This is a genomic window from Pedobacter sp. BG31 (assembly GCF_042464845.1).
Lineage (GTDB): Bacteria > Bacteroidota > Bacteroidia > Sphingobacteriales > Sphingobacteriaceae > Pedobacter > Pedobacter suwonensis.
This window is the reverse complement of record NZ_JBHNZK010000012.1, coordinates 57,672-169,859: the sequence shown is the minus strand read 5'-3', so window position 1 is coordinate 169,859 and position 112,188 is coordinate 57,672. Positions and strand designations below refer to the sequence as shown.

The following is a 112,188-nucleotide window of genomic DNA, read 5'->3' as shown; positions in this document are numbered from 1 at the left end:
ACCAGAGCCGATGGTACTGCGGTAACACGTGGGAGAGTAGGTCGGTGCCAGATCTTAAAGAGAAGCCCTTCAGCAGTAATGTTGAAGGGCTTTCTTGTTTTAAGAGCAGAGGGCATAGGGCACAGCGCATAGCGGTTTCCCGCAGATTACGGTGATCTCCGCAGAAAGCATTCCATCATCCGTTTTAGATTCTTCCATTATAAGGGTGTTTTATCCGCAAAGGGCAGAGCGCACAGCGGTTTCCCGGCATTAAGGGCTTAGGGCGCTAAGCTTTGTTCCCCGCAGATTACACTGATCTCCGCAGAGACCATTCCATCATCCGTTTTACATCTTCCGTCTTTTATGTTATGTCCTGGCTAAAATAGCCCTGATGGGAGCGGCATCCCTTTTGGCTAAGAAAAATTGTTTAAAAAATTAGGTTTCCAAAAGGATATAGCGTACAGCAGGACGGGACCTATCCCAAATGCTCGGGACACTGCGCTCCAAGACCCAGAGGTATTTAAACCATTAAGAAGTTGAGAAAAGTTAAGGTTGTGCTCCCGCAGAAAACGCTGATCTACGCAGAGACCATTCCATCATTCGTTTTACATCTTCAATCTTTCCCATCAAAAAGCGGCGGGACGGTACCTGACCCAAAAGCACAGAAACTGCGCTCCAAAATAGATCAAATACGCTTGTTAAAAGATGTGAAAACTTTCATCCTGAAAGTAATAAAACCGTATTATTGTAGTAATACGTACATATGATGATGATGAATGTAAACCTTAAGAAATTAACTTTTCTCGCTATTATTTTGAGCTTAAATTTTAATGTTTTTGCACAAAGTAAGAATGTACAACTCCCCGCAAATTGGTTTAACCTCGATTTATTGGAAAATGGATATTTCGGTATCAGTACAGAGAAGGCTTATCGCGAACTTTTAAAAGATAAAAAACCTAAGCAAAATATTGTGGTAGCCGTAATCGATGGTGGTGTAGATACTGCTCATCCTGATCTAAAAGGTGTTTTATGGACAAATAAAAAAGAGATTCCTGGAAATGGAATAGATGATGATGGCAATGGTTATATTGATGATATTCATGGCTGGAATTTTATTGGCTCTAAAAAGGGCAACCTGGAGTTCGATAATTTGGAACTCGTTCGTTTGTTAAGAATTTATACGCCGAAATATCAGTCGACAACCAATTTAACACCATTAGACAGCTCACAAAAGGAAGAATTTAAACTGTATAAAAAAATGGTGGGCGATTTTGGCAAAAAATATGAAGATGCCAGTAATACCTTTTCAGTATTGATTGCCATTAACAAAGTTTTGGATACGGTAGCTAAAATCAGTAAAAAGGAAATCCCAACAATGGATGATGTGGATCGCTACAAAGCTGATGATGAAACTGAAGAGCAGGTAAAAACAATTATCAGGAAAGGTGCAAGGGAAGATGGAAGTTTCGAGAAATTTTATAAGAGTATTAAAGAGGGGTATAAGCAATACGACGCGATGTTGAAGTATAACTTAAATCCTAAATATGACATGCGCGCAGAACTGGTTGGCGATGACTACAGCAATGCTTACCAAAAGAATTATGGAAATAGCGATGTTAAAGGTCCGGATGCTTTTCATGGTACGCATGTTTCAGGAATTATTGGCGCCGATCGTACTAATTCGATAGGTATCATGGGGGTAGCCAATCATGTCAGTATCATGGCCATCAGGGTAGTACCTACAGGCGACGAACGTGATAAAGATGTAGCCAACGGCATCAGATATGCCGTAGATAATGGTGCGAAGGTAATTAACATGAGTTTTGGGAAAAGTTATAAGTGGGATAAAAAAGCGGTAGATTCTGCGGTAAAATATGCTGAACTTAAAGGGGTATTGCTAGTGCATGCAGCCGGAAATGATAATCAGAATAATGATCTGGAAGAAAATTTTCCCAATAAATTTTTTGACAGTAAAGAGGCAGACGCCTATAAAGAAGCCAATAAAAAGCCGGGCAAGCCAGATTTTACGCCACCGAAACCTATGGCACAAAATAATGGAATGGGTATGAGGCCACCTTATAACCGATCTACATTCGTAAAACCTATACCAATAGACTCTGCAAAGTTTAATCTTCCTCATGCCAATAATTGGATTGAAGTAGGTGCCAGTGCCTATAAAGATGATGATAATCTGAAAGCCAGTTTCTCCAATTATGGTAAATATACTGTAGATGTGTTTGCTCCCGGATTTTTAATTAAGTCAACGATTCCTGATAATAAATATGAAGAGGCTGACGGAACGAGCATGGCTTCGCCTGTGGTGGCGGGTTTGGCGGCACTGATCTTAAGTTATTATCCCGATTTAAAGCCGGCACAGGTAAGGGAAATTATTATGAAATCGGTTTCTAAAGTGGCCCATAAGGTGAAGTATAAAAATGAAAGAGGCGAAAACACCCGTGTACCTTTTAGTGAAATTTGTGTGAGTGGTGGGATTGTTAATGCCTATAACGCGCTGAAATTGGCAGAGACGTATAAATAAGACAGGTTTTTAGTTTGTGAAGCGCAGGGGCATTGCAGCTATTTAGGCTTGTTCCCGTGCTCCGCTGTATCCCTTCGCTGCGCGTTCGGGGATGTCGCTTCGCCCGGGGCTAAACACGCTGGTTGCTGCCCAAAAATGAAATGACAATACCCTTAAAATCTAAGAATTCAGGGTTTTAATAAATTCCTGGAAAGTGCCAAATGGGTATTTTTTTGCTTTCATCCATGAAATAAGCGCTTCCATGCGCTTAATCATTTTCACACCCGTATTCTTCCTCACGTAACCAGGGAAACCAAAGCGTTCAAAATCACGTAAGTCGGTAAATTCCCATGGATGAAAGTAAATATTCAGGTATTTATCTTTTTTATAGGTCCAGGTGGCTAAGGTTTTGTAAATACTTAAGGGCAGGTTATGGAAAGAAAGCCAGAATAGCGGGAAACGAATCACCGGACTAACGGAAGCAGGAATCTGCAGAACGTTATCTTTGATAAAATGTGTTCGCGAAATATTGAAGTTATTGTAGCGTCCGGGCAAATAAGTTGGATTAATAGAAGTATTGTAGGTATATCCGGCCTTTTCAATCTCCTTTTCATCAACTGGCATCATTCTCGCCATGCGATAACCTGTAATTTCTTTGCCCGAAAGTTCTTCTAGTTTTAATTTTGATTGAAGCAGATGTTCTGGCTTAAAGTTAGAATGATAATACCCGTGCGAAGCGAGTTCGTGTCCGGTTTCGGTAATCCTTTTAATCAGATCGGGAATATTTTCTGCAAAGGTAACGGTGCAGAAAAAGGTAGCCTTCACCCTGTATTTATCCAAAATATCTAAAATGGCAATGGTACCTGCCCTCGAAATGGCAATCTGATCTTCAAAAGAAATATCTTTTCCATACTCGAAAGGCATATCAAATTCTTCGATATCAAAACTTAACAGTACCATTTATTTTTGTTGAATATTGGTTGAACGGATAATGTAATTAGGGCGGTTTTTAGTTTGCATAAACATTTTGCCTACGTAAATGCCTATAATACCTAAGATGATGAGCTGTAGACCTCCAAAAAAAACAATCGTCATAATTACGGATGCCCAGCCAGAAACTTCTACATGGTTTACAAAGGCGTAGATAATGTAAGGCACATAAAGCACAGAGGCAAAAGACAGGATAAAACCCAGGTAAACTGCGGTGTAGAGCGGCTTGATGCTAAAAGAAGTAACGCCGTGCAAGGCTAACCTAAGCATTTTTTTGAGGGTGTATTTACTTTTACCTGAAAAACGTGCCGCCGGATTATATTTAATAGCATATTGGTTAAAACCCAGCCATTTTACAAGACCTCGAAGAAATGGCTCATTTTCATGAAAATTACGGAAAACATTAACCACCCGCTGATCGAGCAGACGGAAATCTGCTGCTCCAGGCTCTAAATCGATATCAGAAAGCCAGTTTAATACTTTATAAAACAGGCTTGATGAGCTTCTCTTACCTTTAGATAGATTTTTATCTTCTTCACGAATGGTGTAAACCACTTCATAACCCGCTTCCCATTTTGCAATCATATCGGGAATCAGTTCTGGGGGGTGTTGCATATCGCAATCCATCGAAATTACACAATCGCCAAAAGCATGATCCATGCCTGCCTTAACAGCCAGTTGATGACCAAAATTTTTAGAAAATTCAAGGAAAAAGATATTACTTGCTGTTGATGCATAATCTTTAATCTTTTCGAGCGTATGATCGGCACTACCATCATCTACCAATATTATTTCGTAATCATAATTGATGGTTGAAAAAACTTGTTTAATACTTTCTGCAATGACAAAAATATTATCGGCTTCGTTGTAAGCAGGAATTACTATAGAAACTAACTTGTTCATTTATCGGTAATCAGATAAGACTCAAAATCTTCTTTCATCATTTGGTAGATTATAGTTAGCCAAATGATGACGCAAGGTAGGGCTTTAAGCGAATATAGACGAATAAATTCTTTAACCGGCCTTGGGAAAATATCCGTTGGAGACAGGCTGGTTAATATAAACGCAAAGATAAATAAGCCAATGGTCCATCCATTTTTTGGGTTCTGCTGCAGCATGAACCAAATGGCAACCCCTGCAAAAGCGATAATATAAGTTGGCGATTCGGAACCGCTGCTAAATATCACCGTAAAAATCAATGTCGAAGCCAATAACATTAACCTAAAACCTAGATGTTTATACTGATTGATACGGACATAAGGCAAACCAAATAATATTAATCCGCCTAGCAAAAAAGGTGTATTAGGAATGTTGATATTACCGGTTATACGCCTCACAATTCCCATTAAAGAAATATCCTGAAAAGAAGTTAACGAGGCATTTAAATCATTTTTATGGGCTAAAGAATGATACCAGTCGCTATAGGATTGCATGACAAAAGCCGGCGAGGAAATAACCATTGGCAAGGCAAACAACCCCGCAAATGCAATAAAGCAGCCTAAAATAAATTTTAACTTATTTTTGGTGAAAAAGAAAAATGCCAGTCCAACAATTCCGTAAAGTTTAATCAGTGTGCCTAAGGCAATAAAAAAAGCAGATTGTACTTCTTTCTTTTTGATCAGATAAGAGAAACTAAGCAATATTAATCCAGTCAGGGCGATGTTAAACTGGAAACTGAAGAGCGCGGTTAAGGTTTCATGTGCACAGATCCATGCTATTATTGTTCGCTTGTCAAGGGATATGGGGAGGCTGTAAATGCCCCAAAGTAATATGGTTACATTAGCGATGTTCCACAATATACAACCCAGGCCGTCAGGCAATAAGGCAAAAGGCGCTATGAAAACAGAAAATACAGGCCCGTAATGGTTACTGTCTTGGTATTCGGGATAATTATTATATAGATTCTGCAAGTCTACAGTATGCCAGTAAACATATTTGAAGATCAGATAATTATTGTAAGAATGGTGGTGGTATTGTTTAAAACCAGCTACCAAAGCCAGTATGAGATAAACAGCAAATACACATTGCTTTTTTAAAAGTAACGAAGACAGTTTGCTGAGGTTATTTTTTGTGAAAATGTTCATTATGATTTAATGCCGCAATATAACTATTTCGTTACGTCAATACGAAATAGATCATCCGGAACAGCGAGCCAATATTAATTAATTATGAAATTATTGATGGAATATCGATTTAGTAAATCATTTTACTAGTTTTATTAAGCTGAACCAAATAAATCATCAATCTTAAAAAAAACTATGAGAAAATTACAACTACCACTTTTTGTGGCCTTGGTGCTAACCTTTAGTGCCTGTAAAAAAGAACAACAAGAAACTGAAAAATTTTCCGGACCAAAACTTAAAGAAAATGTAAATCCAAACGCGGCTTTATCAAGTTTTTCGCTTAATAACTGGATGAGCGTACTTGCCGATCAAAACAGCATAGCACTCATTTCTATCCCAGGTACGCACGATTCCGGCGCTACGATCGAACCTGTTTCAGGCACTGCAAAATGCCAGAACCTGAGCATTGCCGATCAGTTAAATGCTGGCGTTCGTTATCTGGATATCCGCTGCAGGCACATAGACAACGCTTTTGCCATTCATCATGGAGCCATTTATCAAAATCTTAATTTTAATGACGTGCTGAATGCCTGTATCAATTTCCTCAACAGCCATCCAACCGAATTCATCATCATGAGTGTAAAAGAAGAACATACGCCAGCAAATAACACCAGGTCATTCGAGCAAACCTTTGACAGTTATGTTCAGCAAAATCCATCAAAATGGGATTTAGGAAACAACATTCCTACTTTGGGAAGTATCCGTGGGAAAATAAGACTTTTGCGAAGGTTCTCCGCATCATCGCCAAAAGGAATTGACGCTACGGCCTGGGCCGATAATACTACATTTGAGATCAATAACGCGGCAAATTTAAAAGTTCAGGATTTTTACAATGTGAATGATGTGAATACCAAATGGACAAAAGTAGAAACGCTATTAAATGAAGCAAAAAATGATGCCGCTAACAGGCTTTATCTCAACTATGCGAGTGGTTATAAGGCAGGTATATTCAGTATCCCAAGTATTACAACGGTATCGAATTTCATCAATCCAAAAATTACCACATTTTTTGCCAACAATACCCATGGGAAATTTGGAATTGTTGCACTTGACTTTATTGATTCGGGCAGAAGCCAATCAATTGTTAATACCAATTTTTAATATTAACGAAGCGATTTAATGGTTCAGTTTCACTAAAAAAGGATGCACAGTCTAATCAGATAAAGTGCATCCTTAATGAAATAGTATTTTACATCGCAAAAATTGTAAAGGAGGGGATATTTCCTATTATCCTACTTTGCTTTAAATCTTAAAACGGTAAATGAATAAGCCGGCAGCTCCAGTTGTCTGATTGCTTCAGAATCAATTTTTGTCACAACCGGAACAGCTCTCTTGTCATTCGGGTTGCCGGAAAGTACGGTTTTAAAAGCATTTTTCCCAAGCTGTTGCTGATTGAAATCAAATGAGGTGTTTACATTTACCGGAAGCAGGTTGACCATTTTAACGATTAAATCTCCGGTTTTAGCATCTTTAACCATTGAACAGGCTATCCGTTTCCTCACGTTTTCTTGATTCGAAGAGAGTACCACAGTTGATGGAATATACTCATCTCCGGCATTCTGTCCATATAGTTGTTGTACAAAGTAGCCTATAGTAGGTTTTACTTCTGTATTGTTAAAATAAATCAGATCAGGATCCCATTGGGTATGGCCCTCTTTGGCTAAAAGCGGGGCGTAAGAGGCCATGCTCACCACATCACCATTGCGTTCAAGTGAAAGGAGATACAAGGCCTCGGCAAGCGAGGTTTCCAGGTTTGTCCTGTTACCACCTGGTAAACTTGCCGCATATTCGCCCAGGTAAACTTTAGATTTAGCGCGATCATAACTATCGTAAAAATCCTGATTATTGATAAACCAGCCTGGCGACTGGTAATAATGTTCGTCGATTATCGGTACATCAAGGTTTGATGCAATTTGCCAGCCGGCTTCATAGTCAGTTCCTTCAAAAAATGGACCTGCAGTGCCAATAACTGTAATTTCGGGGTGCGATTTTTTTAAGGCATTGTAAATCATCGTAAACCGTTCAGCAAATACCTCTGTAATCTGGTCTTCATTACCAATGCCAATATATTTCAGGTTAAATGGTTTGGGGTGCCCTGCTTCGGCACGTTTTTTCCCCCATTCAGTTTTTACATCTCCATTGGCGTATTCAATTAAATCTACAATATCCTGTATATATTGCCCCATTTCACTCATTGGTATACCGCCCTGCTGGCCACCACCACCTGTGGCTGAATTTTGGCAAGGTACACCAGCAGCTATAACGGGAACGGGTGCAGCACCAATATCTTCGCAAAACTGGAAATATTCATAATAACCAAGCCCCATGGTTTGATGATAGCCCCAAAGATTTCGGTCTGGTTTGCGTGCCGCTAAAGGTCCGATGGAGTTTTTCCATTTATAAATATTGGCAATACCATCTCCGTGGGCAAGACAACCTCCCGGAAAACGTACAAAACGCGGATGTATAGCTCCAATGGCTTGTGCCAAATCCGGCCTCAAGCCATTTTTGCGACCCTTAAATGTTTTTTTTGGAAATAATGAAACCATATCAATCGCAATACGCCCTTGGTTAACCATCACAATTTCGAGTTTTGCATCGCTTGCATCTGCAGCAGACACTAAACTTGAAGCTGCTGTTTTCCAGTTGTTTGAAGTAATATTTAAATTTGATTTGGCCAAAATTCCTAGTTTGTCACTTACCAGCCTTACCTCAAGATTCATCCTTTTTGTATCCAGTAATTTCGCCGATAGTGAAAGATCGTAAGTTTCGCCTTTTTTTACTGTTATTCCATCAAAACCGCTATTTAGGATAGATGCCCCGGCAACAGGAATATCCAAAACTGCATAGTGCGGATTATTGGGATGGATTGGCGAAACCGAATCTATTTTCATTGTTGCACGGTCGCCTTTCAATGTCCAGGCGTAACTGCTGTTCCAGTTTTTATCATTATACTCTTTATCACGAAGGTGATATTCGAAATCCCGGTTTTGAATCAGTTCCGCATACAATCCTCCATCAGCCGCATAATTTAAATCTTCGAAAAATACACCTGTTAGCATGTTGCTGATCGGCTTTGTCTGATCAGGTTGGAAAGTTATCCTGGCCTCCACATTTTTAAGACCTGCAAAACGCACGGCATCATCTTTAGTTGTCTCTCCATTCTGTTTATTTTTGTAATCCTTTAACTCATATGTTTTTTTCAAACCCAAAATAACTTTCCATGGCAAACGGTACACCTGACCCTTACCAGCATGGGGTAGATTAACAGCGGTAAGCAGGTCATGATAAGTTGACGCGGGCACTTCTTTTATAGGGCTGTAATGGCTTAAGTCTTTGGTTTTGGTTTGAAAATACTTTTCGTCAGCATCCGCATAGGTTACGGTATATTCATCAAGGTTACGGTTATAGGCAATAACTGGACGTAAAACATTCTTACCCTGATTTACATAGGGGTAGCTTTGCGGGCTCCAGCTGATCAGATCTTCAGAAGTTGAAGTTGCAAATTGTAAGGTATGGTTATTCAGGCTCCAGATACATACCCACAGTCCGTTTTTACCCTGAATAAGGAAAGGTGTTATCATTTTTTTCTCGCTTCCCCATCGGCCATAATCACTCTTTAAGAAGGTATAATCATTTCCTATCGGCGTCCAGTTCTGTTTATCCAAACTCCAGGCAAACCGAAGTCCGTTGGCATTGTAAGCGAATAAATAAGCCGAATCAGGCTCGTTAGCTATTTTTTTGTTGATGGCCAATACATTTGCAGCCACGAAGATGAATGCGGCAAAAAGCCAAAACTTTCTTTTCATTTTCTGTTAAAATTTAGTCGTTAAATTCAACAATGCATCAGCAGCAAAACGATCCGGGCTTGCTCAGAAGTGATGATTTTGGTTAGAATTTTTTCTAAATTAAATAATAATCGTCATTATAACGATTATTATTTTGATTCTATTACAGAGAAATACCTTAGTAAGCGCGTATAACCGATACCAATATGAAAAAAACCTTTCCAAAATGGAAGGGTTTTTTAATGCCTGTTTAAGGTTAAAGCAGATGATTGTTATTTAAGGTATTAATTATCAGTTATTTAAGTGTGTGTTCTCTTTTCTGGTATAAGAGTTGGCTACTGGCCTGTAAAATCATTACAATCATGACAATATTATTTTTCTTAATCCTGGTGCTGCTCTGCTGGGCTACTTACAAATCAATAAACTGGTTCGAAAAAATCTAACACTATGATCGCATTATTTATGATCGCCGTCGCCGTATTTATCTATATGATTTACGTGCTGATCAAACCCGAAAAATTTTAATCCTTCCTCCGTCAATGGAGATTTAACAAATTAAAAAATGAATACTGAATTAACAGGCATTATAGCCACATTTCTGCTCACCCTGGTTATTGCTATACCTCTAGGTAAATACCTGGCCAAGGTTTTTGCAGGAGAAAAAGTCTGGACAGATTTTTTGAAACCAGTTGAAGCTGGTATTTACAAGCTTTCCGGAATCAATATCAAAGAACAGATGAACTGGAAACAGCAGTTGAAAGCACTGCTTACCATTAATGTCTTATGGTTGTTCTATGGATTTTTTGTACTTATCTTTCAGGATAAACTTCCGTTCAACCCGGATGGGAATCCTGGAATGGCGCCTGATCTGGCTTTTAACACCATTATCAGCTTTGTTGCCAACTGTAATCTACAACATTATTCTGGCGAGAGTGGCGTAAGTTACCTTACCCAGCAATACGTGTTGATGTTTCTTCAGTTTGTAAGTGCGGCAACAGGTATTGCTGCTGCAGTGGTGCTTTTTAAAGCATTTAGAGATAAAACAACAACCGAGCTTGGTAATTTCTGGGAATTTTTTGTGAAATCCATTACACGTTTATTGCTGCCATTATCTTTTATAATGGCTTTGATCTTAACCTTTAATGGTACACCAGCCAGTTATGATGGGAAAGATAAATTCATTTCATTGCAAGGCGATACCGTTAATGTTTCGAGGGGACCAGCTGCTCAAATGATCGCTATTAAACATTTAGGTACAAATGGCGGAGGTTATTTTGGAGCCAATTCGGCACATCCTTTCGAAAACCCGAGTTATTTTACCAATATGGTCGAGCTTATTGCACAGGTTATTATTCCGATTGCCATGGTAATTGCCTTCGGTTATTTTATCCGCAGGAAAAAACTGGCCTGGACCATTTTTGGGGTGATGACCATTGGTTTATTTATGCTGCTGCTTCCTATGCTTAGTTCAGAACTAGGCGGGAATCCAGCCTTAGCCAAAATAGGTATTTCACAAACAACCGGGGCTATGGAAGGTAAAGAAGTGCGCTTCGGTCCGGCTGCCTCTGCCTATTGGGCAACCGTAACTACCATTATTTCTACAGGTTCCGTAAACAGCATGCACGATAGTACCATGCCAATGTCGGGTACCTGGCAGTTATTGGGGATGATGATCAACTCATTCTACGGAGGTTGTGGTGTTGGTTTATTAAATTACTTCATTTACCTGATTGTTGCCGTGTTTATTTCAGGCCTGATGGTGGGCAGAACGCCGGAGTTTCTGGGCCATAAGGTAGAAGCCAGAGAAATCAAAATTGCAGCCATTATTACTTTGTTGAGTCCGTTTTTAATCCTTGCCGGAACTGCAATCGCAAGTTATATATTCACCAATTATGGCAATGCTGCATGGGCTGTTCAGCCTAAAAACTGGCTCAATAATCCTGGTTTCCATGGCTTCTCTGAAATGCTGTATGAAATGACTTCATCTAATGCCAACAACGGTTCCGGATTTGAGGGGCTGGGAGATAATAATATATTCTGGAATCTATCTACCGGTATAGTGATCTTCCTGGGGCGTTTCCTGCCAATTATCGGTCCGGTTGCCATCGCTGGATTACTGGGGGCCAAAAAATTTATTCCTGAATCGGCCGGTACACTTAAAACAGATACCAAAACCTTTGCACTGATGACTTTTGCGGTAATCATTGTTTTAAACGCACTTTCTTATTTCCCTGCCCTGGCTTTAGGTCCACTGGCAGAATACTTTACCATGCTTAAATAATTGAAAGTTGTCACATTGAGTCTGTCGAAATGATTTATCAAAGATCCTTCGACAAGCTCAGGATGACAAACCAAACTATAATCTGTGAAATCAATAAAATCTGTGATATCACATAACAAATAAAAAAAATGAAACCCAATAATAAATTGTTCGAACCTGCCTTGGTGCAGACCGCGCTAAAACAATCTTTTATCAAGCTTGATCCACGGGTGATGGTAAGGAACCCCGTCATGTTTACCGTTGAAATCGGAACGCTGATCATGGCTTATGTTACGGTATACTCTTTCAGCCATACCGGACAAGGATCGCCCTTATACAACTTCTTCATCTTTTTAGTTTTATTGCTTACCGTTTTGTTTGCAAACTTCGCTGAAGCCATTGCAGAGGCAAGAGGTAAGGCACAGGCCGACAGCCTTCGTAAAACAAGAGAAGAAACACCAGCAAAAGTGCTTCTGGACAATGGAACGATCGAAATCCGTTCTTCTAACCAGTTAAAAAAAGGTGATGTATTTATATGTGAAGCAGGCGATACGATTCCAACGGATGGAGAGATTATTGAAGGTATTGCTACTATTGATGAATCGGCCATTACGGGTGAGTCTGCTCCGGTCATCCGCGAATCAGGAGGTGATAAGTCTTCGGTAACCGGTGGAACAAAAGTTTTATCTGATGAGATTAAAGTTCAGGTAAGTACAGCTCCGGGAGAAAGTTTTTTAGATAAGATGATTGCTTTGGTTGAAGGTGCATCACGTCAGAAAACACCAAATGAGATTGCTTTAACTATTCTGCTGGCCAGTTTTACACTGGTATTCATCATTGTATGCGTAACCCTGAAACCTTTTGCTGATTATGCCAATACACCGATCACCATTGCCGCGTTGATTTCGCTTTTTGTATGCCTGATCCCAACTACTATCGGCGGACTTTTATCTGCCATTGGTATTGCCGGAATGGACAGGGCCTTAAGGGCAAACGTAATTACCAAATCGGGTAAAGCGGTTGAAACAGCAGGCGATATTGATGTATTGCTATTAGACAAAACCGGAACCATTACCATCGGTAACCGTAAAGCCACCAATTTTTATCCAACTGCAGGCGTAAACATTAAAGCTTTTACAGATGCCTGTGTATTAAGTTCTTTGGCAGATGAAACTCCTGAGGGAAAATCAATCATTGAACTGGCCGCCGAACAGGGTGTTCAATCTACCGGAACGCCAGAAGGATCTGTTTTTATCAAATTTACTGCTGAAACCCGTTCGAGCGGACTAGATACTGCCGATGGTAAAAGGATCAGAAAAGGTGCTTTTGATTCGATCAGGAACATGGTGCAAAAAGCCGGAAATCATTTTCCTTCTGATATTGAAAACCATGTAAAAACCATAGCCACCAATGGAGGTACACCTTTAGTGGTAGCTGAAAATGAAAAAGCCCTTGGCGTAATTGAATTACAGGATATTATTAAACCCGGCATCAGCGAACGTTTTGAACGCTTAAGGAAAATGGGGGTAAAAACAGTGATGGTAACCGGAGATAACCCGTTGACCGCTAAATACATTGCAGATAAAGCGGGTGTGGATGATTTTATTGCTGAGGCCAAACCTGAGGATAAAATGAATTACATTAAAGATGAACAAACCCTTGGTAAGCTGGTAGCGATGATGGGAGATGGTACCAATGATGCGCCTGCTTTGGCACAGGCCGATGTGGGTGTTGCCATGAACAGCGGAACACAAGCCGCGAAAGAAGCTGGTAACATGGTTGATTTGGATAACGATCCGACCAAACTGATTGAGATTGTAGAAATCGGTAAACAATTGTTGATTACCCGCGGTACATTAACCACTTTTTCCATTGCAAATGATGTGGCCAAGTATTTTGCCATTGTTCCGGCCCTGTTTATCGCTTCAATTCCGGCGCTGCAAAGTCTGAATATTATGGGCTTGCATTCGCCAGAATCGGCAATCATGTCGGCGGTGATTTTTAACGCCATCATTATCCCGATCCTGATCCCATTGGCTTTAAAAGGTGTGGCTTATAAACCCATCGGCGCAACTGCTTTATTACGCAGAAACCTGTTTATATACGGTATTGGTGGGGTAGTAGCCCCGTTTATCGGGATTAAAATAATTGATTTATTGGTTGGCCTGTTTGTATAAATGTCATTCTGAGCGCAGCGAAGAATCTTAACGGAGAGGCGCTTTAATATTCCCATCCGATAGCTATCGGATCAGGTTGGGAATGACAAACGGAGTAAAAAATTTAAAAAATAAAAAGATGAAAAAGTACATCATTCAATCTATCCGCTTAACATTAGTACTATTGGTATTGTTGTGCGTTATATATCCCATTAGTGTAGCCTTTATTGGCAAAATGTCTAAAGGAAATGGTGGTGGAGAAAAAATCACCAAAAATGGTAAAACAGTAGGTTATGCCTTATTGGGCCAGTCGTTTACTAAACCGCAATATTTCTGGGGAAGGCCATCGGCTGTGGCCTATAATGCAGCGGGTTCTGCAGGTTCTAACAAAGGACCATCAAATCCTGATTATTTAAAAGAAGTGCAATCCCGTATTGATACTTTATTGAAATATAACCCTGGTATCAAAAAATCTGATATCCCCGCCGATATGGTTACTGCATCAGGAAGCGGACTTGACCCAAATATTTCGGAACAAGGCGCTGCGATTCAGGTTAACAGGGTTGCTGCGGCACGTAAAATCGATGTGAAAAAGGTAAAAGAACTGGTGGCCATGAATACACTGAAACCATTTATGGGGGTATTTGGCCCGTCGTCAGTAAATGTGTTAAAATTAAATCTTGCCCTTGATGCGCTTTAGTTTTTATATCGTCTCGACTGTAGCGGAGAGATCTAAAATCACTCGTTTAAAGATCTCTCCATTCCACTGCGTTCCAGTCGAGATGACGGCGGTTTATTAACAAACAATTTCAAAAAACAATAACAACGGTAATGCATTAAGGCCTGGTGTCAAAGAAATCTGGGCCTTAGGCTTTGCCCAATATAAAACAATCAGATAAATGAAAAAATTACTATTACTTGCTGCTACACTCACTACAGGATTTATTGCAAAAGCACAGGAAGAACCTAAAATTAAAGTAAGCGGTTATCTTGAAGCTTATTACGGATATGATTTTAACAAACCTGCAGACCATAACCGTCCTGGTTTTATATATTCGCATAACCGCGCAAACGAAGTAAACCTGAACCTGGGTTTCATCAAAGCTGCTTATGACAACGGAATGATCAGGGCTAATTTAGCTGTTATGGCCGGAACTTATACAAATGCCAACCTGGCTGCCGAGCCTGGGGTTTTAAAAAATATATTGGAGGCCAATGCCGGGATAAAATTATCCAAAACAGAAAATCTTTGGGTCGATGCCGGAGTCTTTTCGTCGCACATTGGTTTCGAAAGCGCAGTTTCAAAAGATTGTTGGGTGCTGACCAGAAATATTTCTTCAGAAAATACACCTTACTATGAATCGGGTGCAAAAATTACCTATGGTACCAAAGATGGTAAATTTACGGCTAGCGCACTATACCTGAACGGATGGCAGCGCATTAGCCGCCAGAATGGAAACAATAAACCTGCCGGTGGACTTCAGCTTACCTGGAAACCTACAGATAAAATTACAGTAAACTATAGTAATTATCTTGGAACGGAAGGTGTTGATTCAGTTCGGGTTAATCGGTTTTACCACAACCTTTATGGCATCTTCCAGCTAACCGATAAATTTGGCATCACCCTTGGATTTGATTATGGTACGCAACAAAAGCAAAAAGGCAGCAGTGATAAAAATGAAGTCATTTCTCCGGTAGCTATTGCACAATACAAGTTTGCACCAAAATGGGCCATTGCCGGAAGGTTTGAATATTATGAGGATAAAAACGGCATTTTTATTCCAACTGGCACGCCACAGGGTTTTAAAACCAAAGGTTATTCTTTAAATCTTGATTATTCGCCAATAGCCAATGCTGTTGTAAGGCTGGAGGGAAAAGCCTATGATAGCAAAGACAAAATATTTGCAAGAGAAGGTGCTGCGGTTAACGGCAATGCAAGTTTAACGGCAAGTATTGCGGTATCGTTTTAGCATACCAAAGCTTTCGTCATTTCGAGCGGAGCAAAGCGGAGTCGAGAAATCTTTCGATACAGATCTCTCCATTCCGTTGCACTTCAGTCGAGATGACGTTCATTTTCGAAAAAAATAAAAGCATGCATCCCTACATAGAAATCATATTCAGCCTGTTTTTAGCGTTCTTAGGAATATTCATGATGTGGAAATTAAATTCTTTAAAAAGACAGGGCAGGTGCAAAAAAAGAAGTTATGCCACAGAAAAGTATTTCAAACTGCTTTATAATAAGATTTCTTTTAGGTTTATAATCTTATTATTTACGTTGGCTATGATCATAGTCATTACGACATTAATAGAAAAAGGAATCATGAATGTTAGCTGGTAAAGATTGTGGAAGAAGAACAAAAAGAAGAATCGGTCAGGCATTTTTTAGACCTGGTTAAAAAATCCAGGCGCGGAAAGCTTAAAATCTATATTGGCATGAGTGCTGGTGTGGGTAAAACTTACCGAATGCTCCAGGAATCGCATGCCTTGCTTCGAAATGGTGTAGATGTCTGTATCGGTTATGTGGAAACCCATAAAAGGGCGGAAACCGAAGCACTTGTTGCAGGCTTGCCGATTATTCCAAGACGGAAAATCTTTTATCGGGGCAAGGAAATAGAGGAAATGGATCTCAGGGGGATCCTGAACCGCCATCCCGAAATTGTGATTGTGGACGAACTCGCCCATACCAATGTTGAGGGCAGTAAAAACACTAAACGCTGGCAGGATGTTTTCGATCTGCTCGAAGCGGGGATCAGCGTTATTTCTGCAGTAAACATTCAGCACCTGGAAAGTATTAATGAAGAAATTGAGCAGATTACTGGTATTGCCATTACCGAACGGATCCCGGATAAGATATTAGAAATTGCCGATGAAATCGTAAATATCGACCTTACTGCTGACGAATTGGTTACCCGCCTTAAAGAAGGCAAAATTTATGAGCAGTCAAAAATTGAAAGAGCGTTAGCTAACTTTTTTCAGTCTGATAAAATCCTTCAATTGCGCGAACTGGCTTTAAAAGAAGTAGTGCATCAGGTAGAACGGAAAATCCAGACTGAAATTCCCAAATCGATTAAGCTCAGGCCCGAACGTTTTTTGGCCTGTATTTCATCTAATGCCGAAACTGCGGGAATAGTGATCCGCAAAACAGCAAGACTGGCTTCCTATTACCGATCGCCATGGATGGTATTGTATGTGCAGCGCGAGAACGAAAGTATGGAGCGCATTAAATTGGACAAGCAGCGCCATTTGATCAACCATTTTAAACTGGCTACCGAACTGGGTGCCGAAGTCATTAAAATTAAAAGTAACGCCATTACCGAAACCATCATTGATGTTGCTACTGAAAAGGAAATTACAACGATATGTATCGGTAAGCCCCATCTTAATATTTTTCAGGTAATTTTACGTACACCGGTATTTAACGGACTGTTAAAAAATCTGGCCATGAAGGATATTGATCTGGTGATTTTATCATGAAAAATTTACTCCATGTCTTAAGATTAGCTTCCAGTTTATAAAATCGTAAGGCGCAGAAACTTTATAGCTGCCTAATTACCGTTTGCCTGGTATCTTGTTTGATATTAGACCGGTTGATTCTAGAAAATACCTTTATTTAAATAAAATTTTATTTTATGAGTGCATTCTGCCGTGTGGCACGGTAGTTTTTTCGCAGCTGTGGTTGTTTTCAGGATTCCATCAGTATACATTAAATTGCTGGATTTGGTCTTGAAGATTTCAGGCCGCTAATCGGCTTATCATCAGCTTTATCTTACTCTTGTCGTATATCCACAGTTCTACTTTTCTCAAATTTATCAAAACTATATCTTTTGTGTGGGGTTAAAATAATAGGACCTATGAAAAGCGATATGGAAAGAAATGATACGAAAACACGTCTGATTAATGAGATTACCACTACAGGTTTACAAAGTGCAGCAAAGAAATTAGGGGCTCCGGCAAGTAAAAGACAGATCAGGAAAGGTGTTTCTAAAAACATCAGTTTAATAGATGAGCTGTTGCGTCTTGCTTTAATTAAAAACAAAGATGCATCAAAACAAGTGCAGCGCAATATTGAGTTTGTTGGCCTTGGAATAATAGCTGCGCACACTTTTTACAAGGGTTTTAAAAAGAAAAAACCCTTGTGGATTTATGAAGGTATTTTCTTAACGGCGGCACTTGGCGGCGTGTTATTGGCTACGCAACTTAAAACAGCAAAAATGATGATTAATGAGTAACATCGTTTTATTCAATAGTTTTAAAACAGGAAAAAGGACATAAGCAAATGTGGTGAAAATGTATAAATTGCAATTGTCTTTGATCTACCTATATTCTATAAGGCTTGAATCACCTCCCTTAATCTATAAAACATAAGTTGCTACTGCCATAAGGCTGTCATCATATTTCCTAAATTTGCAATGCGGTTAAATTAATCTGAATTCCTGCTAAAGGGCAAACAGATTAAATTAGCTGTGAAATTTAAACTGCATTTTTAAGGAATGGATATTACCAAAAGATTTGACCGGATATTACAGCTGTTTTTTCTTTTACAATCTAAATCTGTAGTTACTGCGGAAGAATTACAAAAACGGTTCGAAATCAGTTTGAGGACGATTTATAGGGATTTAAAGGCCCTGGAGATGGCCGGAATACCGATCGTAAACGAACCGGGAAGTGGTTATTCGATTATGGAAGGTTTTAGGTTACAGCCATCCAGGTTTAGCCAGGAAGAAATTCTCAGTTTAATGGTTGCTGAAAAAGTGATGCAGAAACATGAAACAGAATTTGTTAAAAAACATTTTGATGCCGCACTCATCAAAATAAAAAGCTCTTTCCAGGTGCATCAAAAAAAAGATTTTCTGCATTTAGAAGATACCGTACATCTTAAAAATGATTTTAAATCCAATGATTACCTGCCCAACATTATCGATGTATTGCTCAATAGCACGTTAAAAAAGAAGATAACCCGCATCGATTACCTCAAAAGTAGTGATGTTTATCCCGTTGGCAGATCTGTAGAACCTATAGGTATATTTTATGAACATGGTTTCTGGTATCTTTTGGCCTATTGCCATTTAAGGAAAGATTACCGAAATTTTAGGTTGGACAGGATTAAAAAAGTTTCGGTACTTGAAGAAAATCTTACCATTTCACACCCGCCAATTCATGAGTTCCGCGATAAAGGATTGTCTGAAAACAAAACGAAAATCGAACTCAGGGTAGATCGGAAGTACGCCCACTACCTATACTGGGACCGCCAGATTTTCGGATTCAGGGAAGAGGAAATTTCGGATGATTTTGTGTTGATGTATTTCGATTGTTCCCTCTCTGTTGTTTCTTTTGTACGATGGTTTATTAAATTCGTTGATGTAGCTGAAATTATAGAGCCAGCCCATTTAAATCATGAACTGGTAGAAATCATGGAATCTGGTTTAAAAAGGATAAAAAACAAAGGGGCTATCTTATAAATTATAATTCGCTTGGAATTTGTCACGTTGAGCCTGTCGAAACACTTTATCAGAAATCTAAAAGAAGTCCTTCGACAAGCTCAGGATGACAATTTTATATCATAATACAGTTTTTTATTTAATAACCTGAACTTGATAATTCTTTAATTAAAATACTGCCTTATAAACGACTCGTCTCCGACCGATTCGTCATGCTGAACTTGTTTTACAAGTAGAAATAATATTTTCAATGGTCTTGTAGCTACTCCGTGGTCAGCATCTTTTTAGCGGGAAAGACCCTGAAATGAATTCAGGGTGACGGCATCTTAATTAAAGAGTCGATATAAGCTACAGAGAGGCAATATTATTAATCGAACTCAGGTTAATACCTATCCCAGAAAAATGGAGGCTCAATACCTAATGCCCTCAAATAAACAAAGCCCTGCCCACGGTGGTGTATTTCGTTATCGATGAAATATAAGAGGTGACTAATGATGGTAAACTCATACATTCCAAACAATTTTATGGTGTCGTGAAGCTGTTCTTCATCTATTTGATTAAAGTATGCTACAATTTTGGTAGTATCCTCATCCCATTTCGTTAGTAACTCTTCTTTGGTATGCAACGGAAGATCATGACTAAAAGGTGAAGTTTCTCCCGTTACCATTTCCTTTAAACCCGGAACATCAATCGATAGCAATTCTTTAATCAATGCTGAAAATGGTCTCATTCCACCGATTGAGAATTCGAATAATTCTTTTTCCGGAAATTTTTCAATGGTTTTTCGGGTTAGCTTTCGGTGACCTAACCAGTGTTGTAGTAATTCGCTTTTGGTAATCATAACTGCTGACATTTTGTTATATTATTTAATAGAACAAAATTAAAACCAGCCTATGACAACTGCCTGTCACTCAAAAAAGATTAAATATTTCATTTTTAATTTCTTTTTTGTTGCCCCGGAGCAAATGGTCTGGCCGATTTGGAAGCGGTACCTTTTTTAGCCTGCCCCGGCGGCACTTTTCCGCTGTTGCCGGCTGTTCTTGTGCTATAACAGGCACTGGAAAGCAGCATTACCGATAAGGTTACCATAAGATATATCTTTTTCATAATCATACTAGAGCGATAACTGTGCCAAATGGAGGTTTTCCCTCCGATTAGTAGTGTTAAGCTTGTTGAAACTATACAGAGCGGTAGCTACCACTAAACCCTCATTATGAGTTTAAAGCTTTCAGGACATGATCAGGATATGCGGTTTAATTCTCCATCTATTTCAGTCCTCTTTCTTTTAAAAGGTTTTCTAATTCGCTGTTATTATATTTAGAATTATTAACCAGTTTATAGATGAAAAACAAAGGGATGAGTGTTAAAAAGCCTAATGTATTTTTTGCCACGCTAAAAAATATAATGCCAGCCAGAAACCCTATTAACAATGCATTCATCACGGCTGCCGACTTCTTTTTCTTTGCTTCCTGCAGTAATTCCTGGTCCGTTAATTCTGATAGTTTTTTCGTTTCCATTTTGGTGAGTTAGTACGTTTTTTAGTTAATGATTCCGGTCAATATGCCAAATATAAATAATTGGTGCCACAAGCATCCTGATTTGCGTTTTAAAAAATTGGGAAATCACCTATCCGAAAACGTAATTTTAAAACTGTACCTAACGTTACGGCTTTTGGTAACGAGATTCAAAGAATGATACTCAGGTTATGCAAACTTTTTTCGTAACCAGTTACGGACTGGTTCATCATACCACTTTAAAGTGGCATAGGCTAAAGCAACACTTCCTATTAAAATGATTAAAGCATATGGCCAGGCCTTTATAATGGTAATGCCATTATGGTTACTGATCCAGGCCACATAAAAATAAACCAAAGGATAATGCACCAAATAAAGCGGGTAGGATAGATCACCCAGAAATTTGCATATCTTGTACTCCGATTTTGTTTGCAATACGCCGCTGGCACCAATGTACACAATAAGTGGAAAAACGATGATGATACATATCGACTCATATAACCCATTCATCCAAAGATGCTGAGCGCCACCAATGCGGGGCATATAAAGTATCAGTGCAATTAATAAGCTGCACCATAAAAAAGCATTTTTAATTTTGGCAGGCTTCGCAACGCGGGAAAGCAATAAACCTGCAAAGAAAGGGTACATGGTCCGGGTAAAACCAATACGTACCTGTTCTACGTTTAATGTCCAGCCACCACTTACATCTCCATTGGTAATGGCCAGATGGGCCAATGCAATGGCTGCGATCACTACTAAGATGCTTAATGCTGTTTTTGAAAATTTGCTGATCCATACCGCATAAAGAATATTGGCTACGTATTCAAAAAATAACGACCAGCCTACACTGTTCATCGGATGCATTTCTTGCCAGCCACGTATGTCAAGTGATAGTGGTATGGGCAGAATGGTATAACCGATCAGCAATACCAGTAACATCTTCCACAGCGGTACGGTATGAATGAGCGGCCATATGGCAGAGTCTGTAAAATAGAATCCGATAGCGCCAAGGGTCATACCCAAAATGACCATGGGTTGCAGACGTACGATACGGCGCTTGAAAAAACTGCCGACACTCATTTTATTCCATCTGTCGTCATAAGCATAACCCATCACAAAACCCGATAACAAAAAGAAAAAATCTACCGCAAGATAGCCGTGGTTCACCAGGATGTCAAGGTGGCCAGTTCCAAGCGGTTCGGTTAAATGAAAGGTAACAACGATTATAGCAGCAATACCCCGCAGACCATCCAGTATAGGGTAGTGCGGCTTGGTAATTAACTCATTACCCGGTTTAATATTCATGTAAAGGCTTTAAAAAAAGGTAAGCCATAAAAATAGCCAACATTCCTTGCCACATCACTTTGCATCTATAATGATACGTAACGTATGTAGTCAATGAAGAGATTATCATTTTTAACGATCAAAACAGGATGTAGATAATAAAACCAGCTTTGTAAATTAAAAACTTAAATCATTACATTTGCCCTTGGTGAAAAACTTTGTATTCCTTTTTTCTCTTTATTTGATCCTTCTGGGCCTAATGCCCTGCCAGGACAAGGAAGACATGGTTTCAAAGTTTCAAACCGAAAGCATGGTACAAAGTGGTCATACTAAAGCTGAACATGCACATGGAGAAGCCTGTCCGCCAATCTGTAGCTGTGCCTGCTGCTCGGTCGGTCAGCACTTTCCTTCAGATAAGCCTACCAACCTTATCATTCCTGCATTCCGGAAACCATACCCAATTTTCAAATGCTCAGCATTGAAGAAGCAACCCATCGATATCTGGCAACCGCCTAAACTCGTTTAATCAATTTATCTTATTGCTGTCCGTGAAAAGACAGTTCTTTACCTGCATATTTTGTGCTACACAGCGCAATAATGCCCTGCTATTTATTGATTTTTGATTTAAACAACCATGTTGAACAGAATAATACAGTTCTCCATCAGGCAAAAACTGCTGGTGGGAATTTTGATGCTGGCGCTCATTGCCTGGGGAATCTACTCCCTGAGGCAACTTCCTATAGATGCGCTTCCGGATATTACCAATAACCAGGTCCAGATTATTACTTCGTCTCCAAGCAATGGCGCAGAAGATATCGAGCGTTTTGTAACCTATCCGGTAGAGCAGACCATGGCCACTATTCCTGGAATAGAAGAAGTCCGTTCCTTTAGCCGGTTCGGTCTTTCAGTTGTAACGGTCGTGTTCAAAGAAAATATAGAAATTTACTGGGCCCGTCAGCAAGTGAGCGAAAGGCTTACTGAAGTAGAAAGAGCTATTCCAAAGGGGATCGGCACACCAGAAATTGCACCTTTAACTACCGGGCTTGGAGAGATTTACCAATATGTTATCCACCCTAAAAAAGGATATGAAAAGAAATACGATGCCACCGAGCTTCGCACCATTCAAGACTGGATTGTTCGCCGCCAGCTTTTGGGTGTGGAGGGTATAGCAGATGTGAGCAGCTTTGGCGGCTACCTTAAGCAGTACGAGATTGCCATTAATCCGGATAAACTCAGAAGTATGAATATCTCCATTAGCGACATTTTTAAGGCGCTTGAGAAAAACAACCAGAATACCGGCGGATCATACATTGATAAAAAGCCTAATGCCTATTTTATCCGTAGCGAGGGACTGATCAACAGTATAGACGATATTGAGAATATTGTGGTAAGGACAAATGAAAACAGTACCCCTGTGCTGATCAGAAATGTAGCTGAAGTGAGGATCGGAGCGGCCACCAGATATGGTGCCATGACCAGGAACGATCAGGGTGAGGTAGTAGGCGCGGTAGTGATGATGTTAAAGGGCGCCAACTCATCAAAGGTTATCAAAAACGTAAAAACCCGGATGGATCAGATAGCCAAAAATCTTCCGGAGGGGGTTGTCATTGAGCCATTCCTTGATCGTACCAAATTGGTAAACAGTGCCATTGGCACAGTAACCAAAAACCTGGCAGAAGGTGCATTAATTGTAATTTTTGTATTGGTACTGCTTTTAGGGAATTTCCGCGCCGGATTGATTGTGGCTTCGGTGATTCCGCTTGCCATGCTTTTTGCCATCTGTTTGATGAACCTTTTTGGCGTCAGTGGAAACCTGATGAGCCTGGGTGCGATAGACTTTGGACTCATTGTAGATGGCGCGGTTATTATTGTAGAAGCCTCACTTCATCATCTTGGGCTTCGCCAAAACAAAAACAAGTTAAGCCAGCAGGAAATGGACACAGAAATTTTTGAATCTGCTTCCAAAATCCGTAACAGTGCCGCTTTTGGCGAAATCATTATCCTGATTGTTTATCTCCCGATTTTGGCTCTGGTAGGCATAGAAGGTAAAATGTTCAGGCCAATGGCACAAACAGTAGCCTTTGCTATTTTAGGTGCTTTTATCTTATCGTTAACTTATGTACCGATGATGAGTGCACTTTTTCTAAGTAAAACCATCAATACCAAACGAAATATTTCAGACCGCATCATGTCTTTTTTTCAACGCGTATATACGCCGATGCTCAACTTTGCATTGCGGGCAAAAGTGGCAGTTGTGGGCATTGCAGTTGGACTATTTGTGCTTGGTCTGGTCATTTTCAATTACCTGGGGGCCGAATTTATTCCTACATTGGAAGAGGGCGATTTTGCCGTAGAAACCAGGGTGCTTACCGGAAGCAGCCTTTCGCAAACCATTGAAGCCTCTACGCGTGCAGCGAAAGTATTAAAGGCAAATTTTCCGGAGGTAAAGGAGGTTATCGGAAAGATTGGCTCCAGCGAAATTCCTACCGACCCGATGCCGGTAGAAGCCTGTGACCTGATTATTATCCTCAAAGATAAGCGCGATTGGACAACTGCTTCAACGAGAGATGAACTGGCAGAAAAAATGCAAAGCAAGCTCGAACAGTATATCCCGGGAGTTACTTTCGGTTTCCAACAGCCTATACAAATGCGTTTTAATGAACTTATGACTGGCGCAAGGCAAGATGTGGTAATCAAAATTTACGGAGAAGATTTTTCCAAGCTCAGTACCTACGCAGCGCAGGTTGGTGCTATAGCCGGGAAAATAAAAGGGGCACAGGATATTTATGTGGAACAGGCTTCGGGACTTCCACAGGTGATCATCAAATTTCATAGAGAAAAGATTGCACAGTTCGGATTGAATATTGAAGATGTGAATACGGCTATCCGTTCGGGATTTGCGGGAGAAGTGGCTGGTTTGGTATTTGAAGGCGAAAAACGGTTCGATATGGTTGTCCGCCTCGAAAAAGAAAACAGGCAGTCGCTTGATGACGTGAAAAATCTGTTTGTTACAGCACCTAATGGCAACCAGATTCCGCTGGAACAACTGGCCGATATCCAGTATAAGGAAGGACCTAACCAGATTCAGCGCGATGATGCAAAGCGACGGATTACCGTAGGTTTTAATGTGCGGGGAAGGGATGTAGAAAGTATCGTAAAGGAAATTCAGCAAAAGGTTGATGCAGAAGTTAAGTTTTCACCAGGATATTACCCCACCTTTGGCGGTACGTTCGAGAACCTGCAGGCAGCCAATAAAAGATTAAGTGTTGCCGTGCCGCTGGCCTTATTGCTCATCTTACTGTTGCTTTATCTTACTTTTTCATCCATTAAACATGCACTTTTAATTTTTACTGCCATCCCTTTATCGGCTATTGGTGGTGTATTTGCCCTTTGGGCACGTGGTATGCCCTTTAGTATCTCTGCAGGCATAGGCTTTATAGCGCTATTTGGTGTTGCGGTACTTAATGGCATTGTACTTATCAGTGAATTTAACAGATTAAAAAAAGAAGGAATGAAAGATATACAGGAAATTATCAGAAAAGGAACCTCGGTTAGGCTGCGCCCGGTTATTATGACGGCCCTTGTAGCCTCTCTGGGTTTTCTTCCAATGGCCATCTCTGGCGGAAGCGGTGCTGAAGTGCAGCGACCGCTAGCTACGGTTGTTATCGGCGGACTAATCTCTGCAACACTGCTAACCCTTTTGGTACTTCCGGTGCTTTATATCTGGATTGAAAAAATGGGCAGTAACAAAGTAAAAATATCACCGATAGCAGGCATTATTGTCGTATTTATTGTGTTTTTTGGATTGCCGCCTGCTAAGGCGCAAACGGTGTTAACCCTTAAACAGGTCGTATCTGCAGCGCTGGAAAACAACCGGATAATAAACGGGGCTAACCTTGATGTAGCCTTGCAACAGACACTTAGAAAAGGCACTTTCGAACTGCCTAAAACGGAAATATCCATGCTTTACGGCCAATACAATAGCCTGGTTAAAAACGATAACAACATTACCGTTTCTCAGACCATTCCTTTTCCAACGCTTTTCGCGGCAAGTGCAGCGTTGGGTAATGAACGGATCAAAGCAGGCCAGCTTCGGGTGGCTTCCAGTAAAAACGAACTTGTATTTCAGGTGAAAACGGTTTATACCAATCTTCAGTATCTGTATTCAAAGGAGAAACTACTGTATGAGCAGGATAGCATTTATAAGGGTTTTTTAAAATCGGCGTCGCTCAAGTATAAAACAGGTGAGGGTAATCTGCTTGAAAAGGTTGCTGCGGAAACACAGCTTAAGGACGTACAGAGCCTGCTCGACCAAAATGGATCTGATATTGAAATTTATAAAGCGCAGCTTGCTACGCTTCTTGGTGGGGGTAGTCTACCCTCAATTGCCGACAGGTTTTTAACAGAAACACCCGAAATTTTTATCGGAGACACCGCGCTTCTACATGAAAATCCTGCCATAGCCTATTTCAGACAGCAGGTTGTAATCGCCGAAAAGCAACGCAAAGTAGAATTGGCAAAAGCGTTACCCGACTTTACACTTGGTTATTTCAACCAATCGCTAACCGGTTTTCATAAAGTTGATGGAAATGATGTTTTCTTTGGTCGCGACAAACGTTTTCAGGGCTTTCAGATAGGCCTTTCCGTTCCTTTATTTTATAGAGCTTATGCCGTAAAGGCAAAGGCCGCATCAATTAATAAAAATATTGCCTCGAACGATCTGGAACTTCAGCAACGAAAATTGACGGGCCAATATCAACAGGCTTTAAGCGAATACCTGAAAAACAGGAAACGTTACGACTATTTTGTCACTTCAGCCTTAGCCAATGCTGCCTTAATATTAAAAAACAGCCGCATTGCTTATCAAAACGGAGAAATAGGCTATTCGGAATACCTGATAAACCTTAAACAGGCAAATGGTATTTACGAAGGCCGGCTGATGGCCTTGCTCCAGTTAAGCCAGAGCATCAATCAAATTGAATTTTTAACCGGTAACCACCAATCATTTTAAACATAAATATCATGAGATCCATATATAAATTTCTTATCCTGGCGTCCTTTCCGTTTTATTTGGCTGGCTGTAGTCGTCAAAGCGCAGAAAAAGAACCTGAAAAAGAAACAGTTCATGAAAAGAGCGATATTGTAACGCTTACCCCGGAACAGCAAAAGCTATCCGAAATTACCCTTGGCGAAATTGAGCTGAAAGAATTAAGTGGAACAACAAAAGTAAACGGCATGCTCGACCTCCCTCCACAAAGCCTGGTATCAATATCTACACCGCTGGAAGGAATTTTGAAAAGCACCAATATGTTGCAGGGAAAACGCGTAGCCAAAGGGGCGCTCGTAGCGGTTATGCAAAATCCGGAATTTATTCAGATGCAACAGGATTACCTGGATTATAAAAGCCAGCTACAGTTCCTGAAAGAGGAGTTAGACCGCCAGGAAGAATTGGCAAAGGAAAATGTAAATTCTAAAAAAGCATTGCAGAAAGCAAGAAGCGAATACCAAAGTGTGAGTGCAAGGTTGCTGGGGCAACGGTCAAAACTCTCCCTGATGGATATTAGTTTTTCGGCATTGGAGAAAGGACAGATTCAAAAAACCTTTAATTTATATACCCCAATTGCGGGCTATGTTACGCAGGTTAATACCAATATAGGTGCCTTTGTGAGTACAACCGATGTGATGTTTAAAATTGCCGATACCGAACACCTGCATGCTGAACTTACCGTGTTTGAAAAAGATGTACCCAAGCTTAAACTGGGACAGAAGGTTCGCTTTGTACTCGCTAACGAAGAAAAAGAACGTATGGCCACGGTTTACCTCATTGGTAGGGAAATTAGCAAAGAGCGTACCGTACAAATCCACTGTCACCTGGATCAGGAAGATACGCAATTGCTTCCGGGCATGTATCTTAAAGCCTATGTAGAAAGCGGCGTGAGCAAGGTTGAAGCATTACCCGATGCGGCAATTGTTGAATTTGAAGGTAAAAAGTTCGTCTTTATCGAACAGCCACCTAGCAGAAGTAATAAAACTTATCGCTACAGGATGATGGAAGTAAAAACAGGTGTCGCCGAAAATGGTTATACCCAAATTTCTTTTGCAGAACAGATTGATAATGCGAAAGTAGTGGTCAAGGGCGCTTATGATTTGTTAAGTAAGGTAAAAAATACCGAAGAGGAAGAGGAACATTAAATTGAAACCAAAAAAATGCTTTTTTTATTAAGATGTTTTATGTTGAATAAATTTTGGCTTAGTTGAGTCTGGAGACTCAACACTATTCCTGCTCCGTAGAGTCGCTTTGCTTAACTCTACGGAGAGATGGGATGTGTTGTCAACTATAACAAGTATGGACACTAAAATTCTATTGAAATCAAATATAGTCTTGGAAAAAGCATCCATTTAATGAACGATTTTTCTACGTCAAACAAGAAAATCAAATTGTTTTATTAAGAATAAACAACTTTCCCGACGAGCCACTTTTTCTTTAATAAATGGATTAGATATTCTGGATATTGAAGATAGACCAGATGGTTGGGATATAGAATGGTAAGAACTAATAGGTTTACCAGAAATCAATAAGTTGCAAAAAGCTAAAAAATGAGGAGTTAAATTAATCGAAAGCTAAAAAACAGCCTTAATTATTAAGTCTATTATTTTTAGTGGTTTGTTTGTAGTTGAGAATGGAGACTCAATACTATTAATATTCCGTAGACGCTTTACTTAACTCTACGGAGAGGTGGGGTTATGATAAAATAGATGCAGATTGATAGTGCTCATAGTTAGTAAAGTTTTTTTAAATCATCAAAAAACCTTTTTTTATTTCCTTTAGTTTCTGGACGTGTAAAAAGATCAGGATTTTGAATAACTTTTAAAATTACTTTTCTGGTTAGAATATCTAGGGCTTTACTTATGGAGACAAAATGATTCGCCTCCTTTTTCATAAGGTCATCATGTATATATCTTGACCTAATATTATAGGCGATTTTTAATAATTCTTTGTTGGTAGTTTTAATTTCTTTATCACCAATCTGGTCTTAGCGTCTCGCTAAGACCTAAAATGTGACTACATAGCAAAGTCCAGCAATTTAAAAATTCAATGTACACCGATTGAGTTTCATTCGAGGTAGTGGTATTTTACATTTGCGCAGCTGAATTTCTTCTTTTAAATGCGAATTTACAGGCATTACAATAGTACGCCTGCTCATTATATCAAAACCAAACGACTCGAAAAGGCTGCGGAATTGCTTATTTCAAACTAAAGAATTAAAGACATTGCTTATAATAACGGCTTTAACGACCTGGCTAATTTTACCAAAAGCTTTTGCGATAAGTATCAATGTCCACCAAGCGAGTTTCGTTCGAGGTAGAGGAATTGTATATCTGCCGATAGCCAAGGGTAGTATGAGTTAAGGGCAAAGCATCCTTAAACCATATCCTTAAAACTAAAAGTAACCTTTTAGTGTTACCTATCATAAAGTAAATCAATCCTTTAAGCTTGGATATTTCAGATGGATATATGGGTTGATACTTTGCCAGATAAGTTACATAGCCACAGGATAAATATGAATACCAGAAGAAACTTTCTACAAAAAATGGGTGCATCAGCATTGATGTTGCAATTAAGTTCCATATCAGCATTTGCTGATGCTCCCGAAGAAATCAAGCAACCTTATGATGGTAGGGTACTCCGGGTAGCCATTATGGGTTTGGGTGGATATGGTACCCGGGTAGCAGAGGCGATGAAAGCCTGTACCAAGGCTAAACTGGTAGGTGTAATTAGTGGTACGCCTTCAAAAATTAAAGATTGGCAAGCCAAGTACAACATTCCGGAAAAGAATTGTTATCACTACCAGAACTTAGATGAGGTGAAAAATAATCCGGATATAGATGCCATTTATGTAACTACGCCAAATGCCCTGCACCATGGTCAGGTTATTCGTATAGCAAAAGCCGGAAAACACGCGATATGCGAAAAGCCGATGGCATTAAATGCCAAAGAAGGTCAAGAGATGGTTAATGCCTGTAAAAAGGCAAACGTGAAGTTACTGGTTGGTTATCGAATGCATTTTGAGTCCCGTACGCTGGAAGTGATCCAAATGAGAAACGCGGGCGACTTTGGAAAGATCATGTTTTTCCAGGGGCAATGTGGCTTTAAAATAGGCGACCCCACGCAGTGGCGATTAAATAAAGCGCTGGCAGGCGGCGGATCCATGATGGATATTGGGATTTATGCGATTAATGGGGCAAGGTATATGGTTGGCGAAGAGCCGATTTGGGTAACAGCCCAGGAAACCAAAACCGATCCGGTAAAGTTTAAAGAAGGTGTAGATGAAACGATTCAATTTCAGCTGGGTTTTCCCGGCGGAGCAGTGGCGTCCTGCTTATCCAGTTATAACATCAACCACCTGGACAGATTTTTTATGAGTGGCGATAAGGGATTTGCAGAAATGCAACCTTCTACCGGTTATGGTCCAATCAAAGGCAGAACCCATCGGGGCGAACTTACGCAGCCGATAACCACGCATCAAACGGTACAGATGGATGAGATGGCAAGCATTATTTTTGAGGATAAGAGACCGGTAGTTCCTGCAGATGGAGAGGAAGGCTTAAAAGACCTTCAAATTATTGATGCCATTTATGAAGCCGTAAAAACAGGGAAAAAGATCAGGTTAACGGTTTAAGCAACGGCTTTAAATGGGTAATGGAGTTCATTGATGATTTTGCCAGTAATAGACATGATAAGCGCTAAGACTGGTTTTTAAATTAACTATACATCATAAAAAAAGCGGTCCGAGCCGCTTTTTTTATTTCTGAACAATGATATGGTATTTAGCTTTGGTACTTGTTGAGCTATCAAACCAGATGGTATATATTTTTCCGGCTTGTAACTCTGAACCTGCTATGGTTGTGGTTTCCAGTGAACCAGACATGTTAACGTTTAAGCTGGTATTGGCATCAATCGTTTGATAAGCTGAAGCTGCTTTAAAAGCTAAAGCCGAAAGAATACTGGTACCGGTAGATGTTGTCACATTAATGGTACTGCTTAACATCGGCGCCACATTGATAAAACGAACTTTCGCTTTGCCACTCACGGTATTATCATCATTGGTATAGGTATTAATGGCCATTGTACCATCAGCTTGTTTTACTAAAAAAGCAGTTTGCGAAGAATTTTCACTTGCATTTACATTTGCAGATGCGGTTACTGTTGCTGACCCCGAGTTTTTAAAGGCAATGGTTTTACTGCCTGTCGTGGTAGAGATGTCCGTTGCAGTATTGGAATAGGCTATAGCCGATGCACTTACCTTAACATCATTAATATAAGCATCCTGCGCAGCAGATCCTTCTACAGAATTCACGAAAGATATTCTGGCGTTAGCACTCAGATCGTTGTTGTTATCTTTCTTGCAGGATGAAATCGAAAGCACCACCGTTGCGGCTACCGCAAAACGTGTGATCAAAGATTTAGTTTTAAGTTTCATGACATTCAATTTTTTATTGCACCATCCCAAAAAAATGCCAACGCCCGGATTTTAATGGTTAAAAAACTGTTTTTCAACGTTTTATATTTATTTTTCTATTATTTTAAGAAAATACTTTTGTCAAAAAAATGTATATAAAACAGTTCATTTGTAACACATTTGGTACATCATGCAGCGAAAAAAATCTTTACAAAAATACTTTGCCGATTGGGTATTTTCAAATGACGCATATCAGGATTTGTACCTGAACAAATAGCATAAACGCCTCCGGATTATTTTCAAATCCAGAGGCGTTGAATTCATCTGCTAATGAGTATCCGTTTTGGTTTTGTAGGCTTACCAGCCATAGTTTTGTACCAGGTTAGGATCTTTGTCAATTTCTGCCTGTGGTATGGGCATAAGGTAGTGCTTATCTGCAAAAACGCGGTTTTGTAAAACAACAGTCTTATAAAATACAGCTACTCCCGCTGCTTCGCTTGATACATCCAGCCCTGTACTGCTGAGTTCAGCTGCCGAAGGACGTGCATTTAGTCCCAGCGCTGGTACATTATCAACCGTTTTGGCGATCAGCCATCGTCTTACATCCCAGAACCGGTGGCTTTCAAATGCCAGTTCCACCCTTCGCTCATTTTGGATACGGTTTCGCATACCCGCTTTAGTATTGTCAGCTGCCAGGATCGGTAAGTTTGGCATGGCCACCCGGTTCCGAACCAGATTGAGGTATTGATAAACGGATGGGTCTGGCGCATCCAGGTATTCATTCATGGCTTCTGCATAATTCAGGTAAATTTCAGCCAGGCGGAAAAGCGGGAAATTTCGCGTTCCGGTACCTGAATTCGCATTTCTGTCGTAACTAGGCGATAAAAACTTCCGTACATTATAACCCCATGGGTTAGTACCCGGTTTACCAGTAGCCCAACCATCGGTTATTCCGTTGCCCGCACCATACCAGGCCAGTCGTACCGGGCGTTTGGTTGCATCGAACCTCCATACGTCGTACTGGAAAAATATACTGGCATAGAACCGCGGGTCGCGATCTTTATACATGTTCGATATATTATTTACCGTTTGAAATTTCAAGCCATCCCATAACTGTCCGTTCCAGACGCCGCTTGTAGTATAGCCAGAACCGGTTTGGTTTATCGGGTAACCATTTTTCATCTCATAAGCGTCAACAAATTGCTGTAAGGGCGTTAGTTTCCCGTTTCCTTTAAAGGGAGCGCCGTTTGGCAGATAGTTACCATCAATATCTGTTGAGTTGCCAAGGATCCGCTGCAGAATAGTCTCGGTGTAATCACGGGTATAAAATTGTGCAGCATAATTCTGAACAGGGTTATCAGGGAAAGGACTGTACAATTTGTAAATACCCAGGTCAATAACTGCTTTCGCGGCGTCAGCAGCTCTTTTCCACTTCTCTTTATCATAGCTGCGGTTAAAAAGAACTTTACCATCTTTATTTTGCACATTGGCGTAAAGAGGGTTACCATTAAATAGTGGACTTGCGGCATATAACAGGGTGCGGGCTCTTAATGCCAGCGCTGCGCCCCTGGTAATGCGGCCGGTTTGTGCGGCTTCCTGCACAAGGGGTAGCACATTCGCAATTTCGTCACATTCTGAGGTAATGAAATTAACTACCTCATCCACCGAATTGCGTGATACCTGCGTATCTTCCAGGTTTTGAGGATCCACATCATTAGCACTCGTAATCAGCGGAACGGCTCCGTAGCGTTTAAAAAGTTCAAAGTAAAACTGGGCGCGAAGAAAACGTGCCTCGGCTTTATAACGGGGTTTCCAGATCGCATAATAACTTTCCCGGTCGAGCGGTACCGGAACAGCATCTATGCGCTTGATAAATATGTTTGCCCTGCGGATATCCTGATATTTCCCCGACCAGTTTCCGTATGGATTATCATTGGTACTCCAGGCGCCAAGATTATATTTGTAAGCATCTACCGCCTCTCCATTGTCGAACCAATGATGGTAAGTTTCGTCAGTTGCAGCCGTTAGAGGAGAGGTTAACTCATTGGGGAGGGCATTGTACAGGCGCGCCAGGGCCTGCTCTGTCAGGTTGATGTTGTTATAAACATCATTCTCACTTGAATATTCTGCAGGAACAACATCCAGATATTTTTTACAGGATGTGCTACTGATCAATAGTGCTGCCAACAGCAGCTTGGTTATATTTTTCATGGGGTTACATTGAAGCATTTATTCCTAAGTTGATTACACGCATTTGAGGGTAGTCTCCAAAGCCATTGGTGCGCTCCGGATCGAAAATCTTCATCTCAGACCAGGTAAAAATATTTGATCCGGTGGCAAAAGCCCTGATATTGGTCAGACCGATTTTTTTAACCCAGTTTTTAGGAAGCGTGTAACCCACCTCCACATTTTTAAGCCGCACATAGTTAGATGATCTTAGCCAAAATGTTGAATTCTGATTGTTGTTTACATTATTAGATGATGATAATCTTGGCCATTTGGCATTTGGATCAGGATTCTGCGTTGTCCAGCGGTTATCCATATAGTCTGCCAATACTGAGCTGTTATTTGAGAAAGCCCATGCAGAAGTGCCAGTTAGCCAAACTTTTCCCCCGCCGGAACCCTGAAAAAGAACATTAAGGTCAAAGTTTTTGTAAGTATAGGATAGGGTTAAACCCAGAATCGATTTAGGGGTGGTTACCTGACCAAGGTAACCTTCGTCCTGACTGTTAATCACACCATCCCCGTTACGGTCAAGATATTTGATATCACCAGGACGCACGGCACCGAATTGCTGAGTCGGGCTTGCAGCAATATCTGCCGCATCCTTAAACAGGCCAATTGCAGTTAAGCCATAAGCTTCATTAATCTGTGTGCCTTTCAATCCGCGGTAAGGCAATGCATATACTGGTTCAGCAGCATACTGTATGCGGTTTGTGGCATACGAATAAGAACCCCGGAGCATCAGGTTATGATTACCAAAACGTTTGCGGAAGGTAAGTTCTCCTTCAAAACCCTTGTTATCAACAATACCTGCATTTATGGCCGGTAGATTTTGAACACCTGTTACATTTGGAATGATGGCTGCTGTGGTCAGGATCTGTGAGCGCCTTTCGGTAAAAACGTCACCCGTAAAAGCGATCTGCCCTTTAAATAGTTCGAAATCCAAGCCAATATTGGTTTTCTTTGACTGTTCCCAGGTTAAGAATGAATTTCCAGTGGCACTTTCCTGGGCACCTGAATAACCATCTCCATCGGCTGCCAGGCCAAATCGGTAGCCGCTTCCGTTTCCGGTTTGCCAGGTGCTTAAATAGGCAAAACGGCCAACACTGTTATCTACGCCAACAATACCATAAGAACCTCTTAATTTTAACAGGCTCACCAGCTTAGAATCTTTCAGGAAGTTTTCATTAGATAGGATCCAACCAGCAGATGCGGCAGGGAAAAAGCCCATACGCCGTCCCTTCATAAAGTTCTCAGAACCGTTATAACCGGCATCGAATTCCAGTACATAACGCCTGTCAAATGAATAATTGATCCTGCCTACCAGGCCCAGCTGTTTGTAAGGCAGCGCGGCAATGGCGCCATCAGCAGTGGCGGTGGCCAGAAAACTCTGTGACTGGTTATAACGCAGCATACCCGAAACAACATGTTTTTGGGCAAACGTCCGGTCGTAGTTCAGATAACTTTCAAAGGTCGATTTGCGGCTGCCATTGGCCGCAATATTAAAGCCGAGCAAACCATCGCCAGTGGTCAGTTCTTCGTAACGTCCTTTGCTTAGGTCCGTTTCATTTTCGTTAGTGATAAAACGATAGGTAGAATAATTCCGTTGGCGGGTAATGTTCCTAAAGTTCTGAGCATCGTAAGCAAACCGTGTTCTAAAGCTCAATCCTTCAGTAACAAAAGGCAGTTTTAATGTAAATCCGATAATGGAACTTAATGTATTTTCGAAAAAACGCCCGTATCCGAATTGCGTTAAACGGCCGTAAGGGTTGGCCGGAGAGTCTTTTTGTCCGGATACTGAACCATTAGGGTTTTTTAAAGGATAGATGTATGCAGGTGTATTGCGTATCTCAGACCAGAATGCGCCTGCGGTTTCAGTTGGATAGTTTCTATCGCGGACAATGTCTGAAAGATTCAGCTCAAGCTTCAGTGTAGGCAAAAGATCAATATCAATATTGCTCCTGAAGTTATACTTGTTCATCACCGCATTGATATTGTAAGCATTCAAATCGTCATATTTGTATAACCCATCCTGTTTCAGGTAAGCCATCGATACAAAATACCTGGCTGTTGAGGATCCGCCGTTAACATTTAGATTGGCCTGGCTCATCATTGATGAAGGTTTAATCAATTCTTCTGTCCAGTTAACATTTGGATAGAGGTACTGATAAGTAGGATTACTGCGGTCGCGGAATTTATTGAGGTATGCATCCGTGTAAAGGTTGGCATTGAGCCCATCATTATTCAGTGCTTCCCTGAATAAGCTGAGTGCATCGAATGAATCGAGGTATTCTGGCATATTGAAAGGGCGCTGTTGTGAAGTCTGTGCGGTGAGTGAGATTAGCGGTTTCCCCGTCTTCCCTCTTTTTGTAGTTACCAGCACAACGCCATTAGCGCCTTTCATCCCATAAACAGCCGTAGCCGCTGCATCTTTCAAAACGCTCACGGTTTCTACATCATTAGCATCAATACCATCAATGCTGTTCTCTATACCATCAACCAGTACCAACGGGCTTTTGCCCTGATAAGTGCCAAATCCACGGATGTAAAGTGCTGACCCATCGGCTCCGGGTTCGCCGCTGCTTTGTATAGTTAACAGTCCCGGTAAACGCCCTGCAAGACTGTTGGTTAAACTGGCGGTTGGCGTTCGTAATAGTTCCTTTGAGGTAACCGAAGTAAGGGCGCCGGTAACATTGTTCTTCTGTTGTGTACCATAGCCCACTACTACCACATCTTCTAACATGGCCTGGTTCTGGCGTAGCCTGACCGCAATAAATTCCCTCGATCCAACTGCCACCTCCTGCTTTATAAAACCTACCATACTGAATATCAGGGTTGCATCTTCCGGAACTTTGATCATGTAGCCGCCATTAACGTCGGTTACTACACCATAACCGTTGCGGCCTTTTACGCTGACCACTACACCGGGCAAACCAACTCCGCTGGTGTCGGTTACACTTCCGCGGACCTCAATATCTTTCAACATGGTGTTTGCTGAAAACATCGCGGGATCGTTTTTTTTCCCGCTATCAGACCTGGCATTTGCGTAGGCTGAGGAACAAAGGAATAAAATGAAAATAATAAACAGCTTAGCCAGACTAATGGTCCTGGCAGCAGTTCCTGCTTTGTTGTAATGTAAAAGTTTTCTCATAACTGGTTTAAAAGGATTTGCTTAATTAAATGATCTGAATTAGCATGGTTCATGCGATCATACTCCTGTACAGTAGAAGCATTTTTGGGGTTTGTAAATCGTTTATCTAAATAGCGGGTTAATAAAAAAAGTTATAGGCAGGCCATCTTGCCATGTTTAATGGCACAGTGCTAATTGCTCGTTAATTGGCTTATTGTTCGTTAATAGGGCAGGGAAGGTTAATCCCGGTACTAATGGCGGTTCCAAAATCAGGTGATCCATCTGCTTTCCAGCTAAGCTGTTGCATTCTTGTGGTTCTGGCCTGACCCGGGTTATTTGGTGTGCTGCGGGCGTGGTAGATAAACCAATTTTCAGATTTCACCACACCGTTCTGATCGGTGAAGCTACTGGTAAAAAAACCGTTGTGTCCGGGGCCATAAACTGAATTTTTATCGCTCTTCACAAATACCTGTTTTTTGTTGATCCAGTTTTCTGCTATTACAGGGTCGCTGCCGGTCTTCAACTGAATCTGTGCTAAACAGTAATTATCACTACTGTAACGGCTGGCAGAGAAGATAATAAATACGGGGCTGTTGGCATCGCGTTGCAGCATAATCGGCCCTTCGTTTACACCTGCACCAAGAAAAGTGGGCTCCCATTTTTCCCAGTCATTTGTTGGTGATGATATCTTGATTCGTGGCCCGCTGATCGTCCAGGGGTTCGACATGGGGGCGAGGTAAATATATTGTTTATATTTTTCGGTAGGATTTTCCCAGCCTGACCACACGAAATAGTTTTTATTGCCTATGGTAGCAACAGAACCATCTATCGCCCATTGATCATTTCCTGAATCGGCGATTTTGCCTTTAAAATTCCACATTCCCTGGGTTGGGTCTGCGTTTTCATTTTCCAATACAAACATGCGGTTACTGTCATCTACCCCCTTTTGTGCCGCGGCAACATAGATATACCATTTTCCCGCTAAGAAATGCAGTTCCGGGGCCCAAAGGTCAGCTGAGTGATCGGTATTTTCAGGTGGTGTCCAAACCGTTGTTTCAATGGCATTGGCCAGTTGCGACATCGCTTTCGTTTTGGCTATGGCCACGCGGTTACCTTTGGTAGACAGAAAATAATAGTTTCCATCTTTTTGGGCAACAAAAGGATCGGCATGATCGCCATTTACCAATGGGTTTTGGAAGTATTTTACAAGGGCACCTTGTTCGGTGTTGATCGTCGTATCTCCCTGAGAACTTTTCTGACAGGCTGTGGATAATAGGGGAAGTCCCGCAGTCATCAAAATAAGAAATTTGTTCCTCATAAAGCTTGGAATAGTTGGTTATTTGGTTGACCAAAAGTAGCGATCGAAAAACGGTATCATTCCGATCCAGAGGCTGATCTACTTCAAATCAAGATTGTGTAATTTTTAAATGCCTGTAAAACAGAATTTTGTGTTTGTGTTGTCGCTTGAAAATCAAAACTTTTTTCAGCCCGTTTCAGGTAACAGAATGCTGTCATTTTAATTTTAAACCCTAATATTGTAATGCCATATCAGCATAGATCAGAATTTGCTGTATGTTTATGTAACAGGCTGGCCGCCATCCGAAATATTAATGATAAAGAAAATTTTTGTAACAATCATATTGCTGGTCCATGTTCTGGCAGTTAGTGCGCAAACATCGAAAGTGGACAGTTTATGGAAATTACTGAGAAGGGAACTCTCCGCAGAAAATAATTATATCCGGCAGAAAGAACAAAAAATTGAAAGGTTGCGTACGCAGCTCGCAACTGTTCCTGCTAAGGATTATCTTGATCGTTACAAATTATTGTCAGGATTGTTCAATGAGTACAGTTCTTTTCGTTTTGATTCTGCAATTACCAACGGTAATAAATTGATTGACCTTTCAAAAAAGTTAAGTGATAAGCATTACCTCATTCAAAGCCAGATGGGACTGGCTACGGTTTTGGTGAAGTCGGGCTTTTACAAGGAGGCTTTCGAAACAATTGCAGAGATCGACACGGCTGGCCTCCCGGGCAGGTTACGTTACGACTACCTTAATTTACGTGGTATGCTTTTCGATGAAATCGGCGCTTACGACAATGACGCATATTATGCTGTGGGCTACCGCAAAGCCGCCCAGGCAGCATTCAAAAAGGCGGGGACTTTGATCAATCCTGGTGAACTTGAAAAAACCATTAGCCTTGCTTTTCTGCCCCCGGCTGAGCAGGATAAAAAACCAGACGCAGCGTTTTATTACCGATATCTACTTACTCATGGTTTATCAGAGCATCAGATTGCCATAGTCGCTACCAGAATTAGCCATGCCTACACAGGTGATGATAAGCTGATGTTGCTTACCCTTGCGGCAATCAACGATATCCGGTCAGCTACTAAAGAAACGTTTGCCATATTTTTACTGGGACAGGAGCTTTTTAAAATGAACCGGAATGATGATGCTTATATCTGTATGCAGGAGGCGCTCGGCAATGCTGCTTTTTATGGAACCAGAAACAGGGCGGCACAAATCGAATCGGTATTGCCCTTAATCGCAAGCCGACTGATAGAAGAAAAGCAGCATGAGAAGGAAATGCTCTGGATTGGAATTGTGATTTTCGTGTTGGTGGCGGTGGTTTTGCTGTTCCAGTTGGTACTTTTCCGGAAACAGGTGATTCATATCAAAAAAAACGATCTGATCATTACGGAAAAGAATACAGAACTTGAAGACGTGAACAGCAAACTCTGGGAATCGTCCCGGATCAAGGAAGAACTCATTGGCCTGTTTTTTAAAACCTGCTCATCTTATATCGAAACGCTTGATAAAGTTAAACGCAAAGCTCAGCACAATATTAAATTAGGGAAATATCAGGATGCAACCCAGGTGCTGGGAAATGTTCATATACAGAAAGAGAAATATCAATTGTTTAATACACTGGATAGGGTTTTTTTAACCCTTTTCCCCAACTTTGTTTCCTCGTTTAATGCACTTTTAAGGCCTGATGAGCAGATTGAGCTAAAAGAGGGTGAAATGCTCACTGCCTCACTTCGTATTTTTGCATTGATCCGCCTGGGAGTTAGCGATACGGAAACCATTGCACGTATATTGGATTATACCGTAAATACCGTTTATACCTATAAGGCCCGTATGAAAGCAAAAGCTTTGGTTGCTCCGGAACAGTTTGAGCAAAAGATAATGGAAATTAAATTTACAGATGACCGCTAATGATATAATAAACTGCAAATACATTTTCCAACATAGATTCACAATGGCGGGATATCAACTTATATTTCCTGTGTTTACAGTACAAATGAGCTACTCTATATAAGCTTCTTAGTTACTTGCCAACTTATTTATTTTCCTGCTTAAGCATTAATTTGCGAGTTGGTTCTTGTAATGAATCAATTGTGCGCTCAGTTTATTGATGGATGCTTTTACGTGTCCGAAGCAGAATATTATATTTGCCACACCTACCTTATTAAGCGCAAATTGTTCTATTTCTAAAAGGTCTTCAATAATATCTTCTCTACCCAGGTAGCCAAATGAAGTCTTCATTTTATGTACGAGAAACGCAATTTTATCCCAGTTTTGTAATGCAATTGCATCCTCTATTTCCTCCATTAGCTTTGGTATATGCGAATTGAAAAGATCAATTGTGGTAATGATAAACTTCGTATTGCTTCCTGAAATTTTTTCAAGATAGGAAAGGTTTAATGGTTTATCGACATTGTTTGAATCACACATATCCGAAGCTGATCTTAGGGTTAAATATTCTCATTCTGTACTATTTATATTTTGAATTAAATATATACGATGTAGGGTGAATCTGTTATAGTAAGATGTGTAACTTATCTGAAACAATGTAACAAAAAGATTGTTTAAAAAGCTTAATATGCTTTCGAATGATAAATATCCTGATAGTAGACGACCATTTTAATAATGTTAAGATCCTGGCAACTGCGCTAAAACGAGACGATATTGTATGCTACGTTACTACATCTCCAAAACAAGGTTTGCAAATGTGTATCGATCATTCTATTGATATTGCATTGATAGATGTGAATATGCCAGAACTATCGGGGTATGAACTACTCGAGTCTATAAAGAATAACCCATTAACACGCGGGGTAATGGTGATTTTGATTACAGGTTACTCCATGGATACCAACGATGTGGTGAAGGGTTTAACGCTTGGGGCTGTTGATTATCTCTTTAAGCCTCTTGATTTACATGTCACCGTGGCAAAAGTAGATTCCATTACCAAGCTAATCCTTCAACAGCGGGAAATCAATAATAAAAATCATCAGCTGGAACAGTATAAGAAAGAACTGTTGGAGATGGTTTCTATTGCAGAAAAGAGTAAACTGGCAAAAGAAAACTTCCTGGCCAATATGAGCCACGAAATACGGACACCATTAAACGCTATTTTGGGGCTGATACACATTTTGGAAACCACCAGGTTAGATGCTGACCAAGCTAAACTTTTGGGAATGTTGACTTATTCCTCTAAGCTTCTGCTTCAGTTAGTGAACGACATTTTGGATATATCAAAAATTGATGCCGGGAAAGTGAAACTGAATAAAGTAGAAACCGATTTGAGCAGACTGGTTAATGATATATGTGAGCTGACCCGGCCCCTGGCAGAAAGCAAAAATCTTGTTTTATCATGTTCTGTTGATAAAAACATACCAGAAGTTGTGATGGCAGATACCTTAAGGCTCAACCAGATTTTAATTAACCTGGTCAATAATGCGATTAAATTTACTGAATACGGTGGTGTAAATGTGAAGGTTACCATCTCCGAAGTCAGAGAATCGCAGATATTATTGAACTTTTCTGTTTCTGACACCGGAATAGGTATTCCTAATGAATTAATTGGTCAGATCTTTAACCGGTATGAGCGGCTGGAATGCCCCATGGCTGATAAATTCGGCTCTACTGGTTTAGGCTTGCCAATTGTTAAAAAACTGGTTGAACTTAAAGGAGGCACCCTGAATGTGGAAAGCAGCGTTGGAGTGGGTACAACTTTTACCTTTACGAACTGGTACAAAGTGAATAACAAAGTTGAAGTAGCTAAATTAGCTGAAAGTAAAGAGCGGTTTTTAAAATCTTTCAGCAATATTTCCTTGTTACTTGCTGATGATGACGAAATTAACCGGTTCGTGACTAAACAGATATTATCAGAATGGAATATCCAGGTTGATGAGGCTGAAAATGGACTGGATGCTTATATTAAAGCTAAATCAAAACAGTATGACGTGATACTGATGGATATCAATATGCCCGTGATGAACGGTGTAGAGACTACACGAAAAATCAGAAACGAATTATCTGAACACAATAAGTATATCCCTGTTATGGCATTCTCTGCATTTATCAAGGATGAAGACAAGATAGCTGGGGACCATGTTGGGATAGATGCCTATATCCAGAAGCCGATCGAACCAGAAACCTTATATTCACAACTGTATAAGCTGCTAAATAAGGATCACTTATAGCATTTTAATAAATTTATAGCCAATATATTCCATCTCCTGCTCAATTGGGTTGTCAAGCTTCTGTCCTTAGTCTTGTTCGAATTGATTGAGCCTTAAGATTTAATTTCAGTTTAATACCCAGCTTTAATAAGCGTTGATCTTGAAAGCTTTTTACGATATGTTATGTCGGAGAAAGTGCTATTATAAATTTGACTTTGTGACCAATGCTTCGGATGTGTAGATATTCAGATTAATCAGCAATCCTTGAATCACTTTTTGCCATGTGACGAATATTTTGGCCCATCTACTCTTAGCGTCTCGCGGTGGTAAAAGCCAATTAAATTATAAATAGATCTAAACAAAAAAGCCCATCTTTCGATGAGCTTTTAATTAGTAGCGGGGAGCAGGATCGAACTGCCGACCTCAGGGTTATGAATCCTGCGCTCTAACCATCTGAGCTACCCCGCCGGGCTTCATATTTACCGATAAATGTAAATATTGATGTGGTTATTTTTAAGAGTTGCAAATATAGGATAAATATACATTCAATTAAAAATAAATGTGAAAAATACTTTAAGAGATTGGTATTCAATAAAATTGATTGCTTTTTGAGGGTTTTAATGTTCACTTTGGCGCTGATAGGAAGCTAGTTTTTACAATATAATACTGTGTCGCGTATATGTTTATTGCTGTCAGCTTAAAAATTTCTCGTGCTTAAGAATGGTGTATCTAAATGTTATAAATGGTTTCAGTGATTGTGAGTCTTTGAAATGACCAAGCCAACTTCTGCTTAACCCACCCTGTGCCAGTTATTGACCTATTGTTTACCTTTTAGGTAAGCAATAGGTAAGCAATAGGTAAACGATAGGTAAAGAATAGGTAACCAATAGGTAAGCAAAGGGTAACCAATAGGTAACGAAAGGGTAAACATGGGGTTAACCTGTCTCGAACAACAGGTAAAGAATGGGTAAATTCCCACTAAAGCCAAATAACCTGTCCTATACTGGAATAAGTTTACAGTAAAAAGTCTTATTACTGATTTGTGTTTACTATCGAATTTGTTTTTACTGTGTTGGGTTTACAATGTTATGTTTTCTTCCTGATACTTGTTTACATGGGTTTGATTTATTTTATTTTGATTTACTTTTTGCCCATTGTGTGTATTTTCTGGTGTTAGGTAGTTGCAACTTGCATGTAGCCTTAGGTTATTATATTTATAGATTGCATGGTCTATTGCTGCACTGGCTTGGCTATGTGACTTAAAGGTTTGGAAGAGATCAAATTCTGTTTTAAGTATTCCATTAACCCGCTCAGCGATGGCATTATCATAAGGGCTACCCGTCTGGGTCATACTGATTCTGATTTCCTTTTTTTTGAGTTGTCCAACATAATCATCACAACAATACTGCGTTCCCCTGTCAGAATGGTGTATCAATTTGCTTTCTGGATATAGTCTGGACAGTACCGCCTTATCAAGTGCTTTTAGGCAACCCGAAGCTTTCAGGTTTGTGGATAGGTAATGGCCAACTATCTTTCTTGAGTATGCATCTGTAATTAGGGACAGATAGGTAAAACCGCTCATCGTAGTGATGTAGGTAATATCGCTCACCCATATTTCTTCCGGCCGTTCCGCATGCCTGCGCTGCACCAGATCTGGATGTATCCGGTATCTGTGAAATGAATTGGTTGTTACCGCATACCGTTTTCCAGTCTTTATTAGCATACCATTTTCACGGACAAGTTCAAATACAGCATCTCTGCCCATAGCTATCCCTAAGGTCTGTAAGAACCCATTATTGAGTTCTTTATAAAGCTTAATGCAACCTGTTTTTGGCAGATCATTTCTGATCTCTTTTATTCTTTGAAGTACGATGTGTTCCTGAAAGGACTGAAGTTCTGATCTTTTAACATGGTTGTACCAGGCCTGTCTGGTATAGCCAAATACCCGGCAGAGATTATCAATACTGTAATATCGGCGTGTTCCGCGTAGTTCCGCCATCACTTGGTAGCAGCTTTTTTTTAAGATCAGTGTTATACTCATGGTTGGCCATCGCAATAACTTTTTCAAGTGCGGCAATCTTCAGCTCTGCAAGCGCTAATTTTTTCTCAAGTGCTCGTTGATCTGCGGAACTGTTGGCGCATAGTTCCTGCTCAGGTGGGTGTTGATCCATAGTGGCGATCTGGTTTTCTTTGTACCAATTTACGAAACGATATACGGATTTTTCGGCAAGTCCATATTTTTTCTCAATTTGCGATTGGCTGAACGATCCATCCAGATATTCTAATGCAACCTGGATTCGGAAACTATCAGAATGGATAGATTCACGACCACCCTTACCTTTAAGTGCTTTTGCTCTTATCATAATGTTTTTTCCTTTTGAAAAACTTTCTATGTAAACTTTTTTTAGGAAGGGACAACCCGTTTAAACAATTAATCCATTTCATAACTTTATTCGATCCCTTAACAGCCTACGGCAATCCCCGCATTTCTTAACCATGTAAGCAATACAAGCACATACAAGTGCAATCGAAAAATACATCTTTGATATGGAAAAAGTTTTATGTACCAGCGTATAATGCGGGCTATTGATGTTCTTTTTGCATTGCAATTGGTCACACACCAACGAATGTCAATAACCAAGCTACCAATGACCAATAAACCAAATGACCAATGAACCAATGACCAATGAACTAATGACCAATCCCCAATAAACCAATGAACTGATAACCATTCAACCAATGGCAAATGAGCCAATGCATCACCTGAAACCAATAAAAATTATATTGTTGCAGATATAGAATAAATTACCTTTCTTTAGCAAAAGAATATTAAAAAATTGTCCGGAAATTATCCTGGTAGTGTACTAAAATGGCAGAAAAGAAAAAATTTACACTAGAGTACGAAGTTAGATCGTCACCAAGAATATTGTATAGTTTTATAAGTGAGCCGAACGGCTTGTCGCAATGGTTTGCGGATGATGTGAATTTTCGCGATCAGGTATATACTTTCACCTGGGATGATGAACAGCAAAAAGCAAAGCTGGTTGCCGTGAAGGAAAATAAACTGGTTAAATTTAAGTGGCTGGACGATGAACCTCAATGTTATTTTGAGATGGAAATTGTGCAGGACGAATTAACCAACGATGTTGCCCTCTCGATTACCGATTTTACCACCGATGAGCTTTTAGCAGAGAAAAAATTAATCTGGGATAACCAGATCGATTATTTGATTAGCGTTTTGGGTGCTTAATATTATCTTCGTATTGTTTACCTTTGTAGGGTGAAAAAAATACATCTTCTGTTGATAAAAGCATTTGTGAAGCCATTCATAGCAACATTTTTTGTTATGATGTTTATTCTGTTAATGTTTTTTCTGTTTAAATGGATTGATGATTTAATTGGAAAAGGCTTCGAATGGTACACCATTCTGGAGCTGATGTATTATGCCTCAGCCGCCAACGTATCCATGGCCCTTCCACTTTCCGTGTTGCTTTCTTCCATCATGACTTTTGGCACATTGGGCGAAAATTATGAGCTGGTGGCCATCAAATCTGCAGGTATTTCTCTGCAAAAAGCCATGCGCCCCCTGTTGGTGGTTATTTTGATGCTTACCGTAGCCTCTTTCTTTTTTGCCAACTACATGCTGCCCAAAGCCAACCTTAAATTTGGTTCGCTTTTGTATGATATCAGAAACAAAAAGCTTTCTTTTTTAATTAAACCAGGCGTTTTCAATAATGAAATTCCAGGGTATGCCATCCGCGTGGATTCAAAAGAGGAGGACGGTACGCTGCACAATATCATGATTTACGACCACCGCGAAAATAATGGTATTCCGAAAGTAATTCTGGCCAGGGAGGGCAAAATGAATAAAACTGCCGATGGTAAGTTTTTGGTGCTTAACCTTAAAAACGGTGTACAATACGAAGAGCAGGCTGCTAAAAACGGCATGTACAACCCAAGGCAGATTTTTACCCGAAACCGTTTTAAAGAAACTTCGCCCCGTTTTGATATGTCGTCTTTTGACGGCAGTACCACCGATCCCAACGCTTTCGGAAACAGTACGCCCATGTTAAACCTGAAAGGGATTGTGAAAAAGCGCGATTCGCTGACCAAACAATTGGATACAATGAAAATGCGTACCGTGGCTGACCTTACCAGTAATTTTAAGCAGTTTAACGTAACTAAGGGTTATACCAGGGTTAAAGCCGTTCCAAAAGTGATTGATGACGTCATACTAAAGAGTATTCCGAACGGATCGCGGAAAATGGCCCTTGAAAATGCAAACAATACAGTGGCCAATATTATGCAGCGTGTACCCAACTGGGGGCCGCGCCAAACAGATTTAACCGGCGAAATCATTTTTACCACAGTAGAGTACCAGCGTAAATTTACGTTGGCAGCATCCTGTATCCTGCTGTTTTTTATTGGTGCACCATTAGGGGCCATCATTAGAAAAGGCGGTATGGGTTTGCCGGTGGTGGTGGCGATCTGTTTCTTCCTGGTCTACCATATTATCACAACCGTGGCCGAAAAATCAGCTCGGGAAGGCAATTTAAACCCGATATTCGGGATGTGGATTGCCGTAATTGTGCTGTCGCCGCTAGCTGCTTTTCTAACCTATAAGGCTACAGTAGATTCGGCCTTGTTCGATGTGGATTATTACAAACAGCTCTTTCTTAGGTTTTTCAAAAAGAAAGAGAAATAGGCCGTTTTTCCTTTACTTACAGATGATATTTTAATCAAAATATTGCTCAATAAGGTTGTACATTTGTACGGGTTATTGTTTGTAGTATAAAACCGTTTTTAATGCGCTTTATACACCATTTCCCCATAATGCTTATAAAATGCAAACAAAATTAAACACAATAGAAGAAGCCATCGCAGATATAAAAGCTGGTAAAGTAATTATTGTTGTAGATGATGAGAACAGAGAGAACGAAGGTGATTTTTTAACGGCAGCTGAAAATGCAACACCTGAGATCATTAATTTTATGGCCACTTACGGCCGTGGTTTAATCTGCGCTCCATTGACAGAAGAGCGTTGTAAAGAGTTAAACCTTAGCCTGATGGTGGGCAAGAATACGGCTGCTTACGAAACCAATTTTACCGTTTCGGTTGATCTGGTTGGTCATGGTTGTACTACAGGGATTTCGGCAAGCGACCGCTCTAAAACCATGTTGGCTCTGGTTAATCCTAAAACCGATCCTGAAGAATTGGGCAGGCCAGGCCATATCTTTCCTTTAATAGCCAAAGATGGGGGGGTAATCCGCCGCGCGGGCCATACAGAAGCCGCTGTAGATCTGGCACGTTTGGCCGGAATGAAACCTGCAGGTTTATTGGTAGAAATTTTAAAAGAAGATGGCGAAATGGCCAGACTTCCTGATTTATTTAAAATTGCCGAGCAGCATCAGCTCAAAATCATATCTATTGAGGATTTAATTGCCTATCGTTTAAAGATAGACAGTTTGATTAAACAGGAGGTGAGCATCGATTTGCCTACCGCCTGGGGCGATTTTAGGATGACGGCTTATACCCAGCTGGATAATAACGCTACGCATCTGGCCATTTCTAAAGGCGAATGGGATGTAAACGAACCTATTTTGGCACGCGTGCACAGCTCTTGTGTAACGGGTGATATTTTTGGATCCTGCCGTTGCGATTGCGGGCCGCAGTTGCATAAGGCTTTAGAAATGATCGAAAAAGAAGGTAAAGGTATTGTAGTGTATATGAATCAGGAAGGAAGAGGTATCGGGCTGATTAATAAGTTACGTTCTTATAACTTACAGGATGCCGGATTTGATACCGTTGAAGCCAATATTAAACTGGGTTTTAAAGGTGATGAACGTGATTACGGTGTAGGTGCGCAGATCCTGCGATCAGAAGGGGTAACTAAAATGCGTTTAATGACCAATAACCCCACCAAAAGAGCAGGTTTAATTGGTTACGGTTTAGAAGTAGTGGAAAATATCCCTATTGAAATTGCAAGTAATGTACACAACGAACGTTATTTAACCACCAAAAGAGATAAAATGGGCCATTCCATTATGAAAGGATAGGCTTAAGTTTTGAGCTGGGTGTTTGGAGTTTGGAGATTCCTGCGTTTAGCCTAACGAGATAATTAAAATAGTAAAAAACCAACAATTGAAGACCGGTTTTCGATTGTTGGTTTTTTTATGCGTATTTGTTTTCTTTGCAATGAGTCTTTCTAAACCGGTTTTGTTTTAGGGTTTATTTCTCACAAGATTCGTCCTCCTGAACTGTTTCAGGATCTGTATTATTTGTTGGTTTTAAAACAGTTGGTAGTCCTTTTGTTAAAGGTTCTTCATTTCATTCAGAATGAAAGCTTCTAAGAACTTATTGTCATCCTGAACACAGTGAAGGATCTTTATCATTAGCTCCATTGCTATGCAATAGGTTCTCATCATAAAAGAAATATAAGATCATTTAAGTCTTTATTGAATCACAAGTTTTAGCGATTACTATTTTGCTAGGTAATAAAGTTGGTAGTCCTTTTGTTAAAGGTTCTTCATTTCATTCAGAATGACAGCTTCTAAGAACTTATTGTCATCCTGAACACAGTGAAGGATCTTTATCATTAGCTCCATTGCTATGTAATAGGTTCTCATCATAAAAGAAATATAAGATCATTTAAGTCTTTATTGAATCACAAGTTTTAGAGATTACTATTTTGCTAGGTAATAAAGTTGGTAGTCCTTTTGTTAAAGGTTCTTCATTTCATTCAGAATGACAGCTTCTAAAAACTAATTGTTATCCTGAACTCAGTGAAGGATCTTTAATGCCAAAAAAATAGCTTCCTTGAATAAAATAATTAGCGAATTAACAAAAGTCTAATTAACTAATAACAATTGAACCAATGACCAATTGATTAATAAACCAATGAACTAATGACCAATGAACCAACCCTACCTCCGCTGGTTTCCCTTACTTTGATTAATGATAATATCTTTATTAAGAGATTTATTTGTTTTAACCGGGCTTTGTTTTCTTTTCAGGTTTCGGCGGTAAGCACCAGAAATTTTCTGGATGAACTCCTTAAACGTATCGAATTGCTGTGTATAAACCAAACCAAAAGAGGTTACGTTTGCCGTCGGGCTGATTCCACTGTTTAAGAATATACTCTGTTGAGTGGGCGGTTTATTTGCCGCTTTGGCAGTCAGACTTCCATCTTTTTTGATCAGGAAAAGCGCCTCCACCTCTCTGCCAACATTATCTTTAGAAAAATCGATAACGGTAAAATCGTTCACGCTGTTCCGGTCTACGATACCGGCATTAATAATTAAGCGATCATTAAAGAACTTGAACGAGGCGTTGGCTTCGCTTAACGAACGTACGTTTAAATCAACAAAGTTTAGGTTTAAGGAAGAAAGTACGTTGTTAAACTGGTTAAATACCAGTTCGGTGGCGGTACTCGTAGCCGTTGAACTCAACTGGTTTCCAATCGACTGTCCACCGTTTCCGGGGGCAAAACTTCTCCTTATAATTAAACTGAATGCCTGCAGGTTCAGGTTATTCTGATCGCTGAAATAGGTTTGCAATTCTTCTTTAATTGAAGGCTGTGCAGGGAAATTGATATCAAGTTTAATATCAGGCTTTAACAATAAACCGGTAAGGCCCATTTCTACCTCGGTATTTACCCTTTGGTTGGCATTGCTGCTGGCATCGCGGTTTGCTGCTTTGTAAAGATCATTTAAACTTGCCCTCAAAGCATATACGGCTTTTAAGTTGATTTGCGCTGCAGTAGGGTTGCCTGTCCAGCGGATGGTTCCTCCCTGCCTGATTTCGAATTTTTTGTTGATGATCTCCTGCGCGGTAAAGTCAAAACTTCCGGTCTCAATGATATAATCGCCAGACATTTCAAAATCGCCAACACTATTAATGTTTAAGCTCAGCTCGGCATTACCCTTGCCACTTAAATTACCTAACGTAGTATAGATGTTTGCTGTGGTATTGGGATCAATGGTTAATTTAAAGCTTAAGGTTAATCCTTCAAAGTTGGTTTTTTTCTTAACTACAACAGCTGAGTCGCGACTTACAAAATTGATAAAGTCTTTATCCGATACAGTTTCTGAACTGTTTAAGGGCAGGTTAAACACGGTTCCTTTTTCCGTTTTTGCCTTAATATCAATTTTCATGTTATCGGTAGGCCCTGTAAATGTAAATACACCTGTGCCATAGGCACGGCCATAGTAAATGGAATTGTCTTTCGCCGTGGTATTTAAGGCCATAAAACTGTTTGCATTTATCTTAACGTTCAGTGTAGGATTGTCAATCTCATTTAAATCTACGCTACCGCTCGCGGTGGCCTCGTGGTCTTCTAAATCTTTAAGTACAAAATTCTCAAGTTTAATTACGCTGTTATTTACTTCAACCTTATCTGTAATTACATAAGTGGTTTTGAGGTAATTTACCATGAGTTGTCCCTTATCCAGCGATAAGGTTCCGTTAATCTCCGGTTTTTCCAACTTACCTTTTACCGTCAAATCGGCTGAGATGTTTCCTTTCAGGTTCGATACCAGTTTTTTAACAAAAGGCTCCAGTACGGTGAGTTTACTGTCGTCCATTTTTACCGCAAGGTCTATTTCCTTTTCCTTCAGATCAAGATTTCCGGTAAGCTTAAAATTCTCCGAATTGTCGGCCACAATACGGGTAAATACATTCAGTTTTTGGCTTTCGTTGTTGTAAGATGAGGTATCTGTTAAGGTGCCGATATAAATATCATTAAAGTTTAACGAATCAACTTTTAGATCGTCGGTTACCCTGAGTGTTTTTAATACGCCATACAGGTCGGTCTTACCATTAACGTTTCCAGCCAATTTTACACCAAAGCCTTTAGTAAACGGGTTGAGGGTTTTTAAGCTAAAATCTTTAAATCCAACACTGATCAAATCTTTAGGGTCTTCAGAAATCAATCCATCAATGGTTACCTGCTGTTCGCCATTGGTTAAATCGAAATTGCTGATCTCAGTTTTACCGTTGTTGAGCACAATGCGTACTTTCTCCTGGATACGCCATTCTTCATTATTGATTTTTAAGATGGATGGCAATACACTCAATCTCGCCGTGGTGTCCTGGTTTTTGGTAAATTCTACCAATCCGTTTAAATCAAGCTGGTTATCTTCTTCGGTATTAGACATTTTGACGTTGAAGGCCAGACTATCATTACGCAGGATATTGGAAATGTTTACGTCCTTGATAAACAAGCTGTCGTTAAGCTGAACGCGATCGGAAGTTACAATCAGTTGAAGTTGTTGTGTGGTGGTGTTTTCGTCGAGGATGATATTGTTAACGACTATCCCATTGTATTTTAGTTTCTTCACGAAACCATTTAGCGTGGCGGTATTATTGCGCGAATCGAAAACTCCCGTTAAGGTAGCGCCTTCTTCCAATTCTAAGCCCGGCGCCAGGATCTGCGCAAGCGGTTCGAACTTTTTAACCTGAAGGTTGAACTGAAAAATCTGCTTGTTGTATTTTATGATGTCGGCCTTTAAGGAAGGGACATAAGTTTTGGCGATGGCTTTGTAATAGGAAGCGATTGAATTTAAGTCATATTCACCTTTAATACTCGCATCAAAAATGTCCGAACGGATATCGAGCACACGGTTAGCGCCGTTACCATTGGCCATTAACTGCACAGAATCTATGCTATAAACACCTTTAGTGTTTTGCAGCCTGATCTGCTGGATTAATAATTTGCCTGATATGTTGTTCAGGTTGGTACCCGAAAAATTGGTGGTAAATTTGGCATCAACCATCAGAGAATCCTTTAGCAATTTTAAAGCTTTTAACCGTGCTTTGGAAATGCTAGCATTAAAATTAAATACCGGTAGCTTAGGGTTCAGGTTAACACCCCCGTCAAATACCAGCTTAACGTTTCGGTCGTTAATGCTTAGCTTGCCATCAAAATATTTTTTATCGAAGGTACCATCAATCTTTACATTACGGTACCGATATCGGTTAAAGTCGATATAAGTTACATCGCCATTTATTTTTTCAGTCAAATCTTTTAGTTCCGTTCCGCGCCCTTTCACATATAATGAAGAACTGATCCGACCAAGGCTGTTCTCATCTAACAGGTCGCCGATGTTAAAATCGTATGTTTTTACGTTTCCGGTATAGGATGGAACTTCATTTTTATCGATTTTCATGTTTACGTCCGAGACAACACGGCCCAGTTTAGTTTTAAACTCCCCATAGGCAATAAAGTCGTTCTGAAAGCCAGTAAAACTTCCGTTAAAGTTGATGTTGCCAAATTTATTGACAATTACCGGAACAATTTTCTTTTTGCTATTGGTGATACCAGCCAGCACTTCATCAAGATCGGTTTTGTTTGTTCCTGCCATTTCAATGTTCAGGTCCATAAAAGTTTCTTTCCATTTCGGCAGCCCTTTCAAAATAAAATCGCCCTTAATGTGGGTGGCCTTTCCAGTTCTTAAAGATAATTTTTTGGCTTTAAGGTTATTTACCAAGCCCGTAATCTGGCCATCAACATCCAGATCAAGTTTCATGGTATTCATTTCAGGCGCAAAAAACGCAACGTCTCTTGAGGTAATGTGGCTGTCTTTGAAGATGGCCTTCATCCGCACATTATCGATATAATGGTTAAAATCTCTGAAGCTTTTAAACCGCATTTGGTAATAGTTGGTTAATCGGCTCTGGTTGGTTTCAAGCAGCAGGTTTTTCAGTTCGATGGCATTACTGTCTACCGTGGTTTGTGCCGTTAAATTTTTGAGGTAAAACCCGCTACGCTCTTTAAGTGTTAGGTTTTTGATATTGGTTTTCAACAAGTGTTTCTTGGTGTCCAACCCTTCAAAAATCCCACTCAACTCTTTTACGTTTACATTATCAAAGTTTACACTTTTGCCCTGAGTGGTGTCTTTTGCATTATAGTTGATGTACCTGAAGGCAAACTTGTTTAAAATAAGACGGCCCAGGCTGACGTCAAAAGGCTTGCTTTTCTTTTTCTTTACCTTGGGTTTACCAGAATCGAAGTAGTTGATGATGAAATCGAGATTAGAAGACTTATCTTTGAAATCCTTTAGGAAAAACTGACCATTATTAATTTGGACGGTATTGATATCAATAATCTTTTTATCAATGGATAACTGATTAATATCGACCATGAATTGTGGCGTGCTTAATAAAGTGTCTTTTTGTAAATCTAAAACCAATAAATCCTTAAGTACAATAGATTTAAATGGTTTGATATAAAGACTCTTGATTGATATTGTGGTTTTAAGCTCTTTAGACAGGTATGCGGCAGCCCGCTGTGCAAAATAGGTTTGAACAGGCTTAAATTGGAGTGAGAAAATAAGAAGCGCAAGCAGCAAAATTATTGATGCAATTACCCAAAGGAGTATTTTAAATAGTTTTTTAATAATTTTGCAGCTTAAATATTAAATAATTTGTCTGTTATACTTGCTATCGAATCCTCTTGCGATGATACATCCGTTGCTGTTTGTAACAACGGCAAAATTACTGCCAATGTTATTGCAAACCAAACAATTCATCAAAATTATGGTGGTGTTATCCCTGAATTAGCTTCAAGGGTACATCAGCAAAATATTGTGCCTGCTGTACAACAGGCTTTAATTAATGCTCAGGTTACAAAACAGGACATTAAGGCCGTTGCTTTTACACGTGGCCCCGGACTCCTGGGATCGTTATTAGTGGGTGTTTCTTTTGCAAAATCTTTTGCATTAGCTTTAAATATACCTTTAATTTCTGTTAATCATATGCATGCGCATATTCTGGCGCATTTTATTGATGATCCTAAGCCAAATTTTCCTTTTATCTGTTTAACTGTTTCTGGCGGACATACACAGATTGTGCTGGTAAAGGATTATTTTGATATGGAAATTATTGGCGAAACCCTGGACGATGCCGCAGGCGAAGCTTTTGATAAAACCGCAAAACTACTGGCTTTGCCTTATCCTGGCGGCCCATTGATTGATAAGCATGCACAACAGGGAAATCCTTTGGCGTTTAAGTTTGCCGAACCACAAATAGCTGATCTGAATTTTAGCTTTAGTGGTTTCAAAACCTCCATTTTGTATTTCATCAGAAAACAGGAGCAAGAGAACCCTGCTTTTATTGCCGAAAATTTAGATGATATTTGTGCATCAGTTCAACATAGTATTGTGCAGATTTTGCTAAACAAATTGAAAAAAGCTGCAAAACAGTACGGAATAAATGAAATAGCTATTGCAGGAGGTGTTTCGGCAAACTCTGGTTTACGGAACGGTTTGCAGCAAACTGCCGACGAACTGGGCTGGAAGATTTACATACCGGCTTTTCAATACTGTACGGATAATGCGGGCATGATTGCCATTGCTGGTTACCATAAATACCTGAAACAGGATTTTGTAGGGCAGGATGTTTCTCCAATGGCGCGAATGGAGTTTTAAAGTTGGTTCATTGGTCATTGGTTCATTAGTCATTGGTTTAGAACGAATAGTCTAACAACCATATTATTGACTGATTCATTAGTTATCCCTTTCCAGGGAAGCAATCTTAAAACGATAGCTGGTTGCAGGCTGATGTAAGGGACGCCATGATGATTAATGCTGTGGATAGATCCTGAAATAAATCCGAAGCTATCGGTTCACGATGACGCCTGTTTAGGGGATTATAGCTCTTAAAGCAAAGAGATTGAAAACCGGAGACCGGCAACTGTGAACTGAAAATTGCATAACAAAAAACTGATGTAGATTATAGCCCCTTGAATGGATTAACACCTTAACTTCCGACTTCGAACCAATAAAAACTATTAAATTAAATACACATATGACGGGAGCATCATTAATATTTTGGATTATCTGTGCGGTACCTTTAATTGGCCTGCTATACTGGTTAATCAGAAAAGATAAAAACAAGCTGAAGGGAAGCTGGGGCGTCATTATCCTGGGTGCCTTGGTAATTGCCGCGCTTTTGGTTATTGTTTATGTAACCAAGGATTTCAGTGCTATTTTCAGTCAAAACAATTAGATTTTCTAATTCTTATTTAGACCTATTCTTATTAGTGTCTATTTTCTATCTTTGGCGAAAATTAAAGATAGATGAAAAAAATTATACTGATCATGACCATCCTGATGTGTCAACTGCTTCTGGCGTATGGCCAAAATGTGAAGATTGAAGGATACATCAAGGATAAAAGTAGCGGAATTCCGTACGCAACCATTTTGTTGCCGGGCCAGAAAACCCAGGCCGATAGCAAAGGTTATTATACAATGTATATTAAAAGTGGCGTGCCATTCAGTTTCCAGTTGACTGCGGTTGGATATAAAACATTTGTACAGCAATTTTCTTCAGTTCAGGCTGATACCGTTATAAATTTTATACTGGAACCAGTACTCAATACTTTAGATGATGTGTTGATTTCGACTTCGAGAAAGCCGGAAAACATCAAAAATGTCACCGCTTCAGTGACTATTGTAAATAAGCAGAAACTGGAAAAAGAGTTGGCTATTGTAACCGATTTAAGTACAATATTGGCTAATCAGGTGCCTGGTTTTGCGCCTACGGCGCAAACCGGAAATAATGTAGGGCAAAATTTAAGGGGCCGCCCCATGCTGGTGATGATCGATGGCGTATCCCAATCATCGCCGTTAAGAAATGCAGAGGTGGATTTAAGATCCATAGATCCATCGGTGCTCGAACGTATCGAAGTGGTAAAAGGAGCTACTGCCATTTATGGTAATGGTGCCGCCGGAGGTCTGGTAAATTACATCACCATGGTTCCGGATACAGCGGCCAGGTTTGCAGGTAAAACCCAGCTTAATTTAAATGGATCGTTGGTTAAGGTCAAAAACTCAGAAGGAGGTAGAATTAGCCAGATGTTTTACGGGAAATTAGGTAAATTCGACTACGTGGTTAGCGGTATGTATGAGCAAACCGGTGAATATAAAGATGCAAAAGGTGATGTGGTAGGACCAAACTACAGCCTTGGTGAAACAGACACTTACAATGCTTTTGCCAAATTCGGTTATGTGCCAGCAAAACATCAGCGTATTCAGCTTTCCTATAATACCTACAGCAGTTTGCAAAACAGCAATTTTACTTTGGTAAACGGTAACCTGGCAACCGGTCAGAAAGCAACAGGGGTACTGGGAAAACCATTTGGGATTCCGACCGGGGTTGATTACAACCATAATCTAAATCTATCATATAAGATTGATAGCACCTTTCTGCATTCCAGCGTGCATGCAGATGTTTATTATGAAACCCGAAAAGATGTGTTCTATGTCTCTTTAGGTCGTTTTGATGGGGGTGATGGTCAATCGCTGGCCAAAAACGATAAAAGAGGTGCGCGTTTATTTCTCGAAACACCAATACTTGACCTCAACTCTTTGAAAATGAATCTGGCCTATGGTGCAGATTTCATGAAAGATAAAACAGCGCAGCCACTGGTTGATGGTAGGGTATGGGTGCCTACAATGGATATGACCAACATCGCACCCTTCGCACAGGCAGATTTCAATATTTTAAGTAAACTGGTTTTTAAAACGGGTTTGCGTTACGAAAATGTAAATATAGCCGTTGATGATTACCGTACCTTAAGAACCACTGGTGCAAACAATTCAACCATCACCCCATCTTTTGATGTAACCGGGGGAAATTTAAAATACAGCACTTATCTCTTTAATGCAGGTTTAAGGTATAATCAATTTAATTTATTCAGCCCTTTTGTCAGTTTCGCTCAGGGTTTTTCTGTGATGGATATTGGATTGGCTTTACGTGATGCCAAAGTAAACAGCATTGACAAGATCAATACCGATGCAGTGAAGGTTAATAATTATGAGGCTGGTTTTGAAAGTAAAGTCGCTGGATTAACATTTTCTGCGTCGGGTTATATCAGTACATCCAAACTGGGTATCGAAGTGGTTTATGATCCTGCTACCGGGCTTTTCAATACGGCAAGAAACCCTGAAAAGATTTATGGTTTTGAGTTGGCGGCCGATTATCACCTTTTTGATCAGTTAGGTCTATCTGCAAGTTACAGTTATACTGAAGGTAAGCGCGATATTGACAAGAATGGAAAGTTTAACGATGCCGTTGACATGTACCTCAATGGTCGCCGCATTTCCGCGCCAAAAGTTACGGCTTCAGTTACCTATAGTCCGTTAAAAGTATTGGACTTGACCTTAAATTACACCGGTATCAATTCGCGTAACAGGTTTGAGAAAAACAGCAATGGCGTGTATAACGGTAATGAAGGTGCTGTTAAAGCTTATCATTTATTCAGTTTCGCGGGTATTTATCAGGTAAAAAAGAACACCAGGCTTACTCTGGGTATTGACAACATTTTTAACCAGGATTATTTCCCGGCCAGAGCACAATGGTTTATGCAACCAGGTTTTTATTCGAAAGGAAGAGGCACTTCGGTAAATATTGGTATTTCAGTTAGTTATTAACCAGATGTTGAAATAAAAAAGCGTCCTGATTTTAAAATCAGGACGCTTTTTCTATATTCACAGACTAAATTGATCAGGCTTATTTTTCTGCCAGATGCTCGCCCGTTACTTCGGTTTTGATCTTATTTTCCAGTTCCTCTGCAAGTTCAGGATTGTCGCTCAATAATTGTTTTACTGCATCTCTGCCTTGTCCCAGCTTGGTATCTCCATAAGAGAACCATGAGCCTGCTTTTTTGATGATGCCAAAATCAACACCTAAGTCGATAATCTCGCCATTTTTGGAAATACCTTCTCCAAACATCACATCAAATTCTGCAATACGGAAAGGAGGAGCCACTTTATTTTTAACAATTTTTACTTTAACACGGTTACCGGAAACTTCATCAGAGTCTTTGATTTGTGAAATACGACGGATATCTAAACGTACCGATGCATAAAATTTCAAAGCGTTACCACCGGTTGTGGTTTCAGGGTTACCAAACATTACGCCGATTTTATCACGTAACTGGTTGATAAAGATACAGCAACATCCGGTTTTGGAAATCGTTCCGGTTAATTTACGTAAAGCCTGACTCATCAAACGGGCATGTAAACCCATTTTACTGTCGCCCATTTCACCTTCAATTTCACTTTTAGGAACCAAAGCTGCAACAGAGTCAATTACGATTACATCTATAGCACCGGAACGGATTAAATTATCGGCAATTTCCAATGCCTGCTCACCGTTATCGGGTTGAGAAATTAAAAGGTTATCGGTATCTACGCCTAGTTTCTTGGCATAAAACTGATCAAAAGCATGCTCCGCATCGATAAAAGCAGCGATACCGCCTTTTTTCTGTGCTTCGGCAATGATGTGTGTAGCTAAAGTTGTTTTACCGGAAGATTCTGGTCCATAAATCTCGATGATACGTCCTTTTGGAATACCGCCAATGCCTAAAGCAATATCTAAACTGATTGATCCGGTAGAAATAAAGTCTATCGGTTCAACAGCAGTATCGCCAAGTTTCATGATGGTACCTTTACCGTATGATTTCTCTAGTTTATCTAAAGTAAGCTGAAGGGCTTTTAATTTATCTGGATTTGCAGTGCTCATTTCTTTTTTCATTGATTACGTAAATATAATTGATTGTCGGCTAATATGCTAAATGTTTGATATTTGTAATACTAAAATATTTAGCTAATGTAAGGCTTTTTTGGCTAATGTCAATAGTAAATTTAAAATATTTTTAGGCTTTTAATTTATCCCTTTCGTTTTGCGCAGTTAAGCGTTCAAAATACCTGCACATGTAGGTAATTTCACACACCTCACATTTCGGGTTTCGGGCTACACAAACGTAGCGTCCGTGAAGAATAAGCCAGTGATGGGCGATATGGATATCGTGTTCTGGAAGGTTTTTGACCAGGTCCTTTTCAACTGCCAATGGGGTTTTGCCATTGGTTAAGCCCAGGCGGTTGGCCACGCGGAAAACATGGGTATCAACTGCCATTGCCGGTGCATTATAAATTACAGATGCAATTACATTGGCTGTTTTGCGTCCTACGCCTGGCATTTTCTGCAGGTCGTTAACTTCCGAGGGAACCACATCATTAAATTCATTCAGCAGCATGTTGGCCATTCCTACCAGGTGTTTTGCCTTGTTGTTGGGGTAGCTGATGCTTCTGATATAATCGAAAACTATATCGGGTGTAGCCTCAGCTAAAGCCTTGGCATTGGGAAAGCGCTGAAAAAGAGCTGGCGTTACCATATTCACCCTCTTATCGGTACATTGTGCGGAAAGGATTACCGCTACCAAAAGCTGATAAGGGTTATTATAGTGTAACTCGGTTTCTGCATCAGGCTGCCTGGCCGAAAAATGTTCTACAAAAAGTTTGTAGCGTTCTTTTTTAAGCATGTGCAAATATAGGTTAAAGATGGAAAATGCAATGTGCTAAATGTGAGATGGATTAGGTAAGATGGATTAAGTAACATGGATGATGTGAGATGAATAGAAGAAATTTTATAGAAAATTTAGCCTGAACGGGTTGAAGGGGCATGTAAAGAAATTAACTGGCTTTAAATGGGAGCGCAATTTGCTGTTAAGATTAAGGTTTGTTCCCGTTTTCCGCTTCTATGCTTTCACAAAAATTTGGGATACCTCGTTGCTCCAGGGTAGCGATGCAACGGGGGCTGGGTAGGTAATGCAGTATTCCATTTTAGGGTCTGGAGCACGCAAAGCCCTTGTTCCTAAACCCGGATTAAGTAGAATAGCCTATAGCCAGCGAGGATTATAGTCGATATTGAGGCTAAACCAGCCACGCAGGTTGCCATCCGCTGATGATTTATCTCATGGTAATAGTATCGAACTGTAGGTTAAAGACTAGTGGGGTATTACTAAAAGGATCTTGCCATTTCTGCCGTAATCTTTGTTCAATAAACCCGGTAGGAGCGGGCATCCCGACTTTTTCTGTCGGGATAAAGCGGATAACGGGACTGCTGCCACCGAAGAATTACAGAACGTCCGTTTCCAAAAAAACTGAAAAGATACCACCGCTACCTGCCAGCACAATCGAATCCTTTTATGATTGTTTAAACCATTTAATTCCTTAACAGTCAATGCCTGGCATACCTTAACCCTATAATTATGTAAACATTTCCGCTAAAAGTGTAAAGTTACTAAAGGCCATACCGCTAGTTTTGTTAAAATTTAAGCGCAAAATGAAAACTTTAATTAAATTCTGGATCCTCCATGTCCTTTTACTGGTTGTAGCTGGCGGCCTGTTAGCACAAGAAAAAACAGTAGGGCTTAATCCTCTGCAGGCCTACTACGAGGTTAAAGAGGCTTTAATCAGCAGTAATGCAAGTTTGGCTGGTGCAAAGGCTACCCAATTCATTAATGCAATAAAGGCAAACGAAAGAACGAATGCTTCGAAAGTATTGCGCGAGAAAATATTATTTGATGCTGAGCATATTGCTGAAAGTAAAGATATTGAAAATCAAAGAGATGATTTCTCTTCCTTATCAGCCGATTTTTATGCCCTGGTAAAAGCAGTAAAACTAAACGATAAGCCTGTTTATTGTGCTTATTGTCCGATGAAAAAAAGCTATTGGCTAAGCGAAGACAAGGTGATCAAAAATCCATATTATGGTAATACAATGTTGAGTTGTGGCAAGATAGCCGAAGTACTTAAATAAAAATACACGATAACATGAAGTTTATTTTAGTTTGTTGCCTGGCTATTTTGCTTTATAGCACTGCTTTTGCCCAACATCAACATAGTACGACAGAAGCAGCCGGTCCCGGAAAAACGCTCCGTGAAGCAAGCGCCGTTACAGGTTTAAGCAACAGCAGGCCGCCCAGAATTGTACGATATGATCTGTACGTTGCCGATACAACGGTAACTTTTGGCGGGAAACCTAAAAGCGCAATTGCAGTTAACGGACAGATACCCATGCCAACGCTAACCTTTACCGAAGGCGATACTGCAGAAATATATGTGCACAATAAACTAAAAGAATCAACCTCCTTACATTGGCACGGACTATTTTTGCCTAACCGCTATGATGGCGTTCCTTACCTTACACAAATGCCCATCAAACCAAATGAAACCCATGTTTACCGTTTTCCGATCATACAGAACGGTACCCATTGGTACCATAGTCACTCGGGTTTGCAGGAGCAGATTGGCATGTATGGCACGATGATTTTAAATAAAAGAAAAGAGCCGGTTATGCCCACGGTACCTGTTGTTTTAAGTGAGTGGACCAATATGAAGCCTTATGAAGTGGACAGGCGGTTACACAATGCGAACGACTGGTTCGCGATCAAAAAAGGTACAACGCAGAGTTATGCTGAAGCCATAAAAGGTGGACACTTTAAAACCAAACTCACCAACGAACTGAAACGGATGACTGCTATGGATGTGAGTGATGTGTATTATGAAGCGTTTTTAGTAAATGGAAAAAATCAGTACCAGGTGCCAAACAAACTGAAGGCGGGCGATAAGATCAGGTTGCGCATTGCTAACGGAGGGGCCTCCAGCTATTTTTGGCTCACCTATGCTGGTGGTAAAATAACAGTAGTGGCCAGTGATGGTAACGATGTGACGCCTGTTGAGGTAGATCGGCTGATGATTGCCGTATCTGAAACTTATGATGTAATTGTAACCATTCCTGAAAATAAAAGCTATGAGTTTTTAGTTACGCCTGAAGACCGCACCGGATCGGCATCCCTGTGGCTGGGCAGCGGACAACAGGTGAGCGCTCAGAAACTACCCAGACTGAAATATTTCGAAGGCATGAAAATGATGAATGAGATGATGGACATGAATGGTAATATGGTGCAGATGGATGGCATGAAAATGCAGAATCAGGTAATGGATATGAATGCCGTTATGTATCCTGAGCTGGATCGCAGTGGCGGAGATACCGCTGTAGCTGATGCACATAAAGGCCGTGATATGGGTGATGACGGTGGAATGAAAGCACCTCTCAAAACATTAAATTACAATATGCTGCGTGCACCCGAAAAAACGGTTCTGCCGGAAGCACCCACCCGGCAGATGGAGTTTCAGCTAACGGGCAATATGAACCGTTATGTTTGGACCCTGGATAATAAAACGATTTCTGAAGCAGATAAAATCCTGATCAGAAAAGGTGAAAACCTGCGCATCATTCTATACAACAACAGCATGATGCGTCATCCCATGCATCTGCATGGGCACGATTTCAGGGTAATTAATGGACAGGGCGATTATGCGCCTTTAAAAAACGTACTTGATATTATGCCCATGGAGCGTGATACCATTGAGTTTCGCGCTTCAGAAAGTGGCGACTGGTTTTTTCACTGCCATATTCTGTACCATATGATGAGCGGTATGGGTAGAATTTTTAGCTATGAAAAATCGCCTCCAAACCCTGAAATTCCCAATCCCAGGCTGGCACAGCGAAAGCTTTTTGCTGATGACAGGATATTTCATTTTATGGCCGAAAATGATTTTGCCAGTAACGGAAATGATGGTATGGCGATGCTGGCCAATACACGCTGGCGTATCGGAACCGAGTGGCGCCTGGGGTATACTAAAATGCACGGCTTTGAAACCGAAACCCATGTTGGCCGGTACATCGATCGGATGCAATGGTTAATGCCTTTTGTCGGTTTCGATTGGCGGTACCGGAAAATGGATGTAACTAAACAGGAAAGTAATATTTTTGGCCAGAAAAATACAAAAGACAATAGAAGCATGTTTAGTTTGGGACTTGCCTATACCTTGCCTATGTTGCTTATTGCACAGGCAGAAGTATATCATGATGGTAATGTCCGCCTGCAGTTAATGCGTGAAGACATACCCGTTTCCAGGCGTTTAAGGGCAAGTTTTATGGTAAATAGTGATAAAGAATTTATGGGCGGACTTAAATTCATTACCACTAAATACATGGGAATTTCTGCCCATTATGACAGCGATATGGGCTTTGGCGCAGGCTTAACCCTTAATTATTAAGATATAATGGCCAGGTTAATGACTGGTTATTTCTTCCAGCAATTTATCGCATTCGGCAAACGCATGATATAAATACTTATTGCGGTGTTTTTCGCCCTGGCCGCTAAAGGAAACCGATTTCATAATCAGGCCCTGCATCCATTGTTTGGTTTGCCTGCAATAAGCATGGTCTTCTGTCTTTAAATAATTAAAAGTATTAAACCTGTTGTAGCAGGTCATACGGTCTTTAAAATCAACCAGGTAAGCAATGCTTCCCAGTACATCGCAACTGTACCAGTTGAAGGTATGGTTGGGGTCAATGGTTTTTTTGCTGCTAATGGCATACATATTCATGTCAGTAAGGCAATACCTTACCTGTTCCACAATCTTTATAGCCAGTTCGGTGTCGGTAAGATGGCCTGCTTCGAATGCATACCTGATTTGCTCAAGTGTACCCGTTACGGTATCTTTCGACCATATTTCGGTACTCGGTATTTCCAGGTAAGCGGTGTGCAGCTCCTGGGAAATTTCGATAATCTCATCGGATAGAATCGGAGCGCTAAAAGATTTCCCATAGTTATTGGCACTATTTGCCCAAAAGAAGAGTTTAAAGCTGGTAAGTTCGGGGTATTTGAAAAAATGAAACAAGGGGATGTCATCTGTAGTGATGGTGATGTGTTTCTCCTTACTTTTTTTAATGGCTTTAATGTTCTCCAGCAGATTGCGCAGGTAGTTTACCATATCCAGATCTTCATTTACACTTAAATAACTAAAAGTAACAGAAAGAGAATTCTTCGGACTGTATAGAAATGGAACATCGAAACAGTCAGAGAGTTTGATGATCTGTTGAAAGGTAAGGTTGCTGTCGCCTCTTATTTTTTTATAAGCCTCATTTGTGCTGATCCCTAATTCTTCTGCTATACTTAATGCCAGGTTTTGATAATCGGGCAATGAAGATTTTATGGCCTGGAAAAATAATGCTTGCTGATTATTCATGAAGATTAATTTTTAGGTGGAATATTCTGCTTTTTAGTAACTAAATGGGTTTTTTGATTAATGTAATTTATAAAAGATAATTGATAATTACTGTTCGAACTAAAATATTGTCTTTAAAGATTTTTTGTTTAACCATATATAATCTTTAAGATTTTTTGAGGGTTATTTGGTGTCTTAGATTTGATCATAAACTAAATTACATCAAATGGATATGCAACGCCCAAACTCCGCAACCCCAAATGGTCATGCCTTTGGAATTGATCAGAAAATTACAACTACTATTTTAGCGCTCGCCTGCTGTTGTTCCCTGTCGGGTTGCGCCTCGTTCTCTGACGGTCCTGTCAGGCATTATAAAGTCAGATTGACCGAAAAGAACTTGTCAATGCTTTCAGGTACCTATGAATTATATCCAGACTCGTTTTATCAGAAGAATAGTACTGCCGGTCTGCAGGCTTATTCACCCAGGAATCACCAGTTTCATCAATATGTGAGTAAAAGCCAGATCAGTTTTGATACACTTGTCAATTGTCATGTGGTTGTTCAGGTTTCAGGTGATCAGGCTAACTTTCTTTTTAAGGAAAATGGCTTAAATAAAGACTCTGTAAGGTTATCATTTAAGCTACAGTCTCGGGGCATGTTATTGTTAGGAAATAAGTCTGTTACCTTACAAGGTATCCCTTATATTTTAGGAGGCTCCGAAAGCGAGAAAACCCGAATAGGGTTAGCTAAAGATGGCGGCCTTATTCTAAATCATGCTATTGACAATACCGGAGCTATTTTATTCTTTTTTATGCTCGGCTATTCCTACGACATTTCTTATCATTTCAAAAGAGTAAACTCAAAATAGTATGAAAAGGCTTTCTCTGGTTTTAGGTTTAGCTCTGCTTAGCAATGTGGCTAAATCACAAGAAGATTATGGTGATTTTTTTCGGAATTTAAGTGTTGGTTTGGAGTTCGGTGCCGCAACATTACAAAAACCACTTTTATCGGGTTTTATTGGGTATCATAAACCGGGTTCTTATCTCAAGTTTAAAATGTCATCGGTGTTGCAGGATACTTATGAAGTAAATGTTAGTGGTGAGAAAACAACCGTTCCGGGTTTTTCGGAATTGGCCCTTGTTTTAGGTAAAGGGTTCAAGTTAAATTCCAATCATCGTTTCGAGTTTGGTGCTGGTATGGCTGTAATTGCTGACCTTAAAAAGTACGATCAATCTAATGGTGATACGGTGCGGGATAAAATTATACAGAAAAATTCAGCTGGAATTGTTGCTGAAGCCAGATATATCTATCGTTTTGTCGATGGTGTTGGGGTTTCTGTGTCGGTAAACGGTAATGCGAACAGGCAAAAAACTTTTGCTACAATGGGCTTAGGTGTGGTATTTAGTTCTAAAATGCTTTAATCATATGAAAAAGTATATTTTATGTTTGCTTTGCGTTTGCATTACGGGGTTAGTTGTTGCGCAGCGGGATACCTTGCACCAAAAACGTAAAACCTATTTCGGTCTGGGTTTTAATTTAGGTGGCGGAGGAAACGGGCGGTTGTACAGTGATATAGATATTTTCCTGCAAAAAAGAAATAATTTTATATCGGTTAAAACATCGGGCGTTAGGCGGGTCAGGATATTTTACTTTGGCGGATTGCCCGAGCCTCGTGTTTCTGACATTAGTGTTTTGGCAGGGAAAAGTTATACATTAAACCGTTACCATTATCTGAGGTTAGGAACAGGCCTGGCAATGGCTAATCAGATCAGCCGCGGCGCATTTTTGTACGATGATTGTGACCGGCCGGGCGGATGCCTGTTTAGCAATTATGTATATGAAAGGATCGTAAGGAGAGCGATTGCTTTGCCAATGGAAATCAAGTATGGTATTTATCTGGATGGAACCGCTTCACTTACTGTTGGTTTTTCGGCAAATCTAAATAAAGTGGAGTCTTTTTATGGAATATCAATGGGTTTGGCATTAGGTAGGCTGAGAGATCAGGTAAGGAGAAAGCATGAGTCCACGCAATTTTAAGATGAGGTGGTTGGATGCTGTGGGTTTTGAATGAGAGAATGACTTGTATTTTCCAACTCAGTCATGCTCTCATGCAATCATTGCTTTAATGAAAAGAAGTAGCCGGCACTTTAGCCTTTTCCGTTGCGCCCTGATTGCTTTTAATGAGCCAGAAGGCAAACAAAGCGCCCACCAAAGCCATAGCTGCACCCACATAAGCTGGTGAGGTATAATCAAAGCCATAAACCAGTGGCAGTCCGCCAAAGAAAGCGCCTAACGCATTACCAATGTTAAAACTCGCCTGGCTGGCAGAGGCCGCCAACATTTCAGAGCCTTTGGCACTTTGGATCATCAACATCTGGATAGGGGCAGCCAATGAAAAAGCGACAGCACCCGTAATAAAAGTCATGATTAAAGCCAAAGGTTGGCTCGCCGATACAAAATGAACAATGGTTAAGGTAACCACCATCGTGAGCAATAAAGCTGCAGATGCTTTGGCTGGAGAAAATTTATCGGCCAAACGGCCGCCAACGTAATTGCCGAACATCATGCCTAAGCCCGCCAGCATTAATATATAGGTTACTGCATTTGATGAAAAGCCCGCAACATCTGTCATTAAAGGCGCAATATAACTGTACCAGGTAAATAGTCCACCTGTTCCGATAGAAATCATAAAAATGATGATCCAGGCTTCTCTTTTTTTGAAGAAACTTAATTCAGCTTTTAAATCGCGGTTTTTCGTGGCTTCCAAAGCAGGTAGCCATAATTTTAAACTTAATAATGTTATCAAACCTACAAATACCACTACTGCAAAAGAGATGCGCCAGGAGAAATTATGGCCGATGAAAGTGCCTAGTGGTACGCCTACAATATTGGCAATGGTTAGGCCCATAAACATCAGCGATACGGCCTGTGCAGCTTTCCCTTTTTCTGCTATTCTGCTGGCTACTACTGATCCTACACCGAAAAATGCCCCGTGAGGCAAGCCTGAAAGTAACCTGGAAATAAAAAGAATGTTGAAAGTAGGAGCGAATGCGGAAAAGGCATTGAAGATCGTAAACATGATCATCAAGGCCATCAATATTTTTTTTGGTGGATATTTACCCGCAATCATAATTAACAAGGGGGCGCCGATTACCACGCCTAATGCATAAGCGGAAATTAAATGCCCGGCCTGCGGAATGGTTACTTTTAGGTCTTTAGCGATATCAGGTAATAGACCCATCATTACAAATTCAGTAATACCGATGCCCAAACCGCCTAAAGTAAGTGGAAGTAAATTCTTGTTCATTATGCCCTTAGTGTTAAAATTACACTATGCAAAGGTAGGGCTTTTTATGGTAGGGATTGTAAAAATTGGGCCATTTATGTGGGCAATGGAAGATGTCGGATGGAATACGGATGGAATTGGATGGGGGAGGATGTTTACGGTTAACCTATTTAGAATTAACCATAATTTTCAATTAGCAGTTTGCATTAACCCCGGATGCCAGACCTTGAAACAAGTTACCCCATTGACAATCTCCAATAGAATGGTTGTCATCTCGACTGTAGCGTAGCGAAATGGAGAGATCTTTTTTACATGGCTACTTAACTAGTTTAAAAGATTTCTCGGCTGCGCTCGAAATGACGATTTCTCGATGGATATTACCTACTTAAGATTTAGCTGTTAATAATATTGATTTTTATGCAATGCGTTATTCTTCAGGATGGTAGATGGCGAGCGAGTGCAGTTGACCTATTTAAGTCATTAATCATCTTCAGTTTTTAATTAGCAGTTGCATTATAATCTAGTTTGCTGGATCCTGAAACAAATTCAGGATGACTATTGGTGGTGGGATTTGCAATTAACCAAATCAAACACTTATGTTGGATCTGGAATAAGTTCAGTATGACGGATGGAGGACTGGCAATTAATCGATTGCGATTGGCAGTTGGCAAGTCCCAATCAACTAATGGCTAATGAACCATCAACCATTTTACCTCTTCCATTTTCCATACACAATAAAAAAAGGTTGTCCCACCCCGTGGAACAACCTTTCTACATTGCAAATTTTATAACGACCTGCTGTATGCTAAAATCTTATTGATGGTTTCGTCTTGAGGATCTTTAACCAGCGTATCTAACTTGCTTTTTATTTGATCATAAAATAAGTCGATTTCTGCATCAGATTCCATATCAGTTATTGGCTGAAACATGTTAGGTGTAGGTAAATTTACATTGTTTTTTGATGTAGAGGTTTTTGTCATAAGCAACTGAATGTGATAAGTTTTATAAACTTAACGATAGTTCAGATGCTTTATTTCAAACCCTAAAAAAAAATATGTAACATTTTTACTACCCTTTGTAGGTCATCTCTTTTGTTTTGAGCATTTTACGCAGGTTACTCAATGCATAACGCATACGGCCCAGGGCTGTATTAATGCTGACATCAGTTAGATCTGCTATTTCTTTGAAGCTTAAATCGGCATAATGGCGCATCAAAAGTACTTCTTTCTGCTCGTCAGGTAATAAATGGATCATCGCTTTTAAATCTTTATGGGTTTGATCGCGAAGCATTTTATCTTCTGCGCTCTCATCATAAAAGTGTAGCATATTAAATACATCCATCCCATCCGCACTGGTGATGATCGGTGTTCTCTTTTCTCTCCTGAAATAATCGATAACCAGGTTGTGCGCAATACGCATTACCCAAGGCAAAAATTTACCTTCCTCGTTATATCTTCCTGATCGCAGGGTATTGATCACTTTAATAAAAGCATCCTGAAATATATCCTCAGCCAGATATTGGTCTTTTACCAATAAGTAGATAGAGGTATAAATTTTACTTTTATGTCTTCTAAGAAGTTCCTGCAATCCATTCTCGTTCCCGGCAATATATACCTTTACCAGGTCCTGATCATTATATGATTGTAAATTCATAGGTTTACCTACACTAAATCCCGTACTGTTTGCTAAAAATTAATTTGTAGATGTTTAATTTCTATAGCTTATCTCCTATGTTTTTTGATATGTGTTAGTTTGGTTTTGAGGTTGTTAATGTTCAAAGAAAGTTATTTTTTTATCAAAAAACAAAAAATAAAATGATAAAAAATAAATTAACCGCCTGAGTACCCTATTTTTGTATCTTCTAAAAACCCTAACCACATTCTGGGGTTATATATTTATATTCTTTACCATACATGAGCAAAAAAGAGGCCGAAAAAGATCCGCATAAAAATATTATCATAAAAGGTGCAAGGGTGCACAACCTAAAAAACATTGATGTTGCCATTCCAAAAAATAAACTTGTGGTGGTAACGGGTATGTCTGGTTCGGGTAAATCTTCACTTGCATTTGATACTTTATATGCAGAAGGGCAACGCCGATATGTAGAAAGTTTATCAGCATACGCCCGCCAGTTTATGGGCCGGATGAATAAACCGGATGTTGATTATATTAAGGGTATTGCCCCGGCAATTGCTATCGAACAAAAGGTAATTACTTCCAATCCACGCTCTACAGTGGGTACTTCAACTGAAATTTATGATTACCTGAAATTGCTTTTTTCTCGTATAGGAAAAACCATTTCGCCTGTTTCGGGCAAGGAAGTGAGAAAGGATTCGGTAAGTACGGTAGTAGATTATGTAAATGCCATGCCTGAAGATACAACGGTAACCATTTTTTGTCCGCTATATCCGCATAACAACCGTACAATTAAAGAAGAACTCGCAATTTTATTACAGAAAGGATTTTTACGGGTTCTGATTAACAATAAAATAGAAAAGATAGAATCTATTTTAGATAATGCTGATTTTAAAGACGAAGAACTTACTGATGATAAAACCGTTCAGATCCTGATCGATCGTATTGTAACCAACCAGGAAGAAGAAACATTAAGTAGGCTGGCCGATTCGGCGCAGACCGCTTTTTTTGAGGGTAAAGGCGATTGTTATGTAGAAGCGCAGGGAACAACGAAACATTTTAGCGACCGCTTTGAACTGGATGGAATAAAATTTGAAGAACCTACGCCTAACTTTTTCTCTTTCAACAATCCTTATGGTGCCTGTAAACGGTGTGAAGGATACGGGAACGTTATCGGCATCGACGAAGATCTGGTAATTCCTGACAAGAGTAAAAGTGTTTACGATAATGCCATTGCCCCGTGGCGTGGCGAAAAAATGAACGTCTGGTTGCAGAACTTTATTAAAGCTGCACCCAAATTTGATTTTCCGATCCACCGTCCATACAGTGCGCTTACTGAAAAAGAACAGCAGCTACTTTGGACGGGTAACAAATATTTTTCCGGTTTGGACGCATTTTTCAAGGAATTGGAAGAGCAGACTTATAAAATCCAGTACCGTGTCATGTTATCGCGCTATCGCGGTAAAACCACCTGCCCTGATTGTAAGGGCTCGCGTTTGCGTAAAGATGCCTCCTACGTTAAAATTGCTGAAAAATCGATTATTGATGTGGTGCTGTTGCCGCTATCGAAAGCACTGGCCTTTTTTAATGAATTAAAATTGAGTGTAAACGACGCTAAAATTGCCAAACGTTTACTGGCAGAGATCAACAACCGTTTCCTGTATTTAAACAATGTGGGTTTGGGATACCTTACCTTAAACCGTTTATCGAACACTTTATCGGGAGGAGAATCGCAAAGAATTAATCTGGCGACATCTTTAGGCAGCAGCCTGGTGGGCTCGGTTTATGTGTTGGATGAACCCAGTATCGGTTTGCATCCACGTGATACCAATAAACTGATAGAGGTATTGGTCTCGCTCCGCAATGTAGGTAATACGGTTTTGGTGGTAGAACACGAAGAAGAAATGATGCGTGCCGCTGATTACATTATCGATATCGGTCCGGAGGCGGGTACGCATGGCGGTAACCTGGTTTTCAGCGGTAACTATGAAGAGATTTTAAAAGATAAAAATAGTTTAACAGGTCGTTACCTGGCTGGAATTGAGAAAATTGCCATTCCTTCGAAACGCCGTAAGTGGAAAGATCACATCCTGATTAAAGGCGCAAGGGAAAACAACCTGAAAAATGTAGATGTTAAATTTCCGCTAGGGGTTTTTACTGCGGTAAGTGGCGTTTCAGGATCGGGTAAAACCAGTTTGGTGAAAAAGATTTTATATCCGGCGCTACAAAAAGCGATCGGAAATTATGCGGGTGAACAAACGGGTGCTTATGATGGTATTTTTGGTAATTATGACCTGGTAAGTGCAGTAGAACTGGTAGATCAGAATCCAATCGGCCGTTCCAGCCGTTCTAATCCGGTTACTTATGTTAAAGCCTGGGATGACATCCGTGCGCTTTTCTCTGGTTTGCCTGCTGCAAAGGCCGCCGGACTGAAGCCTGCAGCCTTCTCCTTTAACGTAGAGGGTGGCCGTTGTGATGTTTGCCAGGGTGAGGGTGAGGTGAAGATCGAAATGCAGTTTATGGCCGATATTTACCTGCCTTGTGAAGCTTGCAATGGCAAACGGTTTAAACAACAGGTATTGGATGTTACTTATAAAGAAAAAAATGTTTCTGAAATTTTGGATATGACCATTGATGAGGCGGTTTCTTTCTTTAAAGACGAACAAAAAATCCTGAATAAATTAAATCCGCTGGTTGATGTGGGTTTAGGTTATGTGCATTTAGGTCAATCATCAAACACTTTATCAGGTGGTGAGGCACAGCGTATTAAATTGGCGTCGTTTCTTATTAAAGGGAATAATGCCAATAAAACCGTATTTATTTTTGATGAGCCGACTACCGGTTTGCACTTTCATGATATTAAAAAACTGTTAAAAGCATTAAATACCCTTATTGAGCAAGGTAATACCATTTTGGTTATCGAACACAATATGGATATGATCAAATGTGCTGATTGGGTTATTGATATTGGTCCGGAAGGTGGTGATGGGGGCGGTAATGTGATATTTGAAGGCGTGCCAGAAGAACTGGTTACAGTAGAAAATTCGTATACCGGAAAATATTTAGCATCGCATTTAAATTTAAATCCATAATTTCGGCAATGCTTTTTCTAACGTTTTTCATTGGCATCGTTCTCAATGCCATGGGATATATCCCTCCCGGCAACATCAATTTAACCGTTGCGCAGTTGGCCATTAATAAGGGCATGCGGCAGGTTTGGTATTTTATCCTGTCGTTCTCCTGCGTAGAAGTCTTTTTCACTTTCGGGATGATGCGTTTCGCGAGGTGGGCCATGAGCGATATCAATCCAAACGAAGCGGTAAGCGAAGTGCGATTGAGCACACTGGTTGACTGCTTTATGATTGTGATGTTTCTGGTGATGGGTACTATTACCTGGAGAAATCGTAAAAAAGTACCTAAAGCGAGCAATAAAAAAGATGATAAACGTAGCGGAAGCGTTTTGTATGGGTTGATTTTAGGGGTGTTAAACCCAGTACAGATTCCATTTTGGCTGTTTTTTGGTAATTATGTAATTTTGCACCAATGGATTCAAACCGATTACCTTTCACTGGTTATATTTAGTTTAGGCTCAGGTGTAGGCTCGTCTCTGGCCCTTTATGTATATGCCCATTTTGCAACGTATATCCAGGAAAAATTTGCACTGAGCAGTCTGATCATCAATAAATCTATAGCGATATTTTTGTTTGCATTGGCAGCCTATCTTGTTGTAAAGCAGTTAATTGTTGTTTTATAAATCTAATTCAAGGTCTGTTTTTCCATTGGCTTTTTGTTTGTAGCCTTTTAATGAATTTGATTACGAAACTATATTTGCGTTCTGTGAGGACACAGACCGTGGAATAATCTAATCCAAGGTCTGTGTCTCCACAGACCTTTTGTTTTAGTTTTTTAATTTATTCATTGGCAAATCGTTGTTTTTCGTTCAGTGAGTGCACAGACTTTGGAATAACAGTCGATCGCTATTTTGTAATCCAGCCAGCTGCTGCATCAGCATTGCTAATGAGTTGATAATCGCCAAAAGTACCTAAAAGGCTTACCGTTTGCCCTTCGTTTAAAGTAGTTTTAATCGCTGCTAAACTATCCGGCCTATCATAAACTTTTTGCTGAAGGAGATTTATCTTAAGTTTTTTCAGGGGCTCAATTGCCTGTTCAAGACTATTGCTTTGAATAAAACCTATGCTTCCATCAGGCAGTTCTACCTGGTAGTAATTTCCGGTCGCAGCATTTGCAAGTAAAATTGTTCCCGTGTTAAGCGAAATTAAAACATTTGCTTTACGGTCTGGAGAAGAGACCATTTTAGCGGTAGATTTAGTCCTTAAAATTTTATTTAACTTATTGCCGGAAGCAGTTATGGCAACCGGGGTTTTGGTTACCGGATCTATAAAGGGTAGTGGGTTTACTGCACCATTTGCCGTGTAAATGCCGAAATGTAAGTGGGGAGGTGTGGTTCGGGCATTGCCTGTATTTCCCATAAGTCCCAAAGTATCTCCAATTTTTACTTCTTGTCCTTCTACAGCAATCTGTTTGTCCAGGTGGGCATAATACAAAGTATAATCTTTACCATTTGGCCGCATCCAAACCACTTTTCCGCCCAGGTTGTTTTCGTTTACACGGGTTACTGTTCCGTCTGCAATCGCCAGCACAGGCGTTCTGAAACTGCCAAAAATATCTACACCTTCATGTTTTCTGGCGTCATTATCCCTGCCATCTCCCCAATAACTTTTTATGCTGTTGGCGTTTTTTGACTTTATCGGGAAAGCAAGAGACGCTCCGGTGGTAATTTCTAATTCGTAGGCTACACTCTGCAGCAGTTCTGGTTGTAGCCTGATCAGATAGGCGCCTGTTTCCTCAATATCAAAAATGATCGGATTATTTAAGGTATCGGCTGATGCGATAAGTTTTCGGGTTTGATCTGCGCTATGCCAAACATCAATATAAATCAAGGCACCGGTTGATGGCTTTTTGTTTAGTTTTATATTTAGTTTCTGCCCTTTGGTTGCATTGAACTTGTAAGCTGTCGCCGGGACCCGGTCGGCAGCGAAATAACCGTTTTCTCGATAAGGAATACTAATGTCTAATGCTTTTTGCATACTCATTGTAGCCGCATTTAACCAAGCCGATCCCATGGCTGTTTTATCCAGCCCCACATTCACCAATTTTTTTTGATATTGCTCATGCGGGCTAGCGGCCTTAAATAAATTAACTGAGCCTGTTTTGCATGATAGTATGCCTATTGCCATAGCAATGCAAACGAGCCAAAGTGCAGGTCTGTAAATTTTCATTACCTAAGCCTTTTTCAATTGTTTAAAAACCGCTGCGGTTACTAATCCACCTATCAGGTACCAGGTTACCGTTAATATCTTGGTTTTACCAGTTTTAGTTACCGGAGTATCATCTAATCCAATTTTATCGGGTATGCTGATTGCACCCAGACCAGCAGTAAGACCGGCTATTGCACCTTTAAAATAAACATGTTTTTTATCTCCTAAGCCAATGGCGCTGTAGTATAGGGTATTGCTGATGATATCACCTGCAAGGGTGGCCAGATAAAGATTGTCTCCGTCAGGACTGTCCAGTTTCAAATTGGACATGGATTTGGAAAGTGCCTGCTTACCCAAAAGGTCAATCCGGGGTGCGTCGCGATCAAACTGCCTAAAGCTTTCATGTAATATATTTAAGACTGCAGTACCTGCAAAGCCAGCGAGTAAGGATTTAAATGATTTCATAATAGAATAATCCCTGCAAGAGGCAAATTGTTTTATGAGCATCGGGATTACGCCATGAATCGCAATTGCCGCTCCATTATGTTATAAAATTGATACACAGAATAGGTTCTGTTAACTTAATCATAACATTAAATTCATGTTTAAGAAGTCTGCCTGAACTAATATTGGATGTTGATACAAAACATATCTTATCCTTATGTCTAACAGACGTTTTTTTCTGAAAAATAGTTTGGCTGCTGCGGTAGTAGCCGGTTTATCACCAGTTCTGTCATCATTTGCCGAGGAGAGGAATATTTCAGTCAAACGGGAAAAAGGACCAAAACTTCGCTTTGCCATCGCATCCGACGGACACTATGGACAACCGGGAACTGATTATAAACTTCATCACGAAAATATTGTGAAATGGCTTAATGCCTCGCATGATGAAAATCCACTGAATTTTGTAATTATTAATGGCGATCTGGTACACGATCGGCCTGAATTACTGAAAGAAGTTAAGAAAGATTACTATGATCGTCTGAAAGTTCCTTTTTATGCCGTGCCTGGTAACCACGACCATGCAGATACTGGGCTCTGGAAATCGGTTTTTGGTTACGAGGATAACTTTTCTTTCGAAAAAAATGGGGTGGGTTTTGTTTTAGCAAATACCTCTGATACTAAAGGGACTTATTTATGCCCTAATAATGATTTTTTAAAACAGGAGTTGGATAAGTTTAAAAACCTGAAGACTGTTTTTGTGGTATTGCATATTCCGCCACATTTCTGGGTGCCTGAAAGCCCTTTTGTAGATTGTCCGGATGCAATTAAACTTTTGCATAGCTATACAAATGTTAAGGCTGTGTTTCATGGCCACGACCATAGTTTAGATGCCGTTTTTTATACCGATAAGCTACCGCATTTCTTTGATGCACACATTGGTGGCAACTGGGGTACGGCCTATAAAGGTTATCGCATTGTAGAAGTGGATGAAGACGACAAGATTAAAACCTATCAGGTAAATGCAAGCGGATCGCCATTATTAAATGAAACCAAATTTTAACCCATAAACAATCGTAATGAAAAAGATATTTTTGATGTTCGTTTTTGCTGGTGCGGTTTTAAATTGTGCTGCACAGAAAATAAGCGAAACCATGCCTGCAATTAAAACAGGAACTGATGCTGCGCAGCCCTTTCTGTTTTCGCTGAATACCTTAACGGCAGAAAATCCCCGTTGGAATATCCACTACTCTGGGAGTTATGGAGAAAGAACCAGCGGACAATTCGGGTATGATGGCTTGGGGCAGCAATTTGGGGTTAAAGGATATTTAGGCAACAGATTTACCTTATACGCCACAGCGGCGATCGGCTTTGCCAATTCAGGAGGCGTAACATCTGCTCAACAGGCTGAAGTAATCAGAGATCTGGTAGGAGGCAAAGGTATCTCCGGGTTTAGGCTAGGCGCAGGCTTAGGCTTAAGCAGAGATTGGTCGAGTATAGGTGCTGCAATTAGCCGGATTACTGCTTCGTTTGATCAGACCAATTGGAGAATGGCGGGCAACCTTCGCTTCGAAAAAGCTTTCGATAAAACCAGAGATAAACTGGATTTTATTAGCAGTTTTGGCTATCAACATCGCGTTTCTAATGTTTTATATGTTGGCCTTGAAGCCCTGGGACAAGATTTAGAAGGCTTTTGGGAGAAAGACGAGGCAGAGGGAGGCGCAAAGTTAATGATCGGGCCATCCATCAACCTGGAACCAAACCATTCGAAACTGTCTTTCTCTATTTCCGGAGGACCTGTTTTTTACGCAACCCGTAGTAATGTCATCCCGTCAGAGGCTATTAGGGAAATCGGTTCTGTCGCTTCGGGTAATGGCTATAGCATCAGGGCCCTGGTTAATTTTAATCTTCATCGCTAATGTGTATGCTTCAAATTAATAAAATGAAAAAGTCATACCTATTTATATTATTCGGTTTCCTGTTTATCCAGAAAGGCTTTGCACAATGGCCTGGTAAAAATGAAACTACACAGCAAATTTTGTTGCCCAATGGCTGGAAATTAAGTCCGGCCGGGCATTCGGTACAACTGGGTGATTTGCCTTTAAATATGCAACTCAGCGCATCAGGTAAATATCTGGCCATTACCAATAATGGTCAGAGTACGCAGTCGCTGCAACTTATCGATCCTAAAACAGAACAAATTATAGACGACAAGGTGCTGGGTAAATCCTGGTACGGAATTGCTTTTAGTAAAGATGAAAAACACCTCTATGCATCGGGCGGTAACGATAACTGGATTCTGGATTTTAATATTGTAAACAATAAACTGGGCAGGAGTGATACCATTATTTTGGGGCCGGTTTGGCCAAAGGGTAAAATATGTCCTGCCGGTATTGTGGTAAATAGCAATAACAGTAAATTATTCACTGTTACCAAAGAAGATAGCGCCCTGTATATTATTGATCCGAAAGCAAAAAAGATTTTAAAACGGGTACAACTCCCTGCCATTGCCTATAGCTGTACACTGGCTGCGGATGAGCGTAAATTGTATATTTCGCTTTGGGGCGGAAAAGCGGTGGCAGTTGTTGATCTGCAGGCAGAAAGCATTGTCCGTCAGATTCCTGTTGGCGATCATCCTAATGAGCTTTTGCTTAATAAAAAAGGTAATATCCTGTATATAGCCAATGCAAACGATAATACGGTTTCGGTAGTAAATACGCTGAACAACAAAGTAATTGAAACCATCTCTACCACACTTTATGCCACACAGTTAACCGGTTCAACTACCAACGGCCTGGCTTTGAGTAGCAATGAAAAAACGCTCTATATTGCCAATGCTGATAACAATTGTTTAGCTGTGTTTGATGTAAGTAAACCCGGCGTAAGCCAGAGTCAGGGTTTTATACCGGTAGGATGGTATCCAACCAGCGTTAAGGTTTTAGGCTCGGAAATATTGGTTAGCAATGGTAAGGGCAATACCTCAATGGCGAACCCAAAGGGCCCCCAACCCGTTTCTAAAGTTGATAACAGCGATTATCATATGGGCAGTACGGCTAATAGCAGACTGCAATATATAGCAGGATTGTTTAAAGGGACATTGTCTTTTATTGATGTACCAAAGCCTGAGCAATTAAAAGTATATACCAAACAGGTTTATGCCAACACACCATTTAGCGACAAAAAAACGATAACGGCCGATGGTGAAGCAGGAAACCCGATCCCCAGAAAACAGGGCGAAAGATCTCCCATCAAACATGTTTTCTATATTATCAAAGAGAACCGTACTTACGATCAGGTATTGGGCGACATTAAAAAAGGAAACGGCGATTCTACGCTAACCCTTTTCGGACGCAAAGTGACCCCTAACCAACATGCTCTGGCCGAGAATTTTGTATTGCTGGATAACTTTTATGTAGATGCCGAAGTAAGTGCCGACGGGCATAACTGGAGCATGGCGGCTTACGCAACTGACGTAGTGGAAAAAACATGGCCAACCAGTTATGGCGCCCGTGGTGGGAGTACCACTTTCGAAGGTGGCAGGCCGGTAACTTATCCGAAAGGAGGTTTTATCTGGGATTATTGCCAGCGGGCGGGAATCAGTTACCGCAGTTACGGTGAGTTTGGATCTTATGCTAAAGCCAATATCAAATCGTTGCAGGGGCATATGTGTCCGGCTTCTCCGGGTTTTGATATGGATATTAAAGATCAGGTGCGTGTAGATGCCTGGCAGCACGATTTTGATTCTTTATTGATAGCCGGTGCGGTACCGCAGTTCAATACTCTACGGATATCAAACGATCATACCAGTGGACAGAAGAAAGGAAAATACTCGCCACAGGCAGCGGTTGCCGATAATGATCTGGCAGTAGGCCGAATCATTGAACACCTTTCGCACAGTAAGGTGTGGAACGAATCGGTTGTGTTTATTTTAGAAGATGATGCACAAAACGGGCCAGACCATGTAGATGCACACCGTTCTCCGGCTTATGTAATAGGCCCGTATGTGAAAAGAAATGTGGCGGTACATACCATGTATTCTACTTCAGGTTTTCTGCGTACCATGGAACTGATTTTAGGCCTACCACCTATGAGCCAGTACGATGCAGGAGCAATGCCTCTGTATGAGTGCTTTACAGCTAAGCCAGATTTTACACCATACAATGCGTTACAACCCCTTATTGATTTAGATACCCGGAACGTGGCGGTTAACGAAAGCAGTAGACGTTCTGAACTGTTCAATTTTGCGAAAGAAGATTCGGCGCCCGATTTAGATTTAAATGAAGTGATATGGAAATCAGTTAAAGGTGAACAATCGGTAATGCCTGCCCCGAAACGAAGCGCTTTTGTGATTTTGGAGAAGAAGAAAAAAGATGATGATGATTAATTGTCGGTGATGATCTCAGATTCAATAAAAAGGCAGTTTTCTCATAGAAAATTGCCTTTTTATATATGTTTTGAAATTAACTCTACACTCCAAACTCCCAGCTCCAAACTAATTTACAGCTTCCAATCCGGCCTTTCAAAATGGCAGGTATAACCGTAAGGATTTTTTTGCAAATAGTCCTGATGTTCTTCTTCCGCATTCCAGAAATCGGTTTCAGGTACCACCTCAGTTACAATTTTGCCCGGCCATTTGCCTGAAGCATCCAATTCAGCAATCAGTGTCTCAGCAGTTTCTTTCTGTTCATCACTATTATAAAATATAGCTGAACGGTAAGATGTACCTACATCGTTTCCCTGTCTGTTGCGTGTGCTCGGATCGTGGATCTGGAAAAAGTATTCCAATAGTTTGCGATAAGTTAAAACGGTTGGATCAAAGGTAACTTCAATGGCTTCGGCATGTGTGCCATGGTTCCGGTAGGTGGCATTGGGAACATCGCCACCAGTGTATCCAACAACCGTTGAGATAACGCCAGGGTAATGACGGATCAGTTCTTCTACGCCCCAAAAGCAGCCGCCGGCAAGAATGGCTTTTTCAGTATTCATATATCTTTCCTCTTTTTGATTACATAAAGATACGGTGAAGATGTGTAAAAGGAAAGTAAAGAAGGGGATGGGCCTTCTACAGAATTCGTTGTTGAAAGAAAGGGTTTATTTCGGTCGGTGAGACACCAACCGATAGGATAATGGAAATAAATCTCCCAGAGGTATCGTCATTGCGAGAAGGCTTTTTCAGCCGACGAAGCAATCTTACAACTATCGCTAGTAGCGAGCGCTTTAAGATTGCTTCGTGCCTCGCAATGACGATTTTTCTATTGGGCTGTCAATGGTAGCTTAGTCAAAGGATCTTTTACTACATCAAATTACATGATCATATTTACTCACATAGTTAAACGTATATAGGGGTCTTCGACTACGCTCAGACTGACAGATTTAGGTAACCGCAAGCTATGTTTTGGAGCGCAAGGCCTGTGTAAAACAGAGGTTTCGTCCCGTCTTTCGCTTTTACGCTTCGCTGCCTCGTACCTCGTTGCTGCAGGGTAACCGCTTCAGCCAGGGCTAGGTGGCTACTGTAGCTTTTCATATTAAGGGTTGCAGAGTGCAGCGTCCATTGTTCCTAAACGCGACCGATGCCCATCGGATGAGCTGAATAGCCCGGAGCGCAGGATTTAAAATGTTATCTCATTACCACCCCTGCCCCTCCTAAATCAGGAGGGGAGTTTCCCTCATAGTTCCGGATTTAATTGAAAAGTTGAATGCATTTAGTTTCTACAAACTCATTCATTTCGATTGGTGTGATATCAATCGACAGGATAAGATCGCTCCACTTCGTATTGCTTCCGTTGGGGTGACGTACTCCCTGTTGAAATCTGTCAATGGTAGACTTTAGAATCTCGAATACATATGGATTGGGCGTCATTCCTAACTTGATTGGGAATCGTAATGCGATCGTTTTAAGATTTCCGTATGCGCGAGAATGAGGCCCGCACTAATCGATTCTGTCATTGATAGCGGAGTCTAAGAATAGTTGGTTTAAGTGTATTAATTGATTTTTTAGGAGCGCAAGGCCTCTGTTAATAGGGTAGCGTGTTCCCGTCTTTTGCTTTTACGCTTCGCTGCCTCGTACCTCGTTGCTACAGGGTAACCGCTTCAGCCGGGGCTAGGTGGCCACTGTAGCTTTTCATATTAGCGGTTGCAAGGTGCAGCGTCCATTGTTCCTAAACCCGATTGCAATGTAAAGCCCGGAGCGCAGCGAGGACTTGGAATGCAAAGCGGGACAGCATGCCGCCAAGAACCACAAACCCTTCATTTCCTGATTTTAACAAATGTGCCATTTCGGACGGTGTGACACAAATCGATAGTATAATTGCAAGCTTATATTTTGGAGCGCAAGGCCTGTGTAAAACACAGGTTTCGTCCTGGCTTTTGCTTTTACGCTTCGCTGCCTCGTACCTCGTTGCTGCAGGGTAACCGCTTCAGCCGGGGCTAGGTGACTACTGTAGCTTTTCATGTTAGCGGTTGCAGGGTGCAGCGTCCATTGTTCCTAAACGTGAAAGCGGACTGCGAGCCTCCAAGAGCCATAGGTCGCCCATTTGCTAACTAGTCTATTTATGCCGGTCGGTGAGACACCAACTGATAGGATAATTGGTTTAAGCGCATTAGATTAAAAATTTATTTGGAGCGCAGGGCCTTTGCTTGGCAAAATTGGATTTAATGTTTTCATGATTAAGGATCTAACGGTTCGTCAAAATCTATTTGCAATGATGTTGTATTCAGGTAAAATTCCGATTCAGTATCGCTTAAACGTATCCCGTTTTTGTAAGGATAATAACCGAGTTCTTTTTTACAGCGTTCGAGCAGGATATCGGTAATGTAGTAACTTTGCGATTTTACGGTACAAACCATCCCTGCTTTATCTATTGGCATGCCGTACCTGAACATCAGTCTGGCACAATTGCGCAGGTTAGTGGTAGTATGGCGGGCATGTGGTTCCATAATAATGGCACTTTCGGGTATTTGGAGCACTCTAATTAAAAATTTCTTCATTTCATAAGCTTCGCTGAACTTGGTTTTATAGGGATGTACCCTGCCACCGGATACCACAATAAATGGCGCCATGCCTTTTTTATACTGTAGGGCCGCTAAACGGCAGCGGATCATTCCGCCAGCACTTAAGGCTACTTCTTTTTCTTCCGGACCAGCACCCGGAACCAGGATTACGCTGTAAGGGTATTTCTTCCAATCCACTTTTTTGAGCTGTTGAATGGCTGTCAGGTTTACACCATTAATCATTGGTTCATAATCGGCAGCATCATTACGTTCATTGAGTTCTAATGCCTGAAGTGCAAATTGCATGGCGGGTTCAAAAAACATTTTATGGTTGCCTTGTAACGCTAACCAGGCATTGGCTGCGGTGAGTTCTGCAAATTCTTTATCCTTTACTTTAAAACTGATGGAATCTATTTTCGGGTAATTGGGTTTATTTCCCTCTACATATACGCCAATAGCGTAATTAATGGCATTGGCATCTTGCTCCCATGCCTTAATCAATAGATCTTGATGCTGTTCCTTGGCGAAAAGGGTATAACAGCCTGATGGAATGAGGTGGTTTTTGATCAATCTTCCGAATAGATTATTTTCTGTGTAAAGCTTGGCTAACCGGTTTCCGATACCGGATATTTCATCGTCGGTAAATTTTAAAGCTTTCGCATAACAGGTAATGTCGGTTCTACAGGTTTTAATTGCTTCGTTTACGCGATCCGTTTTTAATTGATATATGCCATTCAGCACCGTATCGGTGCTGAGCATTTGACGGAGCTCAGGCACTTGCTCAAAAAGTGTGAGCAGATAATAATTTTTGTACTGTACAGCATTTCTGGTTTGGATAATTTGATAAGATGGCGAGGGCATTTCCTGTGCAGCTAAGCCTTGGCACAACAGGTAAATTACCAGAAAGAGATAGCAGAGTTTCATCTAAAAGTTTTGGGTGTGAAATTAAACGCCTGCCATTAAACCAAAATTAAGCAAGTGTTATCCTTTAGCTCAAGTAAATCGATTTATAAATATTTTGGTTCGAGTTAATATTAACTTAAAGAAGCTATTCTTATTGGTGTAAAGAGTTAACACAGGGGATACATCGTGTTAAAAATACACCACTACTTTTGCGGCGGTAGAACGCTCAAAGAAATTACTCGTCAACCTTTAAAAGGATAAGCCTATGTAAATGTGAAAATCTACGCTTCTACTTAAAAAACAAGTCCCCAATTATTTAAAAAACCATTACAAAGAACAAAAAGATGACATCATTTTTTTTAACCGCAGGTATAACACGTACTTGCAGGAAATTGCTTTTGCCCTTAGGTTTACTGGCCATCTGTAATGTCAATGCAATAGCAATAAACCATGGTGAAGCTGTTTCGGCCTTACACCATAAAGCATTTGCCGCGGTGAGCGGAACAGTTACCGATCAAAATAACCAACCATTACCTGGTGTTAGTGTCTTCGAAAAGAAAACAAAAAAAACGACAGTTACCGATGCTAATGGTAGGTATTCAATTAATGTAGAAGAAGGTGCTGTTCTGGTATTTTCTTATATCGGTTACGATAATCAGGAGGTTGCGGTTAACGGTCGCCAGAATATTAGTGTTGTTTTAAAAGAAAGCAGCAATACTCTAAATGAGGTAGTGGCCATTGGTTATCAGAAGATCAGAAAATCGGATGTAACAGGTGCCATCAGCAGTGTTAAAGCCAGCGAAATGAATTTAACTTCTCCTACGGTTGGTCAGGCTTTGGTTGGTAAAGTTGCCGGCGTGCAGGTATCTCAAACCAGCGGTGCGCCGTATTCCGGTACCAAAATCAGGGTAAGGGGTATTGGTTCCATTAACGCCAGTTCAGATCCTTTATATGTAATTGACGGGTACCCGGCAGGAAATAACGTATCCATTAATCCAGAGGATATTGAAACCATTGATATTCTAAAAGATGCCGCTTCTGCGGCCATTTATGGTTCAAGGGCATCGGGAGGGGTAGTGTTAATTACCACCAAAAGAGGTACGGATGGAAAAGGAAAATTTGAATATGATGTTCAGGGTGGTATTTCTCAGCTGGCTAAAAAAGTAAAACTCTTGGATGCCGACCAGTTTATTCAGCTTTTAATCGACGGGCGTAACAATGCCTATAAAGATTTATGGGTAAATGCTGGTCAAACCTGGAACGACAGTATGTTTAAAGATGTTAACACTACTCGTACTACAAAACTGGGTGCACTTGGTATTAGCGCAGGAAGTAGTGTGAGTATACCTGCAGATCTTTATAATTTTAGTACACAACAAGCTATTCCTGCTACGTACAATACCGATTGGCAGGACGAACTTTATCGCAATGCCGCTTTTCAGCGTCATAACCTTTCCTTTTCTGGTGGTACTAAAGATATAAAATACTTTTTAAGCGGTGGTTACCAGAACAACAATGGTATTGTAACCAATACCAACCAAAAAGTAACCAACTTCAGGGCAAATATTGATGGCAAAGTGAGTGAGCGTTTACGTGTAGGGGCGAACATCTCGTACACGCAGAATGATAACCGTGAAGTACAGGAAGGACGCTATAATCTAAGTCCGATGATGTCGGCTTTGATTTACCTGCCATATCTGCCTGCAAGGGATGCGAATGGTAATCCCATCCAGTTTGGCATGGGCGCTTTAGCCTCGCAATATGGTATTCAAAATCCAGAAAATCCACTTGCAACGGTAGAGCAATTGAAAATTACCAGAAAGGGTGCCCGAAGTACTTATAATGCCAATGCTACTTATAACATACTGAAAGGATTGGATTTTAAAGCCAATTTAGGTACACAGACCTATAACGAGAAATATGATTTTTATCTGCCAACCAGCTTAAGTAATGGTAATAATCCACCTTACTCTACCGCTGCGATAACGGCGGCGAATGCTATTGCACAAACGCTTAGTCAGGTTGATCAGCTTGGTGAGTTTACCTTAAACTATAACAAAACTTTTGGTAAGCATAAAATTGATGTGCTCGGCGGTTATTCTGCGCAGAAAACAACCAGCGATTTAATCAGGATTTCTGCTACGGGTTTTCAAAATGATAAAATCGGTGAAATCACCGATAAAGGTGCTGAAGCAGGCTTTTTAACACTGATTACCGATGGAGCAAATAAAACAGCAAAGGCTACCAATACTTTGCTCTCTTATTTTGGCCGTTTCAGTTATAATTATGCAGGTAAATACTTTTTAACCGGTTCATTCCGTCGTGATGGATCATCAAGGTTCGGCCCGTTAAATAAATATGGCAATTTCCCTTCAATAGCTGCAGGATGGAATCTTTCCGAAGAAGATTTCTATAACAGTTTTCTTGGCGAACAATCAACCGTTAAGTTAAGGGCAAGTTGGGGCTTGAGTGGTAACAACAACATTCCTAATTACAGAACTGCGCAGGAAATGAGTGCACCGGGTGGTGTGGTTTTTGGAAATGCGGTTTCAACGGCGATCTGGCCAAATGCCATACAGGATTCGAAGTTGGGATGGGAGTCTACCTCTCAGTATAATTTTGGTGCCGATGTCAGCTTATTCAAAAACAGATTGAATATTATTGCAAATTATTACTTAAGTTATTCTTACAATCTCCTATTCAATCAGCCCATCTCAGCTGTATCGGGTTCTTCTTCTATTCTTACCAATCTTGCTGATAGTAAAATCCGTAATAAAGGTTTCGACATCCAACTGGATGGAAGAATTATCCAGAACCAGGATTTTACATTGGGTTTAAGCGGAAACATTGCCGTTAACCACAATAAGGTATTAAACATGGGTGGAGCAAGTACCATCTATACTGCTGGTGCAGAGCGGTCATACATTACACATGTTACCCAAGAAGGTCAGCCGGTTGGTATGTTTTATGGTTTTAAAGTTTTGGGCAGGGTCACAGCTGATAATTTGGGTAAGGTTGCTCCATCAGCTTCTTCAACTAACCCGGCAAAAATCGGTGATTTATATTTCCAGGACACGGATGGCAACGGCATTGTGAATGATGCAGACAAAACGGTGATCGGCACACCTTATCCAAAATTTACCTACGGTTTTGCCGTAAATACTTCTTACAAAACGTTCGATTTAAGGGCATCATTCAACGGATCGTATGGGAACCAGGTTTTAGACGGACAGGATTATTACCTGTATAATTTCGAAGGTTCTGGTAACCAGTATGTAGATGTTGCCAACCGTTACCGGAATGAAGCCAATCCGGGTAGTGGTTTAAATTATCGTGCATCGCGTGCGGGTACGCAAAGTAACAGTACCCGTTTATCATCTTTCTACATTCAGGATGGTTCTTACTTCAGGTGTACCAACATTACTTTAGGTTATAGTTTTCCAAAGCAGCTAGCCAATACGCTTAAAGTAAGTAATATACGTGTTTATGCGAGTGTAGATAATGCATTTACCATTACAGATTATAAAGGTTATAATCCTGAAGTAGATTATAGTGCAGGTAATAACCTTGCCCCTGGGGTAGATTATGGTAACTATCCATTGGCAAGAACCTATAACCTGGGTGTTAAACTTACTTTTTAGAATCAAGGAAATGAAAAACAATATTTATACAATTTTGGCACTGGGTGTAGTTTTAAGCTTAAGCGCCTGTAAAAAAGATTTTTTGGCACAGAGCAATCCCAATGCTGTTACTGTAGAGAATTATTTTAAAACTGAGAATGACGTATTATTGGCGGTAAACGGTGCTTACCAATCGTTAAGAAGCAGTAATACGTTGGGTGAAAATAGTGGTTTATTTACCGATGAACGCTCTGATGATACTGGAAGAAATGATAACCAGAGTAATGCAGGTGAACCTTTTCAGTTTAACGATTTTTCACTGCTACCTAGTAACTCCTATCTGAAAGCGCACTGGTTAGCCCTTTACAATGCCATAACCAGAAGCAATTTCATTTTATCCAACATTGATAAAGCGAATTTTACCAATCAGGCTAATAAGGCAAATTACGCTGCAGAAGCTAAATTCATCAGGGCCATTATGTATTTCGAATTAGTACGGAAATGGGGGGCGGTACCTTTGGTAACAAAACAATTATCAACCAATGACGAGGTAATACCCTTTGTTTTCCGCGCACCTGAAGCGGATGTTTACAACCAGATTGTAGCCGATTTAAAAGATGGGTTAAACAGTACGTTACCAAACTTTCCGGCAACAGCGAATATCGGAAGAACATCTAAAGCAGCCATAAATGCTTATCTTGGAAAGGTTTATTTAACCATGGCAGCCACCCTGCCAAACAATAAAGCCGAAAACCTAAGCAATGCCAATACTTACTTGTTGGCCGCTTATAATATGAAAGCTTTTGGGAACCTTTCCGAAATTCCCTATACTGATGTTTTCGACGTAACGAAAAAAACGACCTGTAAAGAATTGATTTTCCAGATTTCTTACAAACAAGGTGATATTAATTATAGCTCAAGCATCGCCGCCAACAACCAGGCGAAAGGCGAAACCATTAATTCGTTAAAGGTTTCTACCGGTATCGGTGGCAATGTGAAGTTAGATCTGATCAACGAATATGAAACAAGTGATTTAAGGAAAGATTTCTCTGTAAAGTTTGCAAATGAGGCTACGGTAAAAGATTGGTTTATTACAAAATTCCGCGATGCGAGTGAATTGGCTACGAAAAACGGTTATGGCGGTAACGACTGGATCTTGATGCGTTATGCCGATGTAATTTTAATGCTTGCTGAGGTAAATATGTTGCAGGGCAACGATGCCATAGCTATTCAATATTTGGATATGGTCAGAACAAGAGCAGGTATGCCAGTTTATGCGGTTGCCAAAACAGATGCTACATATGCGGCTAAATTCCCGACTTTAAAACTGGCTATTTTGCATGAGCGAAGGGTAGAATTCGCCTTTGAGCACCAAAGATGGTTTGATTTGATCAGGAACTTTACCGCGGCAGAGTTGGTTACTTACTTAAAAGCCAAACCACAATCTTCCTATGGTATTGCTAAACTGGCTAATGTAACCACCAAAGACAGGTATTATCCCATTCCTTTTGATGAGGTAAAACTGGATCCGGTTAAAATGTATCAGAATCCGGGTTATTAAATAACGTGAGTTTTGGCTCTTAACTTCGTCATTGCGAACTGAAGAAGGGACTTCGCGCAGGAGTGAAGCAATCTTTTTTGATAATAAATTATATGATAGATTGCTTCGGCTCGCTCATATCCCGCCTCGCAATGACGACTTTTTTGGGAGTATGTCAAAAGTAGCTTGTCGATGGGCCTGTTTCAAGGTGTTTCGACAGGCTATAATTTAAAATTCCAGTACAAAATCGTCATCTCGACCGGAGCAACGCGGAGCGGAGAGATCTTTAAACGACGTTACCGAGAAATTTAAAAGATTTCTCCATTGCGCTACCGATGAAAATCGGTAAGCTTCAGTCGAAATGACGATATTATTTTATCTTAAGTTCTCCCTGCCATTTAGATTAATTTTTATAAAATAAATTAATCCTGATGAACATTCCCCTAATGCTTGATGTCGCACCAACCATAAAAAAAAACTATCTGTGATTTGAAAATGAAGGCCAGCATTTCATCGGCAGCTTCAGACCTTCTTTTCGTTATAAATCCTCGCTATGGGCTTCATCTCAGTCCCCTATATAACATTCCTCGTAATTTTCCCTTTAATAATATAAAGTGCCTGGATATTTTTCTTACTGATTACCGTATCGCCTTTAAAATTCGGGTTTGAAGAGCGGAGGATGAGTTTGGTATCGTCAGCGTGCTGAAAAATGAGTTTGATGGTGCGCAGGCTGTTACTGTCTTCATCCGTCATCACCACATAAGCCTCTCCCCACTGCAGGATTTCGTAATTGGTAATTTCTTTTATCGCTATAATTTCGCCTGCGGCATACTGCGGGGCCATGCTGTCACCATAAACCGGTAAATAGGCCGTACAATCATTAAAAGGCAGATAGTTGACCAGGTATTCCGCCCGTTGCTCTTCCACAATGTGTTCTTTCGCATCCGACAGGCTCATATCAAAATAAGGAACACCTTCCTTGCTTTCGCCAACAGCTGGCTTCTTTTTGAAGAAAGGCTCACCAATTCCATCTTCAAGCCAGGTTAAATTGACGTCGAACTTCATCTCCAACCTATCTTTAATCGCATTAGATACATTAACCCTTTCTCTTAAAATATCTGATAATGAACCCTGTTGAATATTTAATGCAGCAGCAAATTCCTTTTGAGTCTTAAAATGCAATAATTCCATTAATCTTTTTAAGCGCTGATTTTCATTCATAACAATAATTGTTGATAAGTTTAGCTTATTTAAATTAGATTAACTTATTTTATTTTGCTAAATTCGTTAGCTAATATAATCATTTTAAAATTAAACAATATGGAAGCGAACACGAATTTTAAAAACGAAACGATGGCACTTATCGGTGCGATTGGAAGCTTTTTTTCTACAAATAGTGTAGATTATCATTTGAACTTTCTTAAAAACTGGTTAAATCCGCCCCGTAACGAATTCGATTTCTCGCCCCAGAAGCACCCCGCGCAGCTGTTGGTATTTTATGAAAAACTCGTTCCGCTTTTCGATTATTCCGATTTGGTTTTTAACCATATTGAAACTGATAAAGCATTTATAGAGGCGATTTCGGCTGATGAATGCGGTGTAGAACGCGAAATGGTACTACTTAAGTATTGTCCGAAATTACTGAGCAGCGGCGAAGTGAAAAACCCTAAACTTACCTTTCTTGATATTTTTTTGTTCTTCCAGTCAGATACCTATAAAGTGATGTATAAAGAGTGGTTGCTGGCCGCATTAGAAAATAACCTCGATCTGGATTGGGACCAACATATTTTTCCTTTTTACGAAAACACCAAAAAAATGCTGGAGGCTTGTTGGCTCATACACGAAAGGATCATTACCAGAAATAGTTTCAAAAGTATCGATCGCTATTACCATATGGCCATATTCGAAAGTACATCGCCTTTGGCTTTTGAACAGGAATTATTTAACGATCCATTTAAGGTAATAGAATTCTTCTTTAGCCTCGATAACCTTAGCGGGCATAAAACCTATCTAAAAAACTGGTATAAAGCTGCCCTGGCTGAAGAAAAGTGTTTGAGCGATGTGGCCGATTATTTTTTCCTCTATAACCAGTTTACCAAACTGCTTAATGCCGGTTTTTTGATTACGGCTAAAAACTTAACTTATCAGGGTACTCCGCCAAAAAACCTGCTTGCTGCTACAGATCAGTCAAAAAACAGCGGTACCCATATAGGCCTGTGCGAGGTAAATACACTGTCTGCCATGCATATCGAAAATCCCTATCTGTTTGTAACGTCATTCTTTACTACCGAAAAAATTAAGCGACTGCGTTTAGGGCTCCTGGAATGGTTTTATGCTGCATTCAGTACCAAAAGCAGCATTAAATTACTGGATAAGGAATTCCTGTTTGAACAGTATGAATCCATGCTGATGATTATAGAAGCTTTTTTTTTAATCATTACCAATCCTCCCTTAAATGAAACTGAAGAAAGGTACCATTATGCGGAGTAAGTTTTTGAATCCAGAACATGCCGCATTAAAAGATGAAAGCATGTTCCATTTGTTAAAGGCTATTACGGCCGCAGTTCCTGTTCAATGTGTTTATCTCCACAATAACTTTCTGGCCGGTAAGGCTGTTCAGGAAATGCTGATTATGGTTTCGTTTAAACAGGTACGTATTTTAAATGAATTAACACCGGTGTTAAATATTGTATTTAACGGGCAAATGGAACTGAGCTATCGGGTTTTTCATTTACATGAGGTAGAGCAGGCCCTGTTGGAGGGAAGTTTATTCTTTTACTACGCCACCGCTGCGCAAAATTGTTTATTTAGTAAATCCGGTCATTTTCTTGATGGTTACACACCTAAGTTTATTGCAGACCAGGTAAGTGCCAACTACCGGCATGGAATTGATAAGGCCAATAAATTTTTGGTAGGTGCAACCTTCTACTTTAAACAACAAAATTTTGAATACTGCACTTTCATGCTACATCAGGTTTTTGATCTGATGTATCGGGCCATTGAGATTCTGGTCATGGGAAAAGATAAAAAAACACACCGCATCAGGGTTCATCAATTGTATATTAAGCCTTATGTTAAGCCGCTTTCAGCATTGTTTAATGATAGTGAAGAAGAGGTTGGCCTATTGCATTTGCTTGATGAGGCTTATCTGGCCGTAAGGTACGAAAACAGTTATGTTATTGGTAAGCAAGATGTGGTATGCCTGTTTGAGAAAGTAGATTTACTTTATGTAATTGCGGAACAGGTTTATCAGGGCATCATGAACAATCATTTCGATCAAGAGGTTAGCGGGGCAGGTATGGGTTAAGTGTTGTTGGTAAACTCACCCGGGGTTTTCCCAAAATGTTTTTTGATTATGAGCTAAAATACTTACGCCGTGCAATAAAGATAAATCCATTGTTTTATTCAGGAAATGAATGTTCAGTATTTCTTCGGGAACAGCAGCCCCGTTATTCGCTTTATCCCGTTGGAAAAATCGGGATGCACGCTACTACCGGGTTTATGAACAACGGTTTGTGAAAAAAATAAACACTAATAAGAATGCTTGCTGATTCTGCACCCAGCCGCTAATATTAAGGTGTGCCGTGCCATCTAGACCCGATTGGAGTGGGCACGAACCCGATATTTCATCGGGTGAAGTAAAACGGAAAGCGGGACGAGACCTAAATAATTTCACAGAAACCTGCTCTCCAAATACTTAAGAATAACCTGTGTTTTGATGTTAACTCAAATGATAAAGAAAATGAAATATAACCCATTGTTTTATTCAGGAAATGAATGTTCAGTATTTCTTCGGGAACAGCAGCCCCGTTATTCGCTATAGCTCCGATGAAGAATCGGAGGCTGCCGCTACTACCGGGTTTATGAATAAGGGGCTGTGCAAGGGATGCCAAAATTGATGTTTGCTGGTTGTGCGATTAAACAATAATAGTAATGCCTGCCGTGCCACCTAGACCCGATTGGAGTGAGCACGAACCCGATATTTCATCGGGTGAAGTAAAACGGAAAGCGGGAAGAAACCTGAATAATTGTACTGAATTTGCGCTCCAAATAATTGAAAAAAAACTCGCTTTAGCTATTAAACGTGCATATTAACTAAAATATAAACTGATTTTTCCGCCCTGTTGATTTGTCCGCAGTTCGCTTTACCCGGTTTTTTAACCTTCGTACTACCTATCGATAATAAATTTCGTACAAATCCTTCTGCACCCTGACTAGTTTAAATGCATGGAATTAGAAACCATGAAAAAGGATTATAAAGTTGAGGATTAATACCAATAATAAGTATCGTATAAATATATTTGTGGACAGGATCTGATACCATTTCAGATTTCTCTCAAACTCAATTTTTTATCCAATGAATAAATTCGAAAGCCGTTACGCCCAAAGTCCTAAAGAAGTTAAACAAATGGATACCGCTGCTTTGCGGGATAATTTCCTGATTGAAAACGTATTTGAAGCCAACCAGGTAAACCTTACCTTATCTCATTTTGACAGATATATTGTAGGTGGCGCCATGCCTGTTGAGCAGAAAATAGCATTGCCAAACCCTGACGATTTAAAAGCAAATTACTTTTTGGAACGTAGGGAACTGGGTATCATTAATGTTGGCGGAAAAGCTATTGTTACTGCAGATGGCGAAGCATACGAACTGGATTATAAAGAAGCTTTATATATCGGTAAAGGTACAAAAGAAGTGTTTTTTGAATCTGCCACCCCCGGCGAGGCCGCAAAACTATATATTAACTCCGCCCCCGCACACCATAGCTATCCTACTAAAAAGGTAAGTAAGGCCGAAGCAGAGGTTGTAGAATTGGGTACACCTGAAACAGCTAATCATAGGGTTATTAATAAGTTATTGGTAAACAGCGTTTTATCAACCTGCCAGTTGCAAATGGGCATGACCGAATTAAAATCGGGCAGTGTTTGGAATACCATGCCTGCGCATACACACGATAGGAGGATGGAAGCCTATTTCTATTTCGAAGTTCCAAAAGGGCAGAGTATTTGCCATTTTATGGGCCAGCCGCAAGAAACCCGGCATATCTGGATGCAGAACGATCAGGCAGTAATTTCGCCAAACTGGTCTATCCACTCCGGAGCAGGTACAAGCAACTATACTTTTATTTGGGGCATGGCCGGCGAAAACTTAGATTATGGCGATATGGATCATTGTGCCATTAACGAACTGAAATAATTTATTTAAGAATACATCATGGCTAATATATTTAATTTAGCAGGTAAAACTGCATTAGTAACCGGCTGTAAAAGAGGGATCGGAAAAGCCATGGCTTTGGCTTTGGCTGAAGCAGGTGCCGATATTATCGGTGTTTCTGCAAGTTTAGAACTACAGGGCAGTGCTATTGAGAACGAAGTTTTAGCGCTGGGCAGAAAATTTTATGCTTACCAGTGCGATTTTGGTAAACGCGAAAATACCCTGGCTTTTTCGGCTCAGGTGAAAGCAGATCATCCTGTGATTGATATTCTGGTGAACAATGCCGGAACGATTTTGCGCCAGCCAATTGCTGAACATTCTGATGAATATTGGGATGAAGTAATTGCCGTAAACCAATCCGCACCATTTATTTTAACGCGTGAAATTGGTAGGGAAATGATTGCCAGAGGAAGTGGAAAAGTAATTTTTACCGCTTCATTACTTTCATTTCAGGGCGGAATTACCGTTCCTGGTTATGCTGCAAGTAAAGGCGCTATTGCATCCTTAACCAAAGCTTTTGCAAATGAGTGGGCATCAAAAGGTGTAAACGTAAATGCGATTGCGCCAGGGTATATCGCAACTGATAATACTTCTGCCTTACGCGAAGATCAGGATAGGAGCACTTCTATATTATCGCGTATCCCGGCTGCAAGGTGGGGAACACCAGAAGATTTTAAAGGGCCAACCATATTCCTGGCCTCAGCTGCAAGCGATTATGTTCATGGAACAATTTTAACCGTTGATGGCGGTTGGATGGGACGGTAGGGATAGTCCTTAGTCTCTAGTCCCTAGTCAGGAGTCGATGTTCAGAAGTATTTAAACCTCGCAGATTTTCAAAGCCTGCGAGGTTTTTTTTGCAATTAGTAATGAGGACTTGCGACTCATTACTGCGGACTTAATAAACTGACTCGATAATTATTTACTTAAAACACTGTCTTATAAGCGCCCAATCCCCGACCGATTCGTCATGCTGAACTTGTTTCAGCATCTTTTTAGCAGGAAAGACCCTGAAATAAATTCAGGGTGACGGTCGATTAATCAAACGTCAATATAAGCTACCGATAGGTAATATTAATAATCGAACTCAGGTTAATACAAATTATAAATCTCCTTAATATCTTTCAGGATATTTTCGAAATCGATTTTAAGGTCGATTAATTTTCCGGTATGGATATCAAAAACCCAGCCGTGAACGGTTATTCCGCGTTCAGTGATGGCCTCTTGCACCGCTGCGGTTTTTAACAGGTTAACGCATTGTTCCTGAACATTCAGTTCAACGAGTCGGTTGTAACGCGCACCTTCATCCTCAATGGCATTTAACTCGTCTTTGTGGATCCGGTAAACATCACGGATATTTCTTAACCATGGATTTAATATACCCATATCAGCAGGTTGCATGGCGGCTTTAACGCCTCCACAGTTGTAGTGTCCGCAAACCACAATATGGTTTACTTTTAAGTGACGAACAGCGTAGTTTAAAACCGTCATTACGTTTAAATCTACGTTATTTACCAGGTTGGCCACATTTCGGTGTACAAAAGCCTGTCCTGGTTGTATACCCATTAAATCTTCGGCCGTAACCCGACTATCTGAACATCCGATGTACAGAAACTCCGGACTTTGTCCTTTAGATAACTCAGTAAAATAATTGGGATCAATTGATAGTTTTTCTGCTATCCACTTTTCGTTGTTCTTAAAAACGTCTTCTACATTCATAATGGTGCTTTAATAGCGTTTTGGATAAATAAATTATTGTTAAGCTGTTTTTATTCAATCATAATACCAAAAATAATCTTTTGCTATTAATGCATAGAAATTAAAGGCATTAACAGAAAAATTTCTTTTTGATCGCTTTACTAACAAGTTTTATCCCTAAATGTTTACAGATTTGGTAGTAGCTTCTTCATATGGGCTACCTGAAGGATGTTTTTAAATTCAGATGTATTAAAATCTCCTTTAGTGATGATCTGTTTTAAACTTCTGTTAAAACTTCTTACGGAAATGCCCAGATAGGCTGCCATATCTTCTTTAGAAATGGAAATATGCTCATCAGCCTGTAGCTTGAGCAATTTCAAAAGCGCATATTCCAGCGTATATAACTGCTGAAAAGATGCGCGTGTACTGGTTTGTATAATTCTGGTAGACAATTCCTGAAGTAGGAGTATCGTGAATTCGCTATTTTTATCAATCAATGAAAGAAAAAGATGATGAGGGATCACATAAGCCGTAACATCACTAATTGCAGCTACATTACACAGACAAGTAATCTTTTTTAGCGCTTCCAGCTCGCCAACTACCTCGCCCTTGCCTAAAAACTCGATGATAAAATCCTTACCGTTTTCTTCAGAAATAAAACATTTGCTGATTCCGTCTTTAATGATATAGATATTGCTGATTTTTTCGCCCTGCTCAATAAATTTATGTCCTGCTTTAAAGCTTTTAAGCGTAATGTCTGCCTCCTTGTTTTCGGTACAAAAACGTTCTATAAAAGATAAGAAAGTAAGGTTGGTGCGTAGCATATTTATTTAATCGAGACAAATGTCCTTTTTTGAAGGGAATTGTTGCTTTACTTTTGTGGTGCTAAAGTAAGCATAACCATGAAAAATCAGATTACTGTAATTGCTTTTGATGCGGATGATACCCTTTGGGTAAATGAGCCCTATTTCAGGGAAACCGAAAATCAGTTTGCAGGCCTTTTAGAAGATTTTATGCCCCACCATAACGTCCTGGCTGAACTTTATAAAACGGGAAAGAGATTATCAAAAACTGATCAAACACCTGGACTGTAAACCTGAAGAATTTTTAATGCTGGGCAATTCCTTGAAATCTGATATTTTACCGGTACTGAATATTGGCGGGTACGCCGTTCACATTCCTTTTCATACTACCTGGGTGCATGAGCATATTGATCATACCATTGAACATGCAAATTTTTACCAGATGGAAAGTCTATCTGAGATTTTACCAAAATTAATTGAATGAAAGAAAAAATAGACATCAATACCTGGATCAGAAAAGATCATTTTAAATTTTTTAGCGGTTTCGAAGAGCCTTTCTTCGGAGTTACTGTGGAATTAGATTGTACCACGACCTACAAAGAAGCAAAAAAACAAAACGTTTCCTTTTTCCTGCTTTATCTGCACAAATCGTTAATAGCCGCCAACCAGGTAGAGCCTTTCAGGTACCGCATTATTGATGGTGAAGTTTGGAAATACGATATTATAAATGCCGCGGCCACCATTAACCGTCCGAATGGAACCTTTGGTTTTGGTTATATGGATTTCTCTGAGAATTTTGAAGATTTTAGGAAGGCAGCTAATCAGGAAATTGAAAAAGTAAGAAACAGTACCGGTTTAATTCCTTCTTCATCGGGCGAAAATGTAATCCATTACTCGGCATTGCCCTGGCTAAATTTCACTTCTTTATCACATGCCCGAAATTATGCTTATCAGGATAGCTGTCCTAAAATATCTTTTGGCAAGCTTAGAGATGAAAACGAAAGAAAAATAATGTCTGTCTCTATACATGTAAACCATGCTTTGATGGATGGATTTAATGTTGCCCAGTTTGTAGATTACTATCAGGCGCTGTTAAATAATGAAGAGGTTAACGTTCCTCTTAAATCTAAACCTTTAAGCCTAAGTAACATTTAATATCCAATTAATATTTGATATTTATTTTCGGTAATGTTTATTACCGCCGTAATTGTTCCATTTTACCTTTTGGCTATTGTAGCCATGTGTTATATGGACACTGCATTAAAGGCCATGATGTTTTTTGTGATGTTGCTAATTGCCACATTTGTACTTTTTCTGTTCATTAATTATCCCATGCCATCAGCTTTTGCGGTAATCTGTTTGATGGGATTGTTTGCCTTTAGATTTAAAGATTAATTAAAATTTAAATTATCATTTGCATTCGAGAAAGTATTTGCTATTTTTGCAGCCCAGGCCGGAAGCTCGTTTTTCAATGTGTAGTTAATTTGCCATTGGATATAAAATTGGGGGATTAGCTCATTTGGCTAGAGCGCTTGCCTGGCAGGCAAGAGGTGACCGGTTCGAATCCGGTATTCTCCACCACTATAAAAAAAACCTTTCAGAAACCTGAAAGGTTTTTTTGTTTACAGAATTCTGTAAGTAACTTTTTGTATATCAATTCATTCTGGTTCTTGTTTCTCTATATCTGAAATTAAAAAAGATAACTCCCATTGTAAATAAGGCGAAGCTTGACATCCAAAGCCAATAACCTGTATGAAACGCCAGTATTTTTCCTTTCGACCCACTTTCTGCAGCAAGTACTTCATTCCAACGACTAAAGGAAATTGCTATGGCTGTTGCGAGTAAAGAGAACCACTTACTTTTACGTTTAAGTTTTGGTACAGGTTTATTCAAAACGGAATCTATTTTTACTTGAGTTCTGTTTTCTCGCAGGAAACGGATTATGGCAAATAGTGCAATTGGATTGGCCATCCATATCATGGTTTCAAGCATACCGCCACCCAAAATAGCTATTCCTCCCATCAAAAGTAATTCGTAGCCTTTTGGCGTTTCTATCTTTATGTACTGGTAGCTTAACACCTTAAAAAAGAGAGATGAACAAAATACTGTTATCGGAATTATTACGATCGTAAGTCTAAGGAATTTTTGAGATGTGGTCATTATTTAATGATTGGCTATAAAGGAATAAGCGCGTTAGACATAACATTTACTTTGTAATAATAATATACTTAATTCATTTTGGGAAATTAAACTCCGTACTATTCCTTTAAATCATATATGAAATATTGAGGACTTCAGGTTAAAACCACCGACTATTCAAGTCTAATTATGTGTTTTTTTCACTTTAGCCATAACGATATCTATTCGCTAATCAATGATCACCCCTTCACAAAGTTTAATTGATATGTGGTTTTTTTATGGTAACGCGTAATTTTTTTGATCTAATTCGTCTTTTTCAGAATAATACAGGCACCACCACCTGGAGCAAGTTTTACCCGAACTTTAGTGCCAGATGTAACGTTCAATTCTTTCGAGGTATAGCCTTCTTTATGCGTGCGATAATCAGAATCTTTACTGTCCTGAATAACAGTTGCCCGGTAGTTGCCTTTACTTAAGAACGATAACGGAATTTCCAGATCGCGGGGTTCTTCGTTAGTGGCCGCACCAAACAGCCACGTTCCGTCGGCTGATTGCCTGGCCATCGAAATATACTCTCCAATAACACCACTAATGGTTTTGCTTTCCCGCCATGGCATCTTTTCAGAAGCGTAAAATTCTAGTATTTCCGGATGTTTCTTGTAATTTTCAGGAATATCAGGGATTACCGTAACACCTAAAAACATGACCAATGTCCGCGCTGCTTCACCAACCAAAGTAGAGGGTACGGGTGATGGTTCGTCCACACGGCCAGCCTGGGTAAGGTCTGCCAATCCATTGTTCATGTTAATCGGGCCAGGTTTACCAGTAATGACAGTAAAAGCTGATGATCGTGATTACATGGCCGTACATGAGGCTGATGTAGATCAGGGTGAGCCGCTAATATATAATGGACAAAAGGTATGCGCCGCAATCCGGGGATCTCAGGAAGAATTGATTCCACGTCTTCTTATATTCATATATTTAATTAATTACTTGGCAAGCTATAATCAAACACAATTAATTGCATGGCTTTAATCAGCTGATACAAAGCTAATTTATGGGAGACACAAAAAATGGCACAAATGGACTTTTTTTTATACAAATCCGACATATTAGAAATTTGTTAAAAAGCAGAAAGAATAATTTTTATTTGTTGACAGCTGAATGTTTAACATTTGATAATTACCGCCTTATTTTAAAAGCTGGGCTAAGATCTGCAGGAATATAAAAATAGTCTGCTACTGGCTTATCATATAGGAGATGGGAAGAAAAGGATAGGGAATTAATCTGTGAATTCAAGAATAAGGTTTATTTGTCACTTTGTTTCCCCTGCGTAAACTTCGCATGAATTGCGGTTAAATAAACCAAAAACTATTCTAAATTTGAGCGATAAAACCCAAGCTCATGTTTTTAAAAACAGGTCTGAAGAAGGCCTTAACCATAATAAGTTTTCTGCTCAGTTCGTACGTTGCCTCGGCACAGTTTAATCAATCGGCCTTCGAAAACAGGATCCGTCCCGATAGCAGTTTAGTAAACGAGGTTCATTTTAATTTTTACAATTTAAACTACGTTCGGAATTACGAATACACTAATGATTTTCATGATGGTTATACCTTGTATGGCACACAGCTACAGCCACAATTGGTATATTACGCACATCCAAACCTGGCCATTACCGCTGGTGCCTTTATCAGGAAGGATTTTGGCCGGAATGGAATTTCTGATGCCAAACCATTGTTTAGTGTAAAATACCATAAGCGTAACCTTACCTTAATTTTTGGTAGCTTAGAAGGAAATATCCAGCATAGGTATATTGAGCCTTTATACGATTTTGAAAGGATTTTAACTACACCGATTGAGTATGGTACACAGCTATTGGTTGAGCGTAAGAAATTTACTTTAGATGCCTGGATTGCCTGGCAGAAAATGATTTATAAGGGTGATCCGACCAAAGAAGAAATTATCGGTGGATTATCTACGGAGAGTTTTTTAATCAAAAATGATGACTGGAAATTGAGTATTCCCGCACAGTTTTTGGCTTTCCATCAGGGCGGACAGATTGATGTGCTGAAAGAAATCCCGATTACTACCATGTTTAATGGTGCAACCGGTATAAAACTGCATAAAGATATTAATGGCAATATTAAGCAGGTATACACGGATAACTATATTGCTGTTTACAAAGATTTCTCTCCCGATAAAAGAAGGGCCTATCAGGGCGGTTTTGGTTTATGGTTAAATGCCGGAGTAGAAAGTAAATGGGGAAGTTTAGTGGCCTCTTACTGGAAAGGCAATAACTTTATTTCGATTAAAGGGATGCCACTGTACGAGTCAGTTTCGGATAATTTATATAGTCCAGGCTTAAAGCAAAGTTCCAGAAACATTGTTTCGCTACGTTATGCTTACCAAAAAGAATTGATTCCGCATTTATACCTTGATGTGCGGTTCGAACCACATATCGATTTAGATCATACTGATAAACAACTGCAGTTTAACCATTCGTTTTTCTTAACCTATAAGCAAGATTTTAAATTGTTTAAGGCGAAGAAGGATGGAAAGTAGAGGGTATAAAGGTAGAGGGTAAAAGGTAGAAGGTTTAGGGTGTAGGGTTAAAATTCATACATTTCAAACCCATAGTTTTAAAAAGCTAAGGGATTTGTTATTTTAAGCATTACCACTGCTTCCTAAACCCGATAGCAGCGGAAAACACGAAGGTGAGGAACGAGCCGAGGCTTTGAAGCGGATAGCGGAACTAACACTTCAAAATTGCCCTTGTCTTTGCTTTCCAAATCAGAAGCTATATCTTTCCTGAAAAATATTATATCATTTATCTTACTGAAAATCAGTTTGATGATTAATAATTTAACTTTATTTAACTTTTTTTCTCTCTCTATGCAACCATTGTTTGTGATCTGCCATCTTCTATATACAAACACACAATGAAATTGACGCGAAGCTATACAATAAACGATTTGATGGAAGGCTGCAAAGCTGGTGACCGGAAGATGCAAGAGCTGCTTTATAAGCAAACAGCATCGAAGATGTTGGCCGTTTGTATGCGATACGCCAAAGATAGGATGGAAGCTGAAGATGTACTGCAGATGGGTTACATTAAAGTTTTTCAGAAAATTAAGGAATACAGGGGTGAGGGTTCTTTTGAAGGCTGGATTAGGCGGGTGATGGTAAATACCGCTATTGAGAGTTACCGTAAAAATTTACGCAGCTTAAATGTAGTGGAAATAGATGAAGCTTATGAGCAACCATCAACCGGATTTGATTTTAGCCGTTTAGGTATGCAGGACCTGATGAAAGTGATACAAAAACTGGCTGATGGTTACCGGATGGTTTTTAACATGTATGTAATCGAAGGTTACTCACATAAAGAAATTGGCGAGACATTAGGCATCTCAGAAGGGGCGAGCAAATCGCAACTATCGAGAGCAAGAGCAATATTAAAAGAAGAAATTATAAAAATGGAGGGATTTGGTTATGCAACCTATACGGGATAAGGATTTCGATCAGTTATTTAAGGATACTTTTGCTGATGCGGAAGTAACACCTTCAAGAGATTTGTGGAGCAATATAGAAAGCGAAATCGTGCCGAAGAAGAAAAGAATCATACCAGTATATTGGTTGTCGGCTGCAGCGATTTTATTGGTCGCCACGATCGGGATTTTGATTTATCAACAACAAAATACAACCCATCAGGGGAAACAATTGGCAAATAATGTAATTGAAAAAACTAAACCAGAGGTGAAAGAACCGATTGCCCAGGATACGGCAGTTACAACAGTTGAAAGTATTCAGCCCGTTTTACCAGTTAGACCTAAAGCAGTTAACGCTATAGCCAAAACAAAGGTTAAAAAGGAAATCAAGGCCACTGGATTGAAGGAAACGCATAGCATGATTACGGCACCTGAAATGCAGAAACAGGAAGCTGTTATAGCGAAAATTGAGGAACCTAAAAAAGATCTTAAAACGAAAATCGAAGAGGCGATTCTGCAGCCGAAAGAGGAGACGGTAACGGCGGCTGTTGCAACTCCGGTTAAAACAGATGAGCCTGTTAACGATAATGAACAAAGTAATAAAGGCATCCGTAATGTGGGCGATGTAGTCAACCTAATCGTTAACAAAATGGACAAGAGAAAAGATAAACTGATCCAGTTCCGCACTGATGATGATGATTCTTCTCTGTCATCCATCAATATCGGCCCTTTTAAATTTGGTAAACGGAAGAAATAGCGGTTATCAGTTGGCAGTTTTCAGTTTACAATTTTCAGTTACCAACACTAAAAAATCACAACATTTAAACACTACAACATTAAACATAACAAACACATAAATATGAAACGTCTAATTTATACAACACTTTTGGTAAGCGGACTTGCCGGTGTTATGGCTCCTGGTGCTTTTGCACAACAAGATTCTATCAAAAGGAATAGAAGAGATTTGGATTATGGAATTGTAAAGATAACAAGGGACGGCAAAGACAGCGTAAATAAACAACCCAAAAACGGCCGTTTTGTAGGTGGTATTACCTTTACCCGTGTAGATTTGGGTTTCTCCAGGTTAATTGATAACGGCAGTTTCAATTTATCTCCAAATAACGATTTTTTAGATTATAAAGGTGGGAAAACCAGTACATTCTCTTTTGATGTGTTACAGTTTGGATACCGTTTCAATTCAAACTTTAAGGTTTACGTAGCAGGAGGATTTGACTGGACTTTGATCCGTTTGAGAAAAGATATTACCATTGCAAAAAACTCAAATGAGTTTGTTTATACAGAATCGCCGGTACATTTTTCTAAAAACCGTTTTTCGAGCAGCTATGTACACATTCCCTTAAATTTTGAATTCCGTACTGCAGAAAACAAAAACGGCAAAAGGTTTTACCTGGTATTAGGTCCGGAGGTTAGCTTTTTGTTAAACGGAAAAATTAAACAGATTAGCGAGGAACGCGGTAAAGAGAAACAATATGATAACTACCACTTTCAATCGGTTCGTTACGGTGGTACTGTTAGGTTTGGTTATGGTGGTTTAGGTTTGTTTACCAAATACTATTTCAACGATATGTTTACCACTGCACAGCAAGCGGGCTTAAAGAATATGAGCTTCGGAATTACTTTTGGGTTAAATTAACCCTAAATCCCCTAAAGAGGACCGATCAATCTATTTAGATGAGATAACTTAACAGCATAAAACAAACACAAGTGAACAGATCCTGTTTCGGTTAGGCGGAACAGGATTTTTTGTTTAGCGTGTTTTTAGAAACATTTCAGGAGTTAAAACGCTTAATTTACTTTTTTTGTAATCCTTAATATTCCGGGTAACTATAGTTTTGATCAGGCTATTATTTTCAGCTGAAAAATTTTGTAGGGCATCCTCAAAATCCAAGAAATCTGAATCAATTGAGGATATAATAACACTTTTATCAATTATTAATACATCTAAAAAAGTAAATAAAATCTTAAAATCAGCCAAAATATCTTTATGTTGAAAGTGTTTTCTCAACAAATGGTATGTATTTGCAATAATCAATCCAGTAACAAAACCATTAACAGCCTTGATGGCACATAGATTCAAAATTTTTGATGCATGATCGAGAAATGGCTCCCTTTTTAAAAAAAAGTCGAGCAAAATATCTGAATCGAGTAGAACGTTATCCTTCATTGTTATTTAAGTATTTTTGATACTTTTCATCCTTAATCTTTTCTAATTCTTTTTTATAATCGTAATCATTAGGTAAATCTACTTTTGGACGAAGCATTAAAGACTTTATTAAAGGCGATAACTCATCATCTTTAGCTACAATCTCTTCTTTTTGCGTGATGGCCATCAGATAATTTTCTATCAAAGCCGATAAACTTCTACCTTGCTTTTGTGCATAGGATTTGGCACGTTTAATAACGGCATCGTTTATCGTTAAAGTTAGCTTTGTATTCATATTATGTTATTTATTGATATAAAATTAAATATATATTGTTACACGTGCAAATTAATATTGTTTTACACGTGTAAATTTGCTTTAAGCTTTAGCCTTTCTGCTTTAAGCTTATTCACTATCTTTACCCTGTGAGCAATATCCTAATCAGCGTTAAAAATTTAACCAAGCAATATCAGGCAGAACAGGCCGGTGGAATCAGAAATGTAAGTTTCGACATTAAAAAAGGCGATGTGGTTGCCATTATCGGCGAAAGCGGAAGTGGAAAATCAACCTTATTAAAATCCATCTATGGTTTGTTGAAAACTGATGAAGGAGAAATCTTTTTTGAAGATAAGCGTGTTAAGGGACCAGATGAGCAGTTGATTCCCGGCCATAAGCAGATGAAAATGGTTACACAGGATTTCTCGCTTAACATTTATGCGAAAGTGTACGATAATATTGCCTCGCAATTATCCAATACCGACCTAAAAACCAAAGCTGAAAAAACTTTGGCCATCATGGAGCATTTACGGATTTTACCGCTCCAGAATAAGAAAATTATTGAACTGAGTGGAGGTGAGCAACAACGCGTGGCCATCGCTAAAGCCATGGTTTCGGATACGCAGGTGCTGCTTTTAGACGAACCTTTCAGCCAGGTTGATGCTTTGCTTAAAAATCAGCTGCGTGCTGATATCAAACGTATAGCTGCCGAAACTGGTGTAACGGTGATATTGGTTTCGCATGATCCGGCCGATGGCTTATTTTTAGCTGATCAGTTATTGATTTTGCGCAATGGCGAACTTTTGCAAACGGGAAAACCAGCTGAAATTTACCAGCAGCCAAAACACATTTATACAGCACAAATTTTAGGTAATGCGGTAGTTTTGGCGCGAGATGAAGCCGAAAAAATAGGTTTAAAGGCGCAAAAAGATTTTGTTGTATTTTATCCGGAATGGGCGGAGATTAACAATAACTGGAGCAGCAGGCGCTTTGAAGTAAAAGATGTTTACTACAAAGGTTTTTATGAGGAGCTGTTGTTGGAAAGAAACGGTGTGAATGTGCGCGCTTTGCAATTAAACAGGGGAGAACATCAAAAAAATGACCATGTTCAGTTGAATATTAGCAGATATCTGGAGTTTTAATCATAGGTATAATTTCAAGTTATAAGTATAATTATAACTTTTTCAGATTAGAATAAGACAAAAAAAACGACTATGTTCAATTGAAAATAGTCGTTTTTTAGAATTAGATATTTTTCTCTAAGTAACATTTTCCGCTGCAACGAGTACAACTTTTATCCTGATTGGAGTTGTCGGTAGTGTTGATCTGCTTATCGAAATCCCACCAATATGAGCCTCATAGTCCATATCGCCATAAGGTAATTGATAATAATTTGTATAATTTGGTGTCGCTGTATAAACCAATATTCCTTCGTCATAGAAATTTACATCATCAATTTCTGGAATGTTTAAATCCAAATAATATTTTCCATTCTCAAGTACCCATTTATTTGGAGTTACATCAAATACAACTGTTCTATTGGGTGCAGTTTGTTGAACAAGTGTTTCTTTCTTGCACGAAGCCAGACCTAGTGTGGCAATGCAAAGCATTAAGATGGTAAGTTTTTTCATGTTGATTAGTTTTTATTTGTGTGTGATTTTGATATTACAAATCTGCTGCCAAAAAATCCAACAGCCCATTTATGGATTAATTATTGTACAGTGAACCATAGATACCAATTATAAATTTTCATTTATTCACCCCATATGAAGATCTTTTTTCGACTCTTACCCTGGTTAATCCTTTTGGTCGCCGCCTACTTTTTTATTTCCAAAAAGTTCAGTATCAATACCACTGTAGAAAGCAAACATCAGCTTTTGGTGGAGAAAATTGAGGCCATAGGTAAACTGGAGCTGGTAAGGTACCAGATTAGTGACGTTTTAGAACATAAGAACAAGACAGATTTTTTACCTGAGGCCAGTGTTTTATTGATTATCAAAGCCGAAGCGGTAGGCTGTATCGATCTGACTAAAATTGCGAAAGATGATATAAGTATTGATGCGGACACTGCTGTAGTAAATTTACCACAGCCCGAAATCTGTTATGTAAAAATCGACCATAAAAACTCACGTGTTTACGATACGAAAATGGCTTTTTTTCGCGAGGCGAGTTTGGTAGATGAAGCATACAAAGCCGCAGAAAGACAAATTACTGCCGAAGTTAAAAAATCGAGCATTTTAGCGCAAACAAAAACCAATGCTACTACGGTGCTTAAGCCCATTATTGAGGGGTTGGGCTACAAGAATGTGAGGTTTACCTTTGAATAAGGTAGAAGGCGGAAGATTTAGGGTTTAGGATTGCACCCGACCTCGGACTTTCCGACTCCCGACCTCGGTCTTATTTTAAAAAATCTTCACGGTGTGGGTTAAAGACATCAATCAATATCCCATCTTCCAAACAAACCACGCCATGAAATACATTTGATGGGGCAAAGAAAACATCGCCTTCGTTTAGGATTTTCTTATCATCACCCATACTTACTTCAAAACTGCCTTTGGCAACATAACTCATCTGTAAATGCGGATGATTATGAATGGTACCAATGGCATCTTTCTCAAATGCTACTTTAACCAACATCAGGTTGCTATCATAAGCCATAATTTTTCGTCTAACGCCAGCACCTAATTCTTCCCAGCTGATATCGCTATCCGTAATTAATGCTTTGTTGGTTAAATCTCTGAAGTTCATTTTTTTTGATTAAGATATGGCATGTTGAGCTTGTCGAAACATCTTGATTGTCCTTCGTTGCCCTAACATTGACAGACTTCACTAGGGAGGTCGTCATTGCGAGGAGGAACGACGAAGCAATCTTTCACGCTAAAATGATCCTTGCTGTAAAGATTGCTTCGTTGGCTGAAAAGCCTTCTCGCAATGACGATACTCGGAGAGGTTTATTTCAATTAGATGCTGCTGTCAATCATGTTGATTTTTATAAAATAAATTATCCCTCAGGATGACAGAGGAATTAATTATACTTTGCGTACTCTGCGAAAAACTTCGCACCCTTTGCGGTAAAAAAAAGCTAGACCAAATATTCAAACAAAGTCTGATCCTGATTTAACTCGATAATTTCGAATTTAAAATCTTTCATACGCTGTAATAAGCTGGCGTAATCATTTTTGTTCGAAAGCTCAATGCCCACCAACGCCGGACCGTTTTCCCTGTTGGTTTTTTTAATAAACTCGAAACGGGTAATATCATCCTGTGGTCCTAAAACTTCATTCACAAATAATTTTAAAGCACCTGGTCTTTGTGGGAAACGAACAATAAAATAATGTTTTAAACCTTCGAAAAGTAAAGACTTCTCTTTAATCTCCTGCATGCGCTCTATGTCATTGTTTCCGCCGCTAACAACACATACCACCGTTTTACCGGTAATCTGGTCTTTAAGCTGATCTAATGCAGCTATAGATAGCGCTCCAGCTGGTTCTACCACAATGGCGTCCTCATTATACAGTTTTAAAATGGTGGTGCAGATTTTTCCTTCGGGTATTAAATGCATCTGGTCAAGCAGTTCCTTACAATATTCATAAGTAATGTGGCCAATCCTTTTTACAGCGGCACCATCCACAAAGCGGTCTATTTCATCTAATGTATAAGGTCCACCATGCTCCATTGCTGTAACCATCGAGGGTGCACCAAGCGGCTCAACACCAATCAGTTTTACATCGGGTTTAACGGTTTTTAGGTAAGCACTTACACCTGATGCCAGGCCTCCGCCACCTACAGGCATCACCACCATATCTAAATCAGGCAGGTCTTCAAAAATTTCTACGCCTACGGTAGCTTGTCCTTCAATTACCTTTTCATCATCAAAAGGAGGAATAAAAGTGGCCTTTTTTTCAGCACTGTAAGCAAGCGCTTCTTTTAAGCAATCGTCAAAAGTATCGCCAACCAAAACCACTTCCACATTTTCGCCACCGAACATATAGGTTTGTTTTACCTTTTGTTTCGGGGTAATTTCAGGCATAAATATCACACCTTTAATGCCCAGTTTTTTACAAGAGTAAGCCACACCCTGCGCGTGGTTTCCGGCACTTGCACAAACTACGCCGTTTACCAACAGTTCCTGAGGCAGCGAACTGATTTTATTGTAAGCACCACGCAGTTTGTAAGAGCGTACAATCTGCAGATCTTCTCTTTTTAAATAAATATTGGCATTGTAAAAAGAAGAAAGTCCGGCATTAAACTCAAGCGGGGTACGTTTTACCACGTTTTTGAGCCTTTCTGTTGCAGATTTAAAATCTAGTGTATGTGGTGTTGTAGTATTCATTTTTTTAGTATCAAGTAGAGAGGATCAAGTATTAAGACTTAAAATTTCTCTGATATTTTTTGTAAAGCAGGGTTCGGCAATCCATCGGTTATTACAGCCCTGCTATTCGTTTCAATCTTTTTAATACGGCTGCCGTGCTGAGGAGCGAAAAACCTGTTTTCCATCGGTTACAGATGCTTCGTGCCTCAGCATGACATCATATTTAAGTTGGCCGCAATTAAAAAGTATTTCCACTGCTATCAGGTTTAGGGAAGCCGAGTCGGTGTGTCAAACTAAAACGCACCGGCTTAACGCCAAAACCCTGAATCTTTAGGCCGTTCGCTTGTCGCTCTCAGCTTTAGTCTCTAACCTTTCGGCTTCTAGGCCAGGTGCAGCGCAACCAATTGGTTCAAATCAGTATCGTTAATGCCCTGTTTGCTATCGGCTAAGACCAAAAACTGTTTGTAAACAATATCAAGGTGCTCTTTTTCCAATTGATAGCCTAGGCGTTCTAAATGATGTTTTAAGGCATGGCGACCGCTTCTTGCAGTTAATACTATCGTAGCATCAGGAAAACCGACATCTTCAGGTTTAATAATTTCGTAGTTTTCGCGGTTTTTTAAGAAACCATCCTGGTGGATGCCCGAACTGTGCGAAAATGCGTTTCCGCCAACAATAGCTTTATTGGGTTGTACCGGCATATTCATCTGGTTTCGTACCATGTGGCTCATTTCGTAAAAACGGGTGGCATCAATCTGGGTATTTAAACCCAGAACTTTGTGCGTTTTCAAAATCATCACCACTTCTTCCATAGAAGTATTCCCTGCACGCTCGCCAATACCGTTAATGGTACATTCCACCTGGCGGGCACCATTTTGTAAACCAGCGATAGAGTTGGCGGTAGCTAAACCCAAATCGTTGTGGCAATGCACTGAGATTATGGCTTTATCGATGTTTTTTACATTCTCTTTCAAATAAAGAATCTTCGAGCCGTATTGATCTGGCAGGCAATAACCGTTGGTGTCCGGAATATTGACCACGGTTGCACCCGCCGCAATCACGGCTTCAACCATTTTGGCTAAAAATTCGATATCGGCACGGCCGGCATCTTCTGCATAGAATTCAACGTCTTCGACAAATTTTTTCGAATACCTTACTGCTTCTACGGCACGTTCTAAAATTTCTTCGCGGGTACTGTTAAATTTATGTTTGATGTGGAAATCCGAAGAGCCGATCCCGGTGTGGATACGCGGCCTCTTGGCGTAACGCAACGCATCTGCAGCAACGTCGATATCATTTTTATTGGCGCGTGTTAAGGCACAAATGATCGGGTTGGTTACTGCCTTTGATAATTCAATTACGCTGTTAAAATCTCCGGGACTGGATACCGGGAAACCTGCTTCAATCACATCAACGCCTAAAAGCTCAAGTGATTTAGCGATTTCTATTTTTTGGTTTGTATCTAACTGGCAGCCTGGAACCTGCTCACCATCACGTAAGGTGGTGTCGAAAATATAAACTTTGTTAGGGTCGTGAATCATAATCTTTGATTTAGGAGTTGATTAATTTTTGTGATAAGAATTTCAATACTAACTTTCCCATTTCGGCGGTACCCAAAACTTTAAAACGGTTAGTGCTTTGGTCGGCGATATCGTGCGTTCTGAAGCCTTCTTTTAATACCTGGTCGATGGTATCAACCAATAATTTAGCTTCTTCTTTAAGTCCGAATCCGATTTCCAGCATCAGTGCAGCCGATAGGATAGAGGCTAGCGGATTGGCTAAATCTTTACCGGCAATATCGTGAGCAGAACCATGGATGGGTTCGAAGAAACCAGTGCTTTCGCCAACAGAAGCTGAAGCCAGCATACCCATTGAACCTGCAATCTGCGATGCCTCATCGGTTAAAATATCACCAAACAAATTAGCGGTTAATACCACGTCAAACTTTTTCGGGTTTTTGATCAGCTGCATGGCTGCATTATCGATAAACATATGCTCTGTTTCTACATCAGGATATTGTTTGGCAATTTCCTGAACGGTTTCACGCCACAGGCGTGAGCTTTCCAAAACGTTGGCTTTATCTACCGAACATAAACGTTTGTTGCGTTGTTGTGCAGCCTGGTAAGCTTTATGTGCAATACGCTCTACTTCGTAACGGTGGTAAATCATCAGATCTGAAGCCGTGTTCCGGTCTTCAGAACGTGTTTTCTCCCCAAAATAAACATCACCCGTTAACTCACGGAAAAACAAAATATCGGTTCCCCTTAAAATTTCGGGTTTAATGCTCGATGCCTGAAGAAGTTCATCAAATAGTAATATCGGGCGGAGATTGGCAAATAATCCCAGTTCTTTACGGATTTTCAAAAGTCCTTGTTCTGGTCTGACTTTTAAACTTGGATCGTTGTCATATTTGGCATGCCCAATTGCACCAAAAAGGATCGCATCGCTTTGCCTTGCTTTTTCCAAAGTTTCGTCTGGCAGGGGTTCGCCGGTAACTTCAATCGCCGCATGGCCCATTAAAGCTTCTTCGAAGTTAAATTCATGCCCAAAAATTTCGGCAATTTTTTCTAATGCTGCTTTTCCCCAGGTCGTGACCTCGGGGCCGATACCATCTCCAGGTATTACTAAAATGTTCTTCTTCATTGTTGACTCCTCTTTTGCTGTTGCTGTTTTTACCACGGATTTGCACAGATAGACACAGATTGATTTCTCCCATGGTTTGTGTCTTCACGAACCATTAGATTTTTATCTGTGTTCATCCTTATTATCTGTGGTTAACTTTCATCAGCTTAATATTTCTGTGTTTAAACTTTCGACGACTTTTACCTCGCCTTTTTCTAACAATATTCTTTTTTCTATGCAGGTTGGCAGCTGCGATTCAAAATGGCCAACATAAATTAAGGTCATCCCATTGCTACATAATTCATCAACCAATTGGTTAAAATGTTTGCTTTGCTGCTGGTCTAAACCCTGGCAAGGTTCGTCCAGAATTAATAGTTCCGGATTTTTTATGATTGTCCGCGCCAACAACACCAATCGTTGTTTACCGAGTGGAAGCGCAGTTAACAATTCATTTTTCTCTTCGGTAAGGCCAAAGTATGCTACCAATTCATCAACCTGTGTACTTTTAGTATAAGGCAATTGCTGGAATAAACCTACGGTATCATAAAAACCGGAGGCAATGCTTTGCCAAACGGTAGCGGTGGGATCGAAATACCAGTGAAATTCGGGTGAGATTAAGCCGATATGCTGTTTAATGTCCCATATGCTTTCGCCGCTTCCACGTCTGTTGCCGAATAAATAAAGTTCGTTCGCATAAGATTGTGGATGATCGCCGTTGATCAGGCTTAGTAAGGTCGACTTCCCTGACCCGTTATGGCCTTGAAGAAGCCATTTTTCTCCTGCTTTGATTTCCCAGTTAATGTTTTTCAATACCTGTTTTTCACCATAGCTGATGTTTACATTAACCATTTTTACAATATCCTGGGTACTGTAAACGGGCGATTCTTTTAAAAAATCCGGTATTTCTCTTAAGTGGATTTCGACAGCAGCACTTTCCAGTGCATCTACTTTGAGCAGCTTCCCGTCTCTTATTTCAGCAAATGAACGAATGGAAGTTGGCAATTCGGTGTCATTACTAATCAGGATCAATTGCACACCTTCTGCAGCCACCTGATCCAATAAAGCGTTTAGGTTTTTCCGCGAAGCAGTATCTAAACCTGTATAGGGTTGATCGATAATCAACAGCTGCGGTTTTAACCAAAGTGCTTTAACCAGCTGCAACTTTTTGTGTTCGCCGCTGGATAATTCGATTAATTGTGAGCTGGCAAATGTTGCAAAACCCAAAGCTTCCAAAATCGGCTCAACCTGATCGAAATGAAGTCCTTTCTCTTTTCCATAATTTACCAATTCTGCATGAACGGTCAAGGTATCATTAGCCTGTAAACTGGTATACCGCTGTTGATAATAAAAATTGGCCACCCCTTCCAGGTTTTTAAACTGGTACCAGCTTTCTACATAAAGTACTTCCTGAGGAAGTTTATTCTGCTGGTCAAAATTAATTTCTATGCTTCCCTGAAAAGGGACGAGGCTGGCAATGGCTTTGGCCAAAGCTGTTTTACCAGTTCCACTTTTGCCGCCGATTGCATAGCTTTCACCTCTATTCATTTCCCAATACAAATTCTTTAGCACCGCTTTGTTGCGGTAACCT

87 protein-coding genes and 2 tRNA genes (1 of these 89 cut by a window edge) are annotated in these 112,188 nt (G+C 40.0%); 48 read left to right on the top strand and 41 right to left on the bottom strand.

Features of this window, described 5'->3' with window-relative positions:
- Positions 1 to 748: 748 nt before the first annotated feature.
- On the top strand, positions 749 to 2,518 hold the full coding sequence (locus ACFE6N_RS15425) for a S8 family peptidase (protein ID WP_378937864.1): 1,770 nt from the start codon (positions 749 to 751) through the stop codon (positions 2,516 to 2,518).
- Positions 2,519 to 2,677: 159 nt separating this feature from the next.
- On the opposite strand, the gene ACFE6N_RS15420 is transcribed toward ACFE6N_RS15425, so the two are convergent.
- The 3 genes from ACFE6N_RS15420 to ACFE6N_RS15410 are packed head-to-tail and all read right to left on the bottom strand — an operon-like array spanning position 2,678 to position 5,571.
- The gene (locus ACFE6N_RS15420; protein ID WP_378937862.1) at positions 2,678 to 3,457 is read right to left on the bottom strand and encodes a polysaccharide deacetylase family protein; all 780 of its coding nucleotides are present in this window, start codon (positions 3,455 to 3,457) and stop codon (positions 2,678 to 2,680) included.
- Positions 3,458 to 4,390 carry a glycosyltransferase family 2 protein gene (locus tag ACFE6N_RS15415; protein WP_378937860.1) on the bottom strand — a complete coding sequence of 311 codons (933 nt, stop codon included), beginning with the start codon at positions 4,388 to 4,390 and terminating at the stop codon, positions 3,458 to 3,460.
- On the bottom strand, positions 4,387 to 5,571 hold the full coding sequence (locus ACFE6N_RS15410) for a glycosyltransferase family 87 protein (RefSeq protein ID WP_378937858.1): 1,185 nt from the start codon (positions 5,569 to 5,571) through the stop codon (positions 4,387 to 4,389). The genes ACFE6N_RS15415 and ACFE6N_RS15410 overlap by 4 nt, the downstream gene beginning before the upstream one ends.
- Before the next feature lie 174 nt (positions 5,572 to 5,745).
- On the opposite strand from ACFE6N_RS15410, the gene ACFE6N_RS15405 reads away from it, so the two are divergent.
- The gene (locus ACFE6N_RS15405; RefSeq protein ID WP_378937855.1) at positions 5,746 to 6,711 is read left to right on the top strand and encodes a phosphatidylinositol-specific phospholipase C; all 966 of its coding nucleotides are present in this window, start codon (positions 5,746 to 5,748) and stop codon (positions 6,709 to 6,711) included.
- A 131-nt stretch (positions 6,712 to 6,842) separates the two neighbouring features.
- Here the strand turns inward: ACFE6N_RS15405 and ACFE6N_RS15400 are convergent, their stop codons facing one another.
- Positions 6,843 to 9,419, bottom strand: coding sequence for an alpha-L-arabinofuranosidase C-terminal domain-containing protein (locus ACFE6N_RS15400; RefSeq protein ID WP_378937852.1), 2,577 nt, complete (start codon positions 9,417 to 9,419; stop codon positions 6,843 to 6,845).
- A 426-nt stretch (positions 9,420 to 9,845) separates the two neighbouring features.
- Here ACFE6N_RS15400 and ACFE6N_RS15395 point away from each other — a divergent pair, with 426 nt between their 5' ends.
- From ACFE6N_RS15395 to ACFE6N_RS15360, 8 genes are all read left to right on the top strand, one after another.
- Positions 9,846 to 9,923 carry a potassium-transporting ATPase subunit F gene (locus ACFE6N_RS15395; protein WP_090988330.1) on the top strand — a complete coding sequence of 26 codons (78 nt, stop codon included), beginning with the start codon at positions 9,846 to 9,848 and terminating at the stop codon, positions 9,921 to 9,923.
- A 37-nt stretch (positions 9,924 to 9,960) separates the two neighbouring features.
- Positions 9,961 to 11,679 (top strand): potassium-transporting ATPase subunit KdpA, encoded by a 1,719-nt coding sequence (gene kdpA / locus ACFE6N_RS15390; RefSeq protein ID WP_378937850.1) that lies wholly within the window; start codon positions 9,961 to 9,963, stop codon positions 11,677 to 11,679.
- 128 nt (positions 11,680 to 11,807) lie between these two features.
- Positions 11,808 to 13,835 (top strand): potassium-transporting ATPase subunit KdpB, encoded by a 2,028-nt coding sequence (gene kdpB, locus ACFE6N_RS15385; protein WP_378937848.1) that lies wholly within the window; start codon positions 11,808 to 11,810, stop codon positions 13,833 to 13,835.
- Positions 13,836 to 13,953: 118 nt separating this feature from the next.
- Positions 13,954 to 14,514 (top strand): K(+)-transporting ATPase subunit C, encoded by a 561-nt coding sequence (locus ACFE6N_RS15380; RefSeq protein ID WP_378937846.1) that lies wholly within the window; start codon positions 13,954 to 13,956, stop codon positions 14,512 to 14,514.
- Between the two features lie 199 nt (positions 14,515 to 14,713).
- Positions 14,714 to 15,784 carry a porin gene (locus ACFE6N_RS15375; RefSeq protein ID WP_378937844.1) on the top strand — a complete coding sequence of 357 codons (1,071 nt, stop codon included), beginning with the start codon at positions 14,714 to 14,716 and terminating at the stop codon, positions 15,782 to 15,784.
- A gap of 373 nt (positions 15,785 to 16,157) precedes the next feature.
- Complete coding sequence (locus ACFE6N_RS15370) at positions 16,158 to 17,288, top strand: sensor protein KdpD (protein ID WP_378937841.1); 1,131 nt, start codon at positions 16,158 to 16,160, stop codon at positions 17,286 to 17,288.
- Positions 17,289 to 17,665: 377 nt separating this feature from the next.
- Complete coding sequence (locus tag ACFE6N_RS15365; RefSeq protein WP_378937839.1) at positions 17,666 to 18,043, top strand: hypothetical protein; 378 nt, start codon at positions 17,666 to 17,668, stop codon at positions 18,041 to 18,043.
- A gap of 261 nt (positions 18,044 to 18,304) precedes the next feature.
- A complete protein-coding gene (locus tag ACFE6N_RS15360) occupies positions 18,305 to 19,273 on the top strand; it encodes a helix-turn-helix transcriptional regulator (protein ID WP_378937837.1) in 969 nt (322 codons plus the stop codon).
- Between the two features lie 361 nt (positions 19,274 to 19,634).
- Here ACFE6N_RS15360 and ACFE6N_RS15355 read toward each other — a convergent pair whose 3' ends face one another.
- From ACFE6N_RS15355 to ACFE6N_RS15340, 4 genes are all read right to left on the bottom strand, one after another.
- The gene (locus ACFE6N_RS15355; protein WP_378937835.1) at positions 19,635 to 20,105 is read right to left on the bottom strand and encodes a DinB family protein; all 471 of its coding nucleotides are present in this window, start codon (positions 20,103 to 20,105) and stop codon (positions 19,635 to 19,637) included.
- Between the two features lie 83 nt (positions 20,106 to 20,188).
- A complete protein-coding gene (locus ACFE6N_RS15350) occupies positions 20,189 to 20,359 on the bottom strand; it encodes a quinol oxidase subunit 4 (protein WP_378937833.1) in 171 nt (56 codons plus the stop codon).
- Positions 20,360 to 20,517: 158 nt separating this feature from the next.
- The gene (locus tag ACFE6N_RS15345; RefSeq protein WP_378937830.1) at positions 20,518 to 20,769 is read right to left on the bottom strand and encodes a hypothetical protein; all 252 of its coding nucleotides are present in this window, start codon (positions 20,767 to 20,769) and stop codon (positions 20,518 to 20,520) included.
- 186 nt (positions 20,770 to 20,955) lie between these two features.
- Positions 20,956 to 22,071 carry an acyltransferase family protein gene (locus ACFE6N_RS15340; RefSeq protein WP_378937828.1) on the bottom strand — a complete coding sequence of 372 codons (1,116 nt, stop codon included), beginning with the start codon at positions 22,069 to 22,071 and terminating at the stop codon, positions 20,956 to 20,958.
- A 613-nt stretch (positions 22,072 to 22,684) separates the two neighbouring features.
- Between ACFE6N_RS15340 and ACFE6N_RS15335 the strand changes: the two genes are divergently transcribed.
- The 3 genes from ACFE6N_RS15335 to ACFE6N_RS15325 all read left to right on the top strand — a co-directional run bounded on the left by ACFE6N_RS15335 (position 22,685) and on the right by ACFE6N_RS15325 (position 30,731).
- Positions 22,685 to 27,061 carry a CusA/CzcA family heavy metal efflux RND transporter gene (locus ACFE6N_RS15335; RefSeq protein WP_378937826.1) on the top strand — a complete coding sequence of 1,459 codons (4,377 nt, stop codon included), beginning with the start codon at positions 22,685 to 22,687 and terminating at the stop codon, positions 27,059 to 27,061.
- Between the two features lie 11 nt (positions 27,062 to 27,072).
- Positions 27,073 to 28,242, top strand: coding sequence for an efflux RND transporter periplasmic adaptor subunit (locus tag ACFE6N_RS15330; RefSeq protein WP_378937824.1), 1,170 nt, complete (start codon positions 27,073 to 27,075; stop codon positions 28,240 to 28,242).
- Positions 28,243 to 29,612: 1,370 nt separating this feature from the next.
- The gene (locus ACFE6N_RS15325; RefSeq protein ID WP_378937821.1) at positions 29,613 to 30,731 is read left to right on the top strand and encodes a Gfo/Idh/MocA family protein; all 1,119 of its coding nucleotides are present in this window, start codon (positions 29,613 to 29,615) and stop codon (positions 30,729 to 30,731) included.
- Positions 30,732 to 30,854: 123 nt separating this feature from the next.
- Here ACFE6N_RS15325 and ACFE6N_RS15320 read toward each other — a convergent pair whose 3' ends face one another.
- From ACFE6N_RS15320 to ACFE6N_RS15305, 4 genes are all read right to left on the bottom strand, one after another.
- Positions 30,855 to 31,532: a DUF4397 domain-containing protein gene (locus ACFE6N_RS15320; protein WP_378937819.1), complete on the bottom strand. Its 678-nt coding sequence runs from the start codon at positions 31,530 to 31,532 to the stop codon at positions 30,855 to 30,857.
- Between the two features lie 336 nt (positions 31,533 to 31,868).
- Positions 31,869 to 33,722: a RagB/SusD family nutrient uptake outer membrane protein gene (locus ACFE6N_RS15315; protein WP_378937816.1), complete on the bottom strand. Its 1,854-nt coding sequence runs from the start codon at positions 33,720 to 33,722 to the stop codon at positions 31,869 to 31,871.
- Positions 33,723 to 33,726: 4 nt separating this feature from the next.
- The gene (locus tag ACFE6N_RS15310; protein WP_378937814.1) at positions 33,727 to 36,885 is read right to left on the bottom strand and encodes a SusC/RagA family TonB-linked outer membrane protein; all 3,159 of its coding nucleotides are present in this window, start codon (positions 36,883 to 36,885) and stop codon (positions 33,727 to 33,729) included.
- Positions 36,886 to 37,075: 190 nt separating this feature from the next.
- Complete coding sequence (locus tag ACFE6N_RS15305) at positions 37,076 to 38,182, bottom strand: family 43 glycosylhydrolase (protein ID WP_378937812.1); 1,107 nt, start codon at positions 38,180 to 38,182, stop codon at positions 37,076 to 37,078.
- Positions 38,183 to 38,474: 292 nt separating this feature from the next.
- Between ACFE6N_RS15305 and ACFE6N_RS15300 the strand changes: the two genes are divergently transcribed.
- A complete protein-coding gene (locus ACFE6N_RS15300; protein ID WP_378937809.1) occupies positions 38,475 to 40,082 on the top strand; it encodes a DUF6377 domain-containing protein in 1,608 nt (535 codons plus the stop codon).
- Positions 40,083 to 40,229: 147 nt separating this feature from the next.
- On the opposite strand, the gene ACFE6N_RS15295 is transcribed toward ACFE6N_RS15300, so the two are convergent.
- On the bottom strand, positions 40,230 to 40,601 hold the full coding sequence (locus ACFE6N_RS15295; RefSeq protein ID WP_378937807.1) for an Hpt domain-containing protein: 372 nt from the start codon (positions 40,599 to 40,601) through the stop codon (positions 40,230 to 40,232).
- Between the two features lie 158 nt (positions 40,602 to 40,759).
- Between ACFE6N_RS15295 and ACFE6N_RS15290 the strand changes: the two genes are divergently transcribed.
- Positions 40,760 to 42,355 (top strand): response regulator, encoded by a 1,596-nt coding sequence (locus tag ACFE6N_RS15290; RefSeq protein WP_378937805.1) that lies wholly within the window; start codon positions 40,760 to 40,762, stop codon positions 42,353 to 42,355.
- 373 nt (positions 42,356 to 42,728) lie between these two features.
- On the opposite strand, the gene ACFE6N_RS15285 is transcribed toward ACFE6N_RS15290, so the two are convergent.
- The 3 genes from ACFE6N_RS15285 to ACFE6N_RS15275 all read right to left on the bottom strand — a co-directional run bounded on the left by ACFE6N_RS15285 (position 42,729) and on the right by ACFE6N_RS15275 (position 44,697).
- Positions 42,729 to 42,802, bottom strand: a tRNA-Met gene (locus ACFE6N_RS15285).
- A gap of 610 nt (positions 42,803 to 43,412) precedes the next feature.
- Positions 43,413 to 44,333, bottom strand: coding sequence for an IS3 family transposase (locus ACFE6N_RS15280; protein WP_378937803.1), 921 nt, complete (start codon positions 44,331 to 44,333; stop codon positions 43,413 to 43,415).
- Complete coding sequence (locus ACFE6N_RS15275; RefSeq protein ID WP_378937801.1) at positions 44,293 to 44,697, bottom strand: helix-turn-helix domain-containing protein; 405 nt, start codon at positions 44,695 to 44,697, stop codon at positions 44,293 to 44,295. The genes ACFE6N_RS15280 and ACFE6N_RS15275 overlap by 41 nt, the downstream gene beginning before the upstream one ends.
- A 506-nt stretch (positions 44,698 to 45,203) precedes the next feature.
- Here ACFE6N_RS15275 and ACFE6N_RS15270 point away from each other — a divergent pair.
- The 3 genes from ACFE6N_RS15270 (at position 45,204) to ACFE6N_RS15260 (ending at position 48,390) form a co-directional block, all read left to right on the top strand.
- Complete coding sequence (locus ACFE6N_RS15270; protein ID WP_090985687.1) at positions 45,204 to 45,584, top strand: START-like domain-containing protein; 381 nt, start codon at positions 45,204 to 45,206, stop codon at positions 45,582 to 45,584.
- Between the two features lie 30 nt (positions 45,585 to 45,614).
- Positions 45,615 to 47,039, top strand: coding sequence for an LptF/LptG family permease (locus tag ACFE6N_RS15265; RefSeq protein ID WP_090985685.1), 1,425 nt, complete (start codon positions 45,615 to 45,617; stop codon positions 47,037 to 47,039).
- A 139-nt stretch (positions 47,040 to 47,178) separates the two neighbouring features.
- A complete protein-coding gene (locus ACFE6N_RS15260) occupies positions 47,179 to 48,390 on the top strand; it encodes a bifunctional 3,4-dihydroxy-2-butanone-4-phosphate synthase/GTP cyclohydrolase II (protein ID WP_090985683.1) in 1,212 nt (403 codons plus the stop codon).
- A gap of 867 nt (positions 48,391 to 49,257) precedes the next feature.
- Here the strand turns inward: ACFE6N_RS15260 and ACFE6N_RS15255 are convergent.
- A complete protein-coding gene (locus tag ACFE6N_RS15255; protein ID WP_378937798.1) occupies positions 49,258 to 53,682 on the bottom strand; it encodes a translocation/assembly module TamB domain-containing protein in 4,425 nt (1,474 codons plus the stop codon).
- A gap of 75 nt (positions 53,683 to 53,757) precedes the next feature.
- On the opposite strand from ACFE6N_RS15255, the gene tsaD reads away from it, so the two are divergent.
- The 3 genes from tsaD (at position 53,758) to ACFE6N_RS15240 (ending at position 57,765) form a co-directional block, all read left to right on the top strand.
- Positions 53,758 to 54,759 (top strand): tRNA (adenosine(37)-N6)-threonylcarbamoyltransferase complex transferase subunit TsaD, encoded by a 1,002-nt coding sequence (gene tsaD, locus ACFE6N_RS15250; RefSeq protein ID WP_378937796.1) that lies wholly within the window; start codon positions 53,758 to 53,760, stop codon positions 54,757 to 54,759.
- 379 nt (positions 54,760 to 55,138) lie between these two features.
- Positions 55,139 to 55,339: a hypothetical protein gene (locus ACFE6N_RS15245; RefSeq protein WP_145859857.1), complete on the top strand. Its 201-nt coding sequence runs from the start codon at positions 55,139 to 55,141 to the stop codon at positions 55,337 to 55,339.
- Positions 55,340 to 55,410: 71 nt separating this feature from the next.
- The gene (locus ACFE6N_RS15240) at positions 55,411 to 57,765 is read left to right on the top strand and encodes a TonB-dependent receptor (protein WP_378937794.1); all 2,355 of its coding nucleotides are present in this window, start codon (positions 55,411 to 55,413) and stop codon (positions 57,763 to 57,765) included.
- Between the two features lie 79 nt (positions 57,766 to 57,844).
- Here ACFE6N_RS15240 and recA read toward each other — a convergent pair whose 3' ends face one another.
- Together recA and nth are read right to left on the bottom strand one after the other, a co-directional pair.
- Complete coding sequence (gene recA / locus ACFE6N_RS15235; protein ID WP_145861824.1) at positions 57,845 to 58,858, bottom strand: recombinase RecA; 1,014 nt, start codon at positions 58,856 to 58,858, stop codon at positions 57,845 to 57,847.
- A 133-nt stretch (positions 58,859 to 58,991) separates the two neighbouring features.
- Positions 58,992 to 59,657, bottom strand: coding sequence for an endonuclease III (nth, locus tag ACFE6N_RS15230; protein ID WP_134204764.1), 666 nt, complete (start codon positions 59,655 to 59,657; stop codon positions 58,992 to 58,994).
- An 803-nt stretch (positions 59,658 to 60,460) separates the two neighbouring features.
- On the opposite strand from nth, the gene ACFE6N_RS15225 reads away from it, so the two are divergent.
- Both ACFE6N_RS15225 and ACFE6N_RS15220 read left to right on the top strand, forming a co-directional pair.
- A complete protein-coding gene (locus tag ACFE6N_RS15225) occupies positions 60,461 to 60,937 on the top strand; it encodes a DUF3347 domain-containing protein (protein ID WP_378937792.1) in 477 nt (158 codons plus the stop codon).
- Positions 60,938 to 60,951: 14 nt separating this feature from the next.
- Positions 60,952 to 63,243 (top strand): multicopper oxidase family protein, encoded by a 2,292-nt coding sequence (locus ACFE6N_RS15220; RefSeq protein ID WP_378937790.1) that lies wholly within the window; start codon positions 60,952 to 60,954, stop codon positions 63,241 to 63,243.
- Positions 63,244 to 63,258: 15 nt separating this feature from the next.
- On the opposite strand, the gene ACFE6N_RS15215 is transcribed toward ACFE6N_RS15220, so the two are convergent.
- A complete protein-coding gene (locus ACFE6N_RS15215) occupies positions 63,259 to 64,218 on the bottom strand; it encodes a hypothetical protein (protein ID WP_378937788.1) in 960 nt (319 codons plus the stop codon).
- Between the two features lie 205 nt (positions 64,219 to 64,423).
- Here ACFE6N_RS15215 and ACFE6N_RS15210 point away from each other — a divergent pair, with 205 nt between their 5' ends.
- The 3 genes from ACFE6N_RS15210 to ACFE6N_RS15200 are packed head-to-tail and all read left to right on the top strand — an operon-like array spanning position 64,424 to position 66,234.
- Positions 64,424 to 65,065 (top strand): hypothetical protein, encoded by a 642-nt coding sequence (locus ACFE6N_RS15210; protein ID WP_378937786.1) that lies wholly within the window; start codon positions 64,424 to 64,426, stop codon positions 65,063 to 65,065.
- A 1-nt stretch (position 65,066) separates the two neighbouring features.
- Complete coding sequence (locus ACFE6N_RS15205; RefSeq protein WP_378937784.1) at positions 65,067 to 65,618, top strand: hypothetical protein; 552 nt, start codon at positions 65,067 to 65,069, stop codon at positions 65,616 to 65,618.
- 4 nt (positions 65,619 to 65,622) lie between these two features.
- A complete protein-coding gene (locus tag ACFE6N_RS15200) occupies positions 65,623 to 66,234 on the top strand; it encodes a hypothetical protein (protein ID WP_378937782.1) in 612 nt (203 codons plus the stop codon).
- Between the two features lie 85 nt (positions 66,235 to 66,319).
- Here ACFE6N_RS15200 and ACFE6N_RS15195 read toward each other — a convergent pair whose 3' ends face one another.
- The 3 genes from ACFE6N_RS15195 to ACFE6N_RS15185 all read right to left on the bottom strand — a co-directional run bounded on the left by ACFE6N_RS15195 (position 66,320) and on the right by ACFE6N_RS15185 (position 69,136).
- Positions 66,320 to 67,504, bottom strand: coding sequence for an MFS transporter (locus ACFE6N_RS15195; protein ID WP_378937780.1), 1,185 nt, complete (start codon positions 67,502 to 67,504; stop codon positions 66,320 to 66,322).
- A gap of 764 nt (positions 67,505 to 68,268) precedes the next feature.
- A complete protein-coding gene (locus tag ACFE6N_RS15190) occupies positions 68,269 to 68,463 on the bottom strand; it encodes a hypothetical protein (protein ID WP_090984998.1) in 195 nt (64 codons plus the stop codon).
- 88 nt (positions 68,464 to 68,551) lie between these two features.
- On the bottom strand, positions 68,552 to 69,136 hold the full coding sequence (locus tag ACFE6N_RS15185; RefSeq protein WP_090984996.1) for an RNA polymerase sigma factor: 585 nt from the start codon (positions 69,134 to 69,136) through the stop codon (positions 68,552 to 68,554).
- A 260-nt stretch (positions 69,137 to 69,396) separates the two neighbouring features.
- On the opposite strand from ACFE6N_RS15185, the gene uvrA reads away from it, so the two are divergent.
- Positions 69,397 to 72,210: an excinuclease ABC subunit UvrA gene (uvrA, locus tag ACFE6N_RS15180; protein WP_378937777.1), complete on the top strand. Its 2,814-nt coding sequence runs from the start codon at positions 69,397 to 69,399 to the stop codon at positions 72,208 to 72,210.
- Between the two features lie 8 nt (positions 72,211 to 72,218).
- On the top strand, positions 72,219 to 72,872 hold the full coding sequence (locus tag ACFE6N_RS15175; RefSeq protein ID WP_378937775.1) for a LysE family transporter: 654 nt from the start codon (positions 72,219 to 72,221) through the stop codon (positions 72,870 to 72,872).
- Between the two features lie 223 nt (positions 72,873 to 73,095).
- Here the strand turns inward: ACFE6N_RS15175 and ACFE6N_RS15170 are convergent, their stop codons facing one another.
- Both ACFE6N_RS15170 and ACFE6N_RS15165 read right to left on the bottom strand, forming a co-directional pair.
- A complete protein-coding gene (locus ACFE6N_RS15170) occupies positions 73,096 to 74,418 on the bottom strand; it encodes a peptidoglycan DD-metalloendopeptidase family protein (protein ID WP_378937774.1) in 1,323 nt (440 codons plus the stop codon).
- A gap of 3 nt (positions 74,419 to 74,421) precedes the next feature.
- On the bottom strand, positions 74,422 to 74,862 hold the full coding sequence (locus ACFE6N_RS15165) for a hypothetical protein (protein WP_378937773.1): 441 nt from the start codon (positions 74,860 to 74,862) through the stop codon (positions 74,422 to 74,424).
- A gap of 196 nt (positions 74,863 to 75,058) precedes the next feature.
- Between ACFE6N_RS15165 and ACFE6N_RS15160 the strand changes: the two genes are divergently transcribed.
- The 3 genes from ACFE6N_RS15160 to ACFE6N_RS15150 are packed head-to-tail and all read left to right on the top strand — an operon-like array spanning position 75,059 to position 79,222.
- Positions 75,059 to 75,901: a metallophosphoesterase family protein gene (locus tag ACFE6N_RS15160; RefSeq protein ID WP_378937771.1), complete on the top strand. Its 843-nt coding sequence runs from the start codon at positions 75,059 to 75,061 to the stop codon at positions 75,899 to 75,901.
- A gap of 16 nt (positions 75,902 to 75,917) precedes the next feature.
- Positions 75,918 to 76,757 carry a hypothetical protein gene (locus tag ACFE6N_RS15155; RefSeq protein ID WP_378937769.1) on the top strand — a complete coding sequence of 280 codons (840 nt, stop codon included), beginning with the start codon at positions 75,918 to 75,920 and terminating at the stop codon, positions 76,755 to 76,757.
- Between the two features lie 23 nt (positions 76,758 to 76,780).
- Complete coding sequence (locus tag ACFE6N_RS15150; RefSeq protein ID WP_378937767.1) at positions 76,781 to 79,222, top strand: bifunctional YncE family protein/alkaline phosphatase family protein; 2,442 nt, start codon at positions 76,781 to 76,783, stop codon at positions 79,220 to 79,222.
- Positions 79,223 to 79,335: 113 nt separating this feature from the next.
- Here the strand turns inward: ACFE6N_RS15150 and msrA are convergent, their stop codons facing one another.
- The 3 genes from msrA to ACFE6N_RS15135 all read right to left on the bottom strand — a co-directional run bounded on the left by msrA (position 79,336) and on the right by ACFE6N_RS15135 (position 82,752).
- A complete protein-coding gene (gene msrA / locus ACFE6N_RS15145; RefSeq protein ID WP_378937765.1) occupies positions 79,336 to 79,824 on the bottom strand; it encodes a peptide-methionine (S)-S-oxide reductase MsrA in 489 nt (162 codons plus the stop codon).
- A gap of 694 nt (positions 79,825 to 80,518) precedes the next feature.
- Positions 80,519 to 80,698, bottom strand: a complete 180-nt coding sequence (locus tag ACFE6N_RS15140; protein WP_378937763.1) for a hypothetical protein — start codon at positions 80,696 to 80,698, stop codon at positions 80,519 to 80,521.
- 806 nt (positions 80,699 to 81,504) lie between these two features.
- On the bottom strand, positions 81,505 to 82,752 hold the full coding sequence (locus ACFE6N_RS15135) for a YdcF family protein (RefSeq protein ID WP_378937761.1): 1,248 nt from the start codon (positions 82,750 to 82,752) through the stop codon (positions 81,505 to 81,507).
- Between the two features lie 323 nt (positions 82,753 to 83,075).
- On the opposite strand from ACFE6N_RS15135, the gene ACFE6N_RS15130 reads away from it, so the two are divergent.
- Positions 83,076 to 86,372: a SusC/RagA family TonB-linked outer membrane protein gene (locus tag ACFE6N_RS15130; RefSeq protein WP_378937760.1), complete on the top strand. Its 3,297-nt coding sequence runs from the start codon at positions 83,076 to 83,078 to the stop codon at positions 86,370 to 86,372.
- Positions 86,373 to 86,382: 10 nt separating this feature from the next.
- Positions 86,383 to 87,912 carry a RagB/SusD family nutrient uptake outer membrane protein gene (locus ACFE6N_RS15125; protein WP_378937759.1) on the top strand — a complete coding sequence of 510 codons (1,530 nt, stop codon included), beginning with the start codon at positions 86,383 to 86,385 and terminating at the stop codon, positions 87,910 to 87,912.
- A gap of 552 nt (positions 87,913 to 88,464) precedes the next feature.
- On the opposite strand, the gene ACFE6N_RS15120 is transcribed toward ACFE6N_RS15125, so the two are convergent.
- Positions 88,465 to 89,112, bottom strand: coding sequence for a helix-turn-helix transcriptional regulator (locus ACFE6N_RS15120; protein ID WP_378937757.1), 648 nt, complete (start codon positions 89,110 to 89,112; stop codon positions 88,465 to 88,467).
- Positions 89,113 to 89,211: 99 nt separating this feature from the next.
- On the opposite strand from ACFE6N_RS15120, the gene ACFE6N_RS15115 reads away from it, so the two are divergent.
- The 4 genes from ACFE6N_RS15115 to ACFE6N_RS15100 all read left to right on the top strand — a co-directional run bounded on the left by ACFE6N_RS15115 (position 89,212) and on the right by ACFE6N_RS15100 (position 93,871).
- Complete coding sequence (locus ACFE6N_RS15115; protein ID WP_378937756.1) at positions 89,212 to 90,381, top strand: hypothetical protein; 1,170 nt, start codon at positions 89,212 to 89,214, stop codon at positions 90,379 to 90,381.
- Positions 90,347 to 91,198: a HEPN domain-containing protein gene (locus ACFE6N_RS15110; protein ID WP_378937753.1), complete on the top strand. Its 852-nt coding sequence runs from the start codon at positions 90,347 to 90,349 to the stop codon at positions 91,196 to 91,198. Before ACFE6N_RS15115 ends, ACFE6N_RS15110 begins: the two co-directional genes overlap by 35 nt.
- A 1,050-nt stretch (positions 91,199 to 92,248) precedes the next feature.
- A complete protein-coding gene (kduI, locus tag ACFE6N_RS15105) occupies positions 92,249 to 93,088 on the top strand; it encodes a 5-dehydro-4-deoxy-D-glucuronate isomerase (RefSeq protein ID WP_378937751.1) in 840 nt (279 codons plus the stop codon).
- Between the two features lie 18 nt (positions 93,089 to 93,106).
- Entirely contained in the window at positions 93,107 to 93,871 is a 765-nt protein-coding gene (locus tag ACFE6N_RS15100; RefSeq protein ID WP_378937749.1) for an SDR family NAD(P)-dependent oxidoreductase, read from the top strand.
- 324 nt (positions 93,872 to 94,195) lie between these two features.
- Here the strand turns inward: ACFE6N_RS15100 and ACFE6N_RS15095 are convergent, their stop codons facing one another.
- Entirely contained in the window at positions 94,196 to 94,822 is a 627-nt protein-coding gene (locus ACFE6N_RS15095; RefSeq protein WP_378937747.1) for a carbonic anhydrase, read from the bottom strand.
- A 164-nt stretch (positions 94,823 to 94,986) separates the two neighbouring features.
- Entirely contained in the window at positions 94,987 to 95,625 is a 639-nt protein-coding gene (locus tag ACFE6N_RS15090) for a Crp/Fnr family transcriptional regulator (RefSeq protein ID WP_378937745.1), read from the bottom strand.
- Positions 95,626 to 95,703: 78 nt separating this feature from the next.
- On the opposite strand from ACFE6N_RS15090, the gene ACFE6N_RS15085 reads away from it, so the two are divergent.
- The 5 genes from ACFE6N_RS15085 (at position 95,704) to ACFE6N_RS15065 (ending at position 97,185) form a co-directional block, all read left to right on the top strand.
- Entirely contained in the window at positions 95,704 to 95,895 is a 192-nt protein-coding gene (locus ACFE6N_RS15085; protein ID WP_378937744.1) for a hypothetical protein, read from the top strand.
- 16 nt (positions 95,896 to 95,911) lie between these two features.
- Complete coding sequence (locus tag ACFE6N_RS15080; RefSeq protein WP_378937742.1) at positions 95,912 to 96,088, top strand: hypothetical protein; 177 nt, start codon at positions 95,912 to 95,914, stop codon at positions 96,086 to 96,088.
- On the top strand, positions 96,085 to 96,759 hold the full coding sequence (locus ACFE6N_RS15075; RefSeq protein WP_378937740.1) for a CatA-like O-acetyltransferase: 675 nt from the start codon (positions 96,085 to 96,087) through the stop codon (positions 96,757 to 96,759). Before ACFE6N_RS15080 ends, ACFE6N_RS15075 begins: the two co-directional genes overlap by 4 nt.
- Before the next feature lie 33 nt (positions 96,760 to 96,792).
- On the top strand, positions 96,793 to 96,999 hold the full coding sequence (locus ACFE6N_RS15070) for a hypothetical protein (RefSeq protein ID WP_378937739.1): 207 nt from the start codon (positions 96,793 to 96,795) through the stop codon (positions 96,997 to 96,999).
- Positions 97,000 to 97,108: 109 nt separating this feature from the next.
- Positions 97,109 to 97,185: transfer RNA gene (locus tag ACFE6N_RS15065), tRNA-Ala, on the top strand.
- Between the two features lie 72 nt (positions 97,186 to 97,257).
- On the opposite strand, the gene ACFE6N_RS15060 is transcribed toward ACFE6N_RS15065, so the two are convergent.
- Complete coding sequence (locus tag ACFE6N_RS15060) at positions 97,258 to 97,764, bottom strand: hypothetical protein (RefSeq protein ID WP_378937737.1); 507 nt, start codon at positions 97,762 to 97,764, stop codon at positions 97,258 to 97,260.
- 281 nt (positions 97,765 to 98,045) lie between these two features.
- Complete coding sequence (locus ACFE6N_RS15055) at positions 98,046 to 98,546, bottom strand: glycoside hydrolase family 97 C-terminal domain-containing protein (RefSeq protein ID WP_378937736.1); 501 nt, start codon at positions 98,544 to 98,546, stop codon at positions 98,046 to 98,048.
- Between the two features lie 601 nt (positions 98,547 to 99,147).
- On the opposite strand from ACFE6N_RS15055, the gene ACFE6N_RS15050 reads away from it, so the two are divergent.
- The 4 genes from ACFE6N_RS15050 (at position 99,148) to ACFE6N_RS15035 (ending at position 102,882) form a co-directional block, all read left to right on the top strand.
- The gene (locus tag ACFE6N_RS15050; protein ID WP_378937734.1) at positions 99,148 to 100,305 is read left to right on the top strand and encodes a hypothetical protein; all 1,158 of its coding nucleotides are present in this window, start codon (positions 99,148 to 99,150) and stop codon (positions 100,303 to 100,305) included.
- Between the two features lie 377 nt (positions 100,306 to 100,682).
- On the top strand, positions 100,683 to 101,252 hold the full coding sequence (locus ACFE6N_RS15045) for an RNA polymerase sigma factor (RefSeq protein ID WP_090984941.1): 570 nt from the start codon (positions 100,683 to 100,685) through the stop codon (positions 101,250 to 101,252).
- Complete coding sequence (locus tag ACFE6N_RS15040) at positions 101,233 to 101,985, top strand: hypothetical protein (protein ID WP_378937732.1); 753 nt, start codon at positions 101,233 to 101,235, stop codon at positions 101,983 to 101,985. Before ACFE6N_RS15045 ends, ACFE6N_RS15040 begins: the two co-directional genes overlap by 20 nt.
- Positions 101,986 to 102,087: 102 nt before the next feature.
- Complete coding sequence (locus ACFE6N_RS15035; protein ID WP_378937730.1) at positions 102,088 to 102,882, top strand: outer membrane beta-barrel protein; 795 nt, start codon at positions 102,088 to 102,090, stop codon at positions 102,880 to 102,882.
- Between the two features lie 114 nt (positions 102,883 to 102,996).
- Here the strand turns inward: ACFE6N_RS15035 and ACFE6N_RS15030 are convergent, their stop codons facing one another.
- Positions 102,997 to 103,413, bottom strand: coding sequence for a type II toxin-antitoxin system VapC family toxin (locus ACFE6N_RS15030; protein ID WP_378937727.1), 417 nt, complete (start codon positions 103,411 to 103,413; stop codon positions 102,997 to 102,999).
- Positions 103,403 to 103,687, bottom strand: coding sequence for a DUF6364 family protein (locus tag ACFE6N_RS15025; protein WP_378937725.1), 285 nt, complete (start codon positions 103,685 to 103,687; stop codon positions 103,403 to 103,405). The genes ACFE6N_RS15030 and ACFE6N_RS15025 overlap by 11 nt, the downstream gene beginning before the upstream one ends.
- Before the next feature lie 128 nt (positions 103,688 to 103,815).
- Here ACFE6N_RS15025 and ACFE6N_RS15020 point away from each other — a divergent pair, with 128 nt between their 5' ends.
- A complete protein-coding gene (locus ACFE6N_RS15020; RefSeq protein WP_378937723.1) occupies positions 103,816 to 104,808 on the top strand; it encodes an ABC transporter ATP-binding protein in 993 nt (330 codons plus the stop codon).
- A gap of 117 nt (positions 104,809 to 104,925) precedes the next feature.
- Here ACFE6N_RS15020 and ACFE6N_RS15015 read toward each other — a convergent pair whose 3' ends face one another.
- A complete protein-coding gene (locus ACFE6N_RS15015) occupies positions 104,926 to 105,297 on the bottom strand; it encodes a hypothetical protein (protein WP_378937721.1) in 372 nt (123 codons plus the stop codon).
- Positions 105,298 to 105,432: 135 nt separating this feature from the next.
- Between ACFE6N_RS15015 and ACFE6N_RS15010 the strand changes: the two genes are divergently transcribed.
- Positions 105,433 to 105,993, top strand: coding sequence for a DUF4230 domain-containing protein (locus tag ACFE6N_RS15010; protein ID WP_378937719.1), 561 nt, complete (start codon positions 105,433 to 105,435; stop codon positions 105,991 to 105,993).
- Between the two features lie 70 nt (positions 105,994 to 106,063).
- Here the strand turns inward: ACFE6N_RS15010 and ACFE6N_RS15005 are convergent, their stop codons facing one another.
- The 5 genes from ACFE6N_RS15005 to ACFE6N_RS14985 all read right to left on the bottom strand — a co-directional run.
- A complete protein-coding gene (locus tag ACFE6N_RS15005) occupies positions 106,064 to 106,414 on the bottom strand; it encodes a cupin domain-containing protein (protein ID WP_378937717.1) in 351 nt (116 codons plus the stop codon).
- 334 nt (positions 106,415 to 106,748) lie between these two features.
- Complete coding sequence (gene ilvA, locus ACFE6N_RS15000; RefSeq protein ID WP_090984925.1) at positions 106,749 to 107,999, bottom strand: threonine ammonia-lyase IlvA; 1,251 nt, start codon at positions 107,997 to 107,999, stop codon at positions 106,749 to 106,751.
- Between the two features lie 359 nt (positions 108,000 to 108,358).
- A complete protein-coding gene (locus ACFE6N_RS14995) occupies positions 108,359 to 109,519 on the bottom strand; it encodes a 2-isopropylmalate synthase (protein WP_378937715.1) in 1,161 nt (386 codons plus the stop codon).
- Positions 109,520 to 109,529: 10 nt separating this feature from the next.
- Complete coding sequence (gene leuB / locus ACFE6N_RS14990; protein WP_090985041.1) at positions 109,530 to 110,621, bottom strand: 3-isopropylmalate dehydrogenase; 1,092 nt, start codon at positions 110,619 to 110,621, stop codon at positions 109,530 to 109,532.
- Positions 110,622 to 110,762: 141 nt separating this feature from the next.
- Positions 110,763 to 112,188: the 3' portion of an ATP-binding cassette domain-containing protein gene (locus ACFE6N_RS14985; RefSeq protein ID WP_378937713.1), read on the bottom strand. 38 nt of this gene lie beyond the right edge of the window; the window shows 1,426 of its 1,464 coding nt (coding positions 39-1,464); its start codon lies beyond the right edge, outside the window; the stop codon is at positions 110,763 to 110,765.

Bases quoted from the DNA above. Each gene is read 5' to 3' on its own strand.
- ACFE6N_RS15425 (WP_378937864.1), top strand. From the start codon at position 749: ATGATGAATGTAAACCTTAAGAAATTAACTTTTCTCGCTATTATTTTG.
- ACFE6N_RS15420 (WP_378937862.1), bottom strand. From the start codon at position 3,457: ATGGTACTGTTAAGTTTTGATATCGAAGAATTTGATATGCCTTTCGAG.
- ACFE6N_RS15415 (WP_378937860.1), bottom strand. From the start codon at position 4,390: ATGAACAAGTTAGTTTCTATAGTAATTCCTGCTTACAACGAAGCCGAT.
- ACFE6N_RS15410 (WP_378937858.1), bottom strand. From the start codon at position 5,571: ATGAACATTTTCACAAAAAATAACCTCAGCAAACTGTCTTCGTTACTT.
- ACFE6N_RS15405 (WP_378937855.1), top strand. From the start codon at position 5,746: ATGAGAAAATTACAACTACCACTTTTTGTGGCCTTGGTGCTAACCTTT.
- ACFE6N_RS15400 (WP_378937852.1), bottom strand. From the start codon at position 9,419: ATGAAAAGAAAGTTTTGGCTTTTTGCCGCATTCATCTTCGTGGCTGCA.
- ACFE6N_RS15395 (WP_090988330.1), top strand. From the start codon at position 9,846: ATGATCGCATTATTTATGATCGCCGTCGCCGTATTTATCTATATGATT.
- kdpA (WP_378937850.1), top strand. From the start codon at position 9,961: ATGAATACTGAATTAACAGGCATTATAGCCACATTTCTGCTCACCCTG.
- kdpB (WP_378937848.1), top strand. From the start codon at position 11,808: ATGAAACCCAATAATAAATTGTTCGAACCTGCCTTGGTGCAGACCGCG.
- ACFE6N_RS15380 (WP_378937846.1), top strand. From the start codon at position 13,954: ATGAAAAAGTACATCATTCAATCTATCCGCTTAACATTAGTACTATTG.
- ACFE6N_RS15375 (WP_378937844.1), top strand. From the start codon at position 14,714: ATGAAAAAATTACTATTACTTGCTGCTACACTCACTACAGGATTTATT.
- ACFE6N_RS15365 (WP_378937839.1), top strand. From the start codon at position 17,666: ATGAAAAGCGATATGGAAAGAAATGATACGAAAACACGTCTGATTAAT.
- ACFE6N_RS15360 (WP_378937837.1), top strand. From the start codon at position 18,305: ATGGATATTACCAAAAGATTTGACCGGATATTACAGCTGTTTTTTCTT.
- ACFE6N_RS15355 (WP_378937835.1), bottom strand. From the start codon at position 20,105: ATGTCAGCAGTTATGATTACCAAAAGCGAATTACTACAACACTGGTTA.
- ACFE6N_RS15350 (WP_378937833.1), bottom strand. From the start codon at position 20,359: ATGAAAAAGATATATCTTATGGTAACCTTATCGGTAATGCTGCTTTCC.
- ACFE6N_RS15345 (WP_378937830.1), bottom strand. From the start codon at position 20,769: ATGGAAACGAAAAAACTATCAGAATTAACGGACCAGGAATTACTGCAG.
- ACFE6N_RS15340 (WP_378937828.1), bottom strand. From the start codon at position 22,071: ATGAATATTAAACCGGGTAATGAGTTAATTACCAAGCCGCACTACCCT.
- ACFE6N_RS15335 (WP_378937826.1), top strand. From the start codon at position 22,685: ATGTTGAACAGAATAATACAGTTCTCCATCAGGCAAAAACTGCTGGTG.
- ACFE6N_RS15330 (WP_378937824.1), top strand. From the start codon at position 27,073: ATGAGATCCATATATAAATTTCTTATCCTGGCGTCCTTTCCGTTTTAT.
- ACFE6N_RS15325 (WP_378937821.1), top strand. From the start codon at position 29,613: ATGAATACCAGAAGAAACTTTCTACAAAAAATGGGTGCATCAGCATTG.
- ACFE6N_RS15320 (WP_378937819.1), bottom strand. From the start codon at position 31,532: ATGAAACTTAAAACTAAATCTTTGATCACACGTTTTGCGGTAGCCGCA.
- ACFE6N_RS15315 (WP_378937816.1), bottom strand. From the start codon at position 33,722: ATGAAAAATATAACCAAGCTGCTGTTGGCAGCACTATTGATCAGTAGC.
- ACFE6N_RS15310 (WP_378937814.1), bottom strand. From the start codon at position 36,885: ATGAGAAAACTTTTACATTACAACAAAGCAGGAACTGCTGCCAGGACC.
- ACFE6N_RS15305 (WP_378937812.1), bottom strand. From the start codon at position 38,182: ATGAGGAACAAATTTCTTATTTTGATGACTGCGGGACTTCCCCTATTA.
- ACFE6N_RS15300 (WP_378937809.1), top strand. From the start codon at position 38,475: ATGATAAAGAAAATTTTTGTAACAATCATATTGCTGGTCCATGTTCTG.
- ACFE6N_RS15295 (WP_378937807.1), bottom strand. From the start codon at position 40,601: ATGTGTGATTCAAACAATGTCGATAAACCATTAAACCTTTCCTATCTT.
- ACFE6N_RS15290 (WP_378937805.1), top strand. From the start codon at position 40,760: ATGATAAATATCCTGATAGTAGACGACCATTTTAATAATGTTAAGATC.
- ACFE6N_RS15280 (WP_378937803.1), bottom strand. From the start codon at position 44,333: ATGGCGGAACTACGCGGAACACGCCGATATTACAGTATTGATAATCTC.
- ACFE6N_RS15275 (WP_378937801.1), bottom strand. From the start codon at position 44,697: ATGATAAGAGCAAAAGCACTTAAAGGTAAGGGTGGTCGTGAATCTATC.
- ACFE6N_RS15270 (WP_090985687.1), top strand. From the start codon at position 45,204: ATGGCAGAAAAGAAAAAATTTACACTAGAGTACGAAGTTAGATCGTCA.
- ACFE6N_RS15260 (WP_090985683.1), top strand. From the start codon at position 47,179: ATGCAAACAAAATTAAACACAATAGAAGAAGCCATCGCAGATATAAAA.
- ACFE6N_RS15245 (WP_145859857.1), top strand. From the start codon at position 55,139: ATGACGGGAGCATCATTAATATTTTGGATTATCTGTGCGGTACCTTTA.
- ACFE6N_RS15240 (WP_378937794.1), top strand. From the start codon at position 55,411: ATGAAAAAAATTATACTGATCATGACCATCCTGATGTGTCAACTGCTT.
- recA (WP_145861824.1), bottom strand. From the start codon at position 58,858: ATGAGCACTGCAAATCCAGATAAATTAAAAGCCCTTCAGCTTACTTTA.
- nth (WP_134204764.1), bottom strand. From the start codon at position 59,657: ATGCTTAAAAAAGAACGCTACAAACTTTTTGTAGAACATTTTTCGGCC.
- ACFE6N_RS15225 (WP_378937792.1), top strand. From the start codon at position 60,461: ATGAAAACTTTAATTAAATTCTGGATCCTCCATGTCCTTTTACTGGTT.
- ACFE6N_RS15220 (WP_378937790.1), top strand. From the start codon at position 60,952: ATGAAGTTTATTTTAGTTTGTTGCCTGGCTATTTTGCTTTATAGCACT.
- ACFE6N_RS15215 (WP_378937788.1), bottom strand. From the start codon at position 64,218: ATGAATAATCAGCAAGCATTATTTTTCCAGGCCATAAAATCTTCATTG.
- ACFE6N_RS15210 (WP_378937786.1), top strand. From the start codon at position 64,424: ATGGATATGCAACGCCCAAACTCCGCAACCCCAAATGGTCATGCCTTT.
- ACFE6N_RS15205 (WP_378937784.1), top strand. From the start codon at position 65,067: ATGAAAAGGCTTTCTCTGGTTTTAGGTTTAGCTCTGCTTAGCAATGTG.
- ACFE6N_RS15200 (WP_378937782.1), top strand. From the start codon at position 65,623: ATGAAAAAGTATATTTTATGTTTGCTTTGCGTTTGCATTACGGGGTTA.
- ACFE6N_RS15195 (WP_378937780.1), bottom strand. From the start codon at position 67,504: ATGAACAAGAATTTACTTCCACTTACTTTAGGCGGTTTGGGCATCGGT.
- ACFE6N_RS15190 (WP_090984998.1), bottom strand. From the start codon at position 68,463: ATGACAAAAACCTCTACATCAAAAAACAATGTAAATTTACCTACACCT.
- ACFE6N_RS15185 (WP_090984996.1), bottom strand. From the start codon at position 69,136: ATGAATTTACAATCATATAATGATCAGGACCTGGTAAAGGTATATATT.
- uvrA (WP_378937777.1), top strand. From the start codon at position 69,397: ATGAGCAAAAAAGAGGCCGAAAAAGATCCGCATAAAAATATTATCATA.
- ACFE6N_RS15175 (WP_378937775.1), top strand. From the start codon at position 72,219: ATGCTTTTTCTAACGTTTTTCATTGGCATCGTTCTCAATGCCATGGGA.
- ACFE6N_RS15170 (WP_378937774.1), bottom strand. From the start codon at position 74,418: ATGAAAATTTACAGACCTGCACTTTGGCTCGTTTGCATTGCTATGGCA.
- ACFE6N_RS15165 (WP_378937773.1), bottom strand. From the start codon at position 74,862: ATGAAATCATTTAAATCCTTACTCGCTGGCTTTGCAGGTACTGCAGTC.
- ACFE6N_RS15160 (WP_378937771.1), top strand. From the start codon at position 75,059: ATGTCTAACAGACGTTTTTTTCTGAAAAATAGTTTGGCTGCTGCGGTA.
- ACFE6N_RS15155 (WP_378937769.1), top strand. From the start codon at position 75,918: ATGAAAAAGATATTTTTGATGTTCGTTTTTGCTGGTGCGGTTTTAAAT.
- ACFE6N_RS15150 (WP_378937767.1), top strand. From the start codon at position 76,781: ATGAAAAAGTCATACCTATTTATATTATTCGGTTTCCTGTTTATCCAG.
- msrA (WP_378937765.1), bottom strand. From the start codon at position 79,824: ATGAATACTGAAAAAGCCATTCTTGCCGGCGGCTGCTTTTGGGGCGTA.
- ACFE6N_RS15140 (WP_378937763.1), bottom strand. From the start codon at position 80,698: ATGACGCCCAATCCATATGTATTCGAGATTCTAAAGTCTACCATTGAC.
- ACFE6N_RS15135 (WP_378937761.1), bottom strand. From the start codon at position 82,752: ATGAAACTCTGCTATCTCTTTCTGGTAATTTACCTGTTGTGCCAAGGC.
- ACFE6N_RS15130 (WP_378937760.1), top strand. From the start codon at position 83,076: ATGACATCATTTTTTTTAACCGCAGGTATAACACGTACTTGCAGGAAA.
- ACFE6N_RS15125 (WP_378937759.1), top strand. From the start codon at position 86,383: ATGAAAAACAATATTTATACAATTTTGGCACTGGGTGTAGTTTTAAGC.
- ACFE6N_RS15120 (WP_378937757.1), bottom strand. From the start codon at position 89,112: ATGAATGAAAATCAGCGCTTAAAAAGATTAATGGAATTATTGCATTTT.
- ACFE6N_RS15115 (WP_378937756.1), top strand. From the start codon at position 89,212: ATGGAAGCGAACACGAATTTTAAAAACGAAACGATGGCACTTATCGGT.
- ACFE6N_RS15110 (WP_378937753.1), top strand. From the start codon at position 90,347: ATGAAACTGAAGAAAGGTACCATTATGCGGAGTAAGTTTTTGAATCCA.
- kduI (WP_378937751.1), top strand. From the start codon at position 92,249: ATGAATAAATTCGAAAGCCGTTACGCCCAAAGTCCTAAAGAAGTTAAA.
- ACFE6N_RS15100 (WP_378937749.1), top strand. From the start codon at position 93,107: ATGGCTAATATATTTAATTTAGCAGGTAAAACTGCATTAGTAACCGGC.
- ACFE6N_RS15095 (WP_378937747.1), bottom strand. From the start codon at position 94,822: ATGAATGTAGAAGACGTTTTTAAGAACAACGAAAAGTGGATAGCAGAA.
- ACFE6N_RS15090 (WP_378937745.1), bottom strand. From the start codon at position 95,625: ATGCTACGCACCAACCTTACTTTCTTATCTTTTATAGAACGTTTTTGT.
- ACFE6N_RS15085 (WP_378937744.1), top strand. From the start codon at position 95,704: ATGAAAAATCAGATTACTGTAATTGCTTTTGATGCGGATGATACCCTT.
- ACFE6N_RS15080 (WP_378937742.1), top strand. From the start codon at position 95,912: ATGCTGGGCAATTCCTTGAAATCTGATATTTTACCGGTACTGAATATT.
- ACFE6N_RS15075 (WP_378937740.1), top strand. From the start codon at position 96,085: ATGAAAGAAAAAATAGACATCAATACCTGGATCAGAAAAGATCATTTT.
- ACFE6N_RS15070 (WP_378937739.1), top strand. From the start codon at position 96,793: ATGTTTATTACCGCCGTAATTGTTCCATTTTACCTTTTGGCTATTGTA.
- ACFE6N_RS15060 (WP_378937737.1), bottom strand. From the start codon at position 97,764: ATGACCACATCTCAAAAATTCCTTAGACTTACGATCGTAATAATTCCG.
- ACFE6N_RS15055 (WP_378937736.1), bottom strand. From the start codon at position 98,546: ATGAACAATGGATTGGCAGACCTTACCCAGGCTGGCCGTGTGGACGAA.
- ACFE6N_RS15050 (WP_378937734.1), top strand. From the start codon at position 99,148: ATGTTTTTAAAAACAGGTCTGAAGAAGGCCTTAACCATAATAAGTTTT.
- ACFE6N_RS15045 (WP_090984941.1), top strand. From the start codon at position 100,683: ATGAAATTGACGCGAAGCTATACAATAAACGATTTGATGGAAGGCTGC.
- ACFE6N_RS15040 (WP_378937732.1), top strand. From the start codon at position 101,233: ATGCAACCTATACGGGATAAGGATTTCGATCAGTTATTTAAGGATACT.
- ACFE6N_RS15035 (WP_378937730.1), top strand. From the start codon at position 102,088: ATGAAACGTCTAATTTATACAACACTTTTGGTAAGCGGACTTGCCGGT.
- ACFE6N_RS15030 (WP_378937727.1), bottom strand. From the start codon at position 103,413: ATGAAGGATAACGTTCTACTCGATTCAGATATTTTGCTCGACTTTTTT.
- ACFE6N_RS15025 (WP_378937725.1), bottom strand. From the start codon at position 103,687: ATGAATACAAAGCTAACTTTAACGATAAACGATGCCGTTATTAAACGT.
- ACFE6N_RS15015 (WP_378937721.1), bottom strand. From the start codon at position 105,297: ATGAAAAAACTTACCATCTTAATGCTTTGCATTGCCACACTAGGTCTG.
- ACFE6N_RS15010 (WP_378937719.1), top strand. From the start codon at position 105,433: ATGAAGATCTTTTTTCGACTCTTACCCTGGTTAATCCTTTTGGTCGCC.
- ACFE6N_RS15005 (WP_378937717.1), bottom strand. From the start codon at position 106,414: ATGAACTTCAGAGATTTAACCAACAAAGCATTAATTACGGATAGCGAT.
- ilvA (WP_090984925.1), bottom strand. From the start codon at position 107,999: ATGAATACTACAACACCACATACACTAGATTTTAAATCTGCAACAGAA.
- ACFE6N_RS14995 (WP_378937715.1), bottom strand. From the start codon at position 109,519: ATGATTCACGACCCTAACAAAGTTTATATTTTCGACACCACCTTACGT.
- leuB (WP_090985041.1), bottom strand. From the start codon at position 110,621: ATGAAGAAGAACATTTTAGTAATACCTGGAGATGGTATCGGCCCCGAG.